This is a genomic window from Furfurilactobacillus curtus (assembly GCF_045862785.1).
Taxonomy (GTDB): domain Bacteria; phylum Bacillota; class Bacilli; order Lactobacillales; family Lactobacillaceae; genus Furfurilactobacillus; species Furfurilactobacillus curtus.
Genome location: NZ_BQXO01000004.1, coordinates 28,744 through 144,086 on the forward strand (window position 1 = coordinate 28,744; position 115,343 = coordinate 144,086).

Sequence of the window (115,343 nt, forward strand, 5' to 3'; positions counted from 1 at the left end):
TGTTACCATTCTCAGTCTGTAAACCGTTTTTGACTGCACTACGCGCGGCCATAAATGAATATGTTTGGGCCGAGGCGACCCCATCAGTACCCTCAGCAATATTACTTGAAGCTGAAGTTGCCGCGGAGTTCGCCTTCTGGACATCGCTACCAACATTCGAACTGGCAGCAGGCAAAGATGTTGCTGACGCAGAGCTGGAAGTAGCTGAAGCTGCTATTCTGTTTGTATCCCCAACACTTTCTGCAACAGACGGTTCATCATTTGCAGAGGCAGATTCATTAACGGGCACAGACGCTTGGCTGGCTTTAGCTAAATCGGCTGAATGACTCGTCGCTTGGTCCTGGGCGTTAGAAATGGTAGCAGTACTAGTCATTGCTTCATCAGAATTACTTGTCGCAGGTACTGCTGCCAGCTCTGTTCGTATCTGTTCACCCGTGTCGGCATACGCTTTATTTTGTCCTAGCATCATCATTCCACCTAATGCGAGTACCGTAATGCCAGCAACACACCAATTTTTCCCTCGTTTAAACAATTTGAAATGCACTTTTTTATCTCTCATAGAATTAGCCCTCTAATTTTTTAAACTATGTACTTGAAATCAAGTTAATACTAGCATAAAACTACTACGCCTATACTCGATTAGAAAATTTGTTAAAAAAATGCAATACTATGTTTTTAGTATATAGCACTCGTTCAGTCTCTTTTTTAATTTCGAAAATACGTTCGTCAAATTTGCGTTACCAATTCTTAACAATTTCGGTAATTTCCACTAAACAATTTCGTTCCATGGTAGCATATGGTAATCGGGTGAATTTGGTGTGAAAGGATTTAAACTTATGCAAGGAAAAGTACATTTCAAAATGTATAAAAAAGGACGTTTTTGGTGTTTATCTGCATTAGCAGCAACCGGAGTAGGCTTTGGATTAATAAGCTCCCATACATCTGCTTTGGCAGATGTCGTACCCAAAACACAAATCTATTCGACAAATTTGGCAGACGTAGATACTACTACCTCAACGTCAAATAACAGAGATTCTGTGGAGACTGCTATATCGAATAGTCAGCAAAGTGCACCAACACAGTCATTAAGCCTACCAGATGGGTCTTCTCAAGCACAAAGCACGGTATCTTCAGCTTCTACTATAAATATGATGTCGGGGGCCGCTAACCCACAAGCAACTAATTCTGCAGTTAAACTATCCTCATCAGCGACAAGCGAGACCACTATTGAGACTACTAGTGCGCCACAGAGTAATAATAACGCTAGTTCTCTGGTAGCGACTTCTGTCCCTTCTCAAGTCGCCTCGGCCCAAACATATTCATTTATGGCCGCGCGTAGTGCAGTCAAAAACGGTTTACAGACTGAGAATGGTAACACGTATTATTACATCAACGGCGTTCGGCAAAGTGGCACACAAGTTGTTAATGGTAAGACTTATTACTTTGATCCGGCTACCCAACAAATGAAGAATGATTACTTCTATGATCATAACGGGCAAATGTACTACTTTGGCAACGACGGTGCTGAGTACCAGGATCAGTTCTATTCCAATTGGGGTAACATGTACTACTTTGGCAAGAATGGTGCTCGTTACACAGATCAATTTTATTCCAACTGGGGCAATATGTATTACTTCGGCGACGGCGGTGTTCGCTATACCGACCAGTTCTATTATAATTGGGGAAAAATGTATTATTTCGGTGATGGTGGTGTTCGCTATACCGACCAGTTTTACTCCAACTGGGGCAACATGTATTACTTCGGCGATGATGGTGCCCGTTACACCAACCAGTTTTACTCCAACTGGGGCAACATGTATTACTTTGGTGAAGGTGGCGTGCGCTACACTAATCAGTTCCTATACGATGATGGCAACATGTATTATTTCGATGGTGATGGCGTTCGTTACACAAACCGCTTTTACCAAAACTGGGGCAATACTTACTACTTTGGCACCAATGGCGCCTTAGTTAAAAACACGACAACGAATTTAGGATTTGGCAATATCTCTTTTGATGACAACGGTGTAATTGTGAATACTGATATTAACGGCAATCAAAATAGCCACCAAAATCAATTTCTTAACAGTATTATGCAAGGGGCTATTCAAGGGTGGAAACAGTATGGCATCTTGCCTTCTCTAACAGCTGCTCAAGCCATTTTAGAAAGTGGGTGGGGTGCGTCATCATTAGCCGCCATATACCATAATCTATTTGGCATCAAAGGGGACTACAACGGGCAATCCGTTTATCTACCAACGTATGAATATTTTAACGGGGCTTATCAATACGTTAACGCTGCCTTTCGTGCTTATCCAAATGCTTCTGCTAGTGTTCTTGATCATTCTGCGTTTTTAACTGAAAATTCTCGATACCATAATTTATTGTGGGTTAAAAATTCTGACGCAGTGACCAATTTGATTAGACAAGATGGTTACGCAACGGATCCAAATTATACGGCTTCGCTTAGAAATGTGATTGCAATATATCATTTAAACGTTTGGGATCAATTAGCATTTTTATAATATCAATGCTCTAATTGCATATCGCTTTTACATTGTTTTAAATGGATCAAGAAATGTCAAAGGGTCGAATTCAGGTACCTCTCAAGAGGTACCTGAATTCGACCCTTTTTCCATTTATAAAATCAAAAAATTCAATTCAAACATTGTGTTTCTCAGCTTGTGCCTATAAATTAAAGCTCTTTAGCTATACAAAGCACTAAGTTGCGACTAAAACTTTGTGCCTTGTATTATATTTTCCCTTATGTCAAAAAACGTCTTCATGAAAACACCTTTTTTCGCTTAAATGGAAACTGACGGTGCATATAGACAGATCTGATCCATGGTAAATGTGGGATCAAATAAACTGCAACAGTTGTAAGTAAAATTCGATACAGAATCACTAGGATAACTGCCAGTAAGGGCCCAAATAGTGCGTTGCTATGCGCAAATATGAAATCTCCTAATTTTAAATTATCTAAATCAATCATATGGATGCACATCACAATCAAAGACTCTTTACCAAACAACGTTAACCAGGATAAACGTTTGCGGTCAAAATTGCTTAGCCATTTAGCAAAAATGATAATTGTAAAACTGCCTCCCATCGCCCCAATGACCGCAAAAAATGGATTAGCCGCAAAGCCGATGTTCAAATAAAATGGCCCAATCCAAGCAGATAATCCCCACAAAATAACTGCAACGACTAATATCCAACTATGCTTACACCATGTATCCATTAAGTTGGTTTGCCTCAGCCAAAAGCCAAACCAGTAAAAAGATTGGCTAACTAGTGCAGCATTTAAGGACCAAGGCAATACCCCAAATTTCGTTAATCCAAAGCCCATCCCAGTTAACACAATACTTAGTAAAAAGAGAACCATATCGGAACATTTAAAATAACGTCTAATATTGAGCAGCCCATTAAATATAAGGTTACCCAGAAACATGGCTAACAAAAACCAAATAACGCCAATTGCAGGGACACTCAAGTTGTGGTTAAAAATAAAGGGAACCGGTGTAGCAACACCAGATATCCCAACAAGCGCTGCTTTAGATACGGGAAGCGATGTGCCAACACCAGCTATTCCAGCAAGTGCTGCTTTAGACAAACTACCCAATCCCTTAATTCCTACCCAGCCTGGAAGTCCGGGCGCTAACCAAGACAAAAACATAATAATTAACACTGTGCCAAAATATGGCAACAATATGTTACCCATCAGCCCTTTAAGCAATCGACTCCAAGAACGTCGCTTAAATAAGTAACCAGATAATACAAAGAAAATGGGGACATGAACTGCGAAAAACAATCTCACCAGTCCAGATGCTGAGTATACATACATCGAATGGCCAATAATAATCATGATCATTGCAATTCCCCTGGTCAGGTCAATCCATTCAATTCGCTTCAAAATCAATCACTCCGTTCTACCAGTTAGTTGTTGTTTTGCTTGCCTTTTTGTTAACATGTCGGTTCATACACTTTATAGGCCATTTAAAAATATATTTATTACTTCTCTCCTTGATCCCCTAACTGCCAAATATTCCACACATACTGTACCACCGTCCGCACCACCGCATAAAACGGAATACAAAGAATCATTCCTGGAATCCCAGCAATATGTCCAGCTGCTAGTAACAAAATGATAATGGTCAGTGGATGAATTTTAAGTGAACGCCCAATGATATTTGGGTAGATAATGTTGCCGTCAATCTGTTGCACGACGACCACGACCACGACAATCCACAGAAGTTTGTTTGGCGCCATGATTAAACCAACAATCAAGGCTGGCGTAATGCCTATGTATGGGCCAACATATGGGATGATGTTGCATAATCCAGCAATAATCCCTAGTAACAAGCCAAAGGGCATGCCGATCAACATATAACCAATCGAGGTAAACACACCAACAAACAGACATTCAATAACCTGTCCGCTGATGTACTGAGAAATCGTATCACCCATTTTATATAACAATTCGACAATCCGATCTTGCCGCTTATCCGGCAAGAAACGAGCGATTGAGGGAACTAATTTCCCACCGTCTCGCAACATGTAAAATAAAATCACGGGTACGGTAATGGCCGTGATCGTAATGTCCGTAATTGTTCCAATTAAATTACCAACGCCACTCGTAATATTGCCAATGAAGCCTTGCGCCCAAGAAGACAGCGAAGCTTCGACAGATTTTAAATATTTAGCTACATCAGGATTATCTAAAATGTGCGAATGCTCGACATATTTCGTCAATTCTTTTTGTGATTGGGTCGCCACATGGGGCACACTAGCGATCAATTGGCTAACCTGCCCTGTTAGTGGCGGTATTAGAGAAAGGACACCAATCACAATCAACCCAACTAATAACAAGATGACGATTAACGATGCCCATGTCCGAGTCAGACGAAATTTCTTATAGTGAACGCGCATTAACAACTTCACTAATGGGTTAAGCATATAGAACATAAAACCGGCCACGATAATAGGCACGAACACAGCGGAAATAAAGGTCCCGATCGGTCGAAAAATAAAATTAATCTTTGTGCAGACCCAAATTAAGGTGACGACAACTAAAACCTCAATCGACCAGAACAGCAAGTTGGAATTCTTCAATCGATTCAACATTTTCTTACCCCCAACAATTCGTTTTAAACGAAAGGCAACCAGTCTCATTTCGAAACTGATTGCCTCAGTTAGCCATCAACGTTCACGACGGGAAAGCTCTTGATAACGCCGATACCAAAGCTCAATATACGCAGGTGAAAACGGACCCTTGCCCTGATTAATCCAGTCCACAAGCACTCGTACATTAGCTTTCAAAATATGATCAAGCTCGTTTGAATAATGCCACGTCGTTCCGTGGCTTTGATATTCATCAACATCTAGTAACCGCTTTTCACCATTTGGAAACACCTTTACGTCCAAATCGTAGTCGATGTATTTAACCGCTTCGTGATCTAATACATAGGGCGACGCCAGATTACAATAATATGAAACGCCATTATCACGAATCATCGCAACGATATTAAACCAAAAATGTTTATGAAAATAAACAATCGCCGGCTCTCGCGTAACCCAACGACGTCCGTCATCTTCAGTAACAAGGGTGTGGTCGTTAAGCCCGATTAATTCATTTTCAGTTTGTTTCAGCACCATCGTGTCGCGCCACGTTCGGTGCAAGCTCCCGTCGTGTTTATAACTTTTGATGGCCACATAGTCCCCTTCTCTGGGACCTGCAGCTTCACGTGTCATAAATCTCCCAACTTTCTTAACCTGGTGAAAAGTAAACCAGTGTTAGTATACCAGAATTTAAGTCGTAGACACGCAGGTGCAGCGCATTTTCTGAAATATGTATGGTAAAATTAATGAGCATGATTTTCAGCAGCATTAATTTAACTTGATTACATAGCGGAGGCGTTTCTTGAAAACCGTCAGTTGTATTGTCGTAACTTATAATCGACTCGAATATTTAAAACGTTGTTTAACACACATCCTCGATCAATCAACACCTGTCAGCCATGTCATTGTCGTTAACAACAACAGCACAGACGACACGGAAGGCTATTTAAATAGTTTGACTGATTCACGAATCATCACCACAAATCCTCATCAAAACATTGGCGGCGCCGGTGGTTTTGCCTGGGGCATTAAGACTGCTTATCAGGAAACAACCGATGATTATTTTTGGCTGATGGATGATGATACGATGCCCCAAATCACCTGTTTAGAAAACTTGTTAACGGCCACGGATACATTAGCCGACAAGTTTGGCTTTCTCGTCAGTGACCCACGATGGACAGATGGGACGCCTAATCAGATGAACGTCCCATTGACCCAACGTTTTTGGACCAGCAATTTAGATGATCATTTAATCCAGCTTCAATATGCCACCTTCGTCTCTTTCCTATTCAAACGAACATCAGTGACAAAGTTAGGTTTGCCCTATAAAGAATACTTCATTTGGTCAGATGACATTGAGTACAGCACTCGATTGCAAGCAATGGGGGCTTCCTATTTAGTTGCCGACAGCAAGGTGATTCATGAGACCGGCAACAATGTGGGCGCCGATATTGTCACTGATAGTTTAGGCCGAATTCCCCGCTATTTTTATTCTTACCGCAATCTGTATTCCACTTGGCGAAAGTATAAAGGCCACAAAGGCGCGTTCAAACAATTTTTACAGGCCATGCTTGATCTAATACATGTTCTACGACATAGCCCAGATCATAAATGGCTTCGCGTCCGTACCCTGTTACGCGGGCAATTTGCCGGCTTCTTCTTTAAACCTAAAGTTGATTTTGTTTCACAAATTGATCAATCTGCAAAATAAATCCAATTAAACGAAAAACACATCGCCAAGTTCTGGGATGTGTTTTTCGTTTGGATTACTTATTAAATTCTTGGTTGACCGCCGTCAATGCGGCATGGATCACCTGATGCATGTCGTAATAACGATACATTCCTAAACGACCACCGAACAGCACTTTCGGCTGGTTCTTAGCCAAGTCCCGGTATTGCGTGTATAGGTCGTTGTTCGTCTTGTTATTAACTGGATAATAAGGCTCATCACCACGGTGCCAAGTTGCTGGATATTCACGTGTGACGATCGTCTTATTCTTATCACCCTTACCAAATTCAAAGTGCTTATGTTCAATGACCCGTGTATATGGTGTTTCGGCATCCGTATAATTGATCACTGCGTTACCTTGGTAATTATCAACATCCATTTCTTCGGTTTCAAAATGCAAGGAACGATATTGTAACTCACCAAGTTGATAATCAAAGAATTGATCAATCATCCCAGTAAAGACCACCCGCGGATAATCCAACAGATATTCATCCTTGTGATCAAAGAAATCAACGCCAGTTTCCACATCAATCAACTCGTTGGCTAACATCTTCTCAACAATTTGAGTATATCCACCGATCGGAATGCCTTGGTAGGTATCATTGAAGTAGTTATTATCAAATGTATAACGGACAGGGAGGCGGCGGATAATAAAGGCGGGTAGGTCCGTGGCCTTTTGCCCCCATTGCTTTTCTGTATAGCCCTTGATGAGCTTTGTGTAAATATCCGTTCCAATCAACGAAATCGCTTGTTCTTCAAGGTTCTTCGGTTCACCAGCACTCAGATTCGCGGCCGCTTTTTGTTCGTCAATCTTAGCTTTCGCTTCAGCTGGGGTGACCACGCCCCATAACTTGTTGAACGTGTTCATGTTAAATGGCAAGTTGTACAGTTCGCCCTTATAATTGGCCACTGGTGAATTCGTATAACGGTTAAATTCCGCAAATTGTTGTACATAGTCCCAGATATCTTTGTCTGACGTATGGAAAATATGCGCGCCATACTGGTGCACTTGGATCCCATCTTGTTCTTTTGTATAGATGTTGCCGGCGATGTGATCTCGCTTTTCAATCACTTTAACGCGCTTACCTCGCTTAGCAGCCTCATAAGCAAACGTCGCACCAAAAAGCCCCGATCCCACAATCAAATAATCATATTCAGTCATTATTATCCTCCACTAATTTACAGTTACTTAGTGCGACTCACTGCCAGGTAAATGAACGAGTGACTTGCCCCCTCGGCCGCGCACGCCATCCCAAAAACCGGCGTTATACTGGTTAAAGACAAAGTGTCGATTACCTGCAAATTTACTTTGTATAATCGTCGTCATTAACCTAGGATACCAATACGTTAAATATAACCCAGTCACAAGAGAACTCTTACCATGTCGCTTCATCGTTAACACTTTATTACGCACATTATAGTAAGTACGCCAATCTCGCTGATATTTGGCGATCGTATCCATTGACGGAATGGCCGTCTTATGGATCACCTGCGCGTCATTAATGTTTAACAATTTTGTGTGCTGGCGCAAGCGTAATGAATATTCAAAGTCATCCCACCAAATAAAATAATCTTTTTCTGGCAAACCTACTTTAGCAACTAAAGCGGTCGCAAACACACATCCACAAAAACTAAACCAATCAATAGTCGTTTCTGCCACGCCTTCAAACGCACTGGCCGGCAGCAATGACTTTTTCACCCAATACTCATTAGAAACAACCCCGCGTTGATCACTTTGAATTCGACCATCTGTCAACATGACATTACCAGAAAAGGCTTGAATATCAGGATGTCTACGCTGAGCTAATGCCAGCTTTTCAAAGTAAGCCGGTTCATAAATGGCATCATCATCAGACAATGCCAACCAGCCAACGTCAGGCAATTGAGCCGCTAATCGAACTCCCTCATTAAAGCCACCAGAACCACCAATATTTTCTGGTAACCGATGAATTTCAACTAAGGGATTTTGATCGAGTCCGGCGCGATGTAACTCATCGGGCGTGCCATCAGTCGAATGATTATCAATGACGACAATCTTAACCGGCGGGATGGTTTGCTTGAGTAAGCTATTGAGTGCTTCAACTAGTAAACGTTTACGATTAAAGGTCACCACTACGGCGGCGTAGCGCATATTGATCTCAGTCACAATGAAGCTCCCTTCGGTAAATAATGTTCATTTTTGCCTAGCTTTCCACGCAGTCCGTCACCAAACGCCTGCCAGTAAACACGCTGAATATGGCGGCGATATCCTTTAAATCGTGGTGTCAAAGTTAATCCGTACTTAGCCGCCATCCACCCAAATAACAGCGTTCGACCGAACAATGGCGAATGCGCATGGCTAAGCACAGTGGCGACATGGTTTCTCAACCCATAATACTCTCGCCAATCTGGTTGATACTGGTTGGCGAAATCAATCGAAGGTACTTTCGTCTTATGAATTAATTTAGCCGCGGTCACGAGTTGTATTTTGCTATGAGCACGGATGCGCAGCGAATATTCAATGTCATCACCCCAAATAAAGAAGTCAGCGTTGGGCACGCCAATTTCCTGGATTAACGCCCGCTTAACGAAAGCTCCACAAAAAGTGAACGTGTCGATCGACACCATCGCTTGGTGATAATCTTTTTCAGGTACCGAATATGTTTTCAAGCGGTCCCAGTTCCGAATGATTTGTCGCTGATCGACTTGAATACGCCCATCTGGCAAGATTACCTGACCAGCAAAACCAGCAACACTTGGCGTTTCATCAGCCGCTTGTAGTAAGCGTTCAAAGTAATTAGACGCAAAAATGGCATCGTCATCGGACAGCGAAACCCAATCAGTGTCAATTTTCTGTGCCAATGCAACGCCACGGGCAAAACCACCCGCACCGCCTAAATTCGACGACATTTTAATTTGTTCCACCGCCGGTTCATTGGCAAAACGACCGGAGCCTTCGAATAATGCCTCGGTCCCATCGGTTGCCGCATTATTAATCACGAGGATCTTTTGTGGCGAGACCGTTTGTTGAAGAAGGGACTCGAGTGCTTCAGTTAATAGCTCACGTCGATTGTAAGTCACGACCACCGCCACATAGCGCTGTTTTCCTTTACTCATCAGAAGTTCGTCCTATCATTCAATAATTTTTGCCCGGTAAAAATGCCTCATTGCGGCCTAATCGATTACGATAACCGTCAACATATCCGTTAATATAAGCCTTAGTCAAATAACGTGCCACTTTACGACGGGCGGGAACGACTAACATAGCGGTCAACTTTCGAATCATAACGTAAACTAAATATAAGTGAGCGATCGCCATATTGGTCGAGTGTTTTTTGGTCATTGCAACACGGTTACGGGTCACATAATACTCTTTCCACGGGGAAATTTTGTGGCCTTCATCGGTCGTCTTATGCGTGATTAATGCATCTGAAACATTATAAAACTTAGTCAGTTTCTGGGCGCGCAAAGCATATTCAAAATCGTCAAACCGGATAAAATAGTCCTTCTCCGGCATGCCAATTTGATCAATTAAATTGCGGCGTAATACAACCCCGCAAAAGGAAAAAATGTCACATTCAAAATTATGCTCGTACTCTGCATCCGCTACTGGTTTAACGGACAATGTGGCCGTGTTCATCAACCGCTCACGATGTGGATGATCGATCGGTCCACTGGCAAGTCGGACGGTTCCCGTCAGTACTCGATAATTAGGATATCGCTTAGCAGCCTGTGACAATTTCGTAAAATAATCTGGCGCAAAAATGGCATCATCGTCAGCCAAACAGATCCAATCCGCCGCATACGTTTTCGCCCGTGCCAGTCCCTGATAGAAGCCAGCCGAACCGCCAACGTTTTCTGGCAAGCGTAAATAATCAACTTTTTCGTTGTCACCAAACTCACTCGTCATTGCTTGATCCGTCCCATCAGTCGAACAGTTGTCAACGACCACGATTTTTTGAGCCGGCGTTGTTTGGGCTAACATGCTATGGATGGCTTCAATGAGTAAAGGCTTTCGATTGTAGGTAACAATAACGCTAACGTACTTGATAGGTTTCACCTCATTTTATCTTCGGAAAGAATTTGCGTTGCAGAAACTTGCCTCCTTTGATAAACCAATTTTGATGTTCCATGAAGACGAAGTTGACTTCATGATAGTTTAACTGATTGGCCTCAATCCAGACATCCAATAGACGTTCACTGACAAAGCCGTAAACACGGCTGTTATAGGCATCATATTGGCTAATATCAGTCCGTTTTTCAAGCTCAAACAGAATGGCAAATAACCACTCACAGTATTGGTTAAACAATGGTCGTTTCATGATGAACATATTAAACATGTGTGCTGAACGTTTCGCCATAACATCATCAAAAGCTGTCAAATACGAGGGTGTCTGTTCCCCAATAATCTTACGCGCCTCATCCAAGGGTTGCTGGGGATGTGCATGAACGTAATGACTATAATTCGTTTCGATATAATAACGACGTTTTTTCGGTAAGATTAAATCAGCTGTTTGAAATAAGCTGTCAATTTGAGCGCGAGTTAAGATCGTGGTTAGTGTCTTTTGATGATGCACACTTAGATATCGCCGATAATGATCCAGCCCCACAGCGTCAGCGTCAAGGTTCTTCCACGCCCAATATAAAGCCGTCAATTCATTATACGTCGAATTTTTGAGGGAAATGTTATCCCCTGTATTATCCCCTTGAAAGCTCTGATTGACATCTGGGTGTAAGGCTTTGCCAACAAATATTGGTAAATACAATGATCGATCAGCCGGCATTTCATAATTCTTATGTGTTGCAACTAACACTTTTGTATCCATTTACACAGATTGCTCCTTTTGGACGGCGGTATTTGCCATGGTAATAACGGCCACGTAGAAGAAGAAAGAAATCGTCATATAGTAATCGTTCCAAGAAAAAACTAAAACTGATAAAAGCAAATACATCCACAGAAAGATTTCAAACGCATCAATGAGCGTGAGATACATTGCCTTATTCGGCATGGTTGAAGCTCGTAGCTGAGGCTTAAGTTTTATACCTAAACGAACCCGTTTCCAAATATAATACAAAATCGGACCGACAATGATTAGCCCATATTGGGCCAGCCAGGCCCCCCAGTTACTCAACACTGGATACTGTTGTTTCATATAAACAAACAAATATTCTGGATTATTTCGTGTCGCCCGCGGCACAAATTCCATTAGGTAGTTTCCAGTCCAATTATTGCCGACGCCAATAACTGGGTGATGCAAAAACGTGATCAATAAACCAATCGTGCCGCCTAAGCGATTATCGGTACCACCCTTTTGAAAAATATACTGGTTAAGCAGTGTTTGAAATGCATCTACATTCTCGAACGCTAATATGATTAAGACACTCACAACGATAGCTAGTAGATAATAAAACACTTTGTGCCCAGTGTCTGATTTCCAAAATAGCGCGATCAGTGCCAGACCGATAACCAGAAAACCGGTCGAAGTTCGCGCCAAAGCTAGGACGATAAATAACCAGATCATAAAACCGATGTAAATCCAACGATGGTGATGTTGACTATTCGTAAAAAAATCATAGTGATTGACTAAGGCGGCAATGATTGGCGGAAGAAAAACGCAACCGATTAGAGCGGCCAAATAACCAGCCTCTGCTTCAAATCCATTTACCCGATGCATGGTGACGGCATAACTACCTAAATCGTACCAATCCCGTTGGTACCAATGTTTTTCAAATAGACCGGCTACAAAATTAACCCAGTCATGCATATAAGGTCCGACTGTCGCAATGATTTGGGGCAACAGAACCAACAAACTGTAAACAAAAAGCCCCACGATTAGGCCACGCATAAATCGCAAAATGTCTTGATCAGTCAAAATCAGTACTTTAACGACGAACCAAGCCAACACGATGCTAACTGCCACTAAAAAAATATCTAAAATTCCGTGAATCAAGCCTGCATTTTGTGTTGACGTGCCAAAACGTCTGAAGCTAAGAAACATGGCCACACATTGAGAGGCTAGGGCTAGTAAAACAAAAAAAAGGCCCTTTTTGGTGATTAACGGGTCTACTAGTGTCGCTGATAAGTCATTTCGATATAATCCGACCCCAACGAATAATAAATAAAGTACAAATGGAAGGCCGGCTGTTGTCACTGGGACCGCATAGGTGAATGTCCGAACAAACAAACTAATTGGAATTAGTAAACTTGACATACCCAATGCCCCTTCCCCATTTTGTAGCTATGCGTCACGATGACCACCTCTGAAAATATCCCAGGTGAAAACCATTAGACCGGTAATAATGATGCCAACTGCAGCCGCAAAAATCGTCACTTTTTTAACACTTGGCGTAGTTTCAGAGGACACGCCATTGCGTTTTGCAGTCGCCAACAAACGTACTCTAGTCCCTAAGCCACTATCGTGTGCCAAATTTTTGCGGGTAACTTTTGCTGTTGTATCGGTGATCGCAATCGCTAACTTCTTGCTCTTAGCTGAGCCAGAGATACGCAACCAAGCGGCTCCTGGCCGCGTCGTAACTTTAATCTGATCTGGTAAAGATTCTTGATCATAGGTGTAGTCAGAACGATGCTTTAACTGAGCGTTTACTCGATCTGTAATCACTGGATCTGTGACGACATTGGCATATGTATTCGCTAACGCAATATTGGCTTGTACCTGATCAAAAGTACGGCCTCCAGCCAAAGCTGTGGGCGTTAAAATTAAGCTACAATTGGCCGTATAGGTCGTTGAAGTTTTATGTCGAGCATAAAAATAACCACCTGCACCGAACACCAAAGCGCCGATTGCAATTACCAAAATATTGACGACAAAAATCCGCCAGAGCTGCTTAAGCGAAACGGAACCGTTTAACATGACTCTCCTCCAAAATACCGTTTAATACGCACCTTCGGATGTAAAAATCCGAAAGATGTTTTTAATTAAAATCGTGAAATCAAACCATAATGAGGCCTCATCCACGTAACGAAGTTCAATTTCACAACGCTCAGGATACCCAATGTTGCTACGCCCACTTGCCTGCCAGAGCCCCATTGCACCAGGTTTTACTGATAGCAATTTATCAACTTGGTCGCCGTACTCTTTAAGTTCTTCTCTAACAACGGGACGCGGTCCGATCAAACTCATATCCCCGCGTAAAATATTCACAAACTGCGGCAATTCATCGATTGACGTTTTCCGTAGCAATCGACCAAATGCGGTAATCCGTGGATCTTGCTTAGGTTCAAGTTTATAGTTATTAGCAACGTATTTCGCATATAATTTTGGATCGCTCTTTAGCTTTTCATCAGCATTTACGACCATTGACCTAAATTTTAAAATATAAAAGTCTCTGCCAGCCAAGCCAACCCGCTTTTGGCGAAAAATAACCGGACCTTTATTAACCCCAAATTGATAGGTTAAGTAAACCACCAGAAAGACTGGACTGAGAATAATTAGGGCAATGAGCGACAAAATGACATCAAAAAGTCGTTTAAAGAACAAATACCCCATTGATTTTTTTTGCATGTGAACCCGATCTATTTCCATATTTTTTCCAAGATTTACTAAACTTAGTTTAATTGACACAAATGTTAGCATATCATGAAAGATATTAGTGAACAAGAACCGGACAGCATCGCATATTTCGTTGGCAGCTGAACGGTTGTGTTTAACCCTGACATCTGGCATGATGAACAACGTTATTCTCACTAGTAATCAATCATCGGCAATAGTTTATCAAAAAAAGAGTCGTTAGATAATGTAGCTTGTGACTTATTAAGCACATTTTAACACTTAACTTTTGTGAACTACTGTCCTATTTAGAAAGGATGGACAAAAGTTGAAAGCTCTGAAGAACTTTTTTTATAATGCCTCCTACCAACTTTTGATTTTGCTCATCCCTTTAATTACCCAGCCTTACATTTCAAGGGTTCTACAGCCGGTTGGAAACGGGATTTATACCAATACATATAACACCATGCAATACTTTATCTTGATTGGTGATCTCGGTATTTCCGTCTATGCCAATCGAGAAATTGCTTATCATCGCGATAGTCCACTCGATCGTTCCAAAATTTTTTGGGAAATTGAATTGTTACAAATTCTCACAACTTCTTGTGCTGCTATCTGCTTCTTCATCTTTGTTGCCGTTGACCGCCACAACTTCAATATTCAGCTCATTCAGCTTTTTTGGTTAGTTGCTGCTGGAATTGACATTTCTTGGTATTTCATGGCTCTTGAAGACTTTGGCAAAACTGTCATTCGCAACACAATCGTTAAATTAGCATCAGTTTCGCTAATTTTTATCTTCGTGAAGTCGCCCGACGACCTCTGGAAATATGCCGTTATCCAAGGTGCTGCTCAATTACTTGGCGCTTTGACACTATGGCCTTATTTACGGGAAACAATCGTCCCTGTTCAATGGTCAAAACTAAATGTTTTCCGTCATTTTAAACCCTCATTAGTCCTGTTCGTACCAAACATCGCCATTCAGGTTTACTCCGTTATCAACAAATCAATGTTAAAACACTTTGACTCATTTTCAGCGCTGTCGTTCTTTACGTTTGGTGATAACCTGGTTAAAACGGTATTGGCCATCGTCACTGCCACTGGTGCTGTCATGTTGCCACGGATCGCCAGTCGGTTCGCCCGCGGTGATTTAAAGGCCGTTCATGAGAGCCTTTATCGAAACATGAATTTTGTCGCTTCCATTTCATTTCCCTTAATGTTTGGCCTAGCAGCAATGGGTGAACGGTTTGCGCCAAAATTTTTTGGCTCACAATATCTCATCTCTGGGCAGGTCATCTTTGCTGAAGCGCCGATTATCGTCTTAATTGCTTGGAGTACCGTCATTGGCCGTCAGTATCTGATGCCAGTTCAAAGAATGCGTGAGTACACAACTTCAGTAACCATCGGTGCTGTGGTCAATGTTCTCGCTAACATTCCCTTAATCCTTAACTTCGGTGCCGTGGGTGCGGCGATTGCAACTGTTATTGCCGAGGCCGCTGTCACCATTTACCAAGTTTGGACCGTTCAGGATTCACTAGAATTACGCCGCATGTTTCAAGGACAGTGGAAATATTTGTTCAGCGGAGCAATTATGTTTTTCATCGTCCGAAAGTTAACTAATTATTGGTCGATGTCAATCTTACACATTATTATCGATGTCGCGGTTGGGGGGGCTGTGTATGTCATCTGTATTTTACTCGTGCGTGCACAAATCATTGACGAAGTTCGTCGTGTCGTCCGTAGTCGCTTCAACCACAATTAATTTTTGGAGGAATTGAAATGACAACTGCTAATGTCGTTTATGCAACCATCACTGGGAATAATCAGGATGTCGCTGATATTGTTACTGAAGCTTTGGAAGACCTAGATGTTACGGTAACCGAATCAGAAATTTCGCAAACTGATGTAACAGATCTAACTGACAATGACATCATTGTCATTGTTCCCTACACCTATGATGAGGGTGCACTGCCAGAGGAAGGTCTAGACTTCTTCGATGATCTAGCCGATATTGATTTAACTGGAAAAATTTTTGGGGTCACTGGCTCTGGTGATGTCTTTTACGGTGATGACTATGGCACTGCTGTTGATCGTTTTGATGAACGTCTCGCTAGCACCGGTGCCACCCGCGGCGTAGCTAAACTAAAAATTAACTTATCGCCCGACGAAGACGATATCAGTCAACTTGATCAATTTGCTCAGTCACTTGTTGCGGCCTTACCGCAGCATGATTAATGGTGGAGGCAACCCATGGGACTTATTTTTTTAATCATTGGTTTGTTGTTACTGATCGTGGCCGTTGGCGGCGTCATATATTTCGCTCATGAAAATCCCCGTGCCCATGTGAGCGGTTTAATTGTGAGCGTTACCTTATTCATTTTTGCCGTTATTTGCATTAGCCAAGCCTATTTTAAATAGCAACTAAAAGGATCTGGGGCAAAACTAAAATCTAAATTTCATTTTCAAAGCTAAATAACCAAAATACGGGACATAAGTCAATTGACTCCGCCTAAAGGCGAACTGCCAACGATGAATAAACCATCATCATTGGCAGTTCGCCTTAGTGCTCGTCATTTACCGACTTATGTCCCGCTCTCTTTTGAAACCACTAAACACCTAGTTACTAGCCTTAAAAATGTACCACTTACTAAAGAAGTAGTTGGTCACGATAACTAGCACTTGGTCGATTAATTTCACGACGATTTCATTACCGTGAATTAAACTAATCCCGACATACATAATCAAAACATCGAGAATTAAAGTCAAGCCACGAAAAAAGAAGAAAGAACCGACTTCGCGGACGATCTCCCGAAAGCCATGGGTATGTGATGCGAAAACCCACAATTTATTGGTAATATACGCGAACAAAACAGATAAAAACCAAGCAATAATATTAGCAACTTGATAATTCCAATGCCAGTACGTCGCTAAAACAACAAAAGTCGCAATATTGACTACAGTCGTAAAACCGCCAAAAACTAAATAGGCAATTACCGATTGATATCGTTTGAACAGGCTGACGCCCCACTGCCATAACTTCATTTTTCTACATCCAATCTTTTAGAATACCTCTGCCATAATACAGCATCTGACTGACAAAAATGTTGGAAACGCCAGACTCATCAAAAAAATTTATTAAATTCCCAGAATAAACATGCTATATTAATGGGCATTGATAAATGAAAGGAGCAAGTCGATGGTTGATTGGCTGAGGCAACATCAATCCACAATTGAATATGTCGTCTGGGGCACATGTGCATTTTTAATCAATTTATCGGTGTTTACCGTTCTCGATGTGTGGACGCCCATGAATTATCAAATTGCCAATGCAATCGGCTGGTTTCTGGCCACTACTTTCGCTTTCTTTACCAACAAATTATGGGTCTTTTCGACACATGCCACAACTATCAACCAACTGTTTCGCGAAACCTTCTCCTTTTATTTTTTCCGCGCCCTCACGTTGGTCTTAGATATCATCATTTTATTTATCGGAATTTCCCTATTTAAAGGCAACGACGTGGTAGTTAAATTGATTGATCAAGGACTGACCAATATTGCCAATTACTTTTTCTCCCGTTGGTATATTTTTAAAAGCGTTAATTAGCCTGGTCGAATTAAACGAGCGACCTAAATAAGCACTTAAAAACCGTCGCATTTTTATGCGACGGTTTTTAACTTTCATGTCTAATTAGACGTTTCACTTGGTGCGTCAACCAGCGCCAACCACGGGTAAACCAATGTAGTGACTGTCGACTCTCGATAATTTCACCACCGAAGAATTCTTGCAACGTGGCGTTAATGACCGAACCCGTTAAAATAACGATACCAGAGAAATCAAGCCAAATCATGATGACGATGACAGATCCTACAGTTTTGTATGTCGTCACTGAACGAGCAAAGTAATCCACATACAGTGAAAATAATTGCGAAAGCAAAAGCCAAAAAACAGTTGCAATTGCCGCACCAAACCAGACATACCGCCATTTTAGTCGCGCATTCGGGAGAAAATAATACATCAAGAGCAATAAAAGAAATAACAAGCCTGCTGTTACAGGCCACTTTAGCGAACTCACCACATCAAAGACATCTTGACCCAGATGAAGAATGGGTGTCAACTGACGCACAATTAATTGGCTCAACGTGAAGAATAAAATAATAATTGCCATAATCACGATCATTAATAGCATCCATAGAAAAGAAAAAAAGCGATTGCTGATCGCACTTTGATTTTCCGCAACACCATAGGCTTGATTAATCGTTCGTTGAAATGCGGCCACAACTTGACTCGTCGACCACAATGCCACGACGGCCCCGATTGAAACCAGCCCCCCACTACCACGCTGCAAAAAAGACAAAATTGCTGGTGCTAGGGTTTGATAAATGTCCGCTGGTACGGCCGTTTGTAAATAGGTAAGCACTGTTTTGGCATTGATACCTAAGATCGGCAATAAATTACCAATGACGATAACCGCGGGGAAAATTGAAAGTAGCGAATACCAAGCCAAAATAACAGCAGAGTTACTGACTTGCGCAGCGGTAAAGCGCTTGATAAAGATTTGAATAAACCGTTTCACCTAAGCGTCCCCCATTTCTTAACAACTCCATTATTGCTGAAAAGGCGTTTTCTCGCAATAATTTTACCTAACCCACCTACCCAAACCAGGTTAACGCTGGCTGTACGTTAAAATTCATGTCTTACAGATGTATCTATTAGACTTGCCAGCCCATTGTCGTCCAATCCTGGTCACGTTTGCGGCTTTTTGAAAGATATGGATTTCCAGCGACAAAGAAGCGTAACTCACGGTCGTGCCAACTTCCCTGGCTAACTCCGATCCGTGGAGACTGCGCGATGGCGACGGGCTTTTTTCGAGGTTGCAATAAAAATGGTGTTGCTGGTAACGCTAATTCATTCCACCTCAAATCAGTGATTCCCAGTGCAGCAGTGAGTTTGGCTGGCCCATTAGTTAATTCGACGCCAATTTTGGTGCGATTTTGCATCATTAGATCGACGCCCAACGTTGGTTGCAGCGCCCGAATCAAAATTCCTTGTGGTACGCCTGCCGGCTGACAAATCAAATTCATCAAGATTAACCCACGCATCCTGTAAAAATATAGCGTCCCGGGCGCGCCGAACAGTGCGCGGTTTGCCTGAGTCTGTCGATGACCAAATGCGTGAGCAGCCGTATCCTCATCACCCAGGTAAGCTTCTGCCTCCACGATTAAGCCGCCCACATTACCATCCTGACTACGGAAGATCAATTCCGTTCCTAGAAGAGCTTTTACAATTTGGTCGGTGGGTCGACCGGAAAAAAAGGCTGCCGTCAATGGCATGCTCGCATCCCCTTTCAAACGCTCGTTACATTAATTCTAGCGCACCTTAGAAACCGAGCCAATGAGAAATCGCTCAATTATGTAGGAGCAAGGCGGCTTTAATTATTGAAATCAAAAAAGCACGACCTGAGCCGCTTTGCACTAGGCTCTGTCACCTTGACAGGGCCTAGTGCATGACAATCAGGTCGTACTTTATTTACTGACGTTCATTTAAATCTTAATCAGTTCAACTTACTGCCAACTACCAAAAAAACGTGGCCGCTCACCCATGTGGTGTCGACGAGGGCCGTCAAAGTTAGCATGTCCGCCATGCCGATGTGGCCCACCAAATGGTGGAAAATCTGGGGCCTCATCGAAGTTGCTTAATTTGTCCTTTATCGAATCATCAAGCTTGGCTAACAAGGTTTGTAACTGCGTGATTTCGTCGTCATCGAGTCCTTCAAACAAATCAGTCAGATAGGCATCAGCCGCAGCTTCACGTTCCTTGATGATTGCGGCGCCAGCTTCCGTCAGAATGACATGCGTAATTCGCTTGTCATCGTCATCAACTTGCCGCTCAATCAAACCACGATTCGCTAGTTTGCTCAGCATTTCTGATAGTGAAGATGGCCGAATATCCAATAGCTCAGCCAATTCACTTTGGGTCACATTCTCGTGATCGGCAATCAATTTAAGCAGGCGTCCGCGGCCAAATCCGTGATGGTGACCATGCTCGTCACGTCGCTTGGCGAAGCCGTAACGCTGCATCTGCTTCATCACGTCCATCATTGTTCGAAATAAATCATCATTATTTGTTGTCATGTATTTCCTCCATTTTAGGGTTAATTAGGTACCTAATGATGTCTATTATATAGGCGCCTAAGTATTTGTCAATTGATTTGCTCAACTGGCTGCTTGTACCTTAATAAACGCGAAAAATTACCGATCTGCGCTTATTTTGTGCTACGCTACTACTAAAATGTGTGAGGTCAATGATCATGACAAACGAATTTCCGCAAGCGGTTACCATTGCCGGTTCTGACTCAGATGGCAGTGCCGGCATGCAAGCCGATTTAAATACTTTTTTCACTCGCCACGTCTATGGTATGTCGATTGTGACTGCTTGTGTAGCCGGCAATTCTTTTGGTATTCAAGACGCCACGGCAATGCCAAAACCTTTTATTGAACAAGAGTTCAAATCCTTGGCAGCTGATTTCCATATTCGGGCCGCGAAGACAGGCATGTTAGCCGATGCAGCCTTAATTGACACGGTGGTCGAAAACTATCAAAAAGTTGATTTTGGACCATTAGTAGTTGATCCAGTGATTGTCACCAAGCATGGCGCGATGTTGTTGGAAACAGACGCTTTTACCACGTTGCGCCAGCATTTACTTCCATTGGCAACCGTCGTCACTCCCAATTTTTATGAGGCACAAAAACTAACGGAACAACCGATTCACACGGATGAAGACATGGTGACCGCAGCTAAACATCTACAACGCATGGGCGCCAAAAACGTTGTGATCAAAGGTCAACATCATGATGAAAGCCAGACTCAAGTTCGTGATTGTGTCCTCCTAGAAAGCGGCGAAATCATGTGGTTATCAGCGCCATATGTCCACACTGATCGGGTGAACGGAACCGGTGATTCACTATCTGCCTGCATCACGGCTGAAATTGCCAAGGGGCAATCCATCAAAGCGGCGATCATTCTCGCCAAAAAATATGTTAACGTCTGCATCGCTAATGAAATTGCAGTTGGCCACAAATTTGGTCCGATCAATCATTGGGCCTTCCAAGATTAATCAGGGATAAGGCCGCCCACTTTTGGATTGCTTAGGCTTAGAAATGATATTTAATGTCCACCTTTATCCACAGCTCATCTTGTCACTGCAAACGCAGTGACATCAGCTTAATTTAATAAATCAAGTAATTCTTGTCGGGCGCGTTTGGCGGGCACGATAAAGACCGGGAAATCCGTTTCATTCCACTCAATGCGTGGTTCTGATCTGACGAACTCAATCATCCCCATTTGCATGGCCTTAATTAAAACGCTCATCGTTTGCCGCGATGAAAAAGCCGGCTCGCCAAGGCGCACTAAATAAGCGATTGACCGCGCGTGATCGTTCTTCAACACTTTCTTAGGCTTTCCATTACGGTCAATCACCGCAATCAAATTATCAACTAACGCTATCTTGTCATCCATCGCTTTGTTCCACCCTTTGTCTTCACATTCACTACCTCTTGACTCAATTTTACGACAAACGGTTGGAATTAATCGAATAAACTTTTATCTAAACGGGCAAAATCAGGCTATTGGGTAAATAACCAGTTAGTGATCACTATGTTTCGTACATTTTGAGCCCAAAAAAGGCCGCTTTTCAGCGACCTTAACCAGTGTCATGAAAATATCCATCTATCCAGATATATGACCCCACCCAGACTCGAACTGGGAGCAGCCGCTTAGGAGGCGGCAGTTTTATCCAGTTAAACTATAGGGTCAAAACAGCCGATCAAATCTTTGATCGGCTTTTAGTATACACTAATTCAAAAATTGTGCCTCACCATTACCAAAACTCCAGTCAGGACTGCCATTTTCTGAAATAACCACCATCACATCATTAGGTTGTGTGCCAGCAGTGGCTTGCAATTCAGCAACTAAGTCTTTGTAAAATGCTTGCTTTTGCGCTTCAGTCCGCCCACCGCGCATCGTAATTTGAATCATCACGAATCGTTCCGTTCGTTCAATGCCAAAACCAGTATCTTCAATGATCATTTCTTCAGGTTCATGTTGCGTCACAATTTGATAGCGATCACGTTCTGGGACACCAAAATCTCGAACTAAAATTTTGTGTTCCGCATCCAATAAAGCCTTTAATTCCGCTGCGGTGCGCCCCTTTTGGACGTCAAATTTCACTAGTGGCATGGTTAATCCTCCTGGTTCATACGGTGTTTATGCCGCATACCTTTATTTTTAGAATGTTTATTTTTTTTATGATGGGGTGTTGTCGCCTTAGTGGATTGCATAGGCTGCCCTTCTTGCCGACTTTTTACTGGCTTGACCTTATGGGACGTTGGTTGAACACCTTGTTGCTTTTCTGGCTTAGCTGGTTGCTCTATCCCAACTGGCCGATCCTGTGAACGCGTACGCTCGCTAGTTGGTCGGTGATCCACAAAAGTGTTTTCAGCGAAGTACAGCGGACTTAACTGATAATCAGTCGTCTTCAAAGTTTGCTTTAAACGCCGTAAATCATGATCATTGCCAAAATTAATGACTAAACCACTTGCACCCATGCGTCCAGTTCGGCCAACTCGATGGGTATATGTCACTGCTGAATCTGGTAAATCAAAGTTAATAACCGCAGGTAGATTCGGAATGTCGAGTCCTCGCGCAGCCACGTCGGTTGTAAGTAAGAACTTCACCTTGCCTTGGCGGAAGTTGCGCATCGCATCTGCCCGTTGTACCTGACGCTGCTTGCCCGCTAACGAAACAGCCTCCACGTGTTCATGACGTAGCGTTGCTGCGGCTTTTTCCAAGGTACCCAACTGATTAAAAAAGACTAAAGCTTGAAAACCAGCCACCCGTGAAAATCGCCGTAACATCATTGCCCGTAAATTAGCCGGTAAATCCATCAATCCATGAGTGACATCGCCTTGCGTCCGATCTTGGTCACGAACATCAATGGTGGTAACATCCACACCAAACTCCTGGGTTAATTCGTCTAGTGCTGGCGAAGCAGTGGCTGAAAAGAAACTCAATTGCACATCACCGGGTGCTTCACGAATAATATCCTCAACGTCCGTCCGCGTTTCGCCGACTAATAATTCATCTGCTTCATCGATGACAATACTGACCAATAAATGAAGTTTTAGTCGACGCTCTGAGACAAGGTTAAGCACTCGCCCTGGCGTTCCGACGACAATTTCAGGGTTTTGCCTTAGCTTCTCAATTTGACGTTTGACATTGGCACCCCCGGTCAATGCCGTTACTTTTAAACCAATCAGACTAGCCCAATCGCGCATTACCGTAGCTGTCTGCTGCGCCAATTCTTGACTGGGCGCCAGAACTAATAACTGGGTACCATCACCCGGTAATAATTTTGCTAATAATGGCAAGGTAAAAGCGACCGTTTTACCAGAACCAGTAGGGGCTAATCCGACTACGTTCTCTCCGGAAGCTAGGGGAGTTGCTACCGCCGTTTGAATCATTGTTGGTGCTGAGTAACCCAATTCTTGAAAATGGGTTTCAAACCGTTTATCCATGAACACGCTCATTTCTATTTATCAATTAATCCTGACTATCGGCTGGAAAGACTAAACTGGCTTTCCGCCGCAAATCGTAGAGCACACCATTCACAATTTCACTCAAATGGAACCAAGTTTGATAATGGCGCGCATTATCTGGATCTTTAGGGTTGTTAATTACTTCCGCAAAATCACGAACCTCGGCCAACATCGGGTTGTCATCCGGTTCTTCCGATAACTTTTTTGTTGATCCGTCAGCGGCATGGTAGATAACCGAATTCAATTCGGCAGCATTATCCATCACGATAGTATCCTTTAACCCGTAAACTTCCGACGGCAAATAGGAATTCGTGGTTTTACCAAAGTTAAGGGTGACGTCAAAATTATCATAACCGAAGACGGCAACTCCTTTGCCATCTGCCCCCGTACGAATCGGAGTTGCATAATAGTGTACACGGTTGGGCTTGCCAAACCAGGCCACGGCATCATAAACGACGTAAACCCCTAAATCCTGCAGCGCCCCGCCACTATAGGTTGTCGTAAAAACATTTGGATCTTTCCCAGCCAATACATCATCGTAGCGGGACGAATACTTCATGTATGTCAGCATGGCACCATTTAAAGTCTCCATGGCCGCAATCTGTTTACGAATGGCTCGGAAATTTGGTTGATGAATCTGCCGCGCTGCTTCAAATAAACGAACATCTGGATGGGCCGCCAGTGCAGCCTTAATCTGAGCAAACTCTTGTGGATTGGACACGAGTGGCTTTTCCACAATCACTTGCTTATCCGCATTAATCGCCGCTAAGGCTTGCTTAGCATGTAGGCTATTTGGCGAAGCAATATAAATCACCTGCGCGTTGCCATCTCGTAAAAACTGGTCAAAATCAGTGAATACTTGACCGCCATTTTTATCTGCAAAGGCCTGACCAGTATCTTCGTGACGAGAATACGTACTCGTTAACTGATATTCCTCACTAGCAGCAGCGGCTTCGACAAATTGTTGCGTAATCCAATTGGTCCCAACGACACCTAAAGTTAACATGCGCAAATCCTCCATTTTAAAATGAATTTTTTCATGCGGTTACCAGCGACCAAATCCTTATAATTAACGTACTAGTTTTATTTACAAATTAGCACGCGTTCGTCCCTGTTAATGACTCTAGTTTACCAATTTTATCAACAAGTTTCAGTAATCAGGTCAGATTGGTTGCAGAAATGTGTTAATTCCATTACGTCAATGGTTTCAATAAGGAAAACTTTTTTAAACGTGCTATATTTATATTTATTAAGAGAGCATACCAAGCGGGGAAAGAGAGGACGGTTCTGTGTCAGTCAAACGAAATCTGACATTGTTCGGAGTATCAGTTATTGCAGGCTTAACAGGCGTTTTTACTCGGTCAAGTCGCAAACATACGACCCAACAATCATCATTACCATTATTATATTCTGGCACATGGACCTATTCTGATCACGACGATCATCGCATCCATCGGATTCAAATTAACCCAGACCTAAGTTTACACATTGACAACCATAATGAACCGGCCACTGTTGAACAAATCAATACCCAAGAGTTGGTTTATCTAGACAGCTTTGGCTATCATCTTAAAATTCAAGCTAATGAGCAGCGTCCTGTCGCCCTTTATGATGAAGCAGACAACGCCACATATGTCTTGGTAGCAGCTAAGCCATCGCCTAAGTCATCCCGATCTGAGCCAACTCTGACCGATTCCTAATTAAAATAACTTTTCTAGATCTAAAACGCGATCTCAACTGGGATCGCGTTTTTTTAATGCTATTTAATGATTCCCAAACAATTTTCGCCACATTTGCGTCACCCAACTAGCCTGTCCAACCTTTTGCTCAGAGACGACTTCAACTTGCGGATGACCATCTACAAATTGTGCACTGGCAGTTGTTAACGTTGTCCAGCCAATCGTCTGATCAGCTCGCAACGGTAATAAGCGAGATGACTTCACGTGTAATTTTCCAGTCACCACCGGTTGTGGATGTCGCCGAGCTACAAAAAACGTCGGTTGATGTCGATATTGCGTGCGCACTTGACCAAGAGACGTGTTTGCTTGTTGCAAATAAACAACTGGACCCCGTTTACCCGAACGAACTGGTCTTAACTTAGCGGCCACTTGATCCAACATGTGGATGGTTTCATCAAAACGAGTGTGTTGGTCACGATAGCCACCGCTTCCCAAAACCACTGTAATGACCCGCCGCCCAGCTAGTCTGGTTTCCCCGACGAAGTTTCCACCAATTGACGGAGAGGAGCCCGTTTTGACCCCCGTAAAGGTGTACTTACCACTTCGATGTTTCGTCAGTAGATTAGTGTTCACAATAGAATATGGTTCCCCATTGACCCCAGTGGTCGTCAACTGAGCGCGTCTAGTAATGTCACGAACTGCCGGATAATCCTCCAGCAAGTGGCGGCTGACCACCGCTAGCTCAGTGACTGATAGTTTATTTTCTGCTGTATCCGGTTGCTTTGGATCACGTAGCTCCCCCATATCACCATTCCGCAATCCGGCTGGCGAAACAAGCCTCGGCGAATGAATCCCCCAGCGCCTTAGCAAGCGGGTCATGGCACTATTGGTGGCTGGTACACTGCCCGTCACCGCCTCCCCTAATGCCACTGCCGCTGCATTTCCGGACGGTAGTAGCGCATCAGCTAATAACTCCGCAATTGTATACTGGCGGCCTGCACTCAATGGCACATTCGTTAACTCTGGTGAAGTGCTCAACTGGGCAACTTTGGGATCAATCGGAACTTTCTCCTGTAAGGACAATGTTTTATTAGCAATCTTCTGTTCAACCAAGTAGACCACCAATAATTTTGAAATGGAAGCAATCGGTAATCGTTCGTTTCGATCCTTGGCGGCCAAAATCTGTCCTGTTTGCTCATCAATCACGATTGCAGCTCGACTATTAATCGTTGGATCCATTACTGCCGCCCGCCCTGTTTGCCCCCCTAGCAAGAGGGTCATCACGATAGCGCCGACAATAAGGCTACCTGTCCACTGTTTCATCAATCCATTGTCAGCCCAAATTTAAGGCGCTGCTCCGGCGTCAATCGCCAAACTAAGTAGTGTTCCAAAAGCCGCACGTCAGTCGCCAAGTGCTCCGGACTACAAATTCGTTCATATTGACCACGCAAGTCGCTCTCTAAAAGATCGTATAGTGGAACCAATCGTGGCCCAATCGCAACTAGAATTTTGAGTCGATTAACATCCCGCGCATTTTCTGGTTTAACACCAATTTTAATTTGCACATCAAAGCTACGAAAAGCAACAAAATCTGCGCTGGCCCAGCCAGACACGACAGAAAAATCCGGCAAAACCGTCTGCGAGTCACCAAATTGATGAGTCACTGCATCAAGAATCATTGTTTGAGCTTGATCGATCGTCATCGCCTGGTTAGTACTAGCTTCTGTTGAACTTTTTTTACCAAAAATTGCCATAGGATCACCCACATTCACTTTGTTGATTAAGTTTATCTCAATTCTCAGTAGCTAGCGTTTCAAACATTTTCTTGCTGCCATTATAGACCATTAAGTTCAAGGATTGCCGGGAACCATCCACGATAATTGAACCGCTATCATCATAACTAATAAAATCAATATTAGACTGATAATGCTGTTTTAGCGGCTCATCGGTCAAGGTTAACATTCGCCATGTTCTACTTTTATCCAGCTTAGTCGCTTGTTGAGGCGCAATCCATAAACCAACTGGTTGGTCAGTCTGCTGTTGCAATTGAACCTGCATCGTAGTCAATCGTTGCGTTGTCTTTTTAAGAACTGCCGAATCACTGAGATCACCGATACCCTCTGGCACAACGATCATGATCGGCAACGTTCCTGTCGAGTGCCCCACTTGTTGATGAAAATACCGAACCTGACTCATAATCGTGCTGTTGGGGCTATAAGTCAGATAAACGCCAATTTTCAAGGAACTGCCGATACTACGTTGATAATTGTCCGCAAAATCATCATCCGTATAGCGATTTCCAACGGTTGTCTTTAAGTAAATAAATTGCAAACCGGTTTTGGATAGGGCTTGAAAATCAATGAATCCCGCATCTTGATCAATTGCCACACCTGTTACTGGATATTTTTTTAACACAATCTGATGACGCAAATGCCACCAATGCACACCCCCAAAGCCAGCTGTCATAATCCCCACGATCGCGATTACGATCGCTAGCCAAGCCCACCATTTAGGGCGTCGACGTTTATGTTGCCGCCGGTTCAGACGACTCAGAACTGATTGCGGTTCAGCCATCAAACCATCACCACCCTATCCATCACCTAGCTTCGATCATTTTGCCCATTAAGACCTTCATGTTCATTATTCTCGGGAAACTTCCATTGCATGCCGAATATCCTTGAGCAAGCCCTCGCCACTTTCCGTCTTGGCTCCTTTAGCGCCGACCAATGTGAATAGACTATCCACAATTGTCAGCTGGGCAATTAATGAACTCATTGATTCGCTACGGTAGTTAACTTCCTCAGCCACCGATTGAAAGACAATGTCACAACGTTTAGCTAACGGTGAAGCAGGGTAACTCGTAATGGCGATCATTGGAACTTGATTATGCTTTAACTGATCAGCCACCATCAAAGTGTCATGATTTCGTCCTGAATGAGAGATGAGAATAGCAACATCTTGTGAACCTAAATTAACGGCCTGCATCAACTGAATATCCACGTCAGGATGAAATTGTGCGTGCACCGTGGTTCGCAAAAACTTGTGATAGCCATCTAAAGCCACAATTGAAGAACCGCCAAAGCCAAAAAAGCTTAGACTCTTAGCTTCAGTAATCAATTCAATCGCGGCGTTTAAATCGGCCTCTTTTAACAAAGAACGCGTCGCATCTAAGGCGTTCTCAGCCCCCTGAAATACCTTGTCGACCACCACGTTGGGTTGATCATTCTCCTCGATCTCACTGAAAAAGCTATCTGTCTGACGCTCCACTCGACCAAAGCCCAGACTAAATTCGCGAAATGAGTGCCACCCGATCCGTTTGACAAAACGGCTTACGGTCGCAGTAGACACCTTCACACTGGCCGCTAACTCTTGAATGGTTTTCTCACTAGCGGTTGTCGGATTAGCTAAAATATAATCGGCAATTTTTTTATCCGCTCCCGTGAGGTGCTGATAATTAGCCCGAATTGTGCTAACACTTGTTCGTGCGATGATCCTCGCTCCCCTTCATGAAAATTATTTTATTCTATAATGTAAAAAATTTTCTAAATTTATTATGCCGTATTCAGACCAAATTTGCACGCAATTTAGCAACGGTCTTCATGGATAAAAACGAGTATTAACAAGAAATCACGAGCGCTTTGGACCCCGAACAGGCTGCTTGGTTGGACGCCGCCACCAGTTCCATTGAAGGTGAGTACGTTTTCGTAAAGTCAATTCAACCAGTCTTTTAATGCATTCCAACTCGCTTCGTATTCATCGCTGAATATGCAAACTCGCGATAGCCAGCATCGGATTTGACCTATTTTGGTTGTGAATGAACGCCTTTTCACCTATACTGGTGTCCGTAGATTCATCAATCAAGCACGTGAGCAACTCAGCTATGATACCGGTTTGAGTTTTATCGCATGTCTACTAAAAAAGGAGCATTTCACTATGGATTATATGGTCGGAATGGATATTGGAACGACCAGCACCAAGGCCGTTTTATACGACCTGGATGGTAACGTCTTGGCCTACACCAACAAACTATACTCGTTATACCGGGATGCCACGGGAATGGCCGAAGAAGACCCTGAGGAAATCCTTGAAGCTGTCGTTAACGGCTTACAAGAAATTTTACGCAAGGCTGACCTTAAAAATGGTAAACTCCACGGAGTTTCATTCTCGAGCGCAAACCAAAGTTTGATCGCTCTAGACAAAGATCACAAGCCGTTAACTCGGGTGATTACTTGGGCTGATACTCGGGCCACGAAATATGCGGATCAGTTAAAAGCCGATGGTTCCGGTAAGACTTTATATGAACACACCGGAACGCCAATCCACCCGATGTCTTTACTCAGCAAGTTACTTTGGCTTAAGAATGAAAAGGCCGATATCTACAATCAGGCAGCTTACTACTGTGGCATTAAGGAATATATTTTCTATCGTTTACTCGGCGTTTGGCAAATGGATATTTCCGTAGCCAGTGGAACTGGGATCTTTAATATCTTCAACCTAGCGTGGGACAAAGACGCCTTGGCTTTGACCGGTGTTAATGAAGCGCAGTTGCCAAAAATTGTCGATGGTTACGCGCAGTCGACAGGTATGCGCGAAGAATACGCCAAGGTAATTGGCTATCCTAAAGATGTTCCCTTTATTCAAGGGGCTTTTGATGGTGCGTTATCTAATTTAGGCGTTAACGCCATTGAAAAAGGCGTCGTCGCCGTCACTATCGGAACTTCGGGTGCTGTTCGCGTGGTTACTGATCACCCGGTTATTGATCCCAAAGGCCGTGTGTTCTGTTATGCATTGACCAAGGATTTATGGGTAGTCGGCGGACCGGTTAATAACGGTGGTGTCGTCTTCCGTTGGGCCCGTGATAACCTGTTTGATGCGGAAAAGAGTACGGCGGCCTTACTACAAGAGGACTCTTACGACCTGCTAACTGACATTGCCAAGCGGGTCCCTGCTGGATCCAATGGCTTACTGTTCCACCCCTTCTTGGGTGGTGAACGCGCACCAATCTGGGACGCCGACGCACGTGGTTCATTCTTTGGATTGACGCAAATGCACACCCGCGCGCACATGATTCGCGCCGTGTTAGAAGGTATTGTCTACAACTTATACACAGTGCTGCTCGCCTTGGAAGAGGTTGTTGGTGAACCCAAGTCAATTATGGCCACTGGTGGTTTTGCCCGTTCAGAGCTCTGGCGTCAGATGTTATCTGATATTTTTGAGCAACCAGTCACAATCCCAGAATCCTTTGAATCCTCATGTCTAGGTGCCGCTGTTGTCGGCATGAAGTCACTAGGCCTGATCGATGATCTTTCAGAAGTTAAACGTTTTGTCGGCGAAACGCACACGTACCAACCAAATCCAGAAAACTTTGAAGTTTACCGTGAATTGGTACCGATTTATATCCGCTTAAGTCGTCAGCTGCAAACGGAATACACAAATATTGCGAACTTCCAAAAGAAACACGCTCAAGCCGGTGAAACGACTGACTAATCCAAGTAATTATTAAAAGATCTCACCAAAAAACGGTGAGGTCTTTTTTGATTAAAAAAAGAGTGATCATCTCAAAAAAACGACTGATTACAGCGATCATCTTGATGTAAGTTAAATTCATTAAGAAAATTTTTTTCGCTATTCGCATGGTTCAACCCTTATGCAATCCCTGATTAATCACATTTGTGAAAGCAGCTTTGAACACCGTTTTGAAAAATTTATTCACTTTGCGAATGTAAGTGCTTTCTTATTTGTCGTTTTTTTGGTATCGTTTTCAGGTAAGTTATTCATTATTCATTTTTTCTTTGGAAGGAGCTATACATCATGTCAGGAGTTATGCCTTTTGTGGTGTTGTTCTTGGGAATTGCCCTTTTGTTAGTTCTCATTATTCGTTTCAAGATCAACACCTTCCTCGCATTAGTCATTACCGCCGTGTTAGTCGCCCTTGGTTTAGGAATGCCTATGGACAAGATTGCCCTCTCGGTTCAAAACGGGATCGGCAGCCAACTCGGTGAATTATCAATCGTCTTCGGTTTTGGGGCGATGCTAGGTCGTTTGGTCGCCGACGCCGGCGGTGCTTATCGAATTGCGACCACGTTGATTCAACGATTCGGTAAAAAAAGGTTGCAGTTGGCCATCGTGCTAGCTTCCTTTATTATCGGGATCGCTTTATTCTTCGAAGTTGGAATGGTTCTGTTAATTCCAATCGTCTTTGCCATTGCTGTCGAAGCAGAAGTGCCGATCCTATACCTAGGGATTCCAATGGCAACTGCTTTGTCTGTGACTCACGGTTTCTTGCCGCCACATCCAGCCCCCGTTGCTATTTCAGCAGCACTTCACGCTAACGCCGGTCGGGTTCTCTTATTTGGGATTATTATTGCCATTCCCGCCGTTTACATTGCCGGTCCAGTATTTACCCGGCTAGCTGAACGTTATGCGCCTTCAGCATTTAAACGCAAAGGTAATCTATCTTCGTTTGGTGAAATCAAGGAATTTAAGTTAGAGGATACGCCAAGCTTTGGCTCATCCGTCTTGACCTCTCTTTTCCCTGTTATCTTCATGGCAATCACCACGATCTACCAATTAATTTTTACGAATGGCGAATTGCCAAAGCATCCAAGTAATTTAGATCAATTTATTGCTTTTATTGGTAGTCCAAGTATTGCCATGGTCCTATCGCTTATTTTTGCTATGTGGGCTATGGGTTGGCGTCGTCAACGCTCCACTAAAGACATTATGACCTCGATGGAAAATGCCGTAAAATCCATTGCCATGCTACTGCTGGTTATTGGTGGGGGTGGTGCGTTTAAACAAGTCCTTATTGATGGGGGCGTTGGTAAAGCCGTTGCCACCATGTTTATCCACACCAACTTCAGTCCGTTATTATTGGGTTGGTTAGTCGCCGTTATTTTGCGGATCGCTCTTGGCTCTGCAACCGTCGCTGCCCTAACTGCTGCTGGTATCGTAGCTCCGTTAATGGCTCAAGCCGGTGTTGATCCGGCCTTAATGGTTATTGCCATCGGTTCTGGTTCACTAGCTGCTTCCCACGTCAACGATGCTGGCTTCTGGATGTTCTCTGAATACTTTGATCTATCTGTTAAACAGACGTTAAGTATTTGGACAGTGCTTGAAACAATTATTTCGATCGTCGGGATAATCGGCGTCTTGTTGCTTAACATGGTTTTTCATTAAAATTAATTTCATTTATAATACAAAAAAGCGTTGCCTCCCAGGTGGGGACAACGTTTTTGTATTCACTATCAAATGAGTTAAAAGCTGAAAAAAGTTTTCGCTAAACTGTGTTACTTCGTTTTCAAGACGAGTAGAATGGTGTGGTCGTTTTATTTCACCAAATGAATTTGAGAGGAAAGTCTTGCTTATGTCACCATTCATTGTTTTGATTCTCGGCATTGCTTTATTGCTAGTGCTTATTATTCAGTTCAAGTTGAACACCTTTGTCTCCTTAATTGTGACATCGATCTTAGTAGCCTTGGGGCTCGGCATGAACCCCGCTGCCATTGCAACGTCCATTAAGAACGGAATTGGAAGTTCGTTAGGCGAGCTAGCGATCGTCTTTGGTTTTGGCGCCATGATCGGTCGGTTAGTCTCAGATTCGGGGGGTTCTTATCGCATCGCGAAGACACTGATCAGTGCGTTTGGTAAGAAACGATTGCAATTAGCGATCGTAATCGCTTCATTCATCATTGGAATGTCTCTGTTCTTCGAAGTCGGCTTGGTTTTGTTGACCCCCATTGTCTTCGCTGTTGCCTTAGAAGCAGAAGTACCATTCTTATACCTTGGTCTGTCAATGGCAGCTGCCTTATCGGCAACACAAGGTTTCTTACCACCCCAACCAGCCCCCACTGCTGTGTCGACAGCCCTCGGTGCAAACACCGGGATGGTCTTGTTACTTGGTATTATTGTTGCGATTCCTTGTGTGATCATCGCCGGGCCTGTCTTTACCCGGATCATGCAACGCCTTCAACCAGACGTCTTTGTCATCAAAAAGGAATTACCAGCTTTTGGTGAGGTGAAGGAATACAAGCTTAATGAAACACCTAGTTTCGGCTTAGCAGCCTTGACTTCCCTCTTCCCAGTTATCTTCATGGCTATTTCAACCATTTATACCATGACCGTATTACATGGTGTCAAACCGGTTCATCCCCATGGATTTGCCTCGATTATGATCATGCTCGGTGATCCAGTCATTGCGATGGTCATTTCCCTATTATTTGCAATTTGGTCCATGGGCTTTCATCGTAGTCGGACAATGAAACAAATTAGTGGCACGATTGAAGATGCCATCAAGTCGATTGCGATGTTACTGATGGTGATTGGCGGTGGTGCAGCCTTCAAACAGGTCCTCATTGATGGTGGTGTCGGCAAAGCCGTGCAGCAGCTAATGGCTCATTCTAGTCTTTCACCGCTCTTATTGGGCTGGTTGATTGCGGTAATCTTGCGGGTTGCGCTAGGATCTGCAACAGTCGCTGGAATGACAGCCGCTGGTCTAGTCGTACCACTCATGCACGCGGCAGGTGCTGATCCAGCTTTGATGGCACTCGCCATTGGCGCCGGCTCACTAGCCGCCTCCCACGTCAACGATGCTGGTTTTTGGATGTTCTCCGAATACTTCGATCTTTCTGTGAAACAGACATTAAGTATCTGGACGGTCTTAGAAACAATTATTTCAGTAGTCGGTTTGTTAATGGTTTTATTGTTGAACATCGTGTTACATTAATAATTCATAATCAAAAAAGATCAGCTCGATTTCAAAATCGAACTGATCTTTTTTTTCGGGCGTCTTCATCCTTGTACTTAGCCATTAAAAAGCACCACCACCGGATCCGCCACCAAAGCCGCCAGAACTACCACCTGAAAAGCCACCAGAACCACCACTGCTACTGGACAGGGCGCTGCTACTAGCAGAAATGGAATTAGAAAAGGTGCCAGTAAATGCCTGATCGAAATTAATCGAGTGATTGCCAAAACCATAATAATATGGGAACAAAATTCCAGTGGTGGCAATTGTAGCTGCTCCGAAATCGTTGGCCACGGCTTGGGTCACCTGCTTAGCCAATCCAAAAGCCGCCGCGTACGGTAACAACTGCTCCCATAAAATTAAGTCGCCAACCTCGGCTGTATTGAAATGTCCCACATCACGAAGCATTCGTTTAAGCCCTCGAAGCTCGTTAACCAGCTGATCGCCATCAGCGGTGTATCGATTGATCCGTTGCCGTTGCCAAATGATGATTACGGTTAATAATCCTGCAAAGACAGCTAGTCCCAACCACCATACCAACTTAATCTGAGCAGGACCGGCCCCAATTAGGAGCGCCGCTAACCCAGCTAAAGCAAGATTGCCAATTAATAACGCTAAGAGCCAGCGACGAACGCCAAGATTATGTCCATCTTCATAAGTGGCCACTTGGTCGGAAATACGGCGTTGCCATTGTAGGAAATGCTGCTGTAAATGGCCTTTTTGATCTCTTTTACCATATTTTTCAACCGCCACCATCGTAACTTGATCACCATCGCCAATGTGTTTAATCATAAACTCGGTTAGTGGTTCATCGATAGGCTGTTGACCAACTTTAGCCAACACATAGGTATTGTCGTCTGAAGTTAATGTGACGGCCTTTTTGGCGACTAATTGAAGCAATTCGCCCGTATAACCACGTGAATCAGCTTCTTTATGATTGACCAAACTTTCTGCGACAGCCGGACCAACGTGAGGAACTTCATACCAGTGATGAATCGGAACTAATGGTGCATGACGGTGAATCGGTCGCCGCCACAGGTAAATTACTGTGCCAACTAATGAAACAAGCATTATTCCCAAAACAATACTGATCATGACATATATCGTATGTCGTGCCCGAACACGTTTTGCATTTGCTCGCTTGGCCAACGCCCTCTCCTGGCGTTGTACTTGTGCTTTTACCGCCCGATCAACCTGATTAGGATTGTTGGGCGTGACAGAAGTTGGAAACAATAAATCAGTCTCAATGAATTGATTTGCCGGATTATTAGCCAAGGTTAACTTCATTTGCCCAGCTTTTCGATTAACCGTTGTGTGACCAGCTAATGGGCCATGCGCCCATGCCTGTAATGTAGCAACATTTTGTTGGGGCAATTGAATGATGATTTTGACATTACTTAACGATTGATCCCAACCACTGCCAATCACCTTCCAATTTAGTCGAGCAGTGTCTCGATAGTTGGTCACGACCCCGTTAAGTCGATAGCGATAGGTGAACGTCGCCGTGGCGTCCTCGATACTGTGATAAACTTTTAACTTCATGACTGACGCACTTTTTGTCACACTAAACGAATTATTTTCCCCAGTAGCACTCGCTGCTAATGGTATCGCCCGATCGTTATGATTCTGCACCGTTACCGTGGGATCGCTGACACCCTTGATCCCCTTCAAGTCCTGATTATAGAAAACGCCATGGAAAGATCCATCGAATTGATAGGTGATCTGCTGTTGGACTTCAGCATCTCCATTAGCCAACACATCGATATAAACATCATACCGTTTAATGTCGTACGAATCTGCCCGTCCGATCAACGTCCCCACCATTAATAGCAAGACGGTTATCGTTAGACTCAGCACGCTCCTGGTTAATTTTCTCATCGCTATCCCCCGTCATGATTCACTTAGTTTAAGTGTACCATGCCTGAATCCTGCTTGAGCTAAATTCGAATGATTGTTATCAAAGGTTCGTAGCTCTAACTATTTAACGCTCTTCGTTAAGAAGTCTGACAAGTGTGCTTGCTCCTTGATCTGATTGGGCCAATAAAATTCCATGGGCCCATATAAATCACCGCTCCCAACCGCCACCTTAACTGAAATCGACTGGTGAGCATAGCATAGTTCACTCGAAACATCATAAAATTAAGCTTGTAAACGATGCCAAATTCGGACGCTTCTCCAAATTCATGCTACCCACTTAAAAACCGTTGCTAGCCAGACGTCTTGGCTAACAACGGTTTAAAATTTATCTTCACTTATCGGCTTGTCTAATCTTTGACAAGCACAGTCACACTTTCAATATGTGTGGTTTGAGGAAATTGATCAACCGGTTGAATTGGTCCATCTACATGGTACCCACGGGCCATAAATTGTTGCACATCGCGCACCAACGTAGCTGGATTACAGCTAATATAGACAATCCGTTGCGGATTAACTTTCGCTGCTGCTTCAATAAATTCTTCGGCCAGGCCCTTACGTGGTGGATCAACCATGATGACATCAGGCTTTAACCCGGCTTCTTGCCACCGTGCCATTTGAGTCTCCGCTTTAGCAACCACAAATTTAACATTGTCAATATGGTTCAAGTTGGCATTTGTTTTAGCGTCGCCAATCGCAGCAGACACAATCTCGACCCCATAAACTTCTTTGGCGTGGCTAGCAACTGCCAGAGAAATGGTGCCAATACCACAATAGGCATCAATCACTGTTTCGTTGCCTGTCAATTGTGCTTTTTCAATCGCCAGTTGATAGAGTCGTTCAGTTTGCTGCGGATTTACTTGATAAAATGAATGCGCAGAAATTTCAAACGTCAACCCCATCAGCTGATCATGAATCACTGGACTACCAAAATGAACGCGATCAACATCCCCGAGCAACACGTTGGTTGGTTTCGGATTGACATTTTGAATAATACTCTTAACTTCTGGCAATGCTTTAGTAATGGCAGCGACTAATTCGTTAACCATTGATAGTTTATGGGCTCGAGTCACGATGACAATCATCATTTCGTGACTATAGTAACCGCGCCGAACCATAATTGTTTTTACAACACCCGTGTTGTTGACTTCATCATAGGCATCAAGATGAAACCGTCGTACCAAATCACGAACGATCACGATCGCCTCGTCAATTTTAGGATCTTGAATGTAAAAATCTTCAATGGGCACTAATTGATGTGAACCACGACGATAAAAGCCGGTTTCTAGTTGACCATTAAGCTCGCGAACTGGAATCTGCGCTTTATTGCGATAATGATACGGGGTTGCCATCCCGATTGTGTCATTAATATTAACGTCTATATGCGCCTTATTAAACAATTCAACCATCTGATCATGTTTAAAAATTAATTGTCCTGAGTAACTAAGGTGCTGTAACGGCGCAATGCCGGTTTGTGTATAAGTGACATCAACATTGTCCACGCGTTGGGGACTTTGTTCAATAAATTTAACCACGCGACCAAAAGCGTACGACTTGGCCACCTTAGTTACGGCAAAAACAACCTGTTCATCAGGCAATGCGTTGGCGATAAAGATCGGAAAATCATCGATTTTGGCGACCCCCATGCCCTGATAGGTTAGATCCATAATTTTGCCAGTGTATGTTTCATTCTTCGTAACAGGTGCTGTAAATTTCATTCTAAAGGTTCCTTTCGACTGTTTCGACGGTCATCAGTTGGAAAAAATAACCTTGTTAGTGTAACGCAAAAGCGCTTGGGACAAAAGCAAAACATAAATGCCATTTTTAATTTGAATAAACAAACACGGGACATTAGCCGAGTGACACCGCGTCTAGTGCATGTCATTGGCTGATGCCCCGTTCATTTAAAAAACGCGATTGCCAGACCCCGAATCCAGTGCATAATCAACAACCACAGCCGAGCAAATTCGCCAAATTGCGATTGTCAGTTGCGGCTCGGACTCAAACAGGTCCGACTCCCGCTCACTTAATTATGCCTTCATTTCTGAATCAGTCTGAGTCTGCGGTAATTTATCCACCTCTTCAACAAACTTACGTGCGTCGGCCTCAATTGCCCGGTCTTCACCGGTAATTTGTTCATCAGGAATCGCGTCTAGATCCGCGAACATTTCGATGTGTTGCTTATGATCGATAAACGTCATCGGCGCGTCCCCACCATACTCACCATCCAAATTAATCATCATTCGATCATTTTGGTCTAACGGTTTGGCAATGACCTTGCGTGTTTTTTTATAAATAATATGTGGATCGTTAATATGGCGCCCACCGTTAAGCACTAACGTCATCAGCCGCAAAAGCTGAGGCATGCTCGCTGTTTTCACGATCAAAAGACTAAATTTGCCGTCATCTAAGGACGCTTCAGGTACGATTTGTTCAAAACCACCAATGGAGTTGGTTAAGCCCAACAGAAACATGGAAGCTTCACCCTCAAATTTACCATCATCGTACTCAATCGACATCTGTATTGGTTTAATCTGTGGCAACAACTCAGCCCCTTTAACCAAATAAGCTAAATAGCCAAAAATTGTTTTCATATCCGACGGCACGTCATAAGTTAGTTCCGTCAGCAAACCGCCACCAGCGATGTTAATAAAATACGTATCACCAGCTTGGCCAATGTCCATCTTGACCGTCTGATTTTTTAAAACGACTTTAGCCGCCGCTAGCGGTTCATCACGTGGAATCCGCAAGGCACGCGCATAGTCATTAGTGGTCCCAGCTGGAATAATCGCCATCTTCGGTCGTTTTCTGAGGTTCGCAATGCCGTTGACGACCTCATTAATCGTCCCATCACCGCCGGCAGCCACGATCAAATCGAAGCCAGCTTTAGCGGCACGCCGCGCTTCATTTTTGGCAGAATTGGCCGCTGGCGTGGTCGCAAACGCGCTGGTTTCATAGCCAGCCTGCTCAAAAACATTTAAAATATCGATCAAATCCCGCTTCAAAGCCTCTCGACCAGAAGTCGGATTATAAATCACCCGTGCGCGTTGTGCCATCGTTGCTCCTCCAATAAACCAAGATCTAATTATTGCTATGTACAAGCCTCGCTATAAATGCATAACGAGGCTTTATTGTAACGGTTATTTATCAATTAAACAATCAGCTTAACGGGCATTTAAGGAAGCCATTAACAATTGATTGACTACTTTCGGATTGGCCTGACCGTGCGTTTGCTTCATGATTTGACCAACCAAGAAGCCAACTGCTCGATCTTTCCCATTTTTGAAGTCAACAACCGACTGTTCATTGGCATCGAGCACGCCATCAATAATTGGCTGTAATTGTTCGGGATCAGAGAGTTGCACTAAACCGTGTGCTTTAACGTAGGCCCCCGGTTCTTCACCTTTCGTAATGGCTACGAAAACTTTTTTAGCCATCTTTGAAGAAATTGTACCATCCATTTGTAACTTGATCATGCCGGCTAAATTGGCTGGCGTCAGCTTAGTTTCCTGCAAATCCGATTTATTATCATTCAGATATGCATTGACATCGCCTTGTAAGTAGTTCGAAGTCAATTTAGCATCGGCCCCGGCTGTGACTGTGGCTTCAAAGAAATCTGCCATTTCTTTTGTCTGCGTCAATACCATCGCGTCATAATCTGTCAAGCCTAAGTCGTTGACATATCGTTGACGCCGTTTTTCAGGCATTTCAGGCATCGTTGCTTGAATTTGGGCAATCCAGTCATCCGCAATTTCAACATTAGGAATATCCGGTTCTGGGAAGTAACGATAATCATCGGCGCCTTCCTTCACCCGCATTAAGATCGTTTCATTGGTGTTCTCATCATAGCGACGCGTCTCTTGTTGAATTTTACCACCAGATAACAGGACCTGTTGCTGGCGCTTTTCTTCAAACTGAAGGCCCTTGCGCACGTAGTTAAACGAGTTCAAGTTCTTTAACTCTGTCTTCGTGCCATATTGATCTGAACCGTATGGGCGAATCGAAATATTCACATCAACCCGCATTGAGCCTTCTTCCATTTTTACATCGGAGACGCCAGTGAATTGAATGCGTTGACGCAAGATTTCCAAATAAGCATAAGCTTCATCTGGCGAGGCAATATCAGGCTTTGAAACAATTTCAATCAAGGGTGTACCTTGCCGGTTCAAATCAACGTAAGAATAGCCATTAGGATTATGCGTGTTTTTACCAGCATCTTCTTCGATGTGCATCTCGGCAATACCGATTTTTTTCTTCTGCCCGTCAACGTCAATTTCAATCCAACCGTTTTCAGCTAATGGCACATCAGATTGAGAAATCTGATAGGCCTTGGGATTGTCAGGATAGAAGTAATTCTTCCGATCAAAATGGGTATGCTGATTAATCTTGGCATGTAAAGCCAAGGCAGCGCGCATGCCATATTCAACGACACCTTTGTTTGGCGTCGGCAAAACCCCAGGATAACCCCAGTCAATTACATTAGTGTTCGCATTAGGTTCGTCTCCGAATTCAACTGGTGACGGACTAAAAATTTTGGAATTGGTTTTTAACTCAACATGGACTTCAAGCCCAATGGTCGTTTCGAAATTCATTAAGCCTGACCTCCTTCATTCAACGTTGGTTTTAGCGTGTGAAATTCAGTGCTCTGTTCAAAGGCATAGGCAGCATTCAAGACCCGGGTTTCATCAAATGCCTGACCAATAATCTGCAGTCCAACCGGTAGGCCATCAACCAAGCCTGCAGGCACAGAAATGGAAGGAAGCCCGGCTAAATTAGCAGGGACGGTTAGCATGTCGTTCATGTACATGGTCATTGGGTCTTTAGTCTCTTCACCGATGCCAAAAGCTGGCGTCGGTGCTGTTGGGCCAACGATTAAATCATAGTCGGCAAAAACTCGTTTAAAGTCTTCAATGATCAATGTTCGAATCTTGGCTGCTTTCATAAAGAAGGCATCAAATGCGCCGGCCGATAAGGCAAACGTCCCCAACATGATCCGGCGCTTAACTTCATCGCCGAAACCTTCCGACCGAGTCTTAACATACAGTTCTTCCAAGTTCTTCGCATCACTTGTCCGGTAACCATAACGAATGCCATCAAAACGTTGCAAATTAGAGGATGCTTCTGATGGTGCCAAAATGTAGTACGCCTGAATTCCGTGGGTGCTATGAGGCAAACTAACTTCGTCTACTTTCGCCCCTAGCTGTTCGAGCTGTTTAACTGCTGAACGAATTTGATCACGAACACCAGCATCAATGCCATCGGCCAAGAATTCCTTTGGTACACCAATCTTTAAGCCCTTAATATCACCAGTTAGACCGGCAACATAATCGGGTACTGGTTGACTGGAGGATGTGGCATCGCGCTCATCACGACCAGCTAGAACCTGTAACATTGCAGCTGCATCGGTAACATTCGCCGTCATCGGCCCAATCTGATCCAATGAAGAAGCAAAGGCAATTAATCCCCAACGACTAATACGGCCGTATGTTGGTTTAAGCCCCACGATTCCATTGAACGCAGCTGGCTGACGGATCGAACCACCAGTGTCCGAGCCTAGTGAGGCTAAAACATCCCCGGCCGCGACAGTCGCAGCTGAACCACCTGATGAACCACCAGGAACTTTGGTCGTGTCCCAAGGATTACGCGTTGTCCCGTAAAATGAGGTCTCCGTCGAAGCTCCCATCGCAAATTCATCCAGATTGGTCTTTCCGATCGTAATTGCTCCAGCTGCTTGTAAACGTTCCACAACATCCGCGTCATAAACTGGTGTGAAGTTGGCCAGAATTTTTGAAGACGCCGTCGTCAATAGTCCCTTTGTCGTAAGGTTATCTTTCAAAGCAACAGGCACACCAGAAAACAGGTTATTAGGGTCAATTCCTGCGGCATCAATCGCTTGCGCTTGCGCTAAAGCGCCTTCATCATTAACTGTTACATAAGCATTTAATTGGTCTTCATGTTCATGAATATTAGCTAACGTTTGTTTGGTCAATTCAGTCGCTGATAGTTCTTGCTGCACCAATGCTTGATGCAAATCCGTTAAATTGTCATATGGGCGCGTCATTAGGCATCCTCACTTTCATCAATAATGGCTGGTACTTTAATAAAGCCATCTTCAGTATCGGGAGCTTCAGCTAACAACGCCGCCTTTTGGTGGGCATTAACCGCCACATCTTCACGTAAAATGGCCGTTGCATCAGCCATGTTCGTCGTTGGTGCCACTTCGTCAGTATTGACCTCATTGAGCCCTTCGATCATTTCAATAATTTCATCAAGTTGACTTGTAAACTTTTGCGCCTGTTCATCTGTCAGTGACAGTTTTGCAAGCTCGGCCACGTGTTCAACTTCTTCACGTGAAATTGGTTCTACTGCCATCATTAATCCTTCTTTCTCTTGTAAACTTACAATCAAGTTTGCGTCATGTTAATTAGAGCCCCATATCCCTAACATTATACGACAAAGGACCGGAGCTCGTGCAAAAAAATTAGTATCATCTTTTCGATGAAATCACAAAAGGCCACCGATTCCTTTGCACGGAAATGGTCGCCTTTTGAAACTTAAAATTATTTCCTGATGACAAACCGTAGTTGCCACTTGCCATCAGTCTAGTTATTTCTTTAATTCCCGACTTCCCGTTGGAGCCATTCCACTGTTCGAATCAGGCGCAAGATTGTGTTTAATCCGTCGCAAGATTGGCCGTCGTCGCCGCCCCAAAATTAGGGGCACGTGTTCGACAACGACATCGGCGAATTCCAACCCGAACCATGAAGCAGGAGAACCGGTCAGATTTTGTAAGCGAACGCGAGCTTGAATCATTAACTTATCAAACGGTTTAATGCGGGTCTCTGGCGAAATTTCTTCCTGAATGACGACAAAGCTAAAGTCACCAACATTGCGATCTTTCATCATCGTATATTGCTGCGGTTGGGCGGGTAAGTCACCACTTTCAATCAATTCTTGAACAATCGCCCGCAGATACACGTTAACCCGTTGCTCACGCCGAAAGCCCAAATATAGCTGAACATTGATCACGTTGTTCGTACCAAGCATATCCACATCATATTTAGCCGTATAAGGGTCATCAGTCACATTAACTGTCACAAACCAATAAGCTTGCGCCCGTTTAGGCCGTTTATCCAAAATTGAATACAACATCTCCCGTTTAATTAAATGACCTGGACGCACCTTTGCCATATAAACCAGATTTGTCGCAAACGTCGGATAGTTCTCGTCATGGCTCAACGCCTGCAATTGATCCGTGTAATCGTCTAAATCAACGTAGGCGGATTCGAATTCATCACGATCACGAATCTTATTACCGTAATACCAGATGTACATCACTAGCAAAATCAGACCTGCTAAGAGCGCGGTTACATACCCACCGTGAACAAACTTAACCATCGAAGCTAAGAAGAACAGGCTCTCTAAAGTACCGAAAAATAACACCATGGTCCACGCTAAGACAACATTTGTGTGACGAAGCCGCAAATATTGATACAACAAGAGTGTCGTCATCAACATCGTCACTGTAATCGCCAATCCATAAGCGGCTTCCATGTGCGCTGACGTGCGAAAGTATAGGACAATGCCAATACAAGCGATCCACAGAATACCATTGACCATTGGGACATAAATTTGTCCCTGCTTAATCGTTGGATAACTGATTTTTAAGCGTGGCAATAGTTTTAATCGAACCGCTTCAGCTACCAACGTGTACGAGCCAGTAATCAAAGCCTGCGAAGCAATGATTGCGGCCAGTGTCGCCAGCACAATGCCAATAAAACGCCAATCTCCCGGCAACATTTCAAAAAATGGGTTAAAGTCAACCATCTTGGCATACAGTGTGTTATTGACGTTGTTGAGCACCCAAGCGCCTTGCCCCAGATAGTTCAGCATTAAACAAACGAAGACATATGGCCAACTGCCGTCAATATTTGCCTTGCCGACATGACCAATGTCCGAATACAACGCTTCCGCCCCAGTAGTGGCTAGAAAGACGCTACCCAAAATAAAAACGCCCACTTTGTTATCAGGACTAGTTAAAATTGTGACCGCATAATAGGGGTTCAGGGCTTTAAACATACTCAGATCTGGTAGCACATTGATGAAGCCCACTGCTCCAATGAAGGTGAACCAAATCGTCATGATGGGACCAAAGGCATGACCAATTGCTTTTGTCCCAAATCGTTGAATAACGAATAACAGCGAAAGAATAACAATCGTGATGATAATGACGTCAGTTTGGTCGTGAACTGGTTCAAAGTGATGAAAGACGATCCCTTTTAACCCTTCAATTGACGTGGTGACCGTTACAGCCGGTGTGAGCATCCCATCTGCTAATAAAGCCGCACCACCAATCAAGGCCGGAAAAATAAGCCATTTAGCCTGACGTCGAACCAGCGTGTAAAGGGCAAAGATACCGCCTTCCCCATGATTTGTCGCATTCAAAGCGATCAGAACGTATTTAACGGTTGTCAATAACATGACAGTCCAAAAAATCAGTGAAATACTGCCAACGATTAATTCCCGACTGGCCGTCGTCAGTCCACCGTTATCGGTCAAAATGGTCTTCATAACATACAGTGGTGAAGTCCCAATATCTCCATAAACAATTCCGAGCGTGACCAGCAGTCCAGCGGCCGACAATTTTGTCCGTGCTTTGCTTCCCATTTTTCTTTACCCCAAATTAATTTGGCTATTTTTGAAACTCGAATCAATTCTAACCATTTTCAGATAAAAGAAAAGCCAAACGCCTAATCTCATTATTTTCTTATTACCAGCATCGTGTCTGAGACAAAAGTATCAACTAAATTCCATTTAAAAAGCGCGGAACATAAATCGCTGACCGACTTATGTCCCACGCTCTAAATTATCTGTTGATTACCCGTTAGATACCCAATCCGAATAAACCAACTTAATATGAACCAAAGACATGCGTGGTAAATTTGCGCTGTCCTGCATCTCGACTCAAAAATGATTGTACGCCATCAGTGGATTGCACTGTTATATCAATCGGTACACCTGCTGGTAAATATTTCGGTGCCACTTGAGCTAAATATTCCGTGAAACTAATAATTTCCGTTTCACTATAGAACTGGGTTGTAATCGTGACGTTCATCCCGGCTAGATTATTATCTTGATACTGTGCCTGTGCGGTAACCCCGCTTAGGTTAGGAAAGAAATTTTGGACCTGCGTTTTAAAGTTTTCAAAGTTACTTTCATCATTGCTGGTGCCGGACTCGCTAGTGCCACCAGCCGAAGGAAATACAACATTGCGCTGATTAATCGCTTGCCAATTGCCAAGCGCGTTCCCATCGCTAACATCGTAACTAAAGAATGTGCCGCCAACTAAGCTGTCATCTGGCGCCTGCTTGTATAGGGCAATCACAATCGGCGTATCTGCACCAACACCTTTTGTCCGGCGCAAACGTTTGAGCACCTTGGCAGCAATTTCACGACCCTGTGTTTTCATCTGCTCATCGGAAATTTTGGTCGAATATTGCGCCCCGTACTTTTCCTTCGTGTAATAGTCCACAGAATTAAGGCCGATTCCGATTGTAATGCCACCCAACTTCAAATCATTCCCATTCTGGGTCATGTAGTCTTGCTCTTCAATCGCCTGTAAATATAACGGATTACGCTTATCGGCGTCCTTTTGCCCATTATCCACTGGGTTCAATCCATCCGGATTATCCTTTGATTTTCGCCCCAACCAGTCAGTCACTGTGCCTGAAGACAAGTACTGTCCTTCTTGAAAGACATACTTGCTTGGTTTGAATTGCTTCTTGGAAACGTTCAAAAGTCCGTTTTCAAAACTCTTTAAATTGAGTTGGTTAGCATCCTGATCATTGGTCACCCCCCGCGATTTGCTGGTCAGATAATGACCATTGGTAATGACCCCTTGATAATTCCCACTATCGGTCTGACCAGTCGTTTGTGTCTTTTTTTTATTCGTGGTTGATGGAGATTGTTGCGTCGTATTAATATTGCCACACGCAGCAAGCACCATCATGGTCGACAACAATGCCACCAAAATGCGAACCTTTTTCACCGTTTCAGTCTCCTCTTCATTTCGATCAATCTGGATCAGCAGACATGGTTTTAACAAATTGTGCTTCATCCCACACCGTGATGCCTAATGTCTGCGCTTTTGTTAACTTGCTACCTGCATCGGTCCCTACAATCACTAAGTCCGTTTTCTTTGAAACACTGCCAACCACCGTAGCACCATGATTGGTCAACCACGCTGTTGCTTCTGAGCGAGTAAACTGAGTTAATTTACCCGTTAAGACGACCCGTTTACCACCAAAAAAGGGATCATCAGCTGCTTGACGTTGGTCAACACCAGTATACGTCAGGTTCACCCCGACAGCCGTTAATTCGTCAACCAGCGCTTTTGCCGCAGCCGTGTGAAAATATTGGCTAACCGCGTCACCGATGACTAAACCCATGCCATCGATTTCCGCAATCTGAGCAGGCGTCGCTGCCATGACTGCTGCCAAGGTGTGAAAGTGGGCAGCAACCTGTTGGGCCGCTTTTGCACCTAAATGGCGAATGCCCAAGCCAAACAATAACCGCTCCAACGAATTATTGCGGCTATTATCAATCGCTGTCAACAGATTATGAGCCGATTTTTCGCCAAATTTATTTAAAGTTAACAAATCTTCGAATTTAAGTCGATACAAACCGGCGACATCCGTTAAAAGTTGTTGTTCCAGCAATTGGGTCACAATCGCCGGTCCCAATCCGTCGATGTTCATGGCATCACGAGACGCAAAATGGATCAAACCTTCTGTCACTTGAGCCGGACAGCTCGGATTGATGCACCGCAACGCAACTTCTTCGTCCACATGTACGAGCTCACGGCCACAAGAGGGACATTCAGTTGGGATTGGATACGGTTGACTATCGGCCGGCCGTTTACTGACGATGACTTCGCCAACTTCTGGAATAATGTCACCAGCCTTGTGCAGGGTCACCGTATCTCCTAAGCGCACCCCTTTTTCATTTAAATAATCCGGATTATGCAGCGAGGCTCTAGCCACAGTAGTTCCTGCTAACTGTACTGGATCCATAATCGCCGTTGGTGTCACAATGCCAGTGCGCCCCACTGTCCATTCGATCTCCCGAATAGTCGTCTGTTGCTCATCTGGTGGGAATTTGTAAGCAATTTCCCATCGTGGCACCTTGACTGTATTGCCTAATTCGTCTTGTTGATCAACGGGATCGACTTTAACGACAATGCCGTCGATACCGTAACTTAGGCTTTCTCGCTGAGTTGTATATTCATCAATGTAATTTTGGATTTCCGCCATATTATGGCAAACTTGCGCATGCGGATTAACGCTGAATCCGAGGGCCTCATAACGTTTCAGTGCTTCACTTTGTGTCGTAACACCCAGTGCACCAAAATCAGGCGTGTAGTAGATAAAAGTCGCCAACTCACGGGCCTTTGTCACGCGTGTGTCTAATTGGCGCAATGATCCGGCCGCCGCATTACGCGGATTTGCAAAGGGCGTCTTTCCTTCGGCCTCTTGACGTTCATTTAATTTGGCAAACGCAACTTTTGGCATATAACATTCACCACGAACTTCAATTGATAACGGCTCGGGTAACGTCATTGGAATGGATGCCACCGTTCGTAAATTTTCTGTGATGTCCTCGCCAATTCGACCATCTCCGCGGGTTGATCCCTGAACAAATCGCCCGTTTTCGTACACTAAGGAGATTGCCAAACCATCAATCTTAAGCTCACAATTGTAAGACATTTCATCTTGGCCGAGACTCTTTTTGGTACGTTGGTCGAATTCGGCAAGCTCACCAACGGAGAACACGTCCCCCATCGAGAGCATTGGGATGGCATGTGTGACCTTACTAAAGCCTGGTAACGTGACATCACCTACCTGTTGGGTGGGGGAGTCAGGCGTCACGATTTCGGGAAAAGCAGCTTCTAGGTCTAGTAACCTTTGATAAGCCATATCGTAAGTATGGTCTTCCACTGTGGGTGAGTCGGCAACATAGTATTGTTGTCGCCACAAATTTAGCTGATCGCGTAACTGACTAGCCACTTCATTAGCGTTTTGAACATTCATGTCCGATACTGGTTGATCTGCCATTGCGTCTGCTCCTTTGTCCAACTTATTTAGTTACTCTCGTAATCGGTGCAAAGGCGGCTAATAGCCGCTTGACCCCTTCTTGCGGAAAAGCGATGTCTAACTCGGCCCCCTCGCCCTCACCGCTTACCTTGACAACCGTTCCTTCGCCCCACTTTTTATGGGTAACTTTATCACCAGCTGTCCAACTCACTTTATCAGCCCCCGTGCCCTGAGCGCGATCGACTTTGGTGGCTTTCGTACCAACTGGTTGTCGTCGGTACGCCGTCGAAAGGCCACCTTCTGTTCGGCGATCAAATGGCGTCTTCAACCGGGATGATGTCAAACTACCGGCGCTTTGATTTTCACTAGCTAATAATTCTGGATTAATTTCGTCAATAAAGCGTGAGGCTGGATTAGTTTGCGTACGGCCGTACAGCAATCTAGAAAATGCATTTGTTAAATACAATTTCTCCTTAGCACGGGTAATTCCCACGTAGGCAAGTCGCCGTTCCTCTTCAAGTTCATCATTTTCCATGATTGCCCTTGAAAGTGGAAAGATGCCTTCTTCAAGCCCCATTAAGAAGACCACTGGAAATTCAAGCCCCTTAGCGGCGTGTAAAGTCATTAAAGTAACTGCACCGTTATCATCATCAACGTCATCTAAATCAGAAACTAATGCCAGATCTGCCAAAAAGTCAACGAACTTATCGCCACTACCCTCTGGAATCGGTTCGTTGACTGCTTCCATGTCGGTCGGTAGCACTGTACTCGGCTCGTAGTTATCGTCAAATTGCTTAGTCACGGACAAGAACTCTTCTAAGTTCTCAACCCGGGTGTCGTCTTCTAAAGAATGCGTCGCCTTTAATGCTGGCAAGTAACCGGTTTTATCCAAAAGCTGTTCGGTCAAATCCGTGACGCTAACAAATTCGCGCATTTTAGCAAAATCAGCCATTGATCGGCCAAATTCTTCAAATGCATTACGTGCTCTTGCTGGAATTCCGTTGGCAATGGTAACGTTTTGCGCGGCTGCCAATAACGACCACGAATTTTCGTTAGCGAAAGCCCGTAATTTTTCAATGGAACCACTACCCAAACCACGTTTAGGTTCATTAATAATTCGTTCAAAACTCAAGTTATCTTCCGGATTCACGACTAGGGTTAAATACGCCAAAATGTCGCGAATTTCCTTGCGATCGTAGAACTTGTGTCCACCAACCATATTGTACGGAATATTACTTTTGACTAACGCATCTTCAATTGTTCGCGATTGGGCATTTGTGCGATACAAAATCGCAAAATCACCGTAATCTCGATGGTGGTCGCGCATTTGCTGTTCGATTTTGCTGATGACATAATGGGCCTCGTCACGTTCACTTTGAGCCCGGTAATAAGCAATTTTTTCGCCGTCACCATTATCTGTCCATAATGCTTTTTTACGTCGCAATACATTGTTTTCGATCACATTGTTAGCCGCATTTAGAATAGTCTGAGTGGAACGATAATTTTGTTCAAGCATCACCGTATGAGCCTGTGGATAATCTTTTTCAAAATCCAAGATATTATTCATGTTGGCACCACGCCAGCCATAAATACTCTGATCGGCGTCACCCACAACACATAGGTTTTTGTATTTACCAGCTAATTGGCTAACTAATTTATATTGCGCGTCGTTAGTATCTTGATATTCATCCACATGAATATATTCAAACCGCTCTTGATAAAAGGTTAGAACGTCTGGGGCCTTTTCAAATAATTCAATGGTTAACATAATTAAATCATCGAAATCTAACGCTTGATTAGCTTTTAATTCACGTTGGTAATTATCGTAAACGGTCGCCGCAATTTTTTCGAATGGTGTGTTCGCCGCCTGTGCGTAATCCGCGGCCGTTTGCAATTCATTTTTAGCATTGGAAATTGCCGCTAATAGCGACCGGGGATCATACTGCTTGGGATCAATATTTTGCTCACGTAAAATACGTTTAACCAAGGTTCGCTGTTCGCCAGTATCAGTGATCGTAAATGCTTTGTTGTAGCCCAAGCGATCAATATCGCGACGCAAAATTCGCACACAAAGAGCATGGAATGTAGACACCCATACGGCTTCACCACTCTCGCCAAGCAATTGCCCTACTCGTTCACGCATTTCTCGAGCCGCCTTATTCGTGAATGTGATCGCTAAGATTCGCCAAGGCATCACATTTTTTTCTTCGATCAGATAGGCAACCCGATGCGTTAGTACCCGCGTCTTTCCTGACCCGGCACCCGCCATAATTAATAACGGGCCCGCCGTTGTCTGCACCGCTTCTTTTTGTTTGTCATTTAACCCTGCTAATAATGTGCTTGCACTCACGAATTTTGTCTCCCTCTCATTAAAAATCAGTAGGTTAAGTATACCAAATTCACGCCAAGCAAACCATCATCACGAACATACGTTTCGCCATCTTACCGGCCCACATCCAGCGAACTCAACACTAGTATCATTGATTTTTGCCAAAATTAAAACGCTCCGCACTCTGAATAGTTGGAACGTTTTGACTGTTATGAACACTTATAATGCCTGATTTCGTTCAATTCGACTCGGCGTTGGCGGAACCGGCCGCGCCGGATCCCAAATTGTCGTCGCTGACAACTGATTCAACGCATCTTGCACGGTCGGCGCTTGAATTAACACATGCCCAGCCGCCGGTGAAATTTGTCGACCACTCTTATGGTAAAAGACAAATTCCCAAGTCGCTTTCAGCAACCATTGCGTACGAATGGCTTCGAGTTGATCATCGTCGAAGGAAGCCAATACGGTGGCCGCATACTGAGTTGGAGCAGCTAATGGTAGCCCCGCAACCGCGTGTAAATGCACTTCGAACATGGTTTGGGTGGCCCCTTTATCAAATACTAACCCCGACCGATCCATGGCGGGCACTAAATCCCGCAAGAATAAATTGCCCGTTTCAGTGAGCAGAAAGCTCAGTTGAAATACTCCGTAGTAGTGAAGATGCGTCGCAATATTGACCGTCATACGTTTGATCTCCGCAGTAACATCAGCTGACAAACGTGCTGGCGCCAGTGCACGTAACAGCCGCCCTTGTTGATAATTAGTTTCAATGATTGGAAACACTTGGATTTGATCGTCCAGTTGATTAACTTGCGGATACCCTTTGGCAACAAGAACCGAAATTTCTTGGGCCTTGGGAATCGTAGCTTCTAAAATATGCGGGCCTTGCTGTAACATATCCGCAGCCAAAGGTGCATCAGCTTGTGAGCGCAAGGTCAATTGTTGCTCGGTCTCGATCCCCTTTTGAAGTGGCTTTAAAACAGCTGGATAGCCGATAGCCGCAGCTGAAACATAAATATCATCTAACTCAACCACCGTTGCATACGGCGGGATGTTGATGTTTAAACTTTCAAAAAAGGCGCGTTCCAAAGAACGATCTTGCATCATCGTCAGTGTTTCTGCCCCTTGTGGCACGCGGGTAAACTGACTGATAAATTCAATGACGCTGGCAGGAACATGCTCTGATTCATAGGTCACGACGTCACAGTTTTCGGCAAACGCCTGCAAGCGTTGCCGATCTGAAAAAGCGCCAATAAAAACGGCATCGGCTAAACTTGCAATTTCGCTGTTAGATTCAGATGTAAATGTTGCCACGTTGAGCCCAACGCGACGTGCAGCGTTGACCAACAGCGGTCCATTTGAACTGTTGCCAATGATCCCTAACGTATGTCCTGGATAAAGCGCTTGCTCTGCCAAAATGTATCTCCTCCTGTTTTTCGCACTTAGTGTAGGTGATATGTAAGCAATTGACAAGTTACCCGCTTAAAATTCGGATGCACTCAGACGAGATGCCCTTGTCTGATCCGACCGTTTCTGATCGGTCCTCTTGTCGATTATTACCTAGCAACTAGGTCCACGTTTGAAGCCGAAGCCATTTATGTCGGTTGGTCATAACGGTCTAGTCGATATTTTTCAATAATGGCGATGATTTTCGCGGTATAAGCAGGATCTGTTGCATACCCATCCTTTTGCAACGCAATCGCGCCATCATGATAATTAGTCGCGGCTAAAACGTCTGCATACTTATTTGGATTCCAATCCACGCCATTAACAAATAACTGTGCATGAGCCGTAAAAGATGCCTGCCAATTGGGATAAGTTCGGAACCGTGCATTAACCGTTTCATAATGGTCATCGACAAATTCTTGCGTGCTCAAGACGACGCCTGGTTCGTTGCTACCGGCCTTTACGCCAAAATAATTGTGATACGTTTTTGATAACGTGGATGTGCCCCAATCAGACTCTAGAATTGCTTGCGCAATTTGCAGACTGGCCAGCACTTTCGTCCGTTGCTGCAAAGACTGTGCGTACGGTGCAACCCGCCGAATAAAGGTGCGACGGGCCTGCGCCGTGGTTTGCTGTGGCGCTGGCTTCGTCGGGGGTGTCAAAATTTTTTGACCCACTCCGGTCACGGTCAAGACGATGATGACAGTTCCAAAAAGAACCAATCCTGTATTGAACCAGCGGAGATGCCCACGATAAAGGAAAAAACGTTTCAATTGCCGCCGCCAACGCTTCCACGTCCGTTTTAATTTAAATTGTCGCTTTTTTTTGGCCACTGAATTCAACCCTTCATGATAGTTGCTTTTATTTAACCACATTCGTAGAAAGAGCGGTGGCGACCAAACCAGCATCCAACAAAAAATTAACTTTTACCATTTACACATTGAATAAAATACCAATACCCATCGCTAATGCAAAAGAAACGGTCAAAATGACGGAATTTTTAATAGCATAGACAAAACTTTTAGACTTGATCATAACTGCACTAAAACGCAAATTATTCCGCCAAACTAACGGAAACGAAAGTAAGGCTAAGAGCGTTAGCTTCGGCAATAATCCAACTACGACACTGGCCACGAGCATGAGGTAGCCGAGGCCGTAGCTCAGCCACCAGATGAGCAACATGAATCGTTGTCCCAACAATACAACGATTGTCTTGCGCCCATTAAGTCGGTCTTCTTCCACGTCACACAAATTATTAGCCAGCATAATATTACTAATTGCAAAAACCGCTAATCCCGAAGCTAAAAAGACGTGACCGGCCATTGTCCATGTCAACGCGTGCTGCGGTGCCAGATTGACGTAAACTGTGGCCAACATGATTAAATACCCCATGGTCACCCCGGAAAAGACCTCGCCAAACGGCGTGTGTGAAATGGGTAAAGGGCCGCCAGCGTAAAAATAACCAACGACATATCCAATTATCCCCAAGGTCAAAAACCAGCCGCTAGTCGCCCCCCATGTTAGCTTTGTAACCACTAGCCCCAAAATAGCAGCTATGCTGCTTAGTCCAAGGATGATTTCGACGGCTAATCGTACGGAAATTTGGTAGTGTCCGACAACATTAGTGATCTTTTTAAATGTTTGCTCATCTTTCGCATAGATAAAATCTTGAATATTGTCATTAGCATTAACCGCCATATGCATGAGCTCAATCACTACAAAAAGTAGCAAACTAACGCCCAAATGGAATGCGCGCGCGTTGTACCAGACATACAACAGCCCTATAATGAATGGCAAAATGCTCGCTACCATGGATTGAATTTCGACAAATTCTAAAAAAACTTTTGGTTTCATATATACTTAACCAACTCTCTGCAGTTTTTACTTTTGCCACATAAGGTCCTTGGTCAATTCGTCGAGGGGCTTACATTGACAAGCTTAATTCACTTCTTGTAGCATAAAACAGATAACTACTGGTGTCACGGCACTTTTCTTGTGACCCAATTGAGAAAGAAGAGGACCAATTGCATATGGCTTCGTCTCTTTGGCAACGATTTCCAACAATCAACGCACAACTTCAAGATCTGATCGCCTATTTGCCAACCTTAATCAAGTCGGGTAATCCCGCGATCGATAACCGAATGAAAAACCTGATTAGCTCTGGTGGTAAATTGCTGCGGCCTGGATTCTTCTATATGTTCGCCCAGCTGGGTCAAGCGGCTGATCCCAAACGATTGCGTTCGGCCGCTGCCGCCATTGAATTATTACATACTGCGACCTTGATCCATGATGATGTTCTCGATAATGCTGACCAACGCCACGGTCAGCCAGCACTGCAAATTGTCACCGGAAACCGAACGGCCATTTATGCCGGAGACTTTCTATTTACCAGCTACTTCACTGAAATTTTAAAAGCGGCGGAAACCCGCGAGCAAATCCAAACGGCTAATGATATTATGCGGACAATTTTAGTCGGTGAGCTAGATCAATTGGCGCTGAACTTTCATACCGATGCCACAATCAGGGCTTATTTGAATGAAATTGAAGGCAAAACTGCCCGTTTATTCTCGTTTGCCGCCGGCATGGGTGTTGCCCTAAGTCATGGCGATAAAGCAACGCAAACGGCCGCTGAATCAATCGGTCTGTCACTAGGAATGGCTTATCAGATACGCGATGATATTTTAGATATTATTGCTGACCCCACGGCCGCCTCCAAGCCCGTTCGCCATGATTTACGACAAGGCGTCTACACACTACCATTACTACTTGCTAGTCGTAAGGAACCGGATTGGTTTGAAAGCGCGCTTGCTCACCCAACCAACTTAACTGACCAAGATGTTATCACGATTAACAATAAAATTATCGCACTAGACGGACCACAGGAGGCTGAACAACAAGTTCAAACTTATACGAGTCAGGCTCTAAAACTCAGCCAATCATTGCCAGCCCCCATTGGTAATCAGTTGCAACACCTACTAACAACTTTGCTAACACGTAAATCGTAACGCGATTCAAAGCATCCACTAATTTTCTTTTCGCACCTTGAGCGGTAGCATTCGCCACTAAGGATGAGTAAAATGAACTTAATACCGACAACAAAACGAGTTTAACGAAAACAGTTTAAACTCACTTTTTAAAGGAGGGGCTTGTCATTCAACTTGCATTGCGTCGAGCGGTAGCTGCCATCACCGCAATTGTTTTTGGCATTATTTTTTTCACCGCGCTTGCTCGCCAAACTGGTGATGTTAGTGGTGCATTATGGCTACTACCCTCCAGTTTATTTTTCATGTCCTTAACGGTCGGTGTCTTCATGGTCGTGATTAACTTGTGGCTTGGACGGCTATCCAATCGTTGGTCGAATTGGATCAGTCTCGTCATTTTAGTCGTTGCAATTGTCATTCAAGGATATATGGCGTTTAGCTTTGTCGGAATTGGTTCTAACGACCCCGCCTTAATTCGTCTGCAAGCCATGAACTTGGCTAATGGCTCTCGCCACTGGTTTAATTATTTCACTTGGTATCCACATAATGTCAACCTGACCATTGTTTTAGCTTGGTTAATTCAACTATTTCATGTCAAATCAACGCTAGCGGTCGGTTATCTGCTCAACATCGTAAACTTTATCCTCATTGATTTCACCTTGATCATGAGCTGGCGTCTGATCAAACGTTACGTAGCCACCAGTTCGGCGGCTATGTTTGCCTTACTTGCTGCTAGCTTTGCACCATTTTATTGGTTTGCGCTAACCTTTTATGTCGATAGCATCGCTGTCGTGATCCCGCTGATGATGATTATCTTACTCAACCGTTATTTTGCCCGTCACGATCCCATCGGCAAGATGACCTATGCTGGATGGATGGCACTAACCTTTACTTTAGGCTATCTAGTCAAACCAAATCTGTTAATTGTTCCAATTGCCATCTTTCTATATTGGTGCCTAGCTGCTAGGATTAATCGCACCTCTGTGATCCGCGGACTGGCTGGACTTGCCGTCTTCTTAGTGATCTGGTTTGCTGGTGTTGGCGTCAGTCACGTCGTGCAAACTGACTATGGTTATCGCCTCAATCAAAGTAAAAAACTCCCGACCGCGAGTTGGGCAGTCATGGGGTTAAATGCAGATAGTGGTGGACAGTTCACTGAAACTGACGCTAAACAAATGAGTGGAAATTCACCCAAAGCCAACCAACGGGCAACCCAAAGATTAGCTCACCAACGCCTGACAGAATTAGGTGTTTGGGGCGTGGTTAAGCAAGGATATCAGAAGACAATGAATATGTGGTCAACTGGAAATTTAACCATGTTCCAATCACCAGATCAATTTTTCAAACAACCAACATTCTATCAGGTACACAAAAACAAGCTCCAATTTTTGGCAATTAACCTCACCCAGATCATTTATATTACGGTGCTTGGTGCCCTTTTGATTGGCTCGCTATTTGAAATGCTCTCTCCAAGACGCAATCAAGTCTTGTTTTACGAATTAATTGTGCTTGGCATTTACACTATGCATACGATCTTCTGGACAGTTGATCCGCACTTTGCGTACATGACATTACCACTACTCTTCATGATGGCGGCAACCGGCTTACATGATATCAGTGATCTATTGCGACAGTTCTTTGCTCATCCAGCTTATGGCGAGCGTGGTCGTACATGGACCGGCATTGTCGTCTTGCTCATCTTTGCAATTGGTTTAGGCTATGCAGATCATCATAATCGTCAACCGCTCGTTGAAACCGCTGTGACGCAAACACAAGTGGTTAGTTCGCAACTTGTTTCTAACTACGCCCAACGAGATTTGTTAACCATCAAACCACATCACTCGATCGTTCAACCAGTTGTCGCCAATCGACCATTCAGTCAGTTAACGCTACCAGAGGTCACAAATCAGTCCGATAAACTGTCCGTCGGACTGCAATTGAATGGTCACACGCTCTATCAATGGTCGGCCGATGATATCGATGCAGGGTTGGCAAACACACTGCAAGATCCTGGGCATTATACGTTAAAAATTACCAACTATACGGATCATTCCTTCAGCCTGCCGACGACAGCTAGTCCCTATCTGCCACTAACTGAGCGTTCGATCAATGGACATCCAGCCCATTACTTGCGTTATCGTGTTCTAAATGTGTTCAGTACACCCATTATTACAAACAAACAATATCAATTATTGTTCATTAGTTTCGCTATCCTAGCAATCATTAGCGCGTTAGGATTGGAATATTGGCCAGATCCAAACTGGCAAGAGCCAAGCCTTGATTAATTAAGCTATCGCGCCGAAAAGTTCAAGACAAAAGTAAACTACTATCAATACACAAGAACGGGACGTCAGTCAATTCGACTGACGTCCCGTTCTTGCGTAAATGTGCACATTTCCATCCATGATAGCTCCCACCCGCTCTTTGACTAACCATCTTCTCGATTAAGCCAGGTCTTTGCCTCTGATGATAGAAATGGCGCCAATCGACGCCGAACTACTTGTCGCTGCGCAAAACTCACCAATTGATTAGTCGGTTGTTCCACGACTTTCGCTGCGGCTAATTGACTAGCAAACTGTAAATCCGCTACCGTGATGTAACTGACAAATAACGGATTATCCAAAACAATGGCTTGCCAATCATTATTCAGTATTGATCGCGCACGAAGATAACTAGGTTCAAGATTAACAACAGCCGCCCACTGTTTTTCAGAAAGCTGAATCACTTAATTTCACCCCCATCACGCGTTAATGGAAAAACCCAACCGGGTGGTGATTGAACACTCAGCTCATGCCCAGCCGTGACTAACCACAAAACTCGTGTAAAGCCTTCCGCTGTGATCACTGATTCTCCCTGTCCATCCGTTAACACTAATACGATTGGTGGCTGCTCCCACTTAACCTGACTGGCTAAATAATCAAATATCGCTTGAAAACGCGTACCACCACCTACCTGACGTCGAAAAAAATCTGTCGGTAATTTAATCTGACCGGCTGCTAATGTCACTGACCGTTGCACGTCAGCGTCAAAAAATAGAACCGTGATGGATGCTGGTGTCGCTCGCATAATCGCCTGCACCGTCGTTAAAAATGTTGTCAATGTGTCCAAGTCAATGGACGCTGACTCATCAACTGCAATGACCAGCTCAGCCACTCGTCGTTGTAATTGTCCTGGTAATTCCATTCGGTAAGGTTGCCGTCGATTAAAGCGCGCGTAACTGGTTTGTTGCCCCAAAGGCATAGAACCAGTAAGTCTAGCCAGCCACGCCTGCCACGGCTGGTTTTGCCATCGGTGCCTTAACCGGGAAATTTGCGCGGTGACGGTACTTGGCAGTCGACCTCGCTGCACGGACGTTGTTTGTGCAAGGGCCTGCCGTAATAAGCAGTAAATTTGCTCATTTGCCTGTTGATTATTATGGTGCGATAACGTCTGCCAAGTGCTTGGATCATCGACGAGTTGACTAGTTATCGACTTAATTTGGTCTAAGCGATGGCGACCATTCCTACGCTGTGAAACGGCGGTTGGCTGACGGCTGAGTGAATCATTGAACTTTGCTTGCTTGGCATCAGCTGAACTATCAGGATCAGCCGATTGAGAAGAACTTTCCCGTAAAGCCTTTAGATAAAGTTGTGAATCTGCATTAGCTGGTAAATGACGACCAAGCTGCTGATTCAACGCGGCTAACGTCCACGTTTGCGGTAAAGGATGATTCATCATTTGATTGACGGCAACATCGGTGGCGATTGCCACTGTAGCGACATCAGCTTCAAAGGCGTAACGCAGTGGATGTTCCCATAAGAGATGCAGACTGAGGTGTATCAACATCGCCTGGATTTCATCAACATTAACAACCGTCGACCAGCATCGATCGTTAATCAATAAGCCTAGTTGCGGTCCTTGCCATCCTAGAGCAAACAACGTACTGGCCGTACTTTCATAACGTCGTGGCAATTGAACGAGTAAATGACCATAAAATGGCTGTTCCCGCATGAAGGTCGCTAACAAATCGCTGACGAATGGTTCACTATCACCGGTTCTAACAGAATTCTGTTGTAAATGATGCAATTGCTGATCTAAATTTGCCATTGGGCGCTTTCAATCTCCCACATTTATACGTCGTAACACTAATTGTAATAATTGCCGGCTGGCCGCTTGATCGGCCGCCTGTAGCGCCGCCAACCATTTTGGCTGCTGACTTAGGGTAGTCGACACAGCAACTTGACCATCAATTGGCAACAATTGAATCAACGCTTGCAATCGCGCCGCATTCACAGACTGGCTTAGTGGAAAGTCTTCAGTCATCCCTGCCGTAACTAACAAAGCTTGTTGTTGAGCAACTGATAATTGGGTAAATCGGGTTTGCAAGGAGGCTGGTAAGGGGGAGTCCAGTTCTTCATAAAGTTCGGGAACTGTCAATGTTTGATTCAACCAGGCGTGGAAACGTGATCCGACCGTCTCGCCAAGATCACCTAAAATGACTTCAAATTGCACAGCTTGTTGGACAGGTTTAGATAATCCGTCTAATGCTCGTAAATTGTTAGCAACCCGCGTCCAAGCCCGAGGCGTCGGATACAAATCTGCGTCAGGATGTAACGGACGTAAATCATCAGGATATTCACGTAAATAATTTTGCACACGCCGATCAATGTTAGCTTGCCCCTGATCATTTATTTGCTTTGCCCACTGCAACCAATCGTCGAGATTTACTTGCATGACCAACCGCGTCGTCCGATCTTTAATTGCATCATCGCCGGCAGTCACTCCGTAGAAATGATCGTCAAACCCGTTCATCGTCGCATCCGGATTGGCTGCTAAAATCAATTTCACCTGTTGCGGCAAGGTAAGTGTATTGATTTGGCGTTGCAATACCAGATTCATCAGCTCACTTTGAACCGCTTGCGAACCACGATTGAATTCATCAAGAAACCAAATGATCGGTTGTTGCGGATGAGTTTGCGCATACTGAATCAATTCAATAAGCGTATGCGCATAACCATACTGCACATCCGCAAGTCGCCCATATGATGTGGTTTGAACAAAACTAGCTTCGGTTAACGGCGGCACTGGAATCGCGAGATCCCCCTTTTCAGACAGACTAACCACCGTCGTAAATAATTTAGCACCCATTGAGGCTGCCACATCAGCGACTAACGCTGATTTACCGATACCGGCTTCTCCCACAATGTTAGGAACATTGCCGGCTTCAATAATCGCAGGAATGACCGTTTTTAATGCTTGATAAGATAACGCCAACACTAAATCCTCCTCGTCTATTTCAGTCGTGTCCTCATTATAGTCGTTTCCAGCTTAAAGCACCTAAACAAACGACACAGGTCAACGGCCGCTTACAACAAAAAGCCACTAGAATTAGCAAAAGCACTAATTATAGCGGCTTAATAACCATTAACTGGCAGAATTTTTCAATCAGTCCGACCCTTATCTAAATTATAAAGGCGCCGGAATCGTGCACTCGTTTGATATAGCTCATGCGGCTCACCAGCCAGTTCAAACTGACCATCCTCCATAAAACGAACGGATTTAACGTGCGTAATCCCCTCTAAATGGTGGGTCACCCAGATAATTGTTTTATCGGCCAATAAATCAAAGACCGTATTCAACAACTCGTGTTCAGTAATTGGATCCAGGCTAACAGTCGGTTCATCTAAAATGATGATTGGTGCGTCCTGCAACAGAATTCGGGCCAATGCAAAGCGCTGTCGTTCACCACCCGAAAAACGCGCCCCAGCTTCATCTACGACGGTATTTTCACCATCAGGCAGACTGGCGACTAAACCATCTAATTCAACCGCCTTCAAGGCCGCACGCACTTGTTCATCCGTTGCGTTTAGATTTCCTAGGCGCACATTATTGAGAATCGTTGTATTAAACAAGTATGGTTGTTGATCTAGCACACCAAATAATTGACCACGTTGCTCCTGTAGCGCAGCAATCGGAATTCCATTGACGGTAACGGTTCCGTTAGTGGGGGTCTCATCGCCTAAAACCAATTTAAGTAACGTGGACTTGCCCGTCCCAGAAGGGCCAAGTAACGCAACTTTATCGCCGCGATCGATGGTCCAATTGAGATGGTCTAACACCGGTCGGCTAGCTGATTCATATTGAAATGAGGTCTCCTTTAGTTCGAGCGTTTCAAAATCTGCCACAGCTAACTGTTGTTGTGGAATCGTCTCAGGTACTGTTTGATCCAATTGATTGACACGTTTAATCGAATCTTGGTAGACCGGCCATTCTGAAACTCCTTGTGGCAATGAGGCGAAAGCATCAGTGGCCGGAAAAATGGCTAAGACAAAAGCTGCAATCCAATTGATGGCAAGATGCGTTGTATTAAAATAATTTCCCGCCCAGTAAATCATACAAATTGCAATGACACCGATAACGAGTTGTACAACTAAATCACGCCACCACTGAAATTTATCATCTGTATCTTGCAACTTTCCCATCGCTTTAATGGGCGTTAGCTGACGCTCCATAAAATCGGTCTGCCGCCCAGAGATCATCCAATCGCCGACGCCTAAGACAGCATCCGTCATTGCAGTATACAACTGTTGCTGGGTTTGCTTTTGCTTGAACTCGCGAGCACCATTCAATGCAACCGAAGCTAAGGGCATAATGATGACAATCACACCGAGCAATAGAAACATTAACCCAGCAAACGCCCAGCTAAAGGTACCTAATGCGATAATGACAAAAAGATATAACCCCCAGCCCACGATCAGTGGAAATACGGTGCGCAAATACAGATTTTCAATATGGTTAATATCTTCAGCTAGTAGCCCGAGAATGTCTCCTGTTTGATGACGCTGACGAATCGCGACAGCATCCCGTTCTACAGATTGATAAAGTTTCTTACGAAAATCCGAGACAATTCGCAACACCCAGTTATGACTGGTTAAGCGCTCTGCATATTTAAAAGATGGTCGTGCAATCCCGAAAGCCCGTACCAACACCGTCGTCGCATAAATCAGCATAATATTAAAAGGATGCTGTGCGGCCCGGCTAATTAAATAACCAGAGGTGAACATTAAGGCTGATCCGGTAATCGTCGTCAAAATTCCCAGTAGCAATACAGTCACTAACAAGGCACGATACTTACGTAGGTATGGCATGACCCATGAGTCATGACGAAATGTGTCAAAAAAACCCTTCATAATTCGTCACCTCCCATTTCTCGCCGTAATGCTGTAAAGGCCCCGTCTTTGGCTGCTAACTGAGCCGGCGTTCCCTGCTCAACGATCTGACCATGTTCAATAACCAAGAGATAATCCATCTCATTTAACCAGTGTAAACGGTGTGTCGCAAAGAACACTAAATGATTTTTAAAAACCGGCTTAATAGCTTCTTTCAGTTCAACCTCTGTTTCAATATCTAAATGAGCGGTTGGCTCATCGAAGAGTAAGATTCGTCGATCCTGATCTAGGAAGGCCCGTGCTAACGCGATTCGCTGAGCTTGACCTCCTGAAACACCCCGCGCACCTTCACCAATAGGTGTTTTCAAACCTTCCGGTAACGTTGCCACCCAATTCGTTAGTCCGGCCTGAGCGACAGCTCGTTCTACATCAGCCACACTCGCCGATGGTGTATAAAATTTAATATTGTCGACTAAACTAGCATGAAACAGATAGGGGGCTTGCGGGATATAAAGAAAACGTGACTGCCAGTTCGTTTGACTTAAATGTGGCACCGTGGTCCCATTAACTGAGATCTTTTGGTCATCGGACTGATCTGGTAATAAGAAACCACCCAATAGGTTAATTAATGTTGATTTTCCCGATCCGGAAGGGCCAATAATGCCAATTTTTTCAAACCCTTTGGCAGTTAACGAGACATCTTTTAGTGAATCCAACGTTTGACCAGCATCGTAACTAAAGTTGACATGTGATAACGTCAGCAAGCTATCTTCACTCCAACTGGGTTGTTGAGCAGGAAGCACGCCTCGATCGGTTGGCTCCGGTTGCGCTAAAATCTCTAAAACTGCCGTTAACGCATTTTTACCATTAAGAGTGGCATGATAATCATTAGCAAAATTACGGATTGGCAAAAAATATTCTGGTGCCAAAATTAATAAGGTTAACGCGGGAAATAATGCAATCCGTCCTGCGACCAGACTTAAGCCAAGAAAGACTGCCACCACGGCAATCGATAAAGTCGTAAAAAAGTCCAATGCAAATGTCGATAGGATCGCGATGGTCAAGGTACCCATCGTTTTCTTGCGATGATCTTCGGAAACCGCATAAATATTGTTGGCATACTTTTGGCTTAAGCCCAGTTGTTTGAGCGTTGGTAGCCCTCGTAAAGCATCAACAAAGTTATTTGATAATTGCGTATAGCTAGCGTATTCGCGATTCGCTTTATCACGTGCCGCATAGCCTAAAATGATCATAAATAAAATAATCACAGGGAAAATAAAAAGGAGAAATAATGCCTCAGGCCAACGTAAAAAGAACATATAAATTATCAAAATTGTGGGGATAATCATCATATCGAATATCTTGATGACGACTAACATTAAGTATGTCGTCACTTGATTCATTCCTTCTAACGCCATCGTGACAACATTCCCCGTTCCCTGCTTGGCAACAATGGCTGGTCCAATATTCACAAGTTTTTGCAACAATTGTTGACGTAGATTAAACACGGTTCGGTCAACCCATGGCTGCATAACTCGGTTTTTGAGCATTACCAATACTTGACGTAATGCAAACGCGCTGGCAAACAATAGAACAGGCATCAGAATGGTCGATTCTGGCTGCCGATTCCATAAATCAGTTAACGTTCGCGACAGAAATCGCCCTTGAAATAAAATACTAAATGCTTGCAGGACCACCAGCCCTGCAAGCATTAGTAAAATCTTGGTAATGCCAGGTAAACGAAACACACGTCGATCAATCATTAATTCTCGATCTCCTTAATTTCCTGGCAGTGACATTGCAATGAATGACTAGCTTGCTTTAATTCGTTTGTAAAAAACCCAATAACTCCAAATTTGGTAAGCCAAGACAAACGGCAAAATCCCAAATGCAACCCAAGTCATTAAGTTCAACGTATAAGCAGAGCTAGAAGCATTTTTGATCAGAATACTATTAACACCGTTATTGGCCACCATTACGCGTGGGAAGATCCCGACAAATAATAATGTCACGACAGCCGGCAACGTCAGTCCACCAGCGATAAAGGACGTTACTTCCCAATCACGCAAAGTCCCGATATAAGCAATCAAGCTTAATAGCACAATGATCGCTAAAATCGTCGTCGTTAAGACCGGTTTCTTTGTAAAGAAGTCTGTATAGACGTAAACCAAAATCGCGAAAACGACTTCACCAGCAAAAAGCACCGGATAGAGGACTTTACCATAAGATCGTGCCCGGTCACGCAATGATCCCGCGACTTTTAACCGCACAAAGTTTAGCCCATGCAAGTAACTCAATAGCGCGACCGCGACACCACCGACGATAGAGAACCAGTTCACGTAGTCGGTAAAGTGTCCAATAATATCGCCTTGAGCGTCGATTGGCATCCCTTTGACCATGTCCGTGAAGATCATGCCCAATAAGAATGGGACCGCTAACGAAGAAATCATCAACGACCATTCCCAGAAGCGTCTCCAAAAATCAGTGCGCATATCCTTACGAAATTCAAAAGAAACTCCGCGCATAATTAAACCAACTAAGACGAGTAAGAACATGACATAAAAGCCTGAGAATAAGGAAGCATACCATGCACCGAATGAGGCAAACATGGCACCACCTGCCGTTATCAGATAAACCTCGTTACCATCCCAGTGAGGACCAATTGAGGCCACTAAATTATTTCGTTCTCGATCGGTCTGCGCTAACGTGTGCATTGACATACCCACGCCAAAATCAAATCCTTCAAGGAAGAAAAAGATGGCAAATAGCAACCCAATCAGAATGAACCATAATAGTTGTAAGTTACTCATGGTTGAAGGCCCCCTTTGCATAAGGATCGACAGTTGTTTGACTGTCATCATCATCGTCCTCAACGTAGCTTGGATCCAAATCGTCAGCATCAGGGCCGCTGACCAGCACTCGATGGCTTAAAACAATCATCACAGCGCCCATTCCAGCAAAGAGTAAGAAGTAAATAATGTTGCTAAAGAGTAACGAAGCAGCTGTAACGTGTGGCGACACTGCATCAGCAATCGTTAACAGGCCATAAACGACCCATGGATAACGACCCAACTCAGTAATAAACCAACCTGCCGTATTTGCGATAAATGGAAGCCAAAGGCATAGTCCCAAAATGTATAGGAACCAACGATATCGCACAATTTGGTCGGATTTTTTGCGGTTGAAGTACAGTCCTAAAATGGCGACTAATGCAAAGACACCTGCCGAAACCGCCATCACACGGAAGCTGTAGAACAAAGTTCTCATTGGCACGAAGTAGTTCATATCCTTGCCAAATTTTTTGTCATACTTCTGATGTAATTCTTTGTTAATTGGGTTTGCCCCTTGTACGGCCCCACTAGTCTTATGGTAAGACAAAATACTTAAGACATAAGGAATTTCGATACTCCATTTAACCTGATGACCCTTCGTATCCATACCTTCCACAACTGACCAAGAGGCATGAGTCGCCGTTGTTTTGTAAATCCCTTCTGTGGCCGCGAACTTCATTGGCTGGTTTTTGATGATGTATTGCGTCTGTTGATCCCCTGCCGCAGTGACACCAACGGCAGCAACTAGTCCAACAATCAAACTAATCTTGATGCTCTTGCGCCAAAATTCAACATCTTTGCCTTTCAGTAACCGCCAAGCTGAAGAACCAGCGATAACAAATGCCGCTGTGATGAATGCCCCGAATAACACGTGCGGTAGTTCATACCACAATTGCGGGTTCTTAACGACATCGGCAAAACTAACCATCACTGCCTTAGTATTACCGTTGGCGGTCTTTAATGCGTAGCCAACTGGATCCTGCATGAAAGAGTTAGCAGCTAAAATCCAGACAGCCGATAATGCTGATCCCAACGCTGTTAGCCAAATGAACAAGCAGTGCCACACTGGCTTAAACCGATCCCAAGTAAACATCCACAGTCCAATGAATGTTGACTCCAAGAAGAAGGCCGCCAATGCTTCGATGGCCAATGGTGCACCAAAGATATCCCCCATAAAACGTGAATATTGTGACCAGTTCATCCCAAATTGGAATTCTTGGATAATCCCAGTCACAACTCCGACAGCAAAGGATAGAAGAAAGATTTTGCCCCAGAATTGAGTCATCTTTTTATAGATTTCCTTTTTCTGGATGACATAGTTGGTTTCCATGATAGCAACGACCACCGCCATTCCGATTGAAAACGGAACAAAGAAGAAGTGGAACACCGTAGTCATTGCAAATTGGAAACGCGCTAACGAAAGAATGCTCAAGCCAAATATTGTCATCGTACAGCGCTCCTTTAGAATAATTGCGAGTAAGTTCGCGACTTTGCTAGCTGGTGGAGCAATCTTGGACTAGAGCTTGCGCCACCAGCTGGCAAGTTATGTAGTGGTCAATTTGATTGTAGGCAAGTTAGCCGACAAATTTTCTCAAATGTAACCGCTCTCTGCTTTGATTATATCGAGTGATAAATGAGTTTTCAAACGATATTCGATATTTGTTCAATTTTTTTCAAATTCGTTAGCAAATTGTTGTTAACCAAATGAAATGCCCGGTTAATTTCTAGGCTGCTTGACGACGATTAGCAGGCCTTTTTAACGTCATTTTCTTTGCGTCTGGCCGATAAAACGACCATAATGATCCTGTATTCTAACTCAAAGGAAGTGCTTAACTATGGAACAACTATTAGCTCTATTTCCGCTCACCGATGCGCAAGTGACCTCAGTAAACGGTCTCGGCATCAAAGTCGTCACCCCCGCTGAGATTACTGAAGGCAGCGTTGATCCAGCAGGCATTACCATTATTTACGGCTGGGATCAAAAGCTAGGTCTACAGGTCGCTAATGCCGTGCACAGTCAATTAAAGTGGGTGCAAACTTTTTCGGCAGGTGTCGATTACTTACCACTTGATCAATTTGCCAAACAACATGTGCTCGTCACTAACGCCAGTGGCATTCATGCTGCCGCCATTGCCCAGTCAATTTTAGGTTATATTTTTTACTTTACTCGCGGTCTATGGACGGCCGAGCAGCGACGATCACAACGATTATGGCAACAATCTGCTGATCATCAACTTGTCGCCGATGAATTCAGCGTGCTCATTTTTGGAACCGGTCATATTGCTGTCGAGACAGCTCGCCTACTAAAAGACATGGACGTGCATGTTGAAGGTGTCAATACAACCGGGCATGCTGCTAATCACTTCGATCAAACATATGCCTTCAATGATCCTTCTGAAGGGATTGCCAAGGCTGACATTATCATCAACATCATGCCTGGAACTAAAGAAACGGACAGCTACTTCAACCAACAATTCTTTGATCAGTTAGAAAATAAGTTACTATTTATTAACGTTGGCCGCGGTAGTGCGGTGATCGAAGCTGACTTAGAAGCTGCTTTGGCAAGTGGTCGATTAAACTATGCAGCTCTTGATGTGACCGCCCAAGAACCATTGCCTAAGGACTCGCCATTATGGACCAATGACCATATTTTACTCACGCCCCATATTTCTGGCATTATGGATCATCTGGACCAACGTCTGTTCCCAATTCTACAAGAGAATTTGCAGACATTTGTCAAGGATGGGTCGCTCGTTCGTAACCAAGTCGACTTAACCGCTGGCTATTGATCTTTTAAAGCCATATAAAAAATCCCACCAAGCTTCCGGCGTCTTCCGGCAAGCTTGATGGGATTTTTTCCATTTTAATCTATACGAGCAACGGCAGCATTGTCATTACCGAAATCAACACGGTAAGTCCCACGCCAATCAGTAAAAGCAGCCAAAAATTACGGTACTTTTGAAAATGAAACAGGCTAGTAATAATCGGAATCAATTGAAGAATCTGGGTGGGTATGAAATACAATGTTATTGCAACTAAAATCGTCACGACCACTAAAGTTGTCACGATTCGTTGAACAAAGGGATGTCCTACGATGAGGCGCTGAACACCTTGATTAATTGCTAACCAAAAGATGCTTGCAAAGCTGAGTAACACCGCCATGTCCGCCACATCAAGGAGAATTGAAATAATGAGTGCCTGCCACAGTTTGTCTGGGTAAATTAAGCCCGCTAGATCTTCGGCTAAAGCATCCCGCAAAAAGGTGTATGTCAATAAATATAGCGGTAGCCACAAAAGTCCGCCTACGACTAAATCGCCTATCGCGCTTAAGCTAGCCCGCCACTGTGGCCGCTGGGTCACGCTTCGCCATTTAAATGGGCGCAGAATCAAACGATCCATCAACCATAAAAGCCCGATTGATAAGCTAATTCTGATGAGGGTCAACAACCAACCAACCCACATGCTAATCGAGCTTAGATGCACCAAAGATGGGCTCATCAGCCGAGCAAAGCTATTATTCGTATTGAATAAGGTTAAGTAGGTAATGACGATCGTGAGGCCCCACAGCAAAGCGAGCATGACCGATCTGATTGGCAATTCAATTAGATTGCCTTGATTCATCTTCACTTTCATTAATGATCAGCCCCTTTCGTTGTATAAGGCGGCAATTTTCGCACGTCAAAGGAGACAACACGTCCAATACGAGTGCTTTCATGCAACGAATAGGCTCGGGCACCAGATTCAAAAATCGCATACATGCGGTCACCTTGAATGGTAATCTGCTCTAAATGGGCAGGTAATCTGCTCTAAATGGGCAGGCATTCTGACTCTAGCAACCGCTTGAGCAGGTGTGAACCGCTGGCGATGTAAATTTTTATGGTAAATATACAACCAAGAATCCTCTGGGCCAAAAGACTGGGATAAGTACACGTTGTCTTTATAGAAACTCAATCCTTGAATTTTTCCGATTGTTTCTTGCGATGTTAAGCGTTGGAAAACACCATCGAATAGCCCCTGAGCTTTAAATCGGCTCTTTAGAGTATGAGAATTAGTTTCTACATCATGGACGTTGAAACGTTGTACGGTACTATTACCAAACGGGCTGAAGAAGCCAACCCATAAATACCCATTTTGATAGGCTACCAATGAAGCACGCTGGATCGTCGGCAATAGGGCCGAATGCTGATAAGCAATTGGGCGATTGGTCCTAGCCTTATACCGATCGATGCTGGTTAGTTTAATTGAAAATAACTGAGCGCGTCCGTCTTTTGCCCCGCAAACCCACAGCACCTTGGCATCTGGTTGATAGGTAATGCCGCCAACGTGCGGGCGCCCTTGCAGAATTACTCGTTTAATGAAACTACCAGTCTGACGATCTAAGATGTTTAATACCGAATTCCCCCGATTTGAGTGATCATAGGCAGTCGTGATCACATACTTGGGCGTGACTGTCACCCCTTGAGGCGTCATAAATTGACTCCGTATCGGCACAAACTGATGCCCTACCGGTTTCAAGGTTTCCTGTTCGGTTAACCCAGGGACTAAGTATGTTCCCTCAGCATTTTGGCCTGGATAAGCATCCAAAGAGGCGCGAATCAGACCAGGATACCTTTCTAAATCTTGCCGCAAGTTTGCCAAACTAAAACGACTGCGCATCTGAGCGTTAGCTGCCTTTGTTACAGCCTTCGGTGGTCGCAATGGTCCCAAAATGGTCCATGTCGCGATACTGAGTAGTAATAAACTGGCAATCGCGACCAACTGTCCTTTCATATGATGACTGTTGCTCATCCAATTCCCCCTCGATCGTGTCATGAAAATAGAATACCGATCTTTTTAGGTAGGGGCGATTAATGGTGCTTGCAAAAAAAAGCAAAGTTGCTAGATACTTGCTTAATGAAATCAGCTATCGGAAAATCAGGCAATCTCGATTGCATCTTTTTTTCTCATGTCTATCATAATTAAATTCACCATAATTTCGTTAACTAAGGCTACATTTAGTCTTTTATAAATCCGCTTTAACGAACTGCCGCGCTTAAAATCAACTATTATAAATCTGCAAAAAGTAATCCCCAAAAAATATGTATAGAACCAATTAAGGACTGAAGCTCACAATATTGGCAAATTAACGGGAATAGATGTACTCAAATATTTTCATGTAATGCATTGAAAATAAAATCCAAAGCAAACATTTTTCCTCTGATATTTTGATGTTCGCCTATTTTTGATTTCGGAAAAGCACTCCTTATCAAGCCAACTTAATGGATTACGCATTTATCCACGACCAAAACAGAACACACTTATCTTATTCAAAATAATAATCTTTCAGTTTATACGTATGAACTTCCGTTATAAACAAGTGATATTTTTCCACCAAATCTGCAATCCGATCACCATCTATTAAAGTCACTGGGTGACTACCGATAATTGCTTTTTTTCGAGCGGGAATAGTGAAGGACGATGTTGTGATCAAAATGCCATACTCAGCATTTTCTGCATCCATTGCACCTTTAAACGCATCAATAGTTTGCTCTGTAACCTTATTCTCATTGGCATAACGTTTGGCTTGAATGGCTACACGTGTCGTTCGGAACTCGTCAGACTCAAAATAGCCGAACCCATCTAATCCATGATCCCCGCTCACCACTACCCCCTTAACTGGGTCTAAACGAACACCCATTTGATTAACTAATGCTCGAGAAAAGTTCTCAAATTTTTTTGGACTAAATTTTTGAAGTTGATTGATCAATTCCTGCTTCCATTCAATATTTGCGAGGTCTCCATCATCATCAATACTTTCAGTTAGCTCAGGGGCGCCACCAGAAAGCTCCTCAGATGCTTGCTTCTCAGCTATCATTTTTTCTTGGCGAACCCTATGTTTCTCCTGCCAGTACTCCGTTATTGTGTCAAAATCAGCTTTTGTCGGTACCCGACAGGATGTAATGATCTCACCTTTCTTCGTTAAAGTAATGTCTCGATTACGCTCAATCGGTTGGACATAACTTAAAACTTCCAATTCTTTTAACCCAAAGTTAAAATCAAAAGCGAAGGGTTTGTACATTCTCCCATTCCGTGACGTAACGGTATAGTTAATATCTTCATAGGTAAAATCTACTTCTTCAATATCTGCCATTACTTCTTTAATCCGGGTCTTAGAAGCGGTCCCCCCTAATTCCTGCAGCGCACTTAATATGCCGGGTTTAGCATCTCTTCGTTCATACTCCATGTTTCTTCCCTCTGAGTTCCCAAAAATAATATAGTTTTATCAAATTTTATTCTGATGTGCTGAATGTCTTCCACAGACTCATCCTTTAAAAAAATTCCTTTTTCTTCATATCACCTAAATTAGAGCCCAGTTGAGTGTACAAGCGACAAATATTCTAACCTTATCAAATTCTAGGCATCTATTAAATTAATTCAACCTAGCATTGGATAAGATTGTGCTCGTAAAGAACCTAAGTAAAGGACAACTTTGACTGTTTCCGCTTGTAGTAATAACCCTATTTACGCCTACTAATGGAGTGAGCAGATGTACCATACACCGCGTTGTCGTATAGCCACTGTTTAATATCAATATCACGCCCACTTCGATAATATTTTTGAAGCAAGGAACCATACCAGTGCATTTTATTTTCAGGAATGGCCAAAATACCAGCCCCAGCATCGATCATTAAAGCGTTGGCCGATACAATTGCCGTCCGCTTATTGCCATTGGCAAACAGTTGCCAGCGAGATAAATAAAGATTTAAATCTATCGCATTTTCCGTTGCTGATTGGCCTTGTTGGCTAATTTTTTCAATGTCATTCAACGCGTCATGCTCATTAGGAATGGGGGGCACCCATAAATCATTGGTGAGTGGCACCTGAACACCCTCAGTACGGATTTGGCCTGCGCCCAGATGACTACTCCGAACCGCATTATTGATAGCCAAAACATCTTTGGCAACAAAGACGCCTTGACGTTTAATCACAAATTCATAAGCACGTTTCAGACTGATTACTGTGTCGATATCTTCAGGTCGCACACCACTAACCTCAAGATTATTCACAATCGATTCGGTTTGAGGCATAGTAATCGGTAAATCTTCAAACTTACCAGTTGTGAAAACCATTTGTACTAAGTTCCGTTCAACTAATTCGATTTCACTTTCACGATCATAAAAGTATTTGTCTGGAAAGACCATATTGTAATTTCCCCTTTCAATTGATCTTTTTAGCACCAGTTTCTAACTATTATAAAAGCCAATAACTCTGCTACGCATCAGTAGTACCATCCTAGGTCATCACTTATGACATACAGCGGACAATCGAAAAATAATTCATGTTTTAGAACTCAATATTCTTTCAGAGTCTGCTAAAACCCGTTATTTATTCAACCGTTAAATTGGCAGTTTAAAAATTGAACCAATCAGTAGGTAAAAAGATTTCTCATCCCATTAATCTGACATACATCTGAAGCGAATCAAGTAAGGACTTAAATTTAACAATTGTTCTTCATCCCATTAATCTGACATACATCTGAAGCCTTTCTTGCTAGAAAAAATCAAGGACAACAGTTCTTCATCCCATTAATCTGACATACATCTGAAGCCACTTGTTTAACTCATGTTTAGCTGCCTCAGTTCTTCATCCCATTAATCTGACATACATCTGAAGCTTATTGAGGTCTTGACCCCAGATGGTTTCGGTTCTTCATCCCATTAATCTGACATACATCTGAAGCGAGCAGCTGACGATGTCATCAGTCAGATCAGTTCTTCATCCCATTAATCTGACATACATCTGAAGCTCATTCTTGTTGGCCCGTAGCATTGCTAGTGTTCTTCATCCCATTAATCTGACATACATCTGAAGCTGACATGCAAGTCTTCGCTTGACGTGCCACGTTCTTCATCCCATTAATCTGACATACATCTGAAGCTTGACATGACCCTACCGCCGGCACCAATAAGTTCTTCATCCCATTAATCTGACATACATCTGAAGCGTTGATTGATCTGCTTGATCTTGCTTAGCGGTTCTTCATCCCATTAATCTGACATACATCTGAAGCGAGACTATCCAGAGACTACAACAGAGACTAGTTCTTCATCCCATTAATCTGACATACATCTGAAGCTCTAACACGCTCTCCGTGTGGTCAACCGACGTTCTTCATCCCATTAATCTGACATACATCTGAAGCAGGCTGATATTACCGAACTCAAGGCTAAGCGTTCTTCATCCCATTAATCTGACATACATCTGAAGCCATCCTCGTTCACATCAACCGCCATCCTTTGTTCTTCATCCCATTAATCTGACATACATCTGAAGCGCAAGATCAAGCTCACGTAAGGACTTTTAAGTTCTTCATCCCATTAATCTGACATACATCTGAAGCTACTTGTAACTACACTTGTTCACTTAGCAAGTTCTTCATCCCATTAATCTGACATACATCTGAAGCTTAGCTAAGCTTGTCCGTTTGGTTGACGGCGTTCTTCATCCCATTAATCTGACATACATCTGAAGCAAGTCAGAGAATATTCAAAAGGTAGCCGATGTTCTTCATCCCATTAATCTGACATACATCTGAAGCGCTCTGTCAAAGAACTAAATACTGTCATGAGTTCTTCATCCCATTAATCTGACATACATCTGAAGCTGGGTTATCAATATGCCACCCTGTGATAGAGTTCTTCATCCCATTAATCTGACATACATCTGAAGCACCGTGATCCACACCATCCACAAATTGACGGTTCTTCATCCCATTAATCTGACATACATCTGAAGCATTAATCGTGCTTTGAAGCGATTTAACAGCGTTCTTCATCCCATTAATCTGACATACATCTGAAGCCCCATGCCCGTTTTATAAGCAACAGCCGCGGTTCTTCATCCCATTAATCTGACATACATCTGAAGCTTTGGGGATGATGATTCATGACTGAAGTGAGTTCTTCACCCCATTAATCTGACATACATCTGAAGCTTTTTCTTTGTATATGTTGCCATTTTAAATGTTCTTCATCCCATTAATCTGACATACATCTGAAGCTCGGGTTCGCCATCTGGGGAGCCTATTTTTGTTCTTCATCCCATTAATCTGACATACATCTGAAGCTATAACAACGCCATTTTTTCGCACGTCGAGGTTCTTCATCCCATTAATCTGACATACATCTGAAGCAGACCACGCGTTCGCATACTCGTCAGGTACACAGCGCTAGAATTGGACGAAATCCTCGTCAATAGTCGTTTTCCAAATGTAATCAGACGTTTCAACATCATTAATTTGCCTCTCAATGAATAAAACTTTAACACCAAGTGAACCTGCATATTCTGCTAGTTCCGTTAATTGATCGGTTGTTAAGAAAAACCAAACGTCAGTTAGCACTAAGAGTCGGTGATCGTTTAATTCATTCATAATTGTTATCACTGCCCCTATTTTATCATACGGTGATAACGTCTGGGGCAGATCAATCATGATTGATTGATCCTTAATCGCCGTTTTTGAATCCCACGTATCCTGGATCTTTAATGGCAGGTTGTTCTCAAAGATAACTTGAGTTAAAAGTGTCTTTTCTTGGCAATCCAATTCGTACAAATTTCGCAATTCTTCCTCGTCTAAGCAATCAATCAGCACCTTAACAGCTTGACGGTTGAAAAAAGCATTTATATCAAATGAACCATTTAGGCTGCCAAAATAAATCAGCGCCTTACTACAAACCAGCTGTTTACCCGCATCACTACAGACGATTTTTTCATCATATTCGCGTAAATGGCTCGTGATTTCCCACAACGTATTCGCATTCGTAATGGTTAAAAAGTTCAATCCCGCTTGTAGCTTAATTGGCTCAAACGGATAATAAGTTAGTTGATCCATTAAATAACCACCACCTTTAAGTCTTGATTGCCAATCTCAGTATTCGGCGTACCTGCCATGAACTTCATCGACGCATATTGACGCTCTGTGACCGTCAATGTTTGGATCAAGCCATCTGCTGGTGCGACTCGTTCTAGCAGCTCAGCGGCCTTTTTATTCACAGTAATACGAACATAAATACTTTCTTGCATCATAATAAATCCTTCAGATAAAAGTGCTTTTCGAAACTGTCGATAATTTTTACGGTCTTGCGCCGTTTCGGTCGGTAAATCAAACATTACCATTAATCGCATAATTCGATACCTCATAGTTCAAACTCCCAATGTGGCAAACTGGTCTCATCGTTAAGATAGCCAACACTATCACGAACCATTTCCGTACAAACACTCGCGACTAACGCCTCATGGCCATTGAAATTGATTGGGTCTGACAGTAAGCTAATCAATTCAACTTTGATATCCAACGACAGCGGTTCCTCTTTATGCCGTTGAACCACTTCATCGACTAAGGGACGCAACGGTTCCATCAAGTCGCTTGCCAGATTATATTGATTTTCTGTGCTATCATGATGAATACCAAAATTGGTCAAATATCCCAAAGCGTTTATTTCTCTGGAAAAGGCAGAAAGTAATATTGAGTAACCATAATTGAGCATTGCATTAACCGGTTGCTCTTCATCCCGCCGTGTAAAACCAGTATCGATTAAGCGTGTGAAATATAATCTTGCCGCCACCGCCTCCCGATTAGTCGTATCGCCTTCGTCAACACCATCTATTAATTCGGTGAACTGTTCGCAATCTTGCTTTAAGTCTTGCAGAAGCTGCTGCTGGTTTTTCATTTTATTTCTGATGACCTGTTGCCATAATTTTTGGCGATGATCTTCTTTCCACACCATTTGCTTCTTTAGTCGTGAATTACGCTGATGATTATTGTAATAACCGTCAATTTCACCAATTGGTGATGACTTGTCATCAGTAAACACAATCTTAACATCATGTCGAAGCAGCATCATCACTGCATAACTGGTGATAACCGCCCGTGTCGTCCCAATAATTAGACACTGTATGTCATCTAAAGGGATTTGATGAACATCTGTTTCAGTTTTAACAACCAGATGATTCATTTTGTAGGATAATTTCGAATGTTGGGTAATTAATACATTTCGCCATGCCATTTTTCATCAACCTTTGCTATAATATATTTGTGGTCAACGTCAGACCACATTTAATGGGTCTCCCGCCTATTAATCTGACATACAGAATTGAAGTAAAGCAAAGCTTCGGCTGAGCTCACCACTTTTTATAAAGGGCCGTATGGCCACTTACATATAAAAACAACCCCCGCTACCTACTAGCGGGGGTTGCTTTTACTTTATGCCAGCTTGTTTTGCTAACTGTTCAATTGTAATTCGTTTTTCAAATAATCCAGTTGGAGATTGGAACACCAACATGTCGGTTGGGTTCAGCTTCCCACTCCATTGTAAACGTCCGTCTGTTTTCAAGGTTGAGATTCCATATTTTTTCCCGTTAAGCTTTCCTCCGATTTGACTCAACTGACTGCTCAGTCTACTACGATCCGCGTGAAGCAACGAAATTAAACTTCTCAACGTTTTTACTCTCACTTCGCGGGGCATGTTAATAAAATCATCTTTATTTTCAACTAAAGCAATAGCTATGACTTGATGCTTAGGCAATAAAAATCTTTTATTCATGGCTCTTGAAATGGAATCAAACAAAGACAATAACTGTTCTTCTGATACCTTATTTTCATTGTCGATTAGTGCAAGTTGATTATTTTCCTTTATGGTTAGGGCCAACTGCTCAGCGTTATGAATCTCAGCGTCCGAGGCGATCCTGATCTTGGCATAACTTGGATATGTCTCATCGTCAGAGACATTTCTCAGCAACAGCTGCTCATAAGGAACATGCTTTTCAAGTAACAAAGCTTCTGGATATTTTTTCTGTAGCCATTGCTTAGCCGCATCATTTTGCACTTCCCAGTCACTCGTGAGAAACATCGGAATTGAAATGACTCTATATGCCTTTTTAAATTTGATGATTGCGGAATAAGCAATATTTATATTGTTATACCCGCCATACAAAGCAACATCACGATTCTTTTTAGTTGGAAATTGTGGTTGCTTTGTGCCACTGCCTCCAGCTTTAATAATCATTTGGTCATAAAAAGCCCCTGAATCGTCTGTTGTCTTCAATGTCACCAGCATCTTTTTATACTTCAGTGGGCCATCGACCAGATACTTGAAATCATCTTCATTCCAAACGATTTCACCAGTTTCAACATTAGTCGAAGCCACCAGCTTGTGTCCACGCGTCGCTGCGGCCATGGATCCTACCACAAAACTAAATGGATTGATGCGTTCTTCTTCACGTTGGGCGGTTGCCTCTTGATCTGTCAGTTCAAATTTAAACTTGCTTTGTTCTTGCACGTGTTCCCGCGCCGCTTTAATTCGTTCTTTCGTGTACTTATTATAATAATTACCCATCTGATCGCTCAGACGTCCTTGATCAAAGAATCCTTTACGATCGATATATTTGCCAACTGTTGCAATCATTAAGGCATCATGGGCATGATGATAATCATTAAGGTCACGATTCTTGCGCAGATCTACGTAACGGCGCATGTCGCCAGTTAGAGAGGCCGGTAGCGCGACAACTTGAGTCTCTTTGAAATGGGTGCCAATTAAAGCGGCGACATTTTTGATAATTTGACGCGTCTCCACTAATGAACGGGCGATGAAACGCTCTCTTTGCATTTCACCAATTTGTGCACGGGTTAAGGCATCAAACTTCTGTTGGCTAATGAATCCTGTAGCCAGTAGTCGACTCCAAAATGGCCGCATCGCCCGGCGAATCTCTGTCGGCACCGTCCCAGCGTCTGACTTCGTTCGGTTGGTCGTTCGATCCACAAGCACCATATTGTCCAATGAATTTCGTTTCGTAAACGCTTGTGGCACAATGTGGTCAATGTCGTAATCTTCTAAATGATCAATATCTAGCACATGATCCGGTCGATACATATCTTTTCCTTGCTGCAGGAAATAAAGGTATAGCCGATTTCTTTGTAAGGCATTATTGTCCTTATACTCGGCACTAATTTCATCAAACCAAGTCTTTAGCACCTTGTCGCCGCTGTACAACTCGCTTAATTGCCGAGCACGGGGGCGCGTTTGTTGGCTGGCCTGGGTCTCACGCGCAAACTCCAAATAAATTTTATCTGGTTGTTGCCCGGTAGCCCGCACAAGGTCATCCAAAATTCGAAATGATTGCGCAATCCCACGTTTGGTCTTCTTATCGCCGGGTAGCTCTTGAATTTCATCGTACACGTTATGGGCCGCTTCCGGTGCTTCATTTTGCGCTTTAATCCAAGCAGCCACACCGAAACGGTCATCCACATTACCAACCACTTCCATGAAGTTTAGGTCAGTTTGATAAAACACATCAAGCAAGGTTTTCGCCCCTTGATCGTCATCAAACGTGCGATTATTAATTCTGTCGACGTGGTTAACAATATGACTGGTCAATAGCTTCTTAGATAAACGACCCCAACCGGTGTAATGCTTTTTAGCTAACGCAGTGACATGTTCAGCTGATAAATAACTCAATAAACTCAATTGTCGTTTTAAGGCAACCTTATCTTCAAAAACGGTCTGTAATTTAATAATTTCGTCTAACTGATCATTACTTAATTCAGTTATTTGATCGCCTAATACCTGCTTTAAGTCTAAATAAGCACTCAAACTATTACTAAATTTGGTCTTTTGACTTAATCCGACAACTTTAACAGATTGACCGGTATTTTCCGTGATAAAGGTTTCTACATTCTTAACAGTCACATTTTTCTGTCGCCTAAATAGTTGGTTGAAGATCGCTTGCTTCAGTTGAACATCCAATCGATGCGAGCGCTGTTCACGATTTTCTTCGGCAACCTCTAGGCGAATATTATTTAATTCTTGCAATACGGTAAATGTCTGATATGTTACGGAATTGGCTGGTAAGGTGGGTTCCCCAATCAAGTAAGTATCCGTACCGATCAATCGATCGATAAACGCATTTTCTGTCGCATCAGTATCTACAACATCTGACAGGTTCCATGGTGTGATCGTGGCATCTTTCTTTTTAATAAGCCAGTGATTCTTTTCTTCACCAGCAAACTGGGTATCACTTTGAAGCTTGCTGACGAGCGGTCCAACATAGTAGGGCACCCTAAAATTGATCAGTCCGGCAATCTTCGTATCCGTTCGATCTGCTTGCGTGTATGTTTCAGCCAAGAATGGATAATACTGCTTTTGATGATCAATAATCTGACGCACTTCGTTCAGATGCAGTTGATGCGGAATTGAGCCATTCTCCTTCGTCCGTTGACGCGGTAAAAATTGTCCGTCTTCAATTTTCTGTAAGTAGTCAGCTTTTTGTGGCAAATCCGAGTCCAAAATTAACTGGGTAAAGAAGGCTTTCGGCGCTTTTAACTTGTCGTCAGAGTCCGCAGCTAGCCATAATCGATAATTCTGATCAAAGGCGTCGCGATCTTGCTTGCGTAACTCCTTTAGTGCTTCACGTTGTTGATGGTGATCATCGTATCGTTGAACCATCGCGGCTGAGATTGTCTTTGCATCACCAAGCAGCATCTTTAAGGTCAAGCCATTAAAGACCTTTTGCAAGGCCAAGACGAATTCATATTGTTCTGGTGCTAACAGACCGTCTACTGTGGCTAATTTATCGTCAATGTCCCCGTCACTAAACTTAAATTTATATGGTTTCTTATCGTCGGCGGTCAAGCCTTGAAGGTTAAAAACCGTCGTCCAATCGATCTGATTACCAACTAAGCCACTAAAAATTGTCTTAAAACAGCGTTTGGCCAGTTTAATGTCACCAGTAACTTCCATGTCAACAAGTGCTTGTTCAACTCGACCTGAATTACCAAGTTTGTCATTCGTCAAAATCGCCGATAATTTAATAGCATCAAAGGTAACTGAAAATTCAGGCATCATTTGTTCAACAAAGGTCGTTAAAAGTTGAACAAGATTCGCGACATCAAACGAGTCCGCCGCCGAAATTTCACCCTCGCGTAAAAAATGGCCGCGATATTTAACCGCGTGATGAATGGCCAAATAGATTTCCCGCAAATCATGTTGCTTGCTATCCTGCATTAACGCCTGACGCAAGTGATAAATCGTGGGGTAATCATGATAAAACGCCGAGTCCGCCGCCGTCGATCCAAACAAGGCTCCGTTCGCAACACCAGCCGCTTCATTCACTTGTGGATTGTGCTCATCAGTAGGATGAACCCAAGAATATTTTGACCGTTCTAAAAAATTCTCGTCAACTTTAGCTAATTCCGGTGCAAACATATCCCGTAGTAACTTTAAGCGCCATCGACGTCGAGATAATCGACGCCGAGTCGAGCGAAATAAACGTCTTTCCTCTGCCGTTTCCGCTGAATCAAACAAACGGACGCCTAACAGATGATTCCCTTTTGCCCGCTTTAATCGATAATCATCATCGATTGCGGCCCACCCCACTGAACCAGTCCCGATGTCTAAACCAACTGAATACCCATTGTGATTACTCATAATTTTAACCCCTCAACTATTGATCTGCTTAAAATTCTACGCAATGTTAACGCTTTCCACAAGTAGCAAATGATTATAGCATGCTCGCTTAACGTAAAATAATCGTAAAAAAAGCACATCCCCAATACGGAGATGTGCTTTCCCAATCCGATAATCCAAAGATTAACGCTTTGAGAATTGTGAAGCCTTACGAGCCTTCTTGAGACCTGGCTTTTTACGTTCTTTCATGCGTGCGTCACGAGTTAATAACCCTGCTGACTTTAATGGCGCACGAAAGTCAGGATCAACCGTCAACAATGCACGGGCGATCCCATGGCGAGTAGCACCGGCTTGACCGGAGAAGCCACCACCATTGACGTTAACTAAAACATCATAGTTACCAGTCGTTTCCGTTGCAGTGAATGGTTGTAACACCACTTCACGCAAGTTAGCGAATGGAATGTATTCAGTAATATCTTTATCGTTCATTGTGATTTTACCAGTGCCGGGTACCAAACGAACCCGCGCAACTGAGTTTTTCCGACGACCAGTGCCGGCGTATTGAACAGTAGCCAATGTGATTTCCCCCTTAGATTAATTTCGTGATGTCTAAAACTTCAGGTTGTTGTGCAGCTTGATCATGTTGGTCACCTGCATAGACGTGAAGCTTAAGCAGTTGTTTGTGACCAAGCGTTCCTGCTGGCAACATACCCTTAACGGAAGTTTCAATCAACCGAACTGGGTTTTGTTCACGTAAGTTACCTGCAGTGCGTGACTTCAAACCGCCTGGGTGATTCGAGTGGTGGTAGTACATCTTGTCTGATGCCTTCCGACCCGTTAAACCAACCTTGCCGGCGTTAAGAACGATCACAAAGTCACCCGTATCCACATTAGGGGTAAACGTTGGCTTGTTTTTGCCACGTAAGATTGAAGCAACGACTGAACTTAAACGTCCCAAAGGAACGTCTGTGGCATCAACCACATACCATTTACGGTCTACTTCACCTGGTTTTGCTAAATAAGTTGTACGCACGGTATTTTCCTCCAATTTCTTGTCTGTTTGACACTCGATAAAACTTTCCGGGGCTTATCGTGGGGCAAACAATACCAAGTAACAGTGTACTGTTCAGACCCTGCCCTGTCAATGACAAATCAGTTACATCACCTATTTTCATCCAGATTACTCGGATAAATGACTTCTTCTAAATACAAGCCACTGGCCGGTGCCGTTTCTCGGGCCAGTTCGCGGTCTTTAGCAGCTAGTAACGCTGGCAGTGAATCGGCTGCTCGTCGCCCATTACCGATTTCCAACAATGTGGCCACCATGATCCGCACCTGATTGTATAAAAATCCATTTCCATAGAAATCGAAAACCACTTCATGATCGGCTGGCCGATTAGTCACTTGAATATCATAAATCGTGCGAACATTTGATTTAGCCTGGCTTCCGGAAGCAACGAAACTGGTAAAATCGTGTTCGCCAGTCAAATCTGGTAGGGCTTGACGAATTCTATTCACATCAAGTGGATACTTATAATGTCCCGTGTAATTTCGTTTAAATGGGTCAACGAAGGCCGTAGTAGAGACAATATATCGATACCGTTTACCATGAGTTGAAAACCGCGCATGAAAATTATCATCCACCTCGGTCACTGTCTTCACGCTCATGTCCAAAGGAAACATGCTATTCAAGGCCAAGCGTAAATTAGCTGCCGGGATCGGTTTAGGTAGATCAAAATGAACTACTTGCCCATGCGCATGAACTCCTGCATCTGTCCGTCCAGAACCATAGACGGCAATCGCTGGTAGCGGATTTTTCGCAATCCGATTCACGACGTCCACTAAAACAGCTTCCACCGTGCGCTGATTTGGCTGCACTTGGAAGCCGGCAAAATTGGTACCGTCATACTCAATCACGACTTTATAACGTTGTGACATGAAGCTAGTTGACTCTCCTTTCAATTAACCCAAATGTCGTAAGAAAACGAGCACAATATTCAAAACGATAACGACGATCACAGCACCAGTATCAAAACCATGCCAATGAATCACCCGATAGCGGGTACGATGCTCACTACCTTGATAACCGCGCGCCTCCATAGCCGTCGCTAAGTCGTCTGCTCGGCCAATTGCACCAACGAAGAGCGGAATAAGTAAAGGGACAATGGCCCGGAGACGTTTAATCAAACCACCATTGTTGAACTCGACACCACGGGCCCGCTGGGCGTTCATGATCGTTTGCGCCTCGTCAAGCAACGTTGGCACAAATCGCAGAGCTACCGACAACATCAACGCAGTTTGCGCAACCGGAAAATGCACCACCCGTAGCGGACGTAACATCGACTCGACACCATCCGCAATCGCCAGTGGTGCGGTGGTTAATGTGAGCACCGTGGCCACTGTAATAATTAAGAGAAAGCGCAAGAAGACTGCAGTAGACAGTTCAATCCCTGTTTGGGTAATCATCAATACGCCCCAGTGCCAATAAACATGACCTCCAGGTGTAAATAATAATTGCAATAATGCGGTAAAAACGATCAGCCAAATCAATGGGCCAATACCACGAATAAAGTAGCTTAAACTAAGCCCCGTCAACCAAATCAGCCCACCGACAAATGCAAAGAGTAGTACATAGGTCGTCCACGTCGTTGTTAAAAACGCCATAACGATCAAATACAAAGCCAATAGTAATTTGGCACGTGGATCTAATCGATGGAGCCAAGATTGTCCGGGAATATAACGCCCTAATGTAAGTTGCTCTAACATTATGCGTCCCTCCTCGGTAATTGACCTGTCAAAGCGTCAGCCAAGTCGGCCTCTGTCAGTGGTAATGAATCAAATTGAAAACCACGATTAGCTAAACGCAGTGCAAATTTAGCTGCCGTTGGTAATTCCAATTCATGTTCAGTCACCCACTGCTGGTCGCTAAAAATATCGGTCGGTGTCCCAAATTTAACCAGCTGGCTGTGTGCCATCACCAATGCATGATCTGCATAATCAGCGACATCATCCATCTGGTGAGTTACCAACATAATCGTCAGATGTTGTTCCGTCTTTAATCGCGCAAACATCTGCATCATTTCTTGTCGACCACGCGGATCAAGTCCGGCCGTCGGTTCATCTAAGACCAATATATGAGGCCGACTAGCTAAGACGCCAGCAATCGCGACCCGGCGCATCTGACCACCAGATAGCTCAAATGGCGACCGCTCTAATAAATCGTCACTTAAGCCGACATCACGTGCAGCTTTGTGAGCAAGTTCAGTCGCCTCCGTGTCAGAATAGCCGAAATTCAGGGGGCCAAATGCAATGTCTTTAGCCACCGTTTGATCAAACAATTGATTCTCAGGAAATTGAAAGACCATTCCCACGTGCTGGTGCAACGTTTTTAAATTTCGATTGGTTGTTGCATTTGTCAAAGTAAAATCATCGACGGTCACTGTACCGCTCGTGGGCTTTAACAAACCGTTTAAATGTTGTACCAGTGTACTTTTACCACTACCCGTATGTCCAATGATCGCCGTAAACGATTCATCCGGAATCTGAAAGGAAATGTCTGACAGCCCCACTGCTTCAAATGGTGAATTTGGCTGGTAAGTAAAGTCTACATGGTCGAATGAGATTGCCATAACCAATCCTCCATTTCATCATCCGTCAAATAACCTGTCGGGCTAGCTAACTGCCGTTGTGCTAACGCGCGGCTTAACTTTGTTGTAAAGGGTTCATCTAGTCCTGTCGCCTGCAGCAACGCATCATTGCTAAAAATCGTCGTTGGTGTTCCCTGGGTGATCAGCTTACCATCATTCATAACCAACAAACGCTGTGCTTGCGCCGCTTCGGCTAAATCATGGGTAATCGAAATAATGGTGGGCGCCTGTCCAGCCTTACGTAGCTTTGTTAGCACGGCCAACACGGTTTGGCGGCCGTGAGGATCTAACATGCTAGTCGCTTCATCTAATACGATAATACTAGGATTCATCGCAATAATCCCAGCTAACGCAACGCGTTGTTTTTGCCCACCTGATAGTCGGCTCGGTTCCCGATCAGCAAAATCAAGCATATCAACTTCACTAAGTGCCGCCTTAACGCGCTCCTGCATCTCTGTTCTAGGCACACTGGCGTTTTCCAAACCAAAAGCAACATCGTCAGCAACCGTGGCACCAACAAACTGATTATCTGGGTTCTGAAACACCATACCGATGTGCTCGCGCACCAACCATACCGACTCTGGGCTTAGTTCGGTACCAGCAACAGTGATTGAACCTTCCTCATATCCGATCAGGCCGTCAATTGCTCGTACCAATGTACTCTTGCCACTCCCGTTGTGACCAACGATCGCAATCCATTCTCCAGCTGCAACTGAAAAAGACACATGATCTAATGCTAACTGATCTGCTTGCGAATAACGATAGGTTAATTGTTCAACCTTTATAATATCTGCCACAGTAAATCCTCATTTCCTCATGCTCGCCTGATTATGTACCGTAATTTTAAAGACCTCACCCGTATGCGCTGCATGAATTAATCGCGTCATATACTTTTGATACAATGAAAAAAATGCTGGATCCGCCCCAGCTCGCTTTAAATCATTAACATTTGGGTTATTTAGCAGCTGTTGGTTCCATAACTCCACACTGGCACTCGTCAATGGATTAAAGAGGCCAAACGCATCAAGTTGGTCGAATTCCAAATAAATCAGATGCCCTTGATCATCGACTCTAGCGTAAGCAGTCACACGATACCCATGAACGTAATGCGTCTCATGTAATGAATAGTGTCCAGGTTTAAACGCTTCTTTCGGCAATAACTTAGCCGCTTTTTCACTTAGATGTCGAAGCTTTGATTCATAAGCAGCATGTTCGCGTTCAGCGTTAATTGTCGTAATCGCGGTTGCTCCTAATGCTAGAGTTGCCAAGATTAAGACAACTAACCCTGTAATCAATTTTGCCCGACGCCTCTGCACCATTACCACCTCATTATGAAACGCTGAATACCGCACTATTTTAGCGAAAAGCCGGCCGCCATGCAAGCGCTGTCGCAAATGCCCCCTCATTTTGGATACAAAAAAATCACTTAGTACCACGGTGCGAGCATCAGCTCATTCAAGCTAGACTGGGCGAACGCGATCGCCATCATCATAACGCTTTATACCATTGGTACTAGTGATTATTTTGAATATTCAAATACTAAGGTGACCCGTCGATCAACTTAGGACAGCTATTCCCACTGTCGCTTAATGATTAGTCAACGAATTCCAAGATGACCATTTGTGCTGCATCACCACGACGCGGCATGGTCTTGTACATCCGTGTGTAACCACCATTACGTTCTGCAAACCGTGGTGCTAATTCATCAAATAACTTCTGCAAAGCACTCTGTGCCTTAACATTGTCACCGTCTTCTTTAACATCAGCGATTACGCCACGGACAAAGCTAGCAGCTTCACGACGTGCGTGCAAGTCGCCTTGCTTACCCCAGGTAATCATTTGGTCGGCAGTTTTACGAACTTCTTTAGCGCGCGCTTCAGTCGTTTCAATTCGACCGTTAACGATCAAACTAGTCGTTAAATCACGCAATAAAGCTTTACGTTGAGAACTGGTACGCCCTAATTTGCGGTAGCTCATGCTGAACCCTCCTTCTATCAATAAGTCTGACTAGTCTTCTTGTTTCAAAGAAAGACCAAGGCCAGCTAATTTTGCCTTAACTTCTTCAAGTGACTTACGACCAAGGTTACGAACCTTCATCATGTCCGCTTCTGTCCGATCAGTTAACTCTTGAACCGTGTTGATTCCAGCACGCTTCAAACAGTTGTATGAACGTACAGACAGATCCAACTCTTCGATGGTCATTTCGAGCATCTTTTCCTTGTGTGTCTCTTCTTTTTCAACCATGATTTCAGCATTTTTTGCCGTATCGGTTAAATCAACAAACATCGCAAGGTGTTCAGTTAAGATCTTGGCAGCTAAACTAATGGCTTCACTTGGTGAAATGGAACTATCGGTCCACACATCCAAAGTTAACTTGTCATAGTCGTCACGCTGGCCAACACGAGTATTTTCAACTTGGTAGTTTACACGTTCGATTGGGGTATAAATGGAATCGATTGGTAACACGCCAATTGGCATATCATCCTGACGAGTTTTATTTTCATCAGCTGAAACATAACCACGGCCCTTGTTAGCAGTTAAGTGCATATGGAAAGTGGCACCGTCTGCTACTGTGCAGATGTAAAGATCCGGGTTCATCACTTCAACATCAGCATCCGTTTGAATGTCACCTGCTGTGACAGTCGCCGGACCCTTGACATCAATGTCCATGCCCTTTTCTTCGTCGGTCGCCATTTTCAAAGAAACTTTCTTCATGTTCAAAATGATCTGTGTAACATCTTCCACGACACCTTCAACAGTAGAGAATTCGTGGAGTACACCATCAATTTGAATACTAGTGACAGCCGCACCAGGCAATGATGAAAGTAAAATTCGTCGTAGCGAGTTGCCAAGGGTCGTTCCATAGCCACGTTCTAGTGGTTCAACAACGAACTTCCCATAGTTATCACTTTCATCGATTTTGTGAATGTTTGGCTTTTCAAATTCGATCATTCTTTTGTTTACCCCTTTCAAAACTCGTCTAATTTAATCAATGAACGTCCATCACTCCAACAAAGTGATGTCATCAATTAAACACGACGACGCTTTGGAGGACGAGATCCGTTATGTGGAACTGGAGTTACATCGCGGATTGAAGTCACTTCAAGACCAGTTGATTGTAAAGCACGGATAGCGGCTTCACGACCAGAACCAGGTCCTTTAACGGCAACTTCAACCGTCTTCATTCCATGTTCCATTGCGCCTTTTGCAGCGGCTTCAGCAGCCATTTGAGCAGCGAATGGCGTTGATTTACGACTACCTTTAAAGCCAAGAGCACCAGCTGAAGACCATGCCACAGCGTTCCCTTGCACATCGGTAACCATAACTAACGTGTTGTTAAACGTTGAGTGAATGTGCGCAACACCTGATTCAACGTTCTTTTTGACACGACGCTTACGTGATGTTTTTCTACCTGCCATAAGAAATGCTAACCTCCTTTATTTGAAATGAATTACTTCTTCTTGCCAGCAATTGCTTTAGCTGGGCCTTTGCGAGTCCGTGCGTTGTTCTTCGTGTGCTGTCCGCGCACTGGTAAACCACGACGGTGCCGCATGCCTCGGTATGAACCAATTTCTTGTAAGTTCTTGATGTTCAAGCTGACTTCCCGGCGAAGATCCCCTTCAACCTTATAGTTGTCAACAATTGCACGAATTTTATCTTCGTCTTCAGGCGCTAAGTCCCGAACTCGAATATCTTCGCTAACACCAGCATCAGCCAAAATCTTTTGCGCTGATGTATTACCGATTCCGAAAATGTAAGTTAAACCAATCACGATTCGCTTGTCCCGTGGAAGGTCAACACCTGCAATACGAGCCATAACAATTACCTCCTTTTTTCTGAATTATTTACCTTGACGTTGCTTATGCTTTGGATTTGCAGAGCAAATCACCATGACACGACCGTTACGCTTAATCACACGGCAGTGTTCACACATAGGCTTTACTGATGGTCTTACTTTCATGATTTTTCCTCCATAATTATGAGGCGACGATTACTTGAAACGGTAAGTAATCCGACCCTTTGTCAAATCGTACGGTGACATTTCAACGGTGACCTTGTCACCAGGCAGAATCCGAATATAATGCATTCGGATCTTACCTGACACGTGAGCCAAGATTTCATGACCGTTCTCAAGTTCTACTTTAAACATCGCATTAGGCAATGTTTCTTTAACAGTGCCTTCGATTTCAATTACGTCACTTGCCAAACAGAATTCCCTCCCCTTATGAACTTTAATTCTTGCGATACGGTGGCAAAAAAAGACGGAAAAACGGCGAAAACAACCGTTTCCACCCTCTTGGCGCACCACTCTGCGCAAACCATACCAAGAGATTTTATCACATTCTTAAGGGTCCTGCAAATAATGGGTTTGAACTTGTCAACCCCAAAATTACGATTCACTGACAGACTGTAAGACAGTGGAGACGTCCTCGAAAACATCGTCGATTTTACGTTGGCCATTGATCGTGTGCAAGACACCCTGGCCTTGGTAGTAATCAACTAAAGGTGTATTCATCTTAATATTGACAGCCAACCGGTTTTTAACCGTTTCAGGTTTATCATCATCACGCTGATAGAAGTCATGGGACCCACAAACATCGCAAGTACCTTCAACCTTTGGTGGATTACTGATTCGATTATAAGTTGCGCCACAAACTCGACAGATAAACCGAGCAGATAAGCGATCAACTAACACTGCAGAATCAACATCAATGTTAATCACGGCATCAAGGTGACGTTTCGAGTCGGCAAGCATTTGATCTAACGCAGCCGCTTGATCAAGATTCCGTGGATAGCCATCCAACATGAACCCATTTTTCAAGACGTCTGGTTGACTCAAACGTTCACGAACGATCCCGTTCGTAACCTCGTCGGGAACCAATTCACCTTTATCAATGTAAGCTTTGGCGGCTAAACCCATTTCAGTTTCATTCGCCATTGCTTCCCGAAAAATATCCCCCGTCGAAATGTGCGGAACTTGATATTCATCGTCGATCTTTTGCGCTTGGGTCCCTTTACCGGCACCAGGCAAGCCCATCAGAATCAAGTTGAGTGCCATGATTAATCCTCCTGTTCTTCCGTTGCTTCGTGGGCGGCCAACTGATCATCTTGAATGAAGCCAACGTATTGACGCTTCATCATCAGTCCGTCAAGTTGACGAATTATGTCAATTGCAACACCGACCACGATCAATAGTGACGTTCCGCCTAACCCGATTGATTCATCTAATCCCCAAATATCACTAGCTAGTAATGGAATTAGAGCAACCAGGCCAAGGAACAGTGACCCGACAGTACTTAACCGCATCAACAAATGTGAAATGTAATCTTGTGTATCATGTCCCGGCCAAACACTGGGAATATAGCCACCTTGTTTCTGCAAGTTCTCAGCCAATTTTTCAGGATTGACCTGCACAAAAGCGTAGAAAAAGGTGAACAACACGATAAGAACCGTGTATAAGATAGCTCCCTGAGTTGTTTGCATGTTAAAAATTTTGGACATGATTTGATACCAGTCATCAGCCCCATGATTCTTCTGGAACGCCAGCAAAACCGTTTGTGGAGTTGAAATTAAAGAACTGGCAAAGATTACGGGGATCACCCCGGCAACATTAACCTTCAAAGGCAAATAACTACCGGATCCAGCCGAAGTTGCGCGTCGTGTGTACTGAATTGGAATTCGTCGTTCAGCCTGCTGGACCCACGTAACAAAGACAATAATAATAATTACGAGAACTGCAATGGCGGCTAAGAACAACGCCCCACGCCATAACTGGCTTTTAGCAACGGAGGTGATGTTTTCACGCCAGAGTTGCTGAACTCCAACTGGTGTGCGTGCAATAATCCCAGCAAAGATCAGCATCGAAACACCATTTCCTAAACCACGTTGGGTAATCATATCACCCAACCAAGTCGCAAACATCGTTCCACCGGTTAACAGAACCCCGATCATAATAAACGTTTGTGGATTTGGCGTTTTAACTAAGTGCATGGGACTAAGAGCGTTGAATCCTGCCGTAATTCCAATGGACTGGACAAAAGCCAAAACAATCGTTAAATAACGAGTCGCTTGATTTAACTTACGCCGACCTACATCCCCTTGTTTACTCCATTCAACAAATCGCGGCACAATATCCATTTGAAGTAATTGAACCACAATCTGCGCCGTCACGAAGGGTGAAACCCCCATGGCGAACAACGAATAGTTCGTTAATCCACCACCGGAAAAGATATTCAGTACATTAACAAGCCCGGAGCTTGCGACTGCTTGTAAAGCACGTGCATTAACCCCGGGAACGGTAATGTAACAGCCTAACCGATAGACGATTAAAACAAACAAGGTGAAGAAGATCTTATTTCTGATTTCACGTGTCTTGAAAGCATTCGAAATCGTAGAGATCAACTAGATCACCTCAGTCTTACCGCCGGCTGCTTCAATTGCAGCAACTGCTGCGTTTGAGAATTTGTTAGCGTGAACCGTAAGTTTCTTTTCAACGGCACCGTTGCCAAGAATCTTAACGCCACTCTTTTCGTTTTTCACCAAACCTGCTTCAACGAGCGCTGCTGGCGTAATGTCAGCACCATCATCAAAACGGTTTAATGAAGCTAAGTTCACAATAGCGAATTCCTTGCGGCTGATGTTGGTAAAACCACGTTTAGGAATCCGACGGTACAGTGGCATTTGGCCCCCTTCAAACCCGACACGCGTCTTACTACGCGCCTTTTGGCCTTTTTGACCACGGCCAGAAGTTTTACCGTTGCCAGCAGACACACCGCGACCGCGACGCATCCGCTTACTACGTGAACCTTCGTTTGGTTGTAATTCGTTCAACTTCATTTCGTTGGCACCTCCTTACACGTAAATTGAATTTACTTAACTTCTTCAACAGTGACTAAGTGCGCAATCTTCATGATAGCGCCGCGAGTCGCGTCGTTGTTTGGCCGAATAACAGAACTGTTAACTCGTCCAAGGCCTAAGCCATACGCAACGTTACGAACTTTTGGCTTCTGGTGAACGGCACTTTTCACTAAAGTAATCTTGACTTGATTAGCCATGAGTTACGTCCTCCTTATTCAGCTAAATGTTCGACAGAAACGCCACGTAATGCAGCGACATCTTCAGCCCGCTTTAAGTCCTTAAGTCCTTCAAAGGTGGCACGCACAACGTTAACAGGTGTGCTTTCACCAAGAGACTTACTGGTAACATCGGCAACACCGGCTAGTTCCATAACGGCACGAACGGCGCCACCAGCAGCAACCCCAGAACCTTCAACAGCTGGCTTCAACATCACTTTTGAACCTGAGTAAACACCCAGTACTTCATGAGGTAACGTTGAACCAACAACTGGCACTTCAACTAAGTTCTTGTGGGCTGCTTCAACTGCTTTACGAATTGCTTCTGGCACTTCTTGTGCTTTACCAGTACCAAAACCAACGTGACCATTGTGGTCCCCCACAACGACTAAGGCAGAGAACCGAAGACGACGACCACCTTTAACAACCTTAGTGATCCGGTTGATTGAAACGACGTTATCTTCTAAATCTAACTTGCTTGGGTCGATAAAAGCCATTGGTTAATTCCTCCTTCTCTAGAATTTAAGTCCGTTTTCACGAGCGGCTTCAGCCAATGCTTCTACCCGACCATGATATAAGTAACCGCCACGATCGAAGACCACATCCGTGACCTTCTTGTCGTTGGCACGTTTGGCAACCAATTCACCAACGGAAGCTGCTTTTTCCGTCTTCGTGGTTCCCTTAACGTCTTTATCCAACGTTGAGGCACTTGCCAGCGTCACACCCGCTACGTCATCAATTACTTGCGCGTAGATGTTTGAATTAGAACGAAAAACGTTCAAGCGTGGGCGCTGCGCAGTACCAGAAATCTTACCACGCACACGTGCATGACGACGTTGGCGTGTTTTGTTTTTATCTGGTTTAGAAATCACAACAATTCACCTCATATTTTATTCGCAGTGAGTCTGTGCACTGCGACACCTTAAGCAAAAACAAATGAATAAGCTGATGTGCTTACTTACCTGTCTTACCTTCCTTACGACGAACCTGTTCGCCTTCGTAACGAATCCCTTTACCTTTGTAAGGCTCAGGAGGACGAATGCCACGAATTTCAGCGGCATAGTCGCCGACTTGTTGCTTAGAGATCCCGGACAAAATGACCGTCGTGTTGTCTGGAACTTCAACACTGACACCTTCACGACCATCAAATTCAACAGGGTTCGAGTAACCAACATTCATGATGAGCTTCTTACCTTGCAACTGTGCACGGTAACCAACCCCAACTAGTTTCAGCGTCTTCTTGAAACCATCTGTAACCCCTTCAACCATGTTGGCGAAGTTGGCACGGGTCGTCCCATGAATAGCTTTCACTTTGCTATCGTCGCTAGGACGTGTGAACGAAACTTCCGTCCCATCAACTTTCATAGTAATAATATCAGCAAATGTCCGCGTTAATTCGCCCTTAGGCCCTTTAACGGTCACATCATTGCCGTTTTGTTTAACTTCAACCCCAGCGGGTAAAGTTACAACCTTATAACCAATACGACTCACGATTTACACCTCCAATCCTTATTTAGTGATTACCAAACGTAAGCGAGCACTTCGCCGCCGACGTCTTTTTGACGAGCATCTTTATCAGTGATCACACCTTCAGACGTGGAAATGATCGCAATACCAAGGCCATTTAAAACCTTTGGCACTGAATCAGCTTTCACGTATGAACGTAAACCAGGCTTAGAGATCCGCTTCAAACCAGAGATGACACGTTCGCCATCCTTACCGTATTTGAGAAAGACACGGATAATACCTTGCTTATCATCGTCGATGTATTCAACATCGCGTACGAAACCTTCATTCTTCAAGATTTCGGCAATGTCGCGCTTAATCTTTGATGCAGGCACTTCAACTGAATCGTGGCGAACCATGTTCGCGTTACGAATCCGTGTCAGAAAGTCTGCAATCGGGTCTGTCATAGACATCGATATTTGCCTCCTTTTAGTATCGATATAAACAAATGAAACGACTTGAAAGGAATCCAAATCGAATTTTCTCAGTAAAAATCGAAGCCTACCAGCTTGCTTTCTTCATGCCAGGAATTTGACCCTTATGAGCTAAATCCCGTAGGCATAAACGGCAAAGATGGAACTTACGGTAAACTGAGTGCGGACGGCCACAACGTTCACAGCGGGTGTAAGCCTGCGTTGAGAACTTAGCTGGGCGTTCGCTCTTAACAACCATTGATTTCTTGGCCATGTATGTGGCGCCTCCTATTACTTGGCAAATGGCATCCCGAGCTGACCTAACAGTTCACGGGATTCTTCATCAGTGTTAGCAGTCGTGACGATAACAATATCTAAGCCACGAACCCGGTTAACATTATCGTAATTGATTTCAGGGAAGATCAGTTGTTCACGAACCCCTAAGGTGTAGTTCCCACGTCCATCAAAGGAGCGGTTAGAGACACCATGGAAGTCACGAACACGTGGTAATGACACATTGATCAACTTGTCTAAAAAGTCATACATCCGTTCACCGCGCAAAGTTACCTTAGCACCAATGGACATTCCTTCACGAAGACGGAAGCCAGCGATTGATTTCTTAGCCTTGGTGATAACTGGTTTTTGACCAGCAATCAAGCCTAATTCCTCAACGGCTTCGTCTAAGTTCTTTGAGTTAGTGGTCGCATCACCAACCCCCATGTTCAGCACAATCTTGTCGATGTGTGGGGCTTGCATGCTTGACGTGTAGTTGAATTTTTCAATCAAGGAAGGTTTAATTTCCTTTTCGTAGCGTTCTTTCAAACGATTAGCCATTCTAAACGTTTCCTCCTTTCCCAAAAGTTAAGCGATTGTGTTACCAGATTTCTTGGCAACTCGAACCTTCTTGCCATCTTCGACTTTAAAACCAACTCGAGTTGGTTCTTTAGTTGATGGGTCAATTAACATAACGTTAGAAACGTGAATTGGGGCTTCAACATCAACAATCCCACCTTGTGGGTAGTCGTTGTTTGGTTTTTGGTGTTTCTTCACCATGTTGATGCCTTCCACGACAACGCGGTCAGACTTGACAAGTGTTTGCTTAACAGCGCCCTCTTTGCCTTTGTCTTTACCGGCGATAACGCGTACTTGATCTCCAGTCTTTAAGAACATTCTGCTGTGCACCTCCTGTTCAACTTATGCATTCAGCTTGATTACTTGATTAAAGCACTTCAGGTGCTAAAGAAACGATCCGCATGAAGTTGCCTTCACGAAGTTCACGAGCAACTGGTCCAAAGATCCGTGTGCCACGAGGGCTCTTGTCATCAGAAATGATGACTGCTGCATTATCGTCAAACTTAATGTAAGAACCATCAGTCCGGTGCATACCAGAAACGGTCCGTACGATAACGGCTTTTACGACATCACCTTTTTTTACAACGCCACCTGGTGTTGCTTGTTTAACAGTAGCGACGATGATGTCACCAATATTGGCTGACTTCCGTGTTGAACCGCCAAGAATCTTGATCGTCAAGATTTCACGGGCACCCGAGTTATCAGCAACTTTTAAACGACTTTCTTGTTGAATCACGGTTTTATCCTCCTTCCGCAACTAATTAGAATACGTAGAAATGGTTATTACAGGATGACGGCCTTTTCAACGACATTCAAGAGGCGGAAGTGCTTGGTCTTAGACAACGGCCGCGTTTCCATGATCCGTACAATATCGCCAGTTTTGGCTTCGTTGTTATCATCTTGCGCAACGAATTTCTTGGTGTATTTAACCCGTTTACCATAAACTGGGTGGTTCTTGTAAGTATCAACAGCGACAATAATCGTCTTGTCATTCTTATCAGAAACCACGTGGCCCTGGTAAACCTTACGTGCGTTACGTTCAGTCATAGGTTAACTTCTCCTTTCGTATTCTAATTACTTGCTTTGGCTTAATTCTTGTTGACGGAGAGCCGTCTTCAACCGGGCAATATTCTTACGAACTTGCTTCAATCGAGCAGTGTTTTCTAATTGACCTGTTGCCAATTGGAACCGCAAATTGAATAATTCGTCTTTGTAGCCCTTTTCTTTATCAAGCATTTCAGCAGTGGTTAATTTGTTAATGTCAGTCATTTTCATAATTATTCGCCACCTACTTCTTCGCGCGCTACGATTTTCGTCTTAACGGGTAGCTTGTGACTAGCAAGACGCAATGCTTCGCGAGCGACGGCTTCAGATACACCGCCAACTTCAAACATTACCTTGCCGCGCTTAACAGGAGAAACCCAACCTTCAGGTGCCCCTTTCCCGTTACCCATACGAACACCGACACCCTTTGAGGTGTAGGACTTATGAGGGAAAATCTTGATCCAAACTTTACCACCACGCTTCATGTAACGGTTCATTGCAACACGAGCCGCTTCAATCTGACGGTTAGAAACCCATGATGAAGTTGTGGCTTGTAAACCAAATTCGCCAAAAGCAACGGTCTTACCACCCTTAGCTTCACCACGCATGTGACCGCGGAATTCCCGACGGTGCTTAACCCGTTTAGGTACCAGCATGATTATTTCCCTCCTCGTTGATTATTTGTTGACTTCTTGGCAGGAAGGACTTCACCACGGTAGATCCATGTTTTTACACCGATCATCCCATAAGTGGTCCGAGCTTCATCCCAAGAATAGTCAATGTCCGCCCGCAATGTATGCAACGGAACCGTTCCTTCTGAGTAGCGTTCTTTACGGGCGATGTCAGCGCCGTTTAAACGGCCTGAAACCATCGTCTTAATTCCGTGTGCACCTGCACGCATGGAACGTTGAATCGCACCACGCATTGCACGACGGAAAGCAACCCGCTGCTCTAATTGCTTGGCAATTGAATCCCCAACTAAGTGGGCATCCAAGTCAGGCTTTTTGATTTCAATAATGTTGATATGAACTTGCTTGCCAGTTAAGCTGTTTAATTCCTTACGGAGTTTTTCAACTTCTGACCCACCTTTACCGATAACCATCCCGGGCTTTGCAGTGTGAATGGATAATACCACTCGACCAGCAGCCCGTTCGATTTCAACGGTTGAAACAGATGCGTCGGCAAGTCTTTGATCAATAAACTTACGGATTTTCACGTCTTCGATTAACCAAGTTGCGTAATCTTTGTCCGCGTACCACTTGGCTTCCCAATCGCGGATAACACCGACACGAAATCCATTTGGATTTACTTTTTGACCCACGCTCGTTCCCTCCTACTTTTCAGATACGACTACTGTGATGTGGCTTGTCCGCTTGTTGATTGGTGATGCGGAACCCTTAGCCCGAGGACGGAACCGCTTTAAGGTTGGTCCTTCATTAGCAAATGCTTCGGAAACAACTAGATCAGCACGATCTAAGTCAAAGTTATTTTCAGCGTTTGCAACAGCAGACTTCAAAACTTTTTCTACGTCCGCAGATGCACCACGAGGCGTGAATTTTAAAATGGCAAATGCTTCATTGACGCTCTTGCCGCGAATAAGGTCAACAACTAGGCGAACCTTACGAGCAGCGACACGAACAGTCCTTGCAGTTGCTTTTGCAGTTGTAACTTGTTCAGCCATTGTTCAGTCCTCCTAATTATTTACCAGTTACCTTGTCGGAACCGGCGTGCCCACGGAATGTCCGTGTAGGCACAAATTCGCCAAGTTTGTGACCAACCATGTCATCAGAAATGAACACGGGGACATGTTTCCGTCCGTCATAAACAGCGATTGTGTATCCGATGAAGCTAGGAAAGATCGTTGACCGGCGTGACCAAGTTTTGATCACAGTTTTCTTTTCAGAATCGGCTTGTGCAGCGATTTTCTTCAGCAGATGTTCATCGGCGAAAGGTCCTTTTTTAAGACTACGACCCATCGTGTGGCCTCCTCTCAGTTAGCGGTTAGCTAACGCGTTCATGTTATTAACGACTAATTATCGACGTGCTTACTTCTTCCGACGGTCACGCACAATCAGCTTGTTTGATAGAGCCTTGTGGTTCCGCGTCTTCTTACCAGCAGTCTTCTTACCCCATGGTGACATTGGCGATGGACGACCAACTGGCGCTTTACCTTCACCACCACCATGTGGGTGATCGTTAGGGTTCATAACTGATCCACGAACATGTGGACGTTGACCAGAATAACGCTTACGACCAGCTTTACCTAAGTTGATCAATTCGTGTTGTTCATTACCAACGGCCCCGATCGTGGCACGACCAGCAACTAAGACCATCCGAACTTCACCGGAAGCCAAGCGAAGCATGGCATACTTGCCTTCTTTACCCAATAACTGGGCTGAAGCCCCAGCTGAACGGGCAATCTGACCACCCTTACCAGGCTTCAATTCAATGTTATGAATAACAGTCCCGACTGGAATATTTACCAGTGGTAAAGCATTCCCAACTTTGATATCTGCTTCTGGACCAGATTCAACAACAGTGCCAACTTCCAGACCCTTCGGTGCTAAGATGTATGACTTTGTGCCGTCCTCATAAACCAATAAAGCGATGTTAGCAGTTCGGTTTGGATCATATTCGATCGCCTTGACCGTTGCTTTGTAATCATCTTTAATTCGTTTAAAGTCGATAATCCGGTAGGCGCGCTTAGTACCACCGCCACGATGGCGAACCGTCATGTGGCCTTGGTTGTTACGTCCTGCTCGGTGACTTTGTGATTCCAATAGCGACTTTTCAGGGGTCGTTTTGGTAATCTCACTAAAGTCGGAGCCGGTCATGTTACGACGACCGTTAGTGGTTGGTTTATAACTCTTAATACCCACTATACTTTCCTCCTAAGATTTTCGTGCCGTGGCTGGTTGTCCCTTGTGAGGAGCCGAACACCAGCGGCGCATAGATTTGAAGCTGAGATTATTCTTCGTTAAATAGTTCAATTGCCTTTGAGTCAGCGCTCAAAGTAATGATCGCCTTACGACGTTTCTTTGTGTAACCACTGTAACGACCCTGACGCTTCAAGTGACCTTTGACATTCATAATGTTAACTTTAATCACTTTTACATCGAAGATTTCTTCGATCGCGTGCTTAACCTGAGTCTTGGTTGCACGAGTGTCAACGTCGAAAACGTACCGTTTGTCATCAATGTCGGCCATTGAAGATTCGGTAATAACTGGACGTAAAATCACATCACGTGCTTCCATTATGCGAGCACCTCCTCTACCTGAGAAAGAGCAGATTGGGTAATCACCATCTTGTCGTTGTTAACAACGTCCAAAACATTGACGCCTTTAGCCGTTAGTACCGTAACATTAGCCAAATTGCGTGCAGACAAAGCTGCGTTTTCGTTGTCATCTTCAACCACAATAAGGGTCTTTTCAGCAACTTTCAGGTTGTTTAAAACTGAGGCAAATTCAGCTGTTTTAGGTGCTTTGAATTCTAAAGCATCAACAACAACCAAGGCTTTGTCTAACACCTTTTGTGACAAAACAGACTTCATTGCCAATTGACGCACTTTTTGTGGCAACTTGTAGGCGTATGAACGTGGAGTTGGTCCAAAGACAATTCCACCGCCACGCCATTGTGGTGACCGGATTGATCCTTGACGAGCACGACCAGTCCCTTTTTGACGCCATGGTTTTTTACCACCACCGGAGACAGCACTGCGGTTTTTAACGGCGTGCGTGCCTTGGCGCAAAGATGCACGCTGCATCAATACGGCATCGGTGATGACATTGTTATTAGGTTCGATACCAAACACAGCATCATTAAGTTCAACTGTGCCTGACTTCTTTCCGTCTTGTTTAAATAAATCAACGCTGGTAGTCATAGCTGTTTGTCCTCCCTTCCCTTAAATTATTTTTCACTGTGGCGGTTGTTCTTCTTCAAGCCGGCCTTAACAGAGCTTTTGATTGTCACAAATGATTTGTTAGCACCAGGAACGTTACCTTTAATCAACAAAACATTGTTTTCAACATCAGTGCGAACAACTTGCAAGTGTTGCATGGTTACTTTGTGGTTACCCATCCGTCCTGGAAGTGGCTTACCCTTGAAAACACGGTTGATAATGGCACCCATTGAACCTGGGCGACGGTGATAACGAGAACCGTGAGCCATTGGTCCACGATGCTGTCCGTCCTTTTTGATGTTACCTTGGTACCCATGTCCTTTAGTGATACCCGTGACGTCGACTGTTTCGCCTTCTGCGAAGACGTCAGCCTTGAGCTCGTCACCGACTTTCATGTCTCCTAGCTCAACATCGCGAATTTCACGAACGAAGCGCTTAGGAGCCGTTTTTGCTGCTGCTACATGACCTTGTTCGGGCTTGTTAGACAGAACTTCACGTTTGTCATCGAACCCTAACTGAATTGAGTTATAACCGTCATTTTCAACAGTCTTAACCTGCAAAACTACGTTAGGAGTTACGTCGATAACTGAAACTGGGATTAATTCCCCATTTTCGGTGAAGACCTGCGTCATCCCGACCTTTTTCCCTAAGATTCCTTTTGTGGTCATGAGTACACCTCCAATATATTGTATTTAAGTATTCATATGGTGATTACTCACCAGATAGAACCGAATTAAAGCTTGATTTCGATATCAACGCCGCTTGGTAATTCAAGCTTAGTCAATGAATCAACTGTCTTAGCAGTTGGGTTGACAATGTCAATCAAACGCTTGTGAGTCCGAATTTCGAACTGTTCACGAGACTTCTTGAACTTATGTGGTGAACGTAGCACTGTGAACAATACCCGTTCAGTTGGTAACGGAATTGGTCCTGAAATTTCAGCACCAGTCCGCTTAGCCGTTTCCACAATCTTGTCAGCTGACTGATCAAGGATCCGGTGCTCATAAGCCTTTAAGCGAATACGAATTTTCTTACTTGCCATAAATGTTCCCTCCTCACGTCTATTTTTCGAAATAGGCTAGCTCCATGGAAATTACCGCCACACCTCCGTGGCAAAGCGGCCGGGTGTGTCGCAACCTTCCACATCATCGCTCGCTTGATGTCATGCAAATCAGAACACAATTGTCCCTTGTTTCGCACAAGCACTTAACTACTATACCAGCAGAAAGCTGTAATGACAAGGGTTTATTAAAAACTGTAAATTGCATTTTGATGACAAAATTGGTGCCGTACAATCAGCAATTAATGTAACATAACACGATCCCATTATTTAATCCCCGGGTTCCGTCAATTTTCAACTTATTTTGGTCATTCAGCCTAAAATCCTTTTCTTTCCTAAAGGTAACCCCTTATACTAGTTTTGTTCAGTTGCGATTACCTATTTTTTACTGCTCAAGGAGGAAAATGTCATGGATTTTGGCAAGCAGGCCCTACTCATTATCGACTATACGAATGATTTTGTCGCCGAAAAAGGGGCATTAACGACCGGCACACCTGGCCAACAGATCGCCCCCGCAATTTTATCACTCGCCAATCAATTCTTGGACAATGACAATTACGTCATTTTCCCAACTGATTTACACGATGGCGTTGATCCCTATCACCCTGAAACCAAGCTTTTCCCGCCGCATAATCTAAAAGGTACCTGGGGCCGACAACTTTTTGGCGATTTAGAAACTTGGTACCAAGAACACCGTGACAACGACCACGTCTATTACTTCGATAAAAATCGCTATAGCGCCTTTGCTAATACAAATCTGGATAATTATCTACGCAGTCGTCAAATAACCAATCTAACCGTCGCCGGCGTTTGCACCGACATTTGCGTCCTGCATACAGCTGTGGATGCGTATAATCTTGATTACCGGCTCACCGTTCCCCGTCAAGCCGTGGCTTCCTTTGACCAAGCTGGGCATGAATGGGCACTGCGCCATTTTGAACAGACCTTAGGCGCTAATGTTACCGATTAATGTTCCACAGAATGCTTACGCTTCCCTTTTATATAGAAGAAACACAAAAAATAAAGGTCACCAAAAGTGTTATGCTGACAGAGAATCCTGTTTGTCATTACAATTTGGAGGCTTTTATTATGTCTTTATCTGAATTAAGCACATGTACGACTATTTTGGTTGGCCGGTTGGCTAGTTATGATGGTTCAACATTGATTGCTCGCAACGAAGACGCAGGCACCGCTGTCGATCCTAAAAAATTTGTTGTCGTCAAACCAGGTAATCAACCACGTGATTACCACGCTAAACTTAGCAAGTTTACTTTAAAACTTCCTGACAACCCGCTACGTTATACCGCAATTCCCAACGCGGTTGCCACTAGCGGCATTTGGGGCGAAGCTGGCATCAACGCGGATAATGTGGCCATGAGCGCGACCGAAACAATCACCACTAACGAACGTATATTAGGTGCCGACCCGCTTGTCACAAATGGCGTGGGTGAAGAAGATTTGCTCACTGTTACCTTACCGTACATTCATTCAGCTCGTGAAGGCGTAAAACGCGTGGGCGAAATTCTGAAAACCTATGGCACTTACGAATCAAATGGGATCATTTTCTCAGATGTTAATGAAATTTGGTACATGGAAACAGCAGGTGGTCACCACTGGGTCGCGCAACGTATTCCCGACGATGCCTACGTGGTGGCCCCCAATCAGACAGGCATCCAAGAAATTGACTTTGATGATCCTGATCACTTCATGTTTGCCGATGACTTACAACAATTTGTTAAAGATAATCACTTAAATTTGGGACAAGGCTTCAACTTTCGTGAAATTTTCGGCTCACATTCCCAATTGGATCATCATTACAACACACCTCGAGCTTGGTATGCACAGCGTTATTTCAGTTCAGACAGCGTTACCGATCAAGATCCAATGAGCGATAGCTTACCTTTCATCAGCTATGCGGACAAAAAAATCACCATCGAAGATATCAAATATGTTCTCAGCTCACATTATCAAGATACCCCCTATGATCCGTTTGCACTGGGTGCTTCCCGAGCAACCGCACCGTTTCGACCGATTGGTATCAATCGCACGCAAGAACTATGTGTGCTGCAACTGCGCCCTAATTTACCAGCTGGTCGTTCGGCTATCCAGTGGGTTGCCATGGCTGCCAATCCCTTTAACACATTAGTTCCCTTCTTCACCAATGTTAATGACACCCCCGCTAGTTACCGTGACACCACTAATAGTCTCGACAGCCACAATGCTTATTGGGCAAACCGCTTGATTAGTTTGATCGTTGCCGACCATTTTCAATTGCTCATCAGTGACGTCGAGAGTTACCAAGAAAAGACACTTGGCTACGGTCATCAACGAATCGCCGAACTAGACCAACAATTAAACGGTCTGACCGGTGATGAGCTGACTGAAGCATTAACAAGCGCCAATCAAATCACCGCCGACCACGTAATGGCTGCAACTGACGAACTGCTCACAACATTGGTTGCCAAAGGAGGCAACCAAGTTCTTGGCGCCTTTACTCGCGAAAATTACTAATAATTTAGCCACCAAGTCGTTTCGATAAAAAAAGAAGCGGTTCATCAAGCAACGACAGTCGCCTTGATGAACCGCTTTTTTTCTAACTAAGAATAATTAGTCTTCTGGGTGGTGGTTACCACCATTTTTCTTGATAATTTCTTCTTGAACAGCCTTTGGCACAGCTGAGTAATGATCAAATGTCATGGTAAAGGTCCCACGGCCTTGGGTTGATGAACGCAAGGTTGTTGCATAACCGAACATTTCAGCTAAAGGTACAAAGGCATGAACTTCTTGGGCGTTCCCGCGTGCTTCCATACCATCAACCGTCCCACGACGAGCAGTTACGTGACCCATGACGTCCCCAAGGTTGTCTTCAGGTGCAACAATGTCAACCTTCATGATTGGTTCCAAGATAACTGGCGCAGTCTTCTTAGCCGCTTCACGCAAAGCTAAGGATGCGGCAATCTTAAAGGCAGCTTCAGAGGAATCGACATCATGGTAGCTACCATCGTAAAGCTTAGCCTTAACGTCAACAACTGGGTAACCAGCAATCATCCCATTGGCCATCGCTTCTTGAAGTCCTTGGTCAACTGATGGAATGTATTCACGAGGCACAACCCCACCAACGATAGCGTCATCGAATTCGTAACCTTTACCTGTTTCATTAGGTGTGAATTCAATCCAAACGTCACCATATTGACCTTTACCACCAGACTGACGAATGAAACGACCTTCGACTTGGGCAGACTTCGTAATTGTTTCACGGTACGCAACTTGAGGAGCACCAACGGTAGCATCCACCTTGAATTCACGTTTCATCCGGTCAACAATGATGTCCAAGTGAAGTTCACCCATCCCAGAAATTAATGTTTCACCAGTCTCTGGGTTTGTTTCGGCACGGAAACTTGGGTCTTCTTCAGACAGCTTTTGCAAGGCATTATTCATCTTGTCTTGGTCGGCTTTAGTCTTCGGTTCAACAGCAACTTGGATAACTGGGTCGGGGAAGACCATTGATTCCAAGTGTAATGGGTGGTCAACATCAGTTAGTGAATCACCAGTGGTGGTGTTCTTTAAACCGATGGCCGCTGCGATATCCCCAGAAAAGACTTCAGGAATTTCATTTTGCTGGTTAGAATGCATTTGTAGTAAACGTCCAACCCGTTCACGCTTATCTTTAGTGGCATTTAACACGTAAGAACCTGATTCCAATGTCCCTTGATAAACCCGGATAAACGTCAAACGACCAACGTAAGGATCAGTGGCTACTTTAAATGCTAAGGCAGCAAAGTCTTTATCGTCACCGGCAACTAGGTCTTCTTCTTCACCGGTTTCTGGATCAGTCGCCGTGTAAGGCTTAACATCTACTGGTGATGGTAAGTAGTCCACAACGGCGTCCATCAACATCTGGACCCCTTTGTTCTTGTAAGCTGAACCGGCAAGAACTGGGAAGAATTCGTTAGCTAAGGTTGCCCGACGAATCCCAGCTTTCAATTCTTCCTTACTAATTTCTTCACCATTCAAGTACTTTTCCATCAAGTCGTCGTCTGACTCAGCGACAGCTTCAACCAATGCATCGCGACGCTTTTGCGCTTCTGCAGCGTATTGTTCTGGAATATCAACTGTGTCCCATTCCGTCCCTAAAGCATCTTCGTCGTACAAGTCGGCCTTCATTTCGATTAGGTCAATAACCCCTTCGAAATCATCTTCAGCACCGATTGGCATTTGGATGGCGTGAGCGTTAGCTTGTAACCGATCCCCCAATGAATCAACGGAAAAGTCAAAGTCGGCCCCCATTTTGTCCATCTTGTTTACGAACACGATACGGGGAACATCATACGTTGAAGCTTGACGCCAAACCGTTTCTGTCTGAGGTTCAACCCCAGCTTGCGCATCTAGGACCGCAATCGCACCATCTAACACCCGCAAAGAACGTTCAACTTCGATCGTGAAGTCCACGTGCCCTGGAGTATCAATGATATTGATTCGGTGATCCTTCCATTGCGCGGTTGTCGCAGCGGAAGTAATCGTGATCCCACGTTCTTGTTCTTGGGCCATCCAATCCATTTGTGAAGCCCCATCATGGGTTTCACCAATTTTATGAATCTTACCCGTGTAATATAAAATCCGTTCAGTCAACGTCGTTTTACCGGCATCAATATGGGCCATGATCCCAATATTACGCGTCTTTTCCAACGGAAATTCACGTTTGTTAGCCATTGTTATCTCCTTTAAATTACGTTTAACAACCCTTTACCCCAAAAATGACACCGCATGAAATGATGGGTGTCAAGGCGTACTACCAGCCTAAGGGGCCAGGGATGATTACCAGCGGTAGTGAGCGAAGGCACGGTTGGCTTCTGCCATCCGGTGAGTGTCTTCACGCTTCTTAACTGACGCACCAGTGTTGTTGGCAGCATCCATGATTTCACGTGCTAAACGCTCTGTCATGGTGTGTTCACCACGTAACCGTGAGTATTGCACTAACCAACGTAGGCCTAATGTGCTTCGACGTTCAGGACGAACTTCGATTGGCACTTGGTAGTTAGAACCACCAACACGGCGAGCCTTAACTTCCAATACAGGCATAATGTTGTTCATTGCTTCTTCAAATACTTCTAAAGGTTCATTACCGGTCGTTTCCTTGATTTGATCAAAGGCAGCGTACAAAATTGTTGAAGCTGTCCCCCGCTTACCGTCTAACATCAAGCGGTTGATTAAACGGGTAACCAGCTTTGAGTTGTAAATTGGGTCTGGCAACACTTCACGTGCTGGAATATGTCCTTTACGAGCCATCGTCTATCTTCCTTTCTTGATTAAGCCTTAGGTTTCTTAGTACCGTATTTAGAACGGCTCTGCTTCCGGTCAGTGACACCGGCAGTATCGAGCGCACCACGAATGATGTGGTAACGAACCCCAGGCAAATCCTTCACACGCCCACCACGAATTAAGACCACACTGTGTTCTTGCAAGTTGTGACCGATACCTGGAATGTAAGCCGTAACTTCAATCAAGTTAGACAAACGCACACGGGCATATTTCCGCAAAGCTGAGTTAGGTTTCTTTGGTGTCATTGTACCGACACGAGTGGCAACCCCACGTTTTTGTGGTGCTGCATTATTAGTTTGTTCCTTCTTGTAGCTGTTGTACCCGAAGTTTAAAGCTGGGGCATCTGATTTTGACGTTTTAGATTTTCGACCACTACGAACGAGTTGGTTAATCGTTGGCATCTAAAAGTCCTCCTTCCAAATTTTCGTTTCAGTTTAAGTCCACACATCCAGGCGGTTCTTTTTTGACTATTAAAAAAAGAAAACCCAAATCTGTTTTCCACAAATGATTGCTGTTTAAGTTCCAGCCGCCATAGATGGCAGACACTTTCACAAAAAAGCACCTTTAATAGAATATCATCACACCTACTCATCGTCAAGGTTTCTCAGCGGATTTCACATTGTTTTTCAGTCAAGTTCCGTATGTCTAAATAAAAAATGGAGAGTTTTTTCAATGACGTTCATTACGACCAGCCTTATCTTTGTCATGAGTAGCACATTGGCATCAACTGTGATGTGTGTGACCAACCGCCATTTAACGCATCAACCGATTTTGCTTGCCCGCTCCCAATGCGACTATTGTGCCATAACCTTAATTTGGTGGCAACTATTGCCTTGTTTGGGATGGTTGTTACAAATTGGTCGATGTCACAATTGCCGGCAAAAAATCTCATCGCTCTATCCATTAGCAGAATTAATGACGGGAGTAGTCGGTGTCTTATCCTATGAGACACGAACGCCTCAGCAATTTTTGCTGCAATTATTATTCATTTTAATCCTGCTCGCCTTAAGCGTTACTGATGCAGTCCAACTGCAAGTACCAGTGCTTGGTTTGCTCGGTTTGCTTTTAACTGGTCTATTATTAAATCCCCCCACTGTTTACCATTTGTTAATGGTCATCATTTGCTATCTCCTTCTTAACAAATGTCGCTTCACTGATCAATGGTTGGGTAAAGGCGATTTAGATTTTTTTGCGATCAGTTGGTTAACTTTCGATTTTCAAACAGCAACTTTAACCATCTTTATGGCTTCCATAATGGCCCTCGCCAACAATTTTCGGCGAGACGGTCAAACGAGGCTTCCCTTCTTCCCCTATTTATGGGTAGCGACCGGTTTAGTTATCCTGTGGCAAACGTCTCATCAGTGATAGGTCAACGGTCCAAATTTTGGTGACATAGAGGTAATGTAAGCGATTGCAACAGTTAGAACTTGGCGTTACAATATTCATGAAGTTAAATGTATCAATGAAGGCTGGTAGTCATCATGTCTGAGGACAGTTCTAACACAGAATTAACACCCGCACAGCAACAAGCTCTGACAGAATTTATTGATAACTTGGACCTACTCAACACCCTTGCCGACCCTAATCGACAACGTCTCATTATCCTGTTGGGTGCACACGTACAAGGTGGGCTGACTGTTACCGAATTGACGGCGCAAATGAACCTGTCTCAGCCAACGGTCTCGCATCATCTAAAAATTTTGCGACAAGCTGGTTTGGTTGCCATTACCCAGGAAGGTCTTCATCACCGGTATTATTTAACTTTCGATAACGCATTATCACAAGTTGAACATCTCTTAACCACGATCAGAAACAGTAATCAACTGTAGGAGGTTGTCAAAATGGCACAACACGCATACATGATTGGAACTGGTATTGGGAACTTATCCGCTGGTTTATATTTGATTCGTGATGGTGGCTGGCACGGCGACCAAATCACCATGTATGGATTAGAAACCCATGGTGCTAACGATGGTGCCCCCACTAGTGACTTCGAAACAGAATACGGCAACTCGAAGTTAACCAACCATCACGGCTTTTTAGCCAAAGGTGGCCGAATGTTAAATGAAGAAACATACGAAAATTTGTGGGACATTGGTCGCTTTGTTCCCTCGTTAGATCAACCAGGCAAATCCATCACCGAAGAAATTCTAGACTTTGATCATGCGCACCCGACCCACGATGTTGCTCGTTTAATGGATAAGGTCAACGGAATTCATAACAAGGGTGACGAGAATGATTACCGCCATATGCAATTTGACAATCGTGACCGTTACCTGTTGACGAAGTTGGTAATGCTACCTGAAAGCAAGGAACAGCAGTTAAACGATGTCGGAATTGATGAATATTTTGCTAGTTCACCACATTTCTTTACAACTAACTTTTGGCACATGTGGCAAACAACTTTTGCGTTCAAACGTCAAAGTTCGGCCATGGAATTACGGCGATACATGAATCGAATGATTCTCGAATTTAGCCGAATTAATACATTGGCAGGCGTGACTCGGACGGCCTACAACCAATATGAGAGCATCATCTTGCCAATGCGCCAATTTTTACAAGACCAGGGTGTCACTTTCATTAATAACCGCAAAGTCACACAATTAACTTTTAAAGACACGCCGTTACGAGACGACATTATTGTGACTGGTTTTGATTATGAAGAAATTGACGGTGATCATCAGGCCGGCCACGTCGACGTCAATGAAACTGACTTTGTTTTCGATACAAATGGCTCAGTAACCGACAGTTCATCCATTGGCGATATGGATACACCCGTTAAAGAGAATCCTGAGTATGCCCCTAGCGCTCAATTGTGGAAACAAGCAACGGACCATTTCTACAACTTAGGCCACCCCGACAAGTTCTTTAATGATCGGGGACAAAGTGAGTGGTTAAGCTACACTGTTACTAATGACAATCACTATCTCCTCAACCAAATCACCCGCATCACTCAACAACAGCCAGGCAATGCGTTAAACACTTGGATCGATAGCAACGGTCTAATGTCAATTGTGGTCCATCATCAACCACACTTCCATGCACAAAAGGAGAATGAAACAACCTTTTGGGGGTATGTCATGTATCCACGGCGTAAAGGTGACTATGTTGATAAAACATTCATGGAAATGACTGGACGTGAAATTCTAATTGAGTTGATTGGCCATCTGAACGAAGTCGACGAAGGTCAAGATAAAATTGGCGATCATCTTGAAGAAATTATGTCCATCACTGAAAATGTCGTACCAGTATTTATGCCATACGCTAGCGCACTATTTAATCGACGTGCAGTTGGTGATCGACCGAAAGTCGTTCCCGATCACAGTCACAATTTAGCTTTCATCAGTCAATTTGCCGAGTTACCATTTGACATGGTCTTTACTGAACAATATTCCATCCGCTGTGCTCAAGTTGCCGTTTATAAATTCCTTGGTATTCCAGACAGTCAACTGACCCGGATGCATCACTATGAAAAGGATCCTAAAGTCATGGCCAAAGCACTGCACACTATGTTGCGCTAAAAACAAAAAAGGAGCTTGTTCAAAATGCCAATTTGACATTTTGAAACAAGCTCCTTTTTAATTTCGTCGGAAAGAACTCAGTTCATCAGCCGCAGCTCACTTACTTTGCATCTTCCTCACGCATTTTCTTTTCTAAATCACTGATGGAATAGACACCTTCAGTACCAGTTGATTCAGCTTCTTTAGGCTGAATCTTACGATAATCTGGCATTCCAGTCCCAGCAGGAATAATCTTCCCGATGATGACATTTTCCTTCAAACCGACTAGCGGATCGTTCTTCCCACGAATAGCAGCATCCGTTAGCACACGAGTTGTTTCTTGGAATGACGCAGCTGATAAGAAACTATTTGTCTCCAAAGCAGCTTTCGTAATCCCCAAGATTACAGGACGGCTAGTCGCTGGAATCCCACCAGCGATCAGTGTATTAGTGTTGGCATTCTTGAAGTCGGCAATGTCCATCAACGTTCCAGGAAGCATATCCGTATCACCTGGATCCATGACCCGAACTTTCCGCATCATTTGGCGAACCATAATTTCGATATGCTTGTCGGCAATCCCTACCCCTTGCATCCGGTAAACCCGTTGCACTTCACGGAGTAAGTAATTTTCAGTCGATAGAACGTCACGAACCTTCAATAATTCCTTCGGATCAATTGATCCTTCATTCAGCGCAGAACCACGATGGATAAAGTCCCCTTCAGCCACGCGCATCCGCGCCCGCAGCGGTAACGTATAGGTGCGCGTCTCCGCTTCACCCTTAACCGTAACCTCTTTAGTCCGTTCAGCCGGGTTTTCTTCAATTGAGACAACGGTCCCAGTTACTTCAGAAATCTCAGCTTTACCTTTAGGATTCCGCGCTTCCACAATTTCTTGCACACGAGGTAGCCCTTGTGTGATATCGTCACCGGCAACCCCACCAGTATGGAAGTTACGCATCGTTAACTGCGTCCCTGGTTCACCGATTGATTGAGCAGCAACCGTACCGACGGCTTCCCCAACTTCAACCTTATCACCAGTTGCCATGTTCCGACCATAACAACGCTCACAAACTCCATGTTGCGTGTTGCAAGTAAAGGCTGAACGAATCACAACCTCTGTCACACCTGCATCAACAATGGCTTGTGCTACATCTTCGTCAATCATTTCATTGGCGTTAACTAAAGTTTCACCTGTTTCTGGGTGCTTGACTGACTTCATCGCATAACGACCAAGAATCCGGTCGTACAGTGATTCAATCATTTCATTTCCATTCGTAATGGCGTGGATTGTTAAACCACGATCCGTGCCACAATCCTTTTCACGAATGATGACATCTTGCGCGACATCAACTAATCGACGAGTCAAGTAACCAGAGTTGGCAGTCTTCAAGGCCGTATCGGTCATTCCTTTACGAGCCCCGTGAGTAGAGATGAACATTTCCAACACTGACAAGCCTTCACGGAAGTTTGAAACGATTGGCAACTCCATCGTCTGACCGTTAGGCGCTGCCATCAGACCACGCATCCCAGCTAATTGAGTAAAGTTCGAAATATTACCACGGGCACCAGAATCACTCATCATGAAGATTGGGTTATTCCATTCCATGGAATCAACCAACTGTTCTTGAATATCATCTTTAGCAGTGTTCCAAACATCGATAACCCGCTGGTAACGTTCATCATCGGTGATTAGTCCACGACGGAATTGCTTTGAAATCGTGGCAACCTGTTTGCGAGCTTCAAGAACGATGTCATTTTTCGTCTTTAACGTTGAAATATCTGCAATCCCGACCGTCAAACCAGAATTCGTGGACTCGTAATAACCAAGATCCTTCATCCGATCCAACAACAGTGAGGTTGCTGTTACCTTGTACCGCTTATACACTTCAGCAATGATATCCGCTAAGAATCCCTTCTTAAACGGATCATTCAATGGCCGATTGCTCAAAACCGTCTTTAAGTCTTCACCAGGTTCCAAGAAGAAGCGATCATCAATCCCATCCGTCAAATTAGCAGCAGTAGGTTCATTTAGATAAGGGAAGGCTTCTGGCAAGATCGCATTAAAAATCATCTTACCAACCGTCGTGATCATAACTCGTGAACGTTGCTCCTCGGTAAAGGGCTTGGTCGACATTGAAGCTGTTTGGACTCCAACACGACTATGCAGGTGAACGTACCCATTTTGGTAAGCGACACGGGCTTCGTTCAGATCTTTAAAGATCATCCCTTCGCCTTCACGTCCCGCTTCCTCAGTCGTTAGGTAGTAGTTCCCAATCACCATATCTTGTGATGGTGTTACCACTGGGCGACCATTGGCAGGTGCCAGAATGTGGCCCGCTGCTAGCATTAGCAATCGTGCTTCAGCCTGAGCTTCATCAGATAGTGGCACGTGAATAGCCATCTGGTCCCCGTCAAAATCGGCATTGTAGGCTTCACATACTAATGGGTGAACTCGCATCGCTTTACCAGAAACCAAGACTGGTTCAAAGGCCTGAATACCCAAACGGTGCAAGGTAGGAGCGCGGTTCAATAACACCGGGTGTTCCTTGATCACGTCTTCTAACACATCGTAAACATCGTTATCTTGACGATCAATCTTACGACGAGCGTTCTTAATGTTTGAGGCGAGTTCACGCTTAACTAATTCTTTCATGATGAACGGCTTAAAGAGTTCCATAGCCATTGGAACTGGCAAGCCCATCTGGTTCATCTTCAACGTTGGTCCAACATCAATAACAGAACGACCGGAGTAGTCAACCCGCTTACCCAGTAAGTTTTGACGGAATCGTCCTTGCTTACCTTTCAGCATGTGTGACAGTGACTTCAACGGACGATTACCAGGTCCAGCTACTGGACGACCACGACGACCATTATCAATTAAGGCATCGACGGCTTCTTGTAACATCCGCTTTTCATTTTGAACGATGATGCCAGGTGCGTTTAAATCGAGCAACCGCTTTAAACGGTTGTTACGGTTAATCACCCGTCGGTACAGATCATTTAAATCGGAAGTGGCAAAACGTCCACCTTCCAGTTGAACCATCGGTCGTAAATCCGGTGGAATAACCGGAACAACGTCCATTACCATCCAATCAGGCCGATTGCCTGACTGAATGAAGGCTTCCAAAATGTCCAAACGACGCACAGCACGTGTCCGCTTTTGACCAGAGGCCTCTTTTAATTGGACCTTTAGTTCATCAGCTTCCTTTTCTAGTTCAACGGTCGCTAATAACTTACGGATCGCTTCGGCACCCATTTCAGCTTGGAATTCATTACCGTATTGCGCCTTCTTCTCGCGATATTCACGTTCAGACAGCAACTGTTTACGTTCCAAAGGTGTGTTACCTGCTTCCAAAACAACATAGGAAGCAAAGTAGATGATTTCTTCTAAGGCCCGTGGGCTCATGTCTAAGACAAGTCCCATCCGGCTAGGAATACCCTTGAAATACCAAATGTGGGTCACTGGTGCGGCTAATTCAATATGGCCCATTCGTTCACGACGAACCTTGGAACGGGTCACTTCAACACCACAACGGTCACAAACGACACCCTTATAGCGAATTCGTTTGTACTTACCACAGGCACATTCCCAGTCTTTTGTTGGCCCAAAAATTCGTTCATCGAACAAACCGTCACGTTCAGGCTTTAATGTTCGATAATTGATCGTCTCAGGTTTCTTAACTTCCCCATAAGACCAGCTGCGGATTTTGTCGGGCGAAGCAAGCCCAATCTGCATGCTTTCAAATTTGTTGACATCAATCAAAGGATTGACCTCCCTCTCATATTCAATGGCGACGACAAATTATTCGTTAGTCGTGTGCTCAGACTCATTTACGGGTGTCGACGTTGGCTCGCTGACCGGTGCACTAGGTTGATCCGTTGGCTTTTCATCCACCGGATGTTCTGCAGCGTACTTGCTTAAGGCATCAACGTTAACCACGTCATCTTCATCATCATCCATATCACGCAGTTCGATTTCCTTTTTGTCGTTGTCTAACACTTTCATGTCTAAGCCTAAGGCCTGCAATTCCTTAACCAACACACGGAATGACTCTGGCACTCCTGGCTTTGGAATTGGCTCGCCCTTAACGATCGCTTCATAGGTCTTAACTCGGCCAACCACGTCATCAGACTTGTACGTCAAAATTTCTTGCAACGTGTATGCAGCACCATAAGCTTCCAGCGCCCAAACTTCCATTTCACCAAAACGCTGGCCACCAAATTGTGCTTTACCACCAAGAGGCTGTTGCGTAACTAAGGAGTAAGGTCCGATTGAACGCGCATGGATCTTATCATCAACCATGTGGGCTAATTTCAGGTAGTTCATGACCCCAACGGCAATTCGGTTGTCAAATGGTTCACCAGTCCGACCATCATACAATACATATTTTGCATCAGCTGGCATACCAGCTTCTTTAACAGCGTCCCAAATATCCTGATCTTGGGCACCATCAAAGACAGGTGTTGCCACATGAATACCTAATTTACGAGCAGCCATGCCTAAATGCAGTTCAAGCACTTGACCAATGTTCATCCGAGAAGGCACACCCATGGGTGACAGCATGATATCAATTGGTGTCCCATCAGACATGTAAGGCATGTCTTCTTCTGGAATTACAATTGAAACGGTCCCCTTGTTCCCATGACGACCGGACATCTTGTCCCCAACTTGGATCTTCCGCTTCTGGGCGATGTAAACACGGACCATCATGTTGACACCTGGTGACAATTCATCCCCATTTTCACGAGTAAAGATCTTCACATCTTGGATAATTCCGCCACCACCATGCGGTACATGAAGAGAAGTATCCCGAACTTCACGCGCTTTTTCACCAAAGATCGCATGTAACAGACGTTCCTCAGCTGATAATTCGGTGACCCCTTTAGGGGTTACCTTACCAACCAAAATGTCACCATCATGAACTTCGGCTCCGACCCGAATAATACCTTGTTCGTCCAGATCCTTTAATGAATCCTCACCAACGTTAGGAATTTCGCGAGTCATTTCTTCTGGTCCAAGCTTTGTATCACGAGCTTCTGACTCATATTCTTCGATATGAATCGACGTGTACACATCATCTTTCACTAACCGTTCTGAAATGGCGATGGCATCTTCAAAGTTATAGCCATCCCAAGTCATGAAGGCGATCAATGGGTTTTGCCCAAGGGCTAATTCCCCACCTTCCATAGAAGGACCGTCCGCTAAGATTTCATCAGCATCGACATGATCCCCAGCCTTGACAATTGGTCGTTGATTGTAGTTCTTCCCACCATTTGAGCGGCGGAATTTCATCAACTTATACGTGTCTAGCGTGCTATCTTCACGACGCACACGAATCTGACGGGCATCCACGTACTCAACTGTACCAGCTGCCTTACTAATCAAGGCAACCCCGGAGTCATGCGCCGCTTTGTATTCAATCCCCGTCCCAACCAATGGAGCATGAGGATCAAGTAACGGCACCGCCTGACGTTGCATGTTGGCACCCATCAAAGCCCGGTTAGAGTCATCGTTTTCCAAGAATGGAATACATGCAGTGGCAACAGCCACGACTTGCTTGGGCGAAACGTCCATGTAGTCAACATTATCGATCGAAGTTTCAATGTTTTCATCCTTAGAACGTGCCAAAACCGTGTCGTCAACAAAGGAACCATCATCATTTAATGTCGAGTTTGCTTGGGCAATAACAAAATTATCTTCTTCATCAGCTGTCAAATAGTCGATTCGGTCAGTAACTTTGTGTGTGTCCCATGAAACGCGCCGATAAGGTGTCTCAATAAAACCATAACGGTTAACCTTGGCGTAACTAGACAACGAGTTAATTAGCCCAATGTTTGGCCCTTCAGGTGTTTCAATTGGACACATCCGACCATAATGAGTGTAGTGAACGTCTCGGACTTCATAACCAGCCCGATCACGAGTTAATCCACCAGGCCCAAGAGCAGATAATCGGCGTTTATGGGTCAATTCGCCCAATGGGTTGGTTTGATCCATGAATTGTGACAGCTGTGAACTACCAAAGAATTCTTTGATGGAAGCAACTACTGGTCGAATGTTAATTAATTGTTGTGGCGTAACAGTCGCGGAGTCTTGAATAGACATCCGTTCACGAACAACCCGCTCCATCCGTGAAAGACCGATCCGGAACTGATTCTGTAATAACTCACCAACTGAACGAATCCGCCGATTGCCTAAGTGATCGATATCATCCGTTGAACCAACACCTTCTTGCAAGTTGAAGAAATAGTTGATTGATGCAACGATGTCAGCCGGTTGAATCGTGTGGTTCTTCAGGTCAATATGACCATTGCCAATCATATTCAAAACTTGTTCAGGGTCGTTCTTTGAGAAGACCTTGATTACTTGAACCGTCATCGGCTCCGTAACAACGGCTTCATCGGAAGGTGTGAAGGTAACTGACTTGAAGTCCTCTTGGTCCAAATATGGCGACAACTTCGCCATGACTGTCTTGTCAATAACAGTACCCTTTTCGGCGATGAT

112 protein-coding genes, 1 tRNA gene and 1 CRISPR repeat array (1 of these 114 running past the window's edge) are annotated in these 115,343 nt (G+C 44.2%); of the genes, 19 read left to right on the forward strand and 94 right to left on the reverse strand.

Annotated elements, in window-relative coordinates:
- On the reverse strand, positions 1-559 hold a 559-nt coding region (locus ACKTR2_RS07390), incomplete at its 3' end, for a KxYKxGKxW signal peptide domain-containing protein (RefSeq protein ID WP_407884066.1).
- 277 nt (positions 560-836) lie between these two features.
- On the opposite strand from ACKTR2_RS07390, the gene ACKTR2_RS07395 reads away from it, so the two are divergent.
- Complete coding sequence (locus tag ACKTR2_RS07395; protein WP_407884068.1) at positions 837-2,525, forward strand: glucosaminidase domain-containing protein; 1,689 nt, start codon at positions 837-839, stop codon at positions 2,523-2,525.
- 257 nt (positions 2,526-2,782) lie between these two features.
- Here ACKTR2_RS07395 and ACKTR2_RS07400 read toward each other — a convergent pair whose 3' ends face one another.
- From ACKTR2_RS07400 to ACKTR2_RS07410, 3 genes are all read right to left on the reverse strand, one after another.
- A complete protein-coding gene (locus ACKTR2_RS07400) occupies positions 2,783-3,913 on the reverse strand; it encodes an acyltransferase family protein (protein ID WP_407884070.1) in 1,131 nt (376 codons plus the stop codon).
- A gap of 98 nt (positions 3,914-4,011) precedes the next feature.
- Entirely contained in the window at positions 4,012-5,124 is a 1,113-nt protein-coding gene (locus ACKTR2_RS07405) for an AI-2E family transporter (RefSeq protein ID WP_407884072.1), read from the reverse strand.
- Positions 5,125-5,199: 75 nt separating this feature from the next.
- Complete coding sequence (locus ACKTR2_RS07410; RefSeq protein ID WP_407884073.1) at positions 5,200-5,751, reverse strand: DUF402 domain-containing protein; 552 nt, start codon at positions 5,749-5,751, stop codon at positions 5,200-5,202.
- Between the two features lie 169 nt (positions 5,752-5,920).
- Between ACKTR2_RS07410 and ACKTR2_RS07415 the strand changes: the two genes are divergently transcribed.
- Complete coding sequence (locus ACKTR2_RS07415; RefSeq protein ID WP_407884075.1) at positions 5,921-6,829, forward strand: glycosyltransferase family 2 protein; 909 nt, start codon at positions 5,921-5,923, stop codon at positions 6,827-6,829.
- A gap of 55 nt (positions 6,830-6,884) precedes the next feature.
- Here ACKTR2_RS07415 and glf read toward each other — a convergent pair whose 3' ends face one another.
- Genes glf through ACKTR2_RS07455 form a run of 8 tightly spaced genes read right to left on the reverse strand, consistent with a single transcriptional unit; the run spans position 6,885 to position 14,349 of the window.
- Positions 6,885-8,009, reverse strand: a complete 1,125-nt coding sequence (gene glf / locus ACKTR2_RS07420) for a UDP-galactopyranose mutase (RefSeq protein WP_407884077.1) — start codon at positions 8,007-8,009, stop codon at positions 6,885-6,887.
- Positions 8,010-8,036: 27 nt separating this feature from the next.
- A complete protein-coding gene (locus ACKTR2_RS07425) occupies positions 8,037-8,993 on the reverse strand; it encodes a glycosyltransferase family 2 protein (RefSeq protein ID WP_407884079.1) in 957 nt (318 codons plus the stop codon).
- Complete coding sequence (locus ACKTR2_RS07430) at positions 8,990-9,943, reverse strand: glycosyltransferase family 2 protein (RefSeq protein WP_407884081.1); 954 nt, start codon at positions 9,941-9,943, stop codon at positions 8,990-8,992. The genes ACKTR2_RS07425 and ACKTR2_RS07430 overlap by 4 nt, the downstream gene beginning before the upstream one ends.
- A gap of 19 nt (positions 9,944-9,962) precedes the next feature.
- Entirely contained in the window at positions 9,963-10,886 is a 924-nt protein-coding gene (locus ACKTR2_RS07435; RefSeq protein ID WP_407884082.1) for a glycosyltransferase family 2 protein, read from the reverse strand.
- A 1-nt stretch (position 10,887) separates the two neighbouring features.
- Positions 10,888-11,652 carry a DUF4422 domain-containing protein gene (locus ACKTR2_RS07440; RefSeq protein WP_407884084.1) on the reverse strand — a complete coding sequence of 255 codons (765 nt, stop codon included), beginning with the start codon at positions 11,650-11,652 and terminating at the stop codon, positions 10,888-10,890.
- Positions 11,653-13,038 carry a hypothetical protein gene (locus ACKTR2_RS07445; RefSeq protein WP_407884086.1) on the reverse strand — a complete coding sequence of 462 codons (1,386 nt, stop codon included), beginning with the start codon at positions 13,036-13,038 and terminating at the stop codon, positions 11,653-11,655.
- A 27-nt stretch (positions 13,039-13,065) separates the two neighbouring features.
- On the reverse strand, positions 13,066-13,698 hold the full coding sequence (locus tag ACKTR2_RS07450; RefSeq protein WP_407884088.1) for a Wzz/FepE/Etk N-terminal domain-containing protein: 633 nt from the start codon (positions 13,696-13,698) through the stop codon (positions 13,066-13,068).
- Between the two features lie 21 nt (positions 13,699-13,719).
- A complete protein-coding gene (locus ACKTR2_RS07455) occupies positions 13,720-14,349 on the reverse strand; it encodes a sugar transferase (protein WP_407884090.1) in 630 nt (209 codons plus the stop codon).
- Positions 14,350-14,662: 313 nt separating this feature from the next.
- Between ACKTR2_RS07455 and ACKTR2_RS07460 the strand changes: the two genes are divergently transcribed.
- From ACKTR2_RS07460 to ACKTR2_RS07470, 3 genes are read left to right on the forward strand one after another with little or no spacing between them, the layout of a single operon-like run.
- Positions 14,663-16,093 carry an oligosaccharide flippase family protein gene (locus ACKTR2_RS07460; RefSeq protein WP_407884092.1) on the forward strand — a complete coding sequence of 477 codons (1,431 nt, stop codon included), beginning with the start codon at positions 14,663-14,665 and terminating at the stop codon, positions 16,091-16,093.
- A gap of 17 nt (positions 16,094-16,110) precedes the next feature.
- Positions 16,111-16,566 (forward strand): flavodoxin, encoded by a 456-nt coding sequence (locus ACKTR2_RS07465; RefSeq protein WP_407884094.1) that lies wholly within the window; start codon positions 16,111-16,113, stop codon positions 16,564-16,566.
- A gap of 15 nt (positions 16,567-16,581) precedes the next feature.
- Positions 16,582-16,749, forward strand: coding sequence for a hypothetical protein (locus ACKTR2_RS07470; RefSeq protein ID WP_407884096.1), 168 nt, complete (start codon positions 16,582-16,584; stop codon positions 16,747-16,749).
- 198 nt (positions 16,750-16,947) lie between these two features.
- Here the strand turns inward: ACKTR2_RS07470 and ACKTR2_RS07475 are convergent, their stop codons facing one another.
- Positions 16,948-17,373: a GtrA family protein gene (locus ACKTR2_RS07475; protein WP_407884098.1), complete on the reverse strand. Its 426-nt coding sequence runs from the start codon at positions 17,371-17,373 to the stop codon at positions 16,948-16,950.
- A gap of 154 nt (positions 17,374-17,527) precedes the next feature.
- Between ACKTR2_RS07475 and ACKTR2_RS07480 the strand changes: the two genes are divergently transcribed.
- The gene (locus ACKTR2_RS07480) at positions 17,528-17,935 is read left to right on the forward strand and encodes a GtrA family protein (protein ID WP_407884100.1); all 408 of its coding nucleotides are present in this window, start codon (positions 17,528-17,530) and stop codon (positions 17,933-17,935) included.
- Between the two features lie 67 nt (positions 17,936-18,002).
- On the opposite strand, the gene ACKTR2_RS07485 is transcribed toward ACKTR2_RS07480, so the two are convergent.
- From ACKTR2_RS07485 to ACKTR2_RS07495, 3 genes are all read right to left on the reverse strand, one after another.
- Positions 18,003-18,905, reverse strand: coding sequence for a YihY/virulence factor BrkB family protein (locus ACKTR2_RS07485; RefSeq protein ID WP_407884102.1), 903 nt, complete (start codon positions 18,903-18,905; stop codon positions 18,003-18,005).
- A gap of 136 nt (positions 18,906-19,041) precedes the next feature.
- The gene (locus tag ACKTR2_RS07490) at positions 19,042-19,662 is read right to left on the reverse strand and encodes a DNA-3-methyladenine glycosylase (protein ID WP_407884104.1); all 621 of its coding nucleotides are present in this window, start codon (positions 19,660-19,662) and stop codon (positions 19,042-19,044) included.
- A 231-nt stretch (positions 19,663-19,893) separates the two neighbouring features.
- On the reverse strand, positions 19,894-20,463 hold the full coding sequence (locus tag ACKTR2_RS07495) for a MarR family winged helix-turn-helix transcriptional regulator (RefSeq protein WP_407884106.1): 570 nt from the start codon (positions 20,461-20,463) through the stop codon (positions 19,894-19,896).
- A gap of 176 nt (positions 20,464-20,639) precedes the next feature.
- On the opposite strand from ACKTR2_RS07495, the gene thiD reads away from it, so the two are divergent.
- Entirely contained in the window at positions 20,640-21,446 is an 807-nt protein-coding gene (gene thiD / locus ACKTR2_RS07500) for a bifunctional hydroxymethylpyrimidine kinase/phosphomethylpyrimidine kinase (RefSeq protein ID WP_407884107.1), read from the forward strand.
- Between the two features lie 107 nt (positions 21,447-21,553).
- Here thiD and ACKTR2_RS07505 read toward each other — a convergent pair whose 3' ends face one another.
- The 5 genes from ACKTR2_RS07505 to ACKTR2_RS07525 all read right to left on the reverse strand — a co-directional run bounded on the left by ACKTR2_RS07505 (position 21,554) and on the right by ACKTR2_RS07525 (position 24,931).
- Positions 21,554-21,847: a hypothetical protein gene (locus ACKTR2_RS07505; RefSeq protein ID WP_407884109.1), complete on the reverse strand. Its 294-nt coding sequence runs from the start codon at positions 21,845-21,847 to the stop codon at positions 21,554-21,556.
- Positions 21,848-22,070: 223 nt separating this feature from the next.
- Positions 22,071-22,143: transfer RNA gene (locus tag ACKTR2_RS07510), tRNA-Arg, on the reverse strand.
- A gap of 40 nt (positions 22,144-22,183) precedes the next feature.
- Complete coding sequence (locus ACKTR2_RS07515; protein WP_407884111.1) at positions 22,184-22,567, reverse strand: tautomerase family protein; 384 nt, start codon at positions 22,565-22,567, stop codon at positions 22,184-22,186.
- A 2-nt stretch (positions 22,568-22,569) separates the two neighbouring features.
- Positions 22,570-23,904, reverse strand: a complete 1,335-nt coding sequence (locus ACKTR2_RS07520; protein ID WP_407884113.1) for a DEAD/DEAH box helicase — start codon at positions 23,902-23,904, stop codon at positions 22,570-22,572.
- A 25-nt stretch (positions 23,905-23,929) separates the two neighbouring features.
- Positions 23,930-24,931, reverse strand: a complete 1,002-nt coding sequence (locus tag ACKTR2_RS07525; protein WP_407884114.1) for a Gfo/Idh/MocA family protein — start codon at positions 24,929-24,931, stop codon at positions 23,930-23,932.
- A gap of 283 nt (positions 24,932-25,214) precedes the next feature.
- Between ACKTR2_RS07525 and ACKTR2_RS07530 the strand changes: the two genes are divergently transcribed.
- The gene (locus ACKTR2_RS07530; protein ID WP_407884116.1) at positions 25,215-25,625 is read left to right on the forward strand and encodes a DUF4828 domain-containing protein; all 411 of its coding nucleotides are present in this window, start codon (positions 25,215-25,217) and stop codon (positions 25,623-25,625) included.
- A gap of 63 nt (positions 25,626-25,688) precedes the next feature.
- Here the strand turns inward: ACKTR2_RS07530 and ACKTR2_RS07535 are convergent, their stop codons facing one another.
- From ACKTR2_RS07535 to ACKTR2_RS07550, 4 genes are all read right to left on the reverse strand, one after another.
- The gene (locus tag ACKTR2_RS07535; protein WP_407884118.1) at positions 25,689-26,927 is read right to left on the reverse strand and encodes a D-alanyl-D-alanine carboxypeptidase family protein; all 1,239 of its coding nucleotides are present in this window, start codon (positions 26,925-26,927) and stop codon (positions 25,689-25,691) included.
- Complete coding sequence (locus tag ACKTR2_RS07540) at positions 26,927-27,358, reverse strand: hypothetical protein (protein WP_407884120.1); 432 nt, start codon at positions 27,356-27,358, stop codon at positions 26,927-26,929. Before ACKTR2_RS07540 ends, ACKTR2_RS07535 begins: the two co-directional genes overlap by 1 nt.
- 37 nt (positions 27,359-27,395) lie before the next feature.
- Positions 27,396-28,178 (reverse strand): GH25 family lysozyme, encoded by a 783-nt coding sequence (locus tag ACKTR2_RS07545; protein WP_407884122.1) that lies wholly within the window; start codon positions 28,176-28,178, stop codon positions 27,396-27,398.
- A 66-nt stretch (positions 28,179-28,244) separates the two neighbouring features.
- Positions 28,245-29,096, reverse strand: coding sequence for a MurR/RpiR family transcriptional regulator (locus ACKTR2_RS07550; RefSeq protein ID WP_407884350.1), 852 nt, complete (start codon positions 29,094-29,096; stop codon positions 28,245-28,247).
- A gap of 441 nt (positions 29,097-29,537) precedes the next feature.
- On the opposite strand from ACKTR2_RS07550, the gene gntK reads away from it, so the two are divergent.
- The 3 genes from gntK to ACKTR2_RS07565 all read left to right on the forward strand — a co-directional run bounded on the left by gntK (position 29,538) and on the right by ACKTR2_RS07565 (position 34,329).
- Entirely contained in the window at positions 29,538-31,091 is a 1,554-nt protein-coding gene (gntK, locus tag ACKTR2_RS07555) for a gluconokinase (protein ID WP_407884124.1), read from the forward strand.
- 324 nt (positions 31,092-31,415) lie between these two features.
- Positions 31,416-32,783 (forward strand): gluconate:H+ symporter, encoded by a 1,368-nt coding sequence (locus ACKTR2_RS07560; protein ID WP_407884126.1) that lies wholly within the window; start codon positions 31,416-31,418, stop codon positions 32,781-32,783.
- Positions 32,784-32,970: 187 nt separating this feature from the next.
- Complete coding sequence (locus ACKTR2_RS07565; protein ID WP_407884128.1) at positions 32,971-34,329, forward strand: gluconate:H+ symporter; 1,359 nt, start codon at positions 32,971-32,973, stop codon at positions 34,327-34,329.
- An 84-nt stretch (positions 34,330-34,413) separates the two neighbouring features.
- Here ACKTR2_RS07565 and ACKTR2_RS07570 read toward each other — a convergent pair whose 3' ends face one another.
- The 13 genes from ACKTR2_RS07570 to ACKTR2_RS07630 all read right to left on the reverse strand — a co-directional run bounded on the left by ACKTR2_RS07570 (position 34,414) and on the right by ACKTR2_RS07630 (position 53,985).
- On the reverse strand, positions 34,414-36,228 hold the full coding sequence (locus ACKTR2_RS07570) for a DUF2207 family protein (RefSeq protein ID WP_407884130.1): 1,815 nt from the start codon (positions 36,226-36,228) through the stop codon (positions 34,414-34,416).
- Positions 36,229-36,614: 386 nt separating this feature from the next.
- Positions 36,615-37,982: a 23S rRNA (uracil(1939)-C(5))-methyltransferase RlmD gene (gene rlmD / locus ACKTR2_RS07575; protein ID WP_407884132.1), complete on the reverse strand. Its 1,368-nt coding sequence runs from the start codon at positions 37,980-37,982 to the stop codon at positions 36,615-36,617.
- Between the two features lie 312 nt (positions 37,983-38,294).
- Positions 38,295-39,320 carry a diacylglycerol kinase gene (locus ACKTR2_RS07580; protein ID WP_407884134.1) on the reverse strand — a complete coding sequence of 342 codons (1,026 nt, stop codon included), beginning with the start codon at positions 39,318-39,320 and terminating at the stop codon, positions 38,295-38,297.
- Between the two features lie 108 nt (positions 39,321-39,428).
- Positions 39,429-40,856: an Asp-tRNA(Asn)/Glu-tRNA(Gln) amidotransferase subunit GatB gene (gene gatB, locus ACKTR2_RS07585; protein WP_407884136.1), complete on the reverse strand. Its 1,428-nt coding sequence runs from the start codon at positions 40,854-40,856 to the stop codon at positions 39,429-39,431.
- Positions 40,856-42,325: an Asp-tRNA(Asn)/Glu-tRNA(Gln) amidotransferase subunit GatA gene (gene gatA / locus ACKTR2_RS07590; protein WP_407884138.1), complete on the reverse strand. Its 1,470-nt coding sequence runs from the start codon at positions 42,323-42,325 to the stop codon at positions 40,856-40,858. The genes gatB and gatA overlap by 1 nt, the downstream gene beginning before the upstream one ends.
- Positions 42,325-42,636: an Asp-tRNA(Asn)/Glu-tRNA(Gln) amidotransferase subunit GatC gene (gene gatC, locus ACKTR2_RS07595; protein ID WP_407884140.1), complete on the reverse strand. Its 312-nt coding sequence runs from the start codon at positions 42,634-42,636 to the stop codon at positions 42,325-42,327. The genes gatA and gatC overlap by 1 nt, the downstream gene beginning before the upstream one ends.
- 234 nt (positions 42,637-42,870) lie before the next feature.
- Positions 42,871-44,931 (reverse strand): KUP/HAK/KT family potassium transporter, encoded by a 2,061-nt coding sequence (locus ACKTR2_RS07600; protein WP_407884142.1) that lies wholly within the window; start codon positions 44,929-44,931, stop codon positions 42,871-42,873.
- Positions 44,932-45,175: 244 nt separating this feature from the next.
- The gene (locus ACKTR2_RS07605; RefSeq protein ID WP_407884144.1) at positions 45,176-46,312 is read right to left on the reverse strand and encodes a CamS family sex pheromone protein; all 1,137 of its coding nucleotides are present in this window, start codon (positions 46,310-46,312) and stop codon (positions 45,176-45,178) included.
- A gap of 25 nt (positions 46,313-46,337) precedes the next feature.
- Positions 46,338-48,377, reverse strand: coding sequence for an NAD-dependent DNA ligase LigA (ligA, locus tag ACKTR2_RS07610; protein ID WP_407884146.1), 2,040 nt, complete (start codon positions 48,375-48,377; stop codon positions 46,338-46,340).
- Positions 48,378-48,399: 22 nt separating this feature from the next.
- Positions 48,400-50,706, reverse strand: coding sequence for a DNA helicase PcrA (gene pcrA, locus ACKTR2_RS07615; RefSeq protein ID WP_407884148.1), 2,307 nt, complete (start codon positions 50,704-50,706; stop codon positions 48,400-48,402).
- Positions 50,707-50,904: 198 nt separating this feature from the next.
- Entirely contained in the window at positions 50,905-52,101 is a 1,197-nt protein-coding gene (locus tag ACKTR2_RS07620; RefSeq protein WP_407884150.1) for an ATP-grasp domain-containing protein, read from the reverse strand.
- Between the two features lie 179 nt (positions 52,102-52,280).
- Complete coding sequence (locus ACKTR2_RS07625; protein ID WP_407884152.1) at positions 52,281-52,964, reverse strand: glycoside hydrolase family 73 protein; 684 nt, start codon at positions 52,962-52,964, stop codon at positions 52,281-52,283.
- Positions 52,965-53,064: 100 nt separating this feature from the next.
- Complete coding sequence (locus ACKTR2_RS07630; RefSeq protein ID WP_407884153.1) at positions 53,065-53,985, reverse strand: UbiA family prenyltransferase; 921 nt, start codon at positions 53,983-53,985, stop codon at positions 53,065-53,067.
- Positions 53,986-54,161: 176 nt separating this feature from the next.
- Between ACKTR2_RS07630 and ACKTR2_RS07635 the strand changes: the two genes are divergently transcribed.
- Positions 54,162-55,136 (forward strand): polyprenyl synthetase family protein, encoded by a 975-nt coding sequence (locus tag ACKTR2_RS07635; RefSeq protein ID WP_407884155.1) that lies wholly within the window; start codon positions 54,162-54,164, stop codon positions 55,134-55,136.
- Positions 55,137-55,294: 158 nt separating this feature from the next.
- On the forward strand, positions 55,295-57,397 hold the full coding sequence (locus ACKTR2_RS07640; RefSeq protein WP_407884157.1) for a hypothetical protein: 2,103 nt from the start codon (positions 55,295-55,297) through the stop codon (positions 57,395-57,397).
- A gap of 143 nt (positions 57,398-57,540) precedes the next feature.
- Here ACKTR2_RS07640 and ACKTR2_RS07645 read toward each other — a convergent pair whose 3' ends face one another.
- The 7 genes from ACKTR2_RS07645 to ACKTR2_RS07675 form a co-directional block, all read right to left on the reverse strand.
- Complete coding sequence (locus ACKTR2_RS07645) at positions 57,541-57,837, reverse strand: hypothetical protein (RefSeq protein ID WP_407884159.1); 297 nt, start codon at positions 57,835-57,837, stop codon at positions 57,541-57,543.
- Positions 57,834-59,198: a vWA domain-containing protein gene (locus tag ACKTR2_RS07650; protein ID WP_407884161.1), complete on the reverse strand. Its 1,365-nt coding sequence runs from the start codon at positions 59,196-59,198 to the stop codon at positions 57,834-57,836. The genes ACKTR2_RS07645 and ACKTR2_RS07650 overlap by 4 nt, the downstream gene beginning before the upstream one ends.
- Positions 59,199-59,207: 9 nt before the next feature.
- Positions 59,208-60,365 carry an AAA family ATPase gene (locus ACKTR2_RS07655; RefSeq protein ID WP_407884163.1) on the reverse strand — a complete coding sequence of 386 codons (1,158 nt, stop codon included), beginning with the start codon at positions 60,363-60,365 and terminating at the stop codon, positions 59,208-59,210.
- A 167-nt stretch (positions 60,366-60,532) separates the two neighbouring features.
- Entirely contained in the window at positions 60,533-62,281 is a 1,749-nt protein-coding gene (gene cydC / locus ACKTR2_RS07660) for a thiol reductant ABC exporter subunit CydC (RefSeq protein WP_407884165.1), read from the reverse strand.
- On the reverse strand, positions 62,278-64,023 hold the full coding sequence (cydD, locus tag ACKTR2_RS07665; protein WP_407884167.1) for a thiol reductant ABC exporter subunit CydD: 1,746 nt from the start codon (positions 64,021-64,023) through the stop codon (positions 62,278-62,280). Before cydD ends, cydC begins: the two co-directional genes overlap by 4 nt.
- 48 nt (positions 64,024-64,071) lie before the next feature.
- Entirely contained in the window at positions 64,072-65,070 is a 999-nt protein-coding gene (gene cydB / locus ACKTR2_RS07670; protein WP_407884169.1) for a cytochrome d ubiquinol oxidase subunit II, read from the reverse strand.
- A complete protein-coding gene (locus tag ACKTR2_RS07675) occupies positions 65,063-66,538 on the reverse strand; it encodes a cytochrome ubiquinol oxidase subunit I (RefSeq protein ID WP_407884171.1) in 1,476 nt (491 codons plus the stop codon). Before ACKTR2_RS07675 ends, cydB begins: the two co-directional genes overlap by 8 nt.
- Before the next feature lie 388 nt (positions 66,539-66,926).
- Here ACKTR2_RS07675 and ACKTR2_RS07680 point away from each other — a divergent pair, with 388 nt between their 5' ends.
- On the forward strand, positions 66,927-67,880 hold the full coding sequence (locus ACKTR2_RS07680; protein ID WP_407884172.1) for an NAD(P)-dependent oxidoreductase: 954 nt from the start codon (positions 66,927-66,929) through the stop codon (positions 67,878-67,880).
- A 79-nt stretch (positions 67,881-67,959) separates the two neighbouring features.
- Here the strand turns inward: ACKTR2_RS07680 and ACKTR2_RS07685 are convergent, their stop codons facing one another.
- The 44 genes from ACKTR2_RS07685 to rpsJ form a co-directional block, all read right to left on the reverse strand.
- On the reverse strand, positions 67,960-68,724 hold the full coding sequence (locus ACKTR2_RS07685) for a hypothetical protein (protein ID WP_407884174.1): 765 nt from the start codon (positions 68,722-68,724) through the stop codon (positions 67,960-67,962).
- 129 nt (positions 68,725-68,853) lie between these two features.
- On the reverse strand, positions 68,854-69,879 hold the full coding sequence (locus tag ACKTR2_RS07690; RefSeq protein WP_407884176.1) for a YncE family protein: 1,026 nt from the start codon (positions 69,877-69,879) through the stop codon (positions 68,854-68,856).
- Between the two features lie 514 nt (positions 69,880-70,393).
- Positions 70,394-71,314 carry a restriction endonuclease gene (locus ACKTR2_RS07695; RefSeq protein WP_407884178.1) on the reverse strand — a complete coding sequence of 307 codons (921 nt, stop codon included), beginning with the start codon at positions 71,312-71,314 and terminating at the stop codon, positions 70,394-70,396.
- A gap of 274 nt (positions 71,315-71,588) precedes the next feature.
- Positions 71,589-72,272, reverse strand: a complete 684-nt coding sequence (locus tag ACKTR2_RS07700; RefSeq protein WP_407884180.1) for a Fic family protein — start codon at positions 72,270-72,272, stop codon at positions 71,589-71,591.
- 239 nt (positions 72,273-72,511) lie between these two features.
- A CRISPR array of direct repeats spans positions 72,512-74,263; the repeat unit is 36 nt; unit sequence GTTCTTCATCCCATTAATCTGACATACATCTGAAGC.
- 36 nt (positions 74,264-74,299) lie between these two features.
- A complete protein-coding gene (gene csn2 / locus ACKTR2_RS07705; RefSeq protein WP_407884182.1) occupies positions 74,300-74,959 on the reverse strand; it encodes a type II-A CRISPR-associated protein Csn2 in 660 nt (219 codons plus the stop codon).
- On the reverse strand, positions 74,959-75,267 hold the full coding sequence (gene cas2 / locus ACKTR2_RS07710; protein WP_407884184.1) for a CRISPR-associated endonuclease Cas2: 309 nt from the start codon (positions 75,265-75,267) through the stop codon (positions 74,959-74,961). The genes csn2 and cas2 overlap by 1 nt, the downstream gene beginning before the upstream one ends.
- Positions 75,264-76,133, reverse strand: a complete 870-nt coding sequence (cas1, locus tag ACKTR2_RS07715; protein ID WP_407884186.1) for a type II CRISPR-associated endonuclease Cas1 — start codon at positions 76,131-76,133, stop codon at positions 75,264-75,266. The genes cas2 and cas1 overlap by 4 nt, the downstream gene beginning before the upstream one ends.
- A gap of 192 nt (positions 76,134-76,325) precedes the next feature.
- A complete protein-coding gene (gene cas9 / locus ACKTR2_RS07720; protein WP_407884188.1) occupies positions 76,326-80,549 on the reverse strand; it encodes a type II CRISPR RNA-guided endonuclease Cas9 in 4,224 nt (1,407 codons plus the stop codon).
- Positions 80,550-80,711: 162 nt separating this feature from the next.
- The gene (gene rpsI, locus ACKTR2_RS07725) at positions 80,712-81,104 is read right to left on the reverse strand and encodes a 30S ribosomal protein S9 (RefSeq protein ID WP_407884190.1); all 393 of its coding nucleotides are present in this window, start codon (positions 81,102-81,104) and stop codon (positions 80,712-80,714) included.
- 13 nt (positions 81,105-81,117) lie between these two features.
- Complete coding sequence (gene rplM / locus ACKTR2_RS07730; protein WP_407884192.1) at positions 81,118-81,561, reverse strand: 50S ribosomal protein L13; 444 nt, start codon at positions 81,559-81,561, stop codon at positions 81,118-81,120.
- 128 nt (positions 81,562-81,689) lie between these two features.
- Complete coding sequence (gene truA / locus ACKTR2_RS07735; protein ID WP_407884194.1) at positions 81,690-82,466, reverse strand: tRNA pseudouridine(38-40) synthase TruA; 777 nt, start codon at positions 82,464-82,466, stop codon at positions 81,690-81,692.
- A gap of 24 nt (positions 82,467-82,490) precedes the next feature.
- Positions 82,491-83,294, reverse strand: a complete 804-nt coding sequence (locus ACKTR2_RS07740; protein ID WP_407884196.1) for an energy-coupling factor transporter transmembrane component T family protein — start codon at positions 83,292-83,294, stop codon at positions 82,491-82,493.
- Positions 83,294-84,157 carry an energy-coupling factor ABC transporter ATP-binding protein gene (locus ACKTR2_RS07745; RefSeq protein ID WP_407884198.1) on the reverse strand — a complete coding sequence of 288 codons (864 nt, stop codon included), beginning with the start codon at positions 84,155-84,157 and terminating at the stop codon, positions 83,294-83,296. The genes ACKTR2_RS07740 and ACKTR2_RS07745 overlap by 1 nt, the downstream gene beginning before the upstream one ends.
- Positions 84,133-84,972: an energy-coupling factor ABC transporter ATP-binding protein gene (locus ACKTR2_RS07750; protein ID WP_407884200.1), complete on the reverse strand. Its 840-nt coding sequence runs from the start codon at positions 84,970-84,972 to the stop codon at positions 84,133-84,135. Before ACKTR2_RS07750 ends, ACKTR2_RS07745 begins: the two co-directional genes overlap by 25 nt.
- Before the next feature lie 9 nt (positions 84,973-84,981).
- The gene (locus ACKTR2_RS07755) at positions 84,982-85,494 is read right to left on the reverse strand and encodes a hypothetical protein (RefSeq protein ID WP_407884202.1); all 513 of its coding nucleotides are present in this window, start codon (positions 85,492-85,494) and stop codon (positions 84,982-84,984) included.
- Positions 85,495-85,768: 274 nt separating this feature from the next.
- Positions 85,769-86,152, reverse strand: coding sequence for a 50S ribosomal protein L17 (gene rplQ, locus ACKTR2_RS07760; protein WP_407884204.1), 384 nt, complete (start codon positions 86,150-86,152; stop codon positions 85,769-85,771).
- A gap of 30 nt (positions 86,153-86,182) precedes the next feature.
- Positions 86,183-87,127, reverse strand: a complete 945-nt coding sequence (locus tag ACKTR2_RS07765; protein ID WP_407884206.1) for a DNA-directed RNA polymerase subunit alpha — start codon at positions 87,125-87,127, stop codon at positions 86,183-86,185.
- Positions 87,128-87,204: 77 nt separating this feature from the next.
- The gene (gene rpsK, locus ACKTR2_RS07770; RefSeq protein ID WP_407884208.1) at positions 87,205-87,594 is read right to left on the reverse strand and encodes a 30S ribosomal protein S11; all 390 of its coding nucleotides are present in this window, start codon (positions 87,592-87,594) and stop codon (positions 87,205-87,207) included.
- Positions 87,595-87,626: 32 nt separating this feature from the next.
- Positions 87,627-87,992: a 30S ribosomal protein S13 gene (rpsM, locus tag ACKTR2_RS07775; RefSeq protein ID WP_407884210.1), complete on the reverse strand. Its 366-nt coding sequence runs from the start codon at positions 87,990-87,992 to the stop codon at positions 87,627-87,629.
- Positions 87,993-88,016: 24 nt separating this feature from the next.
- Positions 88,017-88,136 carry a 50S ribosomal protein L36 gene (gene rpmJ, locus ACKTR2_RS07780; protein WP_081495882.1) on the reverse strand — a complete coding sequence of 40 codons (120 nt, stop codon included), beginning with the start codon at positions 88,134-88,136 and terminating at the stop codon, positions 88,017-88,019.
- Positions 88,137-88,166: 30 nt separating this feature from the next.
- Positions 88,167-88,382 carry a translation initiation factor IF-1 gene (gene infA / locus ACKTR2_RS07785; protein ID WP_017262672.1) on the reverse strand — a complete coding sequence of 72 codons (216 nt, stop codon included), beginning with the start codon at positions 88,380-88,382 and terminating at the stop codon, positions 88,167-88,169.
- A 183-nt stretch (positions 88,383-88,565) separates the two neighbouring features.
- On the reverse strand, positions 88,566-89,234 hold the full coding sequence (locus ACKTR2_RS07790; protein ID WP_407884212.1) for an adenylate kinase: 669 nt from the start codon (positions 89,232-89,234) through the stop codon (positions 88,566-88,568).
- 2 nt (positions 89,235-89,236) lie between these two features.
- Complete coding sequence (secY, locus tag ACKTR2_RS07795; RefSeq protein WP_407884214.1) at positions 89,237-90,577, reverse strand: preprotein translocase subunit SecY; 1,341 nt, start codon at positions 90,575-90,577, stop codon at positions 89,237-89,239.
- The gene (rplO, locus tag ACKTR2_RS07800) at positions 90,578-91,012 is read right to left on the reverse strand and encodes a 50S ribosomal protein L15 (protein WP_407884216.1); all 435 of its coding nucleotides are present in this window, start codon (positions 91,010-91,012) and stop codon (positions 90,578-90,580) included. It lies immediately after the preceding gene.
- 32 nt (positions 91,013-91,044) lie between these two features.
- Entirely contained in the window at positions 91,045-91,230 is a 186-nt protein-coding gene (gene rpmD, locus ACKTR2_RS07805) for a 50S ribosomal protein L30 (RefSeq protein ID WP_407884218.1), read from the reverse strand.
- A 14-nt stretch (positions 91,231-91,244) separates the two neighbouring features.
- Positions 91,245-91,745: a 30S ribosomal protein S5 gene (gene rpsE, locus ACKTR2_RS07810; RefSeq protein ID WP_407884220.1), complete on the reverse strand. Its 501-nt coding sequence runs from the start codon at positions 91,743-91,745 to the stop codon at positions 91,245-91,247.
- Between the two features lie 18 nt (positions 91,746-91,763).
- Complete coding sequence (gene rplR, locus ACKTR2_RS07815; protein WP_407884222.1) at positions 91,764-92,120, reverse strand: 50S ribosomal protein L18; 357 nt, start codon at positions 92,118-92,120, stop codon at positions 91,764-91,766.
- 82 nt (positions 92,121-92,202) lie between these two features.
- Positions 92,203-92,739, reverse strand: a complete 537-nt coding sequence (gene rplF, locus ACKTR2_RS07820; protein ID WP_407884224.1) for a 50S ribosomal protein L6 — start codon at positions 92,737-92,739, stop codon at positions 92,203-92,205.
- 29 nt (positions 92,740-92,768) lie between these two features.
- The gene (rpsH, locus tag ACKTR2_RS07825; RefSeq protein WP_407884226.1) at positions 92,769-93,167 is read right to left on the reverse strand and encodes a 30S ribosomal protein S8; all 399 of its coding nucleotides are present in this window, start codon (positions 93,165-93,167) and stop codon (positions 92,769-92,771) included.
- A gap of 88 nt (positions 93,168-93,255) precedes the next feature.
- On the reverse strand, positions 93,256-93,441 hold the full coding sequence (locus ACKTR2_RS07830) for a type Z 30S ribosomal protein S14 (protein ID WP_407884228.1): 186 nt from the start codon (positions 93,439-93,441) through the stop codon (positions 93,256-93,258).
- 17 nt (positions 93,442-93,458) lie between these two features.
- Complete coding sequence (rplE, locus tag ACKTR2_RS07835; protein WP_407884230.1) at positions 93,459-94,001, reverse strand: 50S ribosomal protein L5; 543 nt, start codon at positions 93,999-94,001, stop codon at positions 93,459-93,461.
- A gap of 27 nt (positions 94,002-94,028) precedes the next feature.
- Positions 94,029-94,337 carry a 50S ribosomal protein L24 gene (gene rplX / locus ACKTR2_RS07840; RefSeq protein WP_407884232.1) on the reverse strand — a complete coding sequence of 103 codons (309 nt, stop codon included), beginning with the start codon at positions 94,335-94,337 and terminating at the stop codon, positions 94,029-94,031.
- A 49-nt stretch (positions 94,338-94,386) separates the two neighbouring features.
- Positions 94,387-94,755, reverse strand: coding sequence for a 50S ribosomal protein L14 (rplN, locus tag ACKTR2_RS07845; protein WP_017262660.1), 369 nt, complete (start codon positions 94,753-94,755; stop codon positions 94,387-94,389).
- A gap of 47 nt (positions 94,756-94,802) precedes the next feature.
- A complete protein-coding gene (rpsQ, locus tag ACKTR2_RS07850; protein ID WP_407884234.1) occupies positions 94,803-95,066 on the reverse strand; it encodes a 30S ribosomal protein S17 in 264 nt (87 codons plus the stop codon).
- A 27-nt stretch (positions 95,067-95,093) separates the two neighbouring features.
- Complete coding sequence (gene rpmC, locus ACKTR2_RS07855) at positions 95,094-95,294, reverse strand: 50S ribosomal protein L29 (protein ID WP_407884236.1); 201 nt, start codon at positions 95,292-95,294, stop codon at positions 95,094-95,096.
- A 2-nt stretch (positions 95,295-95,296) separates the two neighbouring features.
- Positions 95,297-95,719 (reverse strand): 50S ribosomal protein L16, encoded by a 423-nt coding sequence (rplP, locus tag ACKTR2_RS07860; RefSeq protein WP_407884238.1) that lies wholly within the window; start codon positions 95,717-95,719, stop codon positions 95,297-95,299.
- 2 nt (positions 95,720-95,721) lie between these two features.
- Positions 95,722-96,384: a 30S ribosomal protein S3 gene (gene rpsC / locus ACKTR2_RS07865; protein ID WP_407884240.1), complete on the reverse strand. Its 663-nt coding sequence runs from the start codon at positions 96,382-96,384 to the stop codon at positions 95,722-95,724.
- Between the two features lie 12 nt (positions 96,385-96,396).
- A complete protein-coding gene (gene rplV, locus ACKTR2_RS07870) occupies positions 96,397-96,744 on the reverse strand; it encodes a 50S ribosomal protein L22 (protein ID WP_407884242.1) in 348 nt (115 codons plus the stop codon).
- A 16-nt stretch (positions 96,745-96,760) separates the two neighbouring features.
- Entirely contained in the window at positions 96,761-97,039 is a 279-nt protein-coding gene (gene rpsS, locus ACKTR2_RS07875; RefSeq protein ID WP_407879286.1) for a 30S ribosomal protein S19, read from the reverse strand.
- Between the two features lie 69 nt (positions 97,040-97,108).
- A complete protein-coding gene (gene rplB / locus ACKTR2_RS07880) occupies positions 97,109-97,942 on the reverse strand; it encodes a 50S ribosomal protein L2 (RefSeq protein ID WP_407884244.1) in 834 nt (277 codons plus the stop codon).
- A gap of 88 nt (positions 97,943-98,030) precedes the next feature.
- Entirely contained in the window at positions 98,031-98,318 is a 288-nt protein-coding gene (gene rplW, locus ACKTR2_RS07885; RefSeq protein WP_407884246.1) for a 50S ribosomal protein L23, read from the reverse strand.
- Positions 98,318-98,944 carry a 50S ribosomal protein L4 gene (rplD, locus tag ACKTR2_RS07890; protein ID WP_407884248.1) on the reverse strand — a complete coding sequence of 209 codons (627 nt, stop codon included), beginning with the start codon at positions 98,942-98,944 and terminating at the stop codon, positions 98,318-98,320. The genes rplW and rplD overlap by 1 nt, the downstream gene beginning before the upstream one ends.
- A gap of 26 nt (positions 98,945-98,970) precedes the next feature.
- The gene (gene rplC, locus ACKTR2_RS07895; protein ID WP_407884250.1) at positions 98,971-99,630 is read right to left on the reverse strand and encodes a 50S ribosomal protein L3; all 660 of its coding nucleotides are present in this window, start codon (positions 99,628-99,630) and stop codon (positions 98,971-98,973) included.
- Between the two features lie 65 nt (positions 99,631-99,695).
- The gene (gene rpsJ / locus ACKTR2_RS07900) at positions 99,696-100,004 is read right to left on the reverse strand and encodes a 30S ribosomal protein S10 (RefSeq protein ID WP_407884252.1); all 309 of its coding nucleotides are present in this window, start codon (positions 100,002-100,004) and stop codon (positions 99,696-99,698) included.
- A 427-nt stretch (positions 100,005-100,431) separates the two neighbouring features.
- Between rpsJ and ACKTR2_RS07905 the strand changes: the two genes are divergently transcribed.
- Positions 100,432-100,992 carry a cysteine hydrolase family protein gene (locus ACKTR2_RS07905; protein WP_407884254.1) on the forward strand — a complete coding sequence of 187 codons (561 nt, stop codon included), beginning with the start codon at positions 100,432-100,434 and terminating at the stop codon, positions 100,990-100,992.
- 119 nt (positions 100,993-101,111) lie between these two features.
- Positions 101,112-102,533, forward strand: coding sequence for a C69 family dipeptidase (locus ACKTR2_RS07910; RefSeq protein WP_407884256.1), 1,422 nt, complete (start codon positions 101,112-101,114; stop codon positions 102,531-102,533).
- Between the two features lie 96 nt (positions 102,534-102,629).
- On the opposite strand, the gene fusA is transcribed toward ACKTR2_RS07910, so the two are convergent.
- The 3 genes from fusA to rpsL all read right to left on the reverse strand — a co-directional run bounded on the left by fusA (position 102,630) and on the right by rpsL (position 105,742).
- The gene (fusA, locus tag ACKTR2_RS07915) at positions 102,630-104,732 is read right to left on the reverse strand and encodes an elongation factor G (protein ID WP_407884258.1); all 2,103 of its coding nucleotides are present in this window, start codon (positions 104,730-104,732) and stop codon (positions 102,630-102,632) included.
- 105 nt (positions 104,733-104,837) lie between these two features.
- On the reverse strand, positions 104,838-105,308 hold the full coding sequence (rpsG, locus tag ACKTR2_RS07920) for a 30S ribosomal protein S7 (protein ID WP_407884260.1): 471 nt from the start codon (positions 105,306-105,308) through the stop codon (positions 104,838-104,840).
- Positions 105,309-105,328: 20 nt separating this feature from the next.
- Entirely contained in the window at positions 105,329-105,742 is a 414-nt protein-coding gene (gene rpsL / locus ACKTR2_RS07925) for a 30S ribosomal protein S12 (protein ID WP_017262644.1), read from the reverse strand.
- Positions 105,743-106,046: 304 nt separating this feature from the next.
- Between rpsL and ACKTR2_RS07930 the strand changes: the two genes are divergently transcribed.
- The 3 genes from ACKTR2_RS07930 (at position 106,047) to ACKTR2_RS07940 (ending at position 108,862) form a co-directional block, all read left to right on the forward strand.
- Positions 106,047-106,706 (forward strand): prepilin peptidase, encoded by a 660-nt coding sequence (locus ACKTR2_RS07930; protein ID WP_407884352.1) that lies wholly within the window; start codon positions 106,047-106,049, stop codon positions 106,704-106,706.
- Between the two features lie 116 nt (positions 106,707-106,822).
- Complete coding sequence (locus tag ACKTR2_RS07935) at positions 106,823-107,170, forward strand: ArsR/SmtB family transcription factor (RefSeq protein ID WP_407884261.1); 348 nt, start codon at positions 106,823-106,825, stop codon at positions 107,168-107,170.
- A gap of 12 nt (positions 107,171-107,182) precedes the next feature.
- On the forward strand, positions 107,183-108,862 hold the full coding sequence (locus ACKTR2_RS07940) for an oleate hydratase (RefSeq protein ID WP_407884262.1): 1,680 nt from the start codon (positions 107,183-107,185) through the stop codon (positions 108,860-108,862).
- Positions 108,863-108,962: 100 nt separating this feature from the next.
- Here ACKTR2_RS07940 and rpoC read toward each other — a convergent pair whose 3' ends face one another.
- The gene (rpoC, locus tag ACKTR2_RS07945) at positions 108,963-112,604 is read right to left on the reverse strand and encodes a DNA-directed RNA polymerase subunit beta' (RefSeq protein WP_407884264.1); all 3,642 of its coding nucleotides are present in this window, start codon (positions 112,602-112,604) and stop codon (positions 108,963-108,965) included.
- A 39-nt stretch (positions 112,605-112,643) separates the two neighbouring features.
- Positions 112,644-115,343: the 3' portion of a DNA-directed RNA polymerase subunit beta gene (rpoB, locus tag ACKTR2_RS07950; protein WP_407884266.1), read on the reverse strand. Its footprint extends 918 nt past the window's final position; only the last 2,700 of its 3,618 coding nucleotides appear in the window; its start codon lies beyond the right edge, outside the window; the stop codon is at positions 112,644-112,646.

Excerpts from the sequence above, each read along its gene's own strand:
- ACKTR2_RS07395 (WP_407884068.1), top strand. The coding sequence starts at position 837 with ATGCAAGGAAAAGTACATTTCAAAATGTATAAAAAAGGACGTTTTTGG.
- ACKTR2_RS07405 (WP_407884072.1), bottom strand. The coding sequence starts at position 5,124 with ATGTTGAATCGATTGAAGAATTCCAACTTGCTGTTCTGGTCGATTGAG.
- ACKTR2_RS07410 (WP_407884073.1), bottom strand. The coding sequence starts at position 5,751 with ATGACACGTGAAGCTGCAGGTCCCAGAGAAGGGGACTATGTGGCCATC.
- glf (WP_407884077.1), bottom strand. The coding sequence starts at position 8,009 with ATGACTGAATATGATTATTTGATTGTGGGATCGGGGCTTTTTGGTGCG.
- ACKTR2_RS07430 (WP_407884081.1), bottom strand. The coding sequence starts at position 9,943 with ATGAGTAAAGGAAAACAGCGCTATGTGGCGGTGGTCGTGACTTACAAT.
- ACKTR2_RS07440 (WP_407884084.1), bottom strand. The coding sequence starts at position 11,652 with ATGGATACAAAAGTGTTAGTTGCAACACATAAGAATTATGAAATGCCG.
- ACKTR2_RS07445 (WP_407884086.1), bottom strand. The coding sequence starts at position 13,038 with ATGTCAAGTTTACTAATTCCAATTAGTTTGTTTGTTCGGACATTCACC.
- ACKTR2_RS07450 (WP_407884088.1), bottom strand. The coding sequence starts at position 13,698 with ATGTTAAACGGTTCCGTTTCGCTTAAGCAGCTCTGGCGGATTTTTGTC.
- ACKTR2_RS07455 (WP_407884090.1), bottom strand. The coding sequence starts at position 14,349 with ATGCAAAAAAAATCAATGGGGTATTTGTTCTTTAAACGACTTTTTGAT.
- ACKTR2_RS07465 (WP_407884094.1), top strand. The coding sequence starts at position 16,111 with ATGACAACTGCTAATGTCGTTTATGCAACCATCACTGGGAATAATCAG.
- ACKTR2_RS07470 (WP_407884096.1), top strand. The coding sequence starts at position 16,582 with ATGGGACTTATTTTTTTAATCATTGGTTTGTTGTTACTGATCGTGGCC.
- ACKTR2_RS07475 (WP_407884098.1), bottom strand. The coding sequence starts at position 17,373 with ATGAAGTTATGGCAGTGGGGCGTCAGCCTGTTCAAACGATATCAATCG.
- ACKTR2_RS07480 (WP_407884100.1), top strand. The coding sequence starts at position 17,528 with ATGGTTGATTGGCTGAGGCAACATCAATCCACAATTGAATATGTCGTC.
- ACKTR2_RS07490 (WP_407884104.1), bottom strand. The coding sequence starts at position 19,662 with ATGCCATTGACGGCAGCCTTTTTTTCCGGTCGACCCACCGACCAAATT.
- ACKTR2_RS07495 (WP_407884106.1), bottom strand. The coding sequence starts at position 20,463 with ATGACAACAAATAATGATGATTTATTTCGAACAATGATGGACGTGATG.
- thiD (WP_407884107.1), top strand. The coding sequence starts at position 20,640 with ATGACAAACGAATTTCCGCAAGCGGTTACCATTGCCGGTTCTGACTCA.
- ACKTR2_RS07505 (WP_407884109.1), bottom strand. The coding sequence starts at position 21,847 with ATGGATGACAAGATAGCGTTAGTTGATAATTTGATTGCGGTGATTGAC.
- ACKTR2_RS07515 (WP_407884111.1), bottom strand. The coding sequence starts at position 22,567 with ATGCCACTAGTGAAATTTGACGTCCAAAAGGGGCGCACCGCAGCGGAA.
- ACKTR2_RS07520 (WP_407884113.1), bottom strand. The coding sequence starts at position 23,904 with ATGGATAAACGGTTTGAAACCCATTTTCAAGAATTGGGTTACTCAGCA.
- ACKTR2_RS07525 (WP_407884114.1), bottom strand. The coding sequence starts at position 24,931 with ATGTTAACTTTAGGTGTCGTTGGGACCAATTGGATTACGCAACAATTT.
- ACKTR2_RS07535 (WP_407884118.1), bottom strand. The coding sequence starts at position 26,927 with ATGAAACAGTGGACAGGTAGCCTTATTGTCGGCGCTATCGTGATGACC.
- ACKTR2_RS07540 (WP_407884120.1), bottom strand. The coding sequence starts at position 27,358 with ATGGCAATTTTTGGTAAAAAAAGTTCAACAGAAGCTAGTACTAACCAG.
- ACKTR2_RS07545 (WP_407884122.1), bottom strand. The coding sequence starts at position 28,178 with ATGGCTGAACCGCAATCAGTTCTGAGTCGTCTGAACCGGCGGCAACAT.
- gntK (WP_407884124.1), top strand. The coding sequence starts at position 29,538 with ATGGATTATATGGTCGGAATGGATATTGGAACGACCAGCACCAAGGCC.
- ACKTR2_RS07560 (WP_407884126.1), top strand. The coding sequence starts at position 31,416 with ATGTCAGGAGTTATGCCTTTTGTGGTGTTGTTCTTGGGAATTGCCCTT.
- ACKTR2_RS07565 (WP_407884128.1), top strand. The coding sequence starts at position 32,971 with ATGTCACCATTCATTGTTTTGATTCTCGGCATTGCTTTATTGCTAGTG.
- ACKTR2_RS07570 (WP_407884130.1), bottom strand. The coding sequence starts at position 36,228 with ATGAGAAAATTAACCAGGAGCGTGCTGAGTCTAACGATAACCGTCTTG.
- rlmD (WP_407884132.1), bottom strand. The coding sequence starts at position 37,982 with ATGAAATTTACAGCACCTGTTACGAAGAATGAAACATACACTGGCAAA.
- ACKTR2_RS07580 (WP_407884134.1), bottom strand. The coding sequence starts at position 39,320 with ATGGCACAACGCGCACGGGTGATTTATAATCCGACTTCTGGTCGAGAG.
- gatB (WP_407884136.1), bottom strand. The coding sequence starts at position 40,856 with ATGAATTTCGAAACGACCATTGGGCTTGAAGTCCATGTTGAGTTAAAA.
- gatA (WP_407884138.1), bottom strand. The coding sequence starts at position 42,325 with ATGACGCGCCCATATGACAATTTAACGGATTTGCATCAAGCATTGGTG.
- gatC (WP_407884140.1), bottom strand. The coding sequence starts at position 42,636 with ATGGCAGTAGAACCAATTTCACGTGAAGAAGTTGAACACGTGGCCGAG.
- ACKTR2_RS07600 (WP_407884142.1), bottom strand. The coding sequence starts at position 44,931 with ATGGGAAGCAAAGCACGGACAAAATTGTCGGCCGCTGGACTGCTGGTC.
- ligA (WP_407884146.1), bottom strand. The coding sequence starts at position 48,377 with ATGGCAGATCAACCAGTATCGGACATGAATGTTCAAAACGCTAATGAA.
- ACKTR2_RS07630 (WP_407884153.1), bottom strand. The coding sequence starts at position 53,985 with ATGAAACCAAAAGTTTTTTTAGAATTTGTCGAAATTCAATCCATGGTA.
- ACKTR2_RS07635 (WP_407884155.1), top strand. The coding sequence starts at position 54,162 with ATGGCTTCGTCTCTTTGGCAACGATTTCCAACAATCAACGCACAACTT.
- ACKTR2_RS07650 (WP_407884161.1), bottom strand. The coding sequence starts at position 59,198 with ATGGCAAATTTAGATCAGCAATTGCATCATTTACAACAGAATTCTGTT.
- cydC (WP_407884165.1), bottom strand. The coding sequence starts at position 62,281 with ATGAAGGGTTTTTTTGACACATTTCGTCATGACTCATGGGTCATGCCA.
- cydD (WP_407884167.1), bottom strand. The coding sequence starts at position 64,023 with ATGATTGATCGACGTGTGTTTCGTTTACCTGGCATTACCAAGATTTTA.
- cydB (WP_407884169.1), bottom strand. The coding sequence starts at position 65,070 with ATGAGTAACTTACAACTATTATGGTTCATTCTGATTGGGTTGCTATTT.
- ACKTR2_RS07675 (WP_407884171.1), bottom strand. The coding sequence starts at position 66,538 with ATGACAATATTTGGCTTGAGCATTCTTTCGTTAGCGCGTTTCCAATTT.
- ACKTR2_RS07680 (WP_407884172.1), top strand. The coding sequence starts at position 66,927 with ATGGAACAACTATTAGCTCTATTTCCGCTCACCGATGCGCAAGTGACC.
- ACKTR2_RS07685 (WP_407884174.1), bottom strand. The coding sequence starts at position 68,724 with ATGAAAGTGAAGATGAATCAAGGCAATCTAATTGAATTGCCAATCAGA.
- ACKTR2_RS07690 (WP_407884176.1), bottom strand. The coding sequence starts at position 69,879 with ATGAGCAACAGTCATCATATGAAAGGACAGTTGGTCGCGATTGCCAGT.
- ACKTR2_RS07695 (WP_407884178.1), bottom strand. The coding sequence starts at position 71,314 with ATGGAGTATGAACGAAGAGATGCTAAACCCGGCATATTAAGTGCGCTG.
- ACKTR2_RS07700 (WP_407884180.1), bottom strand. The coding sequence starts at position 72,272 with ATGGTCTTTCCAGACAAATACTTTTATGATCGTGAAAGTGAAATCGAA.
- csn2 (WP_407884182.1), bottom strand. The coding sequence starts at position 74,959 with ATGGATCAACTAACTTATTATCCGTTTGAGCCAATTAAGCTACAAGCG.
- cas2 (WP_407884184.1), bottom strand. The coding sequence starts at position 75,267 with ATGAGGTATCGAATTATGCGATTAATGGTAATGTTTGATTTACCGACC.
- cas1 (WP_407884186.1), bottom strand. The coding sequence starts at position 76,133 with ATGGCATGGCGAAATGTATTAATTACCCAACATTCGAAATTATCCTAC.
- cas9 (WP_407884188.1), bottom strand. The coding sequence starts at position 80,549 with ATGAGTAATCACAATGGGTATTCAGTTGGTTTAGACATCGGGACTGGT.
- truA (WP_407884194.1), bottom strand. The coding sequence starts at position 82,466 with ATGTCACAACGTTATAAAGTCGTGATTGAGTATGACGGTACCAATTTT.
- ACKTR2_RS07740 (WP_407884196.1), bottom strand. The coding sequence starts at position 83,294 with ATGTTAGAGCAACTTACATTAGGGCGTTATATTCCCGGACAATCTTGG.
- ACKTR2_RS07745 (WP_407884198.1), bottom strand. The coding sequence starts at position 84,157 with ATGGCAATCTCATTCGACCATGTAGACTTTACTTACCAGCCAAATTCA.
- ACKTR2_RS07755 (WP_407884202.1), bottom strand. The coding sequence starts at position 85,494 with ATGGTGCAGAGGCGTCGGGCAAAATTGATTACAGGGTTAGTTGTCTTA.
- rplQ (WP_407884204.1), bottom strand. The coding sequence starts at position 86,152 with ATGAGCTACCGCAAATTAGGGCGTACCAGTTCTCAACGTAAAGCTTTA.
- ACKTR2_RS07765 (WP_407884206.1), bottom strand. The coding sequence starts at position 87,127 with ATGATCGAATTTGAAAAGCCAAACATTCACAAAATCGATGAAAGTGAT.
- rpsK (WP_407884208.1), bottom strand. The coding sequence starts at position 87,594 with ATGGCAGGTAGAAAAACATCACGTAAGCGTCGTGTCAAAAAGAACGTT.
- rpsM (WP_407884210.1), bottom strand. The coding sequence starts at position 87,992 with ATGGCTCGTATTGCAGGTGTTGACCTTCCACGGGACAAGCGAATCGTG.
- rpmJ (WP_081495882.1), bottom strand. The coding sequence starts at position 88,136 with ATGAAAGTAAGACCATCAGTAAAGCCTATGTGTGAACACTGCCGTGTG.
- ACKTR2_RS07790 (WP_407884212.1), bottom strand. The coding sequence starts at position 89,234 with ATGGCACTCAACTTGATTCTGATGGGCTTGCCTGGTGCCGGTAAAGGG.
- rplO (WP_407884216.1), bottom strand. The coding sequence starts at position 91,012 with ATGAAGTTGAACGAATTACAACCAAACGAAGGTTCACGTAGTAAGCGG.
- rpmD (WP_407884218.1), bottom strand. The coding sequence starts at position 91,230 with ATGGCTAATCAAGTCAAGATTACTTTAGTGAAAAGTGCCGTTCACCAG.
- rpsE (WP_407884220.1), bottom strand. The coding sequence starts at position 91,745 with ATGGCTTTTATCGACCCAAGCAAGTTAGATTTAGAAGATAACGTCGTT.
- rpsH (WP_407884226.1), bottom strand. The coding sequence starts at position 93,167 with ATGTCTATGACAGACCCGATTGCAGACTTTCTGACACGGATTCGTAAC.
- ACKTR2_RS07830 (WP_407884228.1), bottom strand. The coding sequence starts at position 93,441 with ATGGCCAAGAAATCAATGGTTGTTAAGAGCGAACGCCCAGCTAAGTTC.
- rplE (WP_407884230.1), bottom strand. The coding sequence starts at position 94,001 with ATGGCTAATCGTTTGAAAGAACGCTACGAAAAGGAAATTAAACCTTCC.
- rplX (WP_407884232.1), bottom strand. The coding sequence starts at position 94,337 with ATGTTCTTAAAGACTGGAGATCAAGTACGCGTTATCGCCGGTAAAGAC.
- rpsQ (WP_407884234.1), bottom strand. The coding sequence starts at position 95,066 with ATGACTGAACGTAACGCACGTAAGGTTTACCAGGGCCACGTGGTTTCT.
- rpmC (WP_407884236.1), bottom strand. The coding sequence starts at position 95,294 with ATGAAAATGACTGACATTAACAAATTAACCACTGCTGAAATGCTTGAT.
- rplP (WP_407884238.1), bottom strand. The coding sequence starts at position 95,719 with ATGCTGGTACCTAAACGGGTTAAGCACCGTCGGGAATTCCGCGGTCAC.
- rplV (WP_407884242.1), bottom strand. The coding sequence starts at position 96,744 with ATGGCTGAACAAGTTACAACTGCAAAAGCAACTGCAAGGACTGTTCGT.
- rpsS (WP_407879286.1), bottom strand. The coding sequence starts at position 97,039 with ATGGGTCGTAGTCTTAAAAAAGGACCTTTCGCCGATGAACATCTGCTG.
- rplW (WP_407884246.1), bottom strand. The coding sequence starts at position 98,318 with ATGGAAGCACGTGATGTGATTTTACGTCCAGTTATTACCGAATCTTCA.
- rplD (WP_407884248.1), bottom strand. The coding sequence starts at position 98,944 with ATGACTACCAGCGTTGATTTATTTAAACAAGACGGAAAGAAGTCAGGC.
- rplC (WP_407884250.1), bottom strand. The coding sequence starts at position 99,630 with ATGACCACAAAAGGAATCTTAGGGAAAAAGGTCGGGATGACGCAGGTC.
- rpsJ (WP_407884252.1), bottom strand. The coding sequence starts at position 100,004 with ATGGCAAGTAAGAAAATTCGTATTCGCTTAAAGGCTTATGAGCACCGG.
- ACKTR2_RS07905 (WP_407884254.1), top strand. The coding sequence starts at position 100,432 with ATGGATTTTGGCAAGCAGGCCCTACTCATTATCGACTATACGAATGAT.
- ACKTR2_RS07910 (WP_407884256.1), top strand. The coding sequence starts at position 101,112 with ATGTCTTTATCTGAATTAAGCACATGTACGACTATTTTGGTTGGCCGG.
- fusA (WP_407884258.1), bottom strand. The coding sequence starts at position 104,732 with ATGGCTAACAAACGTGAATTTCCGTTGGAAAAGACGCGTAATATTGGG.
- rpsG (WP_407884260.1), bottom strand. The coding sequence starts at position 105,308 with ATGGCTCGTAAAGGACATATTCCAGCACGTGAAGTGTTGCCAGACCCA.
- rpsL (WP_017262644.1), bottom strand. The coding sequence starts at position 105,742 with ATGCCAACGATTAACCAACTCGTTCGTAGTGGTCGAAAATCTAAAACG.
- ACKTR2_RS07930 (WP_407884352.1), top strand. The coding sequence starts at position 106,047 with ATGAGTAGCACATTGGCATCAACTGTGATGTGTGTGACCAACCGCCAT.
- ACKTR2_RS07935 (WP_407884261.1), top strand. The coding sequence starts at position 106,823 with ATGTCTGAGGACAGTTCTAACACAGAATTAACACCCGCACAGCAACAA.
- ACKTR2_RS07940 (WP_407884262.1), top strand. The coding sequence starts at position 107,183 with ATGGCACAACACGCATACATGATTGGAACTGGTATTGGGAACTTATCC.